The organism is Saccharothrix algeriensis (assembly GCF_016907655.1).
Classification (GTDB): Bacteria; Actinomycetota; Actinomycetes; order Mycobacteriales; family Pseudonocardiaceae; genus Actinosynnema; species Actinosynnema algeriense.
Window position 1 is genome coordinate 4,088,548 of record NZ_JAFBCL010000001.1, and the last position, 112,813, is coordinate 4,201,360.

Below are 112,813 nucleotides of genomic sequence, written 5' to 3' on the forward strand. Positions count from 1 at the left end.
TACTGCCACACCCCGAGCTGGATGCCGAACAGGTTCGCGATGAACACCGTGGCGATCGCCGGGTACACGGCCGCGCAGCCGTCCATCTTCGTGGTGGTGCCCAGCGGCACGGCGAAGGACGCGTAGTCGTTGTCGACGCCCAGGTCGGCGACGGCCTGCCGGCTCAGCGGCAGCGTCGCGCCGGACGAGCGGGACACGAACGCGAACTGGATGGCCGTCCACGCCTTGCCGAAGAACTTCACCGGGCTGATCCGGCCGACGAACCGCAGCAGCACCGGGTAGACCACGAACAGCACCAGCAGCGTGCCGCCGTAGACGGCGGCGATCAGGCTGAACAGCGGGCGGACGAACGAGTTGCCGTAGGTGGCGAACGCGGTGCCGATCAGGCCGAACACGCCCAGCGGCGCGAGCAGGACGATCCAGCCGACGACCTTCTGGACCAGGTCGAACGCCGAGCGGGTGAAGTCGACGAACGGCGCGGCCCGCTCGCCGAGCGCGTAGGCGGCGAACCCGACCAGGATCGCGATGAACACGACCTGGAGCAGGTTGCCCTCGGTGAAGGCGGAGAAGGGGTTGGTCGGCACCAGGGTGTCCAGCAGGGTGCTCCACGAGCCGCCGTCCCGGGAGGCCAGCCGCTTGAGCGCGGCCTCCGTCGGCGCCACCTCGACGCCCGCGCCGGGCTTGAAGACCACCGCGATGGCCAGGCCGATGAGCACGGCGATCAGCGACGTGACGGCGAACCACAGCAGCGTCTTGCCGCCCAGCCGCGCGGCCCGGTTGCCGCCCAGCCGGCGCAGGCTGGTGATGCCGACGACGATCGCCGTGAACACCAGCGGGATGACGGTGAACTGCAGGAGGCCGGTGAAGACGTCGCCGGTCTTCTCCAGGGTGGTGGTCAGCCAGGAGACCTCGGCGGCCTTGGCCAGGTAGCCGGCGAGCGCGCCCAGCACGAGGGCGGCGAGCACGGTGACGCCGAAGACCTTCGGCTTGGTGTAGGTGCGGATGAACGACATGTCGGCTCCGGGGTGTGCGCGGACGTGACGGGGACGGCGGTCAGCCGTGACAGCCCGTGTTCGTCCTGCGCCCGAAGTCGATGTGACGGCGGCGCGTCAGCAATTCGCTCATCGGCTCCCCCAACGCGGTGGTCCCGGGGGAGCTTCCCCGAACAGGGGAAATGTGACAACGGCTACCAGATGTCGGACACCGCGACGCCGATCCCGCGCAGCAGGCGGCGGGTCAGCGGCAGGCTGATGCCGATCACGCTGGACGGGTCGCCGTCGATCCCCTCGACGAACCAGCCGCCCAGGCCGTCCAGGGTGAAGGCGCCGGCGACGTTCAGCGGCTCGCCGGTGGCCAGGTACGCCTCCAGCTCCGCCCCGGTGGGCGTGCCGAACCGCACGGTCGTGGCCTCGTGGTCCACCGCCCGGTCGACCACCCGGCCGGCCGCGACCCGCAGCACGGCGTGCCCGGTCAGCAGCGTGCCGGTGGTGCCGGCGATCCGGCCCCACCGCTCGCGGGCGACCTCGACGGTCCCCGGCTTGCCCTCCACCCGCCCGTCGGCGGTGAGCAGCATCGAGTCGCACCCGACCACGACGGCGTCCCGCTCGTCCGCCGCGACGGCCTCCGCCTTGGCCACGGCCAGCGCGGTGACCAGCTCGGCGGGGCCCGGGTCGGCCAGCGCGGCGGCCACGGCGTCCTCGTCCACGCCGGACACCCGGACGTGGGGCTCGACACCGGCGTTGCGCAGGACGGTCAGCCGGGCGGGGGACGCGGAGGCAAGCACGAATCGCACGGCGGCACCCTAGCCCGCGACCGGCGCGCGGCTACCGCGCGGAGTGCCGCAGCGGCCCGGAACGCCTGGTCAGGGGTGTCGGGCGGGGTGCGTAGAACTACCGATGCGCGTGCCGACGCCCTTGGGCACCCTCGGTGGTGTGCAGCGCTGGGCTCTGGTGGTCCGCCGGACCGACCGGGCTCGTGGTCGGCGCCGGTGGTGGTTGGTCGTGCCCGTCGCCCTGCTGTTGGCGGTGGTGGCGCGGGTGGTGTCCAGCGACCCGGTCGGCTACGGAGTCCCCTTCTGGCCGTTCGCGAACCGCTCCGTGGAGGCCGAGCACCGGGTGATGGACGTCGTGGCGGCGGCCGTGCGCGCGCAGGGCGACCCGGCCCGCGTGCCGGCGGCGGTGGCGGCGGACGGCGTCGAGGTCCTGGCGGCGAGCCTCCAGGTGCCCGGCGGCGGCGTCTGGATGCGCCTGCGCTTCCCCGTGCCCGACGGCGTCCGGTGCCGCGAGGTCCGGGTGCTGGGCGACGGCGTGCAGGTCAACAGCCGCCGCGTCGACTGCTGAGCCGCCGGTCTCGACCACCGCGGCGCCGTCCGGGAGACTTGCGCCTCGTGCCGAACCCAGTGGGCGTGACCGGTGTGGAGGACCTCGTGCGCGGGTGGCGGGGGCTCGGGCTCGACGCGGGCCGGTCGGTCGTCGTGCACTCGTCGCTGTCCGGCCTGGGCCGGGTCGAGGGCGGGGCCGGCGCGGTGGTCGACAGCCTCGTGCGGGCCGTCGGGCCGGAGGGGACCGTCGTCGTGCCGACCTTCACCCCCTACGTGGCGGACCCGGCGCCCGAGGTGGTCGGCGTCCCCGACGCGGAGGTGCGCGCCCGGCGGGACGCCGTCCCCGCCTTCCACGCGGACCTGCCGTCCACGACGGGCGCCGTCCCGGAGGCGTTGCGGTCCCGGGCCGACGCGGTGCGCAGCGACCACCCGCAGGCGTCGTTCGCCGCCGTGGGCCGGCACGCCGCCGACATCACCGCCGAGCAGCCCCTCTCCTTCGCGCTGGGACCGGGCTCGCCGTTCGACCGCCTCCACGACCTCGACGGCGCGATCCTGCTCGTCGGCGTCGGGCACGACCGCAACAGCTACCTGCACCACGCCGAGGGCCTGACCCCGGCCCCGCGCCTGAAGCTGCGGCGGTTCCCGCTCGTCACGCCCGGCGGGCGGGTCTGGTGCGAGGCGCTCGACGTCGGGGACGACAACGGCGTGCACTTCCCGGCGGTGGGGCGGGAGTTCGAGCGCGCGGCCGGTGTCCGGCCCGCGACCGTCGGCCGGGCGCGGTGCGTGCTGCTGCCGATCCGCCCGTTCGTGGACTTCGCCGCCCGCCGCCTCGCGCAACTGCTGCCCGCCCGACCGCCGGGCCGGGCCTGAACGGGCGCCTGCGCGGCCGGGCACCAGGGGCGTCCCGGCAGGCGGCTTGCCCGGCCGGGTCGCGGCGCGCCGGCGCGGCCGGCGGTGCGCCCGGGCACCGGCCGAGCAGGTGGGCGGACCGCGCCCGACCGTGCGACGAGGGTTCGACGCCGAAGGCCGGCTCAGCGCCGCGGGCTCAGCGCGGCAGGGCCGACCACCGCCAGGCGTCCGGTCCGTGCGGCAGGCCGGCGGGGGCCGGGCGGGCGCGGTCGGCCCACGCCGAGCGGCGCGGGCGCTGCCCGGCAGGCGCGCCGGCCGCCGCCAGGGCCGCCACCACCGCCGTGAGGGCGGCCAGTTCCACGTCGTCCGGAGCGCCCCGGACGACCTCCAGGAAGGGTTCCGCGGTCACAGCGGGATGTTCCCGTGCTTCTTGGGCGGCAGCACCTCGCGCTTGTCGCGCAGCAGCGACAGCGCCCGCGCGACGTGCGCCCGCGTGTGGGAGGGCGGGATGACCGCGTCGACGTAGCCGCGCTCCGCCGCCACGTAGGGGTTGCAGAGGGTGTCCTCGTACTCCTGCTGCAACCGCGCCCGCAGCGCTTCGACGTCCTCGCCCTCGGCGGCGGCGTTCGCCAGCGCCTTGCGGTGCACGATGTTCGCCGCGCCCTGCGCGCCCATGACCGCGATCTGCGCCGTCGGCCACGCCAGGTTGACGTCCGCGCCCAGGTGCTTCGAGCCCATCACGTCGTACGCGCCGCCGTACGCCTTGCGGGTGATCACCGTGACCAGCGGGACGGTGGCCTCGGCGTAGGCGTAGATCAGCTTCGCGCCGCGCCGGATGATGCCGTTCCACTCCTGGTCGGTGCCGGGCAGGAAGCCGGGGACGTCCACGAACGTCAGGACCGGGATGTTGAACGCGTCGCACGTCCGCACGAAGCGGGCCGCCTTCTCCGACGCGTCGATGTCCAGGCACCCCGCGTACTGGGTGGGCTGGTTGGCCACGACGCCGACCGAGTGGCCGTCCACCCGGCCGAAGCCGACCAGGACGTTCGGCGCGAACAGCGGCTGGACCTCCAGGAACTCGCCCTCGTCCAGCACGCGGGTGACGACCTCGTGCATGTCGTAGGGCTGGTTCGCCGAGTCCGGGACCAGGGTGTCCAGCTCGCGGTCCGCGGCGGTGACCGAGTCCTCGATCGAACCGTGCACCACGTCGTCGGGGGCGTCGAGCACCGGCGGGTCGGACATGTTGTTCGCGGGCAGGTAGGACAGCAGCTCCTTGACGTAGGAGACGGCGTCCTCCTCGTCGCCCGCGAGGTAGTGCGCGTTGCCGGACCTGGTGTTGTGCGCCCGGCCGCCGCCCAGCTCCTCGAAGCCGACGTCCTCGCCGGTCACCGTCTTGATCACGTCCGGGCCGGTGATGAACATGTGCGAGGTCCCGTCGACCATGACCACGAAGTCGGTCAGCGCGGGGGAGTACACGTGGCCGCCCGCGGTCGCGCCCATGATCAGCGAGATCTGCGGGACGACGCCGGACGCGGCCACGTTGCGGCGGAAGATCTCGCCGTAGAGGCCGAGCGAGACGACGCCCTCCTGGATGCGCGCGCCGCCGCCCTCGTTGATGCCGATGATCGGGCGGCCGGTCCTGATCGCCAGGTCCATCACCTTGACGATCTTCTCGCCGTAGACCTCGCCGAGCGAGCCGCCGAAGACCGTGACGTCCTGGCTGAACACGCACACCGGGCGGCCGTCGACCGTGCCGTGGCCGGTGACCACGCCGTCGCCGTAGGGCCGGTTGCGGTCCTGCCCGAAGTTGGTCGAGCGGTGCCGGGCCAGCGCGTCCAGCTCCACGAACGAGCCCGGGTCCAGCAGCAGGTCGATCCGCTCGCGAGCGGTCTTCTTGCCCTTGGCGTGCTGCTTCTCCACCATCCGCGCGGAACCGGCGTGCACGGCCTCGTCGTCGCGGCGGTGCAGGTCGGCCAGCTTCCCGGCCGTGGTGTGGACGTCCGGCTCCTCGCCGATGGGGTCGGTCGCACTGCTCATGGCCAGGCAGCTTAACGACGCCCCGGGAACGAAGTGACCCGGTTGTAGCCCACACCATGGCACGGCGGACCACCGCTGACCCGCAGCCCGGCCGTCCGGGGGGAGCGCGCGGGCGCAGGGGGTTGACCTCCAGCGCGGTGGAGGTCGCAGACTGGCGGCGAACGGCCTGCCCCACCTCCACACCGCTCCGACGAAGCGCGTGGGGCGGGCCGCTCCTACCCTTCTCCCCGTGAGCACCCGCCTGGACGCAGCCTCCCTCCGCGAACGGCTCGCGGGCCGTTACACCGCGCTCGACGTGGTCGCCTCGACCGGGTCGACCAACGCCGACCTGCGCGAGCGGCCCGGGGACCGCGTGGTCCTGGTCGCCGAGGAGCAGACGGCGGGCCGGGGCAGGCGCGGGCGCGGCTGGGCCTCGCCCGGCGGGGGGCTGTACTTCAGCGCCCTGTTCCGCCCGCCCGGCGTGCCCGCCGCGCGCCTGCCGTGGCTGACGCTGCTGGCCGGGCTCGCGCTGGTGCGCGCGGCGGCGGGCGTCGGGGTCCGGGCGGAGCTGAAGTGGCCCAACGACCTGCTGGTCGACGACCGGAAGGCGGCCGGCGTGCTGGCCGAGATCGGCCCGGACCACGCGGTGGTCGTCGGGGTCGGGCTCAACGTCGCCGCGCTGCCGCCCGACGTCGAGCCCGGCGCGGGCGGGCTGCCGCCCACCAGCCTCGAGGAGCACGCCGGCGGGCCGGTGGACCGCGCGGAGGTGGCCGTGGCCGTGCTGGCCGAGCTGGCGGAGCTGGAGCGGACCTGGCGCGAGGCCGGCGGCGACCCGGAGGGCAGCGGGCTGCTGGACGAGTACCGCCGCCACTGCGGCACGCTCGGCCGGCGGGTGCGCGTGGAGCTGCCCGGCGCCGTGCTGTCCGGCGTCGCGCGGTCGGTCGGCCCGGACGGCACGCTGGTCGTGCGCGACGACGCGGGCGCGGACCACACCCTTTCCGCCGGGGACGTGGTGCACCTCCGGGTACGGTGAGGGCCGGCACCAGCGCTCGGCGAAAGGACCGTCGTGGCCTACCCGGACGACCTGCTCGGCTCCGGCGAGCGCGTCGTGATCCACCGGCACCCGCACTGGAAGGTGCTGGTGCCGCCGGTGTTCGTGCTCCTGCTCGCGGTCGGCGGCGGCGGCTACCTGGCCGTCGTGGTGTCCGACCTGTCCTGGGCGTCGACGGCCCGGCTCGTGATCGCCGCCGTGGCGCTGGTCGCCGTGGCCTGGCTGGTGCTGGTCCCGGCGCTGCGCTGGCGCACCACGCACTTCGTCGTGACGACCGACCGCGTGATGTACCGGGAGGGCGTGCTCCGGCGCACCGGCCTGGACATCCCGCTGACCCGGATCGACAGCGTGCGCTTCCGGCTCACGCTGCTGGACCGGGTCCTGGGCTGTGGCACGCTGGTCGTGGAGTCCGCGTCGGACGAGCCGCTGGAGTTCGACGACATCCCCGACGTGGAGCGGGTGCACACCGCGCTGCACCGCGGGATCAACGACAACCCGGACGACGGTTTCCGCTCGGAGGACAGGGTCGCAGATGGGCACGCGTGAGGTTGGGCTGCCGGACCGGGTCGTGGGCGACGGGCTCCCGGAGAGCGTCACCGTCTGGGAGGTCGGTCCCCGCGACGGCCTCCAGAACGAGGCGTCGACCGTCCCGGTCGGCGTGAAGCTGGAGTTCCTCGACCGGCTCGCCGACGCGGGCGCGACGGTGCTGGAGGCCACCAGCTTCGTGCACCCCAAGTGGGTTCCCCAGCTCGCCGACGCCGAGGAGCTGCTGGCGGGCCTGGCCAGGCGCCCCGGCGTCGCGTACCCGGTGCTGGTGCCCAACGAGCGCGGCCTGGACCGGGCGCTGCGGGCGGGCGTCGAGCACGTCGCGATCTTCGCCAGCGCCACGGAGACCTTCGCGCGCAGGAACCTGAACTCGTCGCTGGACGAGCAGTTCGCCATGTTCGACCCGGTGGTCGCGCGGGCGCGCGCCGAGGGGCTGCGGGTGCGCGGGTACGTGTCCATGTGCTTCGGCGACCCGTGGCAGGGGCGGGTGGCGCGCGAGCAGGTCGTCGGGGTGGGCAGGAGGCTGCTCGACCTGGGCTGCGACCAGCTCTCGCTGGGCGACACGATCGGCGTGGCGACGCCCGGCCAGGTGACCGCGCTGATCGGGGGCTTCGACCGGGTCGACCAGCTGGCCGTGCACTTCCACGACACCTACGGGCAGGCGCTGGCGAACACGTACGCGGCGCTGCTGGCGGGCGTGCGGACGGTCGACTCGTCGGCCGGCGGCCTGGGCGGCTGCCCCTACGCGGAGTCCGCCACCGGGAACCTCGCGACCGAGGACCTGGTGTGGATGCTCGACGGCCTGGGCATCGCGCACGGGATCGACCTGGACCGGTTGTGCGACACCAGCGCGTGGATGGCCGAGCGGCTGGGCCGCCCCAGCCCGTCGCGGGTGGTGCGCGCCCTGCGCGGCTGACGCGCGGGACGCGGTCGGCGGCCTCGGGGCGGTCCGCGCGGTTCCGCGAAGTTCCCGCGAACGCGGGGGAACCGGGCCGCGCGCGGCCACGTCCAACGCGCGACCGACGACCATGCCCGGCGGCGGCGCAGACCGGAGGTGGCCGTGACGACCGATCACCGCGCCCAGGTTGACGAACTGCTGGCCGACTACCGGCGCAGCCGCGACCAGCTCGCCGACGTGCAGCGCGACCTGGCGGGCATCAGCGCGTCGGCGACGAGCCCCGACGGCGCGGTGACCGCGACGGTGGGCGCGCAGGGCGTGCTGACCGGCCTGGAGCTGACCGACGCCGCCTACCGGTTGCGGCCGGCGCAGCTGGCCGAGCTGGTCCTGCGGACCGCGCGGCTCGCCGCGGCGGAGGCCGCGGAGCGGACCTACCGGGTGCTGGGCCCGGTCCTGCCCGCCGGCGCCGACCCGGAGGCCCTCGTGCGCGGCACGGCCGACCTGCGGCCCGAGGAGATCGCGCCGCCGCCGCGGCGGTCCCGGCCGAGGGTCGTCGACGACGACGAGGACTTCGAGCAGCGCGACTGGCTGAACGTCGAGACGCACGGGGGGACGAGATGACCGGTTTCGAGGCGGACCTCGCCGCGCTCACCGCCGGCGCGACCGACTTCGACGCGTTCGCCGAGCGCGCCGGGAAGGTCTTCGGCGACCTGGACGGCGCGCTGGGCTCGCTCGGCGCGTGCTGGGGCGACGACGCGATCGGGCGGAGCTTCGCGTCGTCCCACGTGCGGCCGGCGGCCGACGCGCTGACCGGGCTCGGCGACCTCGGGCCCGCGTTCGGCGGCGTCGGGCGGCGGTTCGCCGACACCGCGCGCACCTACCGCCGGGTCGACGAGGGCAACAGCACCGCGCTCGACGCGGTCTGACACGGGGGACCACCGACATGGGGATCGAGCTGCCGGCCGAACTCGCCGAGGTCGCCGCCAAGGCGGGCGTCACCTGGCCGCAGGCCGACGAGGACAAGCTGCGCGCGTCGGCCGCCGCGTGGCGGGACGCGGGCGCCCGGCTCGCCGCGCTGGCCGGCGAGGCCGACGGCTCGGCGCACCGGGCGCTGGGCGCGATGTCCGGCGAGGCGGCCGACGCGGCCCGCCGCCACTGGGACGGCTTCACCGCGCCCGACGGCCGGTTCGACCTGGCGGTCCGGGGCTGCAACGCCGCCGCCGACCGGCTCGACCACGCCGCCCGGCAGGTGGGCGCGGCGAAGGTCGAGCTGGTGCGGGAACTGGTCGACCTGGCCAGGAACAGCGCCGCGGCCGACCGGGCGGCGGCGGCCGGCAACCCGACCGCGCTGCTCGGCCTGGACGCCCTGGTGCGGGGGGCCGCCGCCAACGCCGGCCACCTCACCGCCACGCTGGCGGACGCGATCCGCCTGGACTCGGGCGTGCTGATCGGCGTCGGCGGGCGCCCGGTCGACGCGAACCCCGGCTTGCACGACGGTGCGCCCGGTGGCGTTCCCGGCGACGGTCCGGGGCAGGGGAGCGGCCGGGGTCCCGATCGGGGCGGTCTGCTGGGCGACCTGCTGGGCGGTGGGCCGGGCGGCCTGGTCGGGGACCTGCTCGGCGGCCGGCCGGGCGACGGTCAGCTCGGTGAAGGTCAACTCGGTGAAGGCCGGCTCGGTGAGGGCCAGGCCGGCGACGGGCAGCCGGGCGACGGTCGGTCCGACAGCGGCGAGGTCGGTGAAGGCCAGGCCGGCGGTGGTCGACCCGGTGGCGGCCAGGGCGGCGGTCTGCTGGGCGACCTGCTCGGCGGTCAGCCGGGTGGTCCCGGCGGTGACCAGTCGGGCGGTGGCGACCAGGGTGGTCGGCCGGGCGGTCACGGCGGCGGCCTGCTGGGCGCCGTGGTCGGCGGCGTGACCGACACGGTCGGCGGGGTGGCCGCGCCCGTGCTCGACACGGTCGGCGGCGTAGTGGACGGCGCGGTCGGCGCGGTCGGCCGGACCGCGGAAGGCGTGGCGGACACCTTCGTCCCCGGACGTGACGGCAACGGCGGTGGCAACGGCGGCGGCGGCAACGGTGGCGGTGGCAACGGCGGCGGTGGCTTCGGGCACGGCAACGGCGGCGGTGGCAACAACGGCGGCGGTGGCAGCGGTTTCGGGCACGGGAGCGGCGGCGGCCATGGTCACGGCGGTGGGTCGGGGCAGGGCAACGCGCCGGGCCACGGCGTCGTGCCGGGCCTGGTCGACCGGGTGGTCGCGCCGGTCGTCGGTGACGCGCCGATCGGCGTCGGACCGGTCGTCGACCCGGTGGGCCGGAGCGCGGACACCGTGACGGCCTCGGCGGCGGCGCTCCTGGACCGGCCGGTGCTGCCGGTGGACGCGCACGCGCCCGCCGCCCAGCAGCCGGCCCCGCCCGCGCCGGGTGCGAACGCCCCGCAGGCCCCCGGCTTCGGCGGCCCCGGCGGCGGTGCGCCGTCCGGACCGGTCGGCGGTGGCGTCGGCGGTGGCGTCGGCGGTGGTGCCGCCGGTGGCCCGGCCGGCGGTGGCGCGGCTGCGGGTGGCGCGGTGGCCGGCGGGTCCGCTGCGGTCCAGTCGCAGGTGGGCGCGGCGCAGGGGCAGGCCGGGCAGCAGGCCCAGGCGGGCCAGCAGGCCGGGCAGCAGGCGTCCCAGCAGGCCGGCGGCCAGCGTGCGGAGCAGCGCGGCGCACCGGTCGGCCAGGCGCCGGTCAAGGAACCCGGTCAGGTGCCCGGCGGTCAGAGCGGCCAGGGCAACCAGGCAAACCAGGGCAACCAGGGCGGTCAGGGCAAGGACGCCGGCCAGGGCGCGCCCGCCAAGGACGCGGCGCAGTCCGCGAAGGACACCCGCCCCGAGGCGAAGCCCGAGCCGCGCGAGGACGTCGGCCTGGGCTTCGCGGTCCTCCCGCTCACGGCCGGGCGCGACGCGGTGGTGCGCGGCGGGGCGAACCAGGGCTTCCCCGCCGGGACCGCGCCGGGCCACGGCTTCGCGCCCGGAGCGCCTGCCGGCCACGGCTTCGCGCCCGGGGCGCCGGCGGGGCAGGGCTTCCCGCCGGTCGGCGGCGCGGGGTTCGGCTCCCTGTCCGGGGTCCTCGGGACCGGGTCGGGGTCGTCGGTCGTCCCCACCGAACTCGTCGGACCGCCGCAGCGCGCCGCGCGCGACGCCCGGCCGGCCGACGAGGCGACCGCGCTGTTCCTCCTGCACGTGTTCCCCGGCGGGGTGCTGCCGCCGGCGCAGGCCGCGCCCGCCCGGCAGCTGCCCCCGCCGCCCGAGGAGCAGGACTTCGCGCCGGGCCTGAGGTTCGAGCCGCAGGGCCACCCGGACGGGCACCTGGTCGACGACTCCGCGCGGGAGCGCCCGGGGTCCCGGCCGGGCCCCGCGACCGAGCCCGACCCGGCGCTGACCGACGGCTACGACCCGCAGGCCGGGATGCACGAGCGGGACTGGGACCGGCGGTTCCTGGTCCGGCCGGACCCGCCGGAGTACGCGTGGCCGCCGGCCGAGCTGTTCCCCGAGGGCGGGTACGAGGCGGGGCAGCCCGGCGTGCTCGCGGTCGGGGTCGAGCTGGACCGGTTCGGCAGCCCCGAGGGCCGGGTCCTGTCCGAGGCCGGCACGCCGTTCGCCCACCGGTCGCTGCCGCCGGCGGCGTTGGCGGCCGGGTACCACCGCTACCGCGTCGTGCGGGAGCTGCCGGTCTGGTTCACGTTGTCCGCCGAGTGGTTCGGCCAGGCCGGCGGCGGCGTCCGGTACCGCGCCACCCACCCGGTCGCCGAGCTGGTCGCGCTGGGGTACTTGGAGGAGAGCCGATGAATGCCGAGTCGGTCCAGGGCTGGCTGCTGGCCGTCGGGGTGCCCGCCGAGGTGGTGTCGGTCGGGGCGGAGGCGGACAACGCCTGGTGCCTGGTGGCCGACGGCGAGGGCTTCGAGGTGTTCTGGCGCGAGCAGGGCAACCGGTACGACTGGGCCCGGTTCACCAGCGAGGACGTCGCCTGCCACTACCTGTTCGGCAGGCTGGTGTGGTCGCAGGTGGTGCGCGGCGCGGTCGGCCTGCTGCCCCAACCGGCCCCGGCGCCCGAGAACCCGATGCCCGAGGCCCCGGCGCCGCAGGGCCGGGCACCGCAGGCCCCGGCGCCCGAGGCCCCGGCGCCCGAGACCCCGGCGCCCGAGACCCCGGCGCTGCAGGACCTCGCGACCCGGCTCCCGGCGTCGCAGGCCCCGACGGCCCGGGTACCCGCCGGAACCCCGCAGCAGCCCTCCCCGGCGCCCGCGCGACCCGAGGGCGGCGAGCCCGCGGCGGGCGCGCCTACCGGGGCGTGAGGTCCGTCCGCCAGGTCACGTTCACCACGTCGTCGGCCTTGGGCACCGGCAGGTAGACGGCGAACGTCGCGGGCCGCGCGGTGGACAGCTCCAGCCGCCCGCCGTCGGCGTCCACCAGCGCGCGCGCCAGCGCCAAGCCCACACCGGTCGACCCGCCGCCGGACACGCCGCGCTCGAACACGTGCCCGGCCAGCTCGTCCGGCACGCCGGCGCCCCCGTCGGCGACCTCCACGACGACCGTCCCCTCGTCACTGCGCGCCGACACCACGACCTGGCCCTCGCCGTGCCGCAGCGCGTTGTCCAGCAGCACGCCGATCGCCTCGCGCAGCCGCGCGGGCGTCGCGCGGGCCAGCAGCCCCTCCGGCACCCGCACCCGCAGCGCCCGCCCGACGCTGCGCAGCGGCTCCCGCCACTCCTCGGCGATCGCGGTCAGCTCCGCGGCCAGGTCCAGCGGCTCCGCGCCCACCGCCCGCGCCGCCCGCGCCGCCGCGAGCAGCTCGTTGAGCACCCCGGCGAGCCGTTCCGCCTGCTCCAGCGCCGCGCGCGCCTCGGCCGCCGCCTCCGGCTCCGGGTGCTCGGCCAGCGCCTCCAGCCGCAGCTGCAGCGCGGTCAGCCGGCTGCGCAGCTGGTGCGACACGTCGCCGACCAGCTCCCGCTCGCGCTGCACGAGCAGCGCCAGCGCGCCGGCCGACCGGTCCAGCGCGTCGGCCACGAGGTCCAGCTCGGGCACCCCGTGCCGCCGTCCGTCGCGCCGGAAGTCGCCCGCGCCCAGCCGCGCCGCCCGCACCGCCACGTGCCGCAGCGGCTCGGCCAGCTTGCGCGCCGTCACGGTCGCCACCACGGTCCCGGTGCCGACCGACAGCACCACCAGCAGCACCACCAGCGCCGCGACCTGGTACTGGGACGTCCGCATCGGCCCGGACGACACCTCCAGCCGCACGGTGCCCTGCTGCGCGATCGGCACCTCGACGCTCAGCGCGCCCCCGCCGGGCGTCCGGCCCAGCTCCTGCCGCCCCCCGGCCGAGGTGACGACCAGGTGGCCGCCCTCCGGCACGCCGACCTCCACCGGCTCCAGGCTGATCGGCTGACCGGACGCGATCTGGTCGTCGATGGACGCCGCGATCCGCTGCGCCCGGACCGTGAGGTCGCCGCGCGCGCCGTCGTCCACCAGCCGCAGCGCGGTGTACCCGAGGGGGATGCCGAGGGCGAACCCGGTGACGGCGACGGCCAGCAGGATGGCGCGCAGGATGCGGCTGCGCATCAGTCGGCGGTGTTGAAGCGGAAGCCGACCCCGCGCACGGTGGCGATGCGGCGCTCCACCGAGCGGACGTCACCGAGCTTGCGGCGCAGCCAGGACATGTGCATGTCCAGCGTCTTGCTGCTCTTCAGCTCCGGGTCGTTCCACACCTCGGACAGGATCTCGTCCCGGTGCACCACCTGGCCGGCCCGCTGGATGAGCACCCGCAGCAGCTCGAACTCCTTGTTCGCCAGCTGCACCTCCTGGCCGTCCACGGTGACGCGCCGCGCGGCGAGGTCCACCCGCACGCCGTTGACCTCCAGCGTGCCGGGCGCGCGGCGGCGCAGCAGCGCCCGGATGCGGGCCATCAGCTCGGCCAGCCGGAAGGGCTTGGCCACGTAGTCGTCCGCGCCCGCGTCGAGCCCCACGACGAAGTCCACCTCGTCGGACCGCGCGGTGAGCATCAGCACCGGGATGCCCCGCCCACCCGCCCGCAGCCGGCGGCACACCTCCAGGCCGTCCATCCCGGGCAGGCCCAGGTCGAGCACCAGCAGGTCGATGCCGCCGTGCGCGGTGGCCTCCAGCGCTTCGGGGCCGTCGCCGACCACCTGCACCTGGTAGCCCTCCCGCTGCAACGCGCGGGAGAGGGGGTCCGCGATCGCAGGGTCGTCCTCTGCCAACAAGACCACGCTCACGGCACTCAGCGTAGGCGTGGCACGATCCCAGCGTGTCCACCGATCTGACGCTGGCCCTGCGCCTCGCCGACGCCGCCGACGCGATCACCACCACCCGGTTCCGCGCACGCGACCTCGTGGTGGAGCGCAAACCCGACCGCACCCCCGTGACCGACGCCGACGTGGCCGTCGAGGACGCGATCCGCGAACTGCTCGCGCCGACCGGCGACGGGGTGGCGGGCGAGGAGCGCGGTGGCGTCGTGGCGGAGGGCCGCACGTGGGTCGTGGACCCGATCGACGGCACCAAGAACTTCCTGCGCGGCGTGCCGGTGTGGGCGACGCTGATCGCGCTCGTCGTGGACGGCACGCCCCGGGTCGGCGTGGTGAGCGCACCGGCCCTGGGCCGCCGCTGGTGGGCCGCCGAGGGCGAGGGCGCCTTCACGCTCGACGCGATGGGCGAGCGGCGCATCTCCGTGTCCGGTGTCCGCGACCTGTCCGACGCCTACCTGTCGACCACGCACCTCGGGTCGTGGGTGGAGCACCACTCGCGCGAGTCCTACCTCCGGCTGGTGGACGCGTGCTGGGAGAACCGGGCCTTCGGTGACTTCTGGCAGCACTGCCTGGTCGCCGAGGGCGCGATCGACGTGGCCGCCGAGGCGATCGTGAACCCGTGGGACGTCGCGCCGTTCCAGGTGCTCGTGCGGGAGGCCGGCGGGCGGTTCAGCGACCTGACCGGGGCGGAGCGGTTCGACGGGGGGGACGCCCTGTCCACCAACGGCCACCTGCACGACCCGGCCCTGGAACTGATCCGCCGCCCTTGACCGCCGCCCGCTGCGCTCCGCGCAGCAGCGCTTCAGCTCCAGCATGCCGCGCTCGGCGCGGCGGCGCTTCAGCGCAGCCGTGTGCCTCGTGTTCTCCCCGTACGGCCTGGGCGCAGCCCAATCATCTTTGTCGGGGGGTGTCAAGCACGCTCTTCGCTTGACACCCCCCGACAAAGATGATTGCCTCCGGCAGGCCGTGCGGGGAGAACACGACGCACTTTCCTTCTCCTTGGGGGCCTCCCGGCCGCTTTTCTTACCAAGATCGCGCACCGATCCAGGTGAGATTGGGTGCTGTACCGCCCAAGGCTGAAAAGATTAAAAGAGTCCTCGCCGGACAGGCAGGCCGCCAAGGAGAATGAAAAGAAACAGCGGTCGTGTTCTCCCCGCATGACCTGTCAAAGACAACCATGCTTTCTTGGGGGGTGCAAGCGAAAAGCGTGCTTGCACCCCCCAAGAAAGCATGGTAGCCCTCCGGGCAGGCCATACGGGGAGAACACGAGGCCACCGGTCTGCACGGGGCGTGCCGAGAGCCCTTGAGCTGAGAGTTCAGGGCTGGTCGTAGGAGCGCTTCGGGCGGGGGCGGGCGTCGGCTTCCGGGAAGACCCACTTCTTGTACCCGTACCACCGGAACGCCATGGCCACCAGTGTGCCGACGATCTGGGCGCTGGTGAAGTCCGCGATTTCCTCCGCAAGTCGGCTCACGTGGGGTTCCTGGAGGTGGAGCAGGTAGCGCGAGACGCCGAGCGGCAGTGAGTTCAGGCCGATGCCCACGCCGTTGACCAGGAAGAACAGCGCGGCCTCGTGGTGGCGTTCCCGTCCACCGCGGGTGCGGAAGGACCACTCGCGGTTGAGCACGTAGGACACGATGGTGGCGACCAGGGTCGCCACGACCTTCGCCGTCACCGGCTTGTCCGCGAGGATGGTCGTCTTCAGGACCAGGAAGATGGCCGTGTCGATCACGAAGCAGGTGCCGCCGACGACCGCGAACTTGACCAGCTCTCTGTTCCGCAGGGCCAGCGAGCGCAGCGGTTCGGGCAGGCGGCGGACGACACTCTCGACTACGGACACTCGGTCGAGTGTACGGAGAACGGGTGAAAGCGCAGTTCAGAAGACTTCGGGACCGTGGCTCAGGCCACGTCGCGCTGCTCGGACACGGTCCGCAGCGGGCGGACGGACGGCCGCGCGTCGGCCTCCGGGAACACGAACTTGCGCATCGCCCAGTACTTGAACGCGGTGGCGAGCAGCATCCCGATGATCGAGCCGCTGATGAAGTCGGCGACCTCGCTGTGCATGTCCAGCACGTGCCGCGACGCGTACAGCGGCAGCAGGTTCACGCCGATGCCGACACCGCTGACGAGGAAGAACAGCGCCGCCTCGTGGTGCCGCTCACGCCCGCCCCTGGTGTGGAAGGACCACTCGCGGCTGAGCACGTAGGACGCGATCACGGCCACCAGCACGGCGATGGCCTTGGCCGTGACGACCTTGTCCTGGAGGACGGTCAGCTTCAGGGCGTACCAGATGCCGTTGTCGATGACGAACGTCGTTCCGCCGACCACCGCGAACCTGATCAGCTCCCGATACTTGTTGATCAGGAAGCGCACCGGCTCCGGGAGGTGGCCGAAGATCCTGCGCACGACTGGCAGCACCGGTCCACCTTACCGGCGCGCGGCCGGCGTCGATCACCAAGGGGTCGGGCAGGTGCCCGGCGGGAGCAGATCGCGCAGGCCCGGCGGCAGCCAGGGCGGCACGGGCAGGCAGGGGGGCTCGGTGCGCGTGGGCGGCGGGGTGGTGGCCGGTGGCTCGGTGACCGGCGGTTCGGTGACCGGGGGCTCCGGAGCGGGTGGCCGCGTGGTCGGCGGCTCGGTGGTCGGCGGCGCGGTCGTCACCGGCGGCTCGTCGGAGGGCGGCGGGGGTAACGGCGTCGTCGTCCCGGTGGGCGCGGGCGCGGTCGTCGGCGCGGTCGTCGGCGTGGTCGCCGTCGGTGGCGCGGTGGGCGTCCGGCCGGGCTCCTCGCCCTCACCGGGCCACTCCGGGGGCTGCCCGTCGCCCGGGTGGGCGTGCACGGGCACCTCGACGGTCCTGGACGCCGTGCCGAGGGTCGCGGTGACGGTGATGCTGCCGTCCCGGAACGGCAGGCCGAACGCCCACACCGACAGCCGGAACGACTCGCCGCGCTCCAGCGGTCGCTCGCACACGATCCGGTGCGGCGACCGCTTGCAGTCCGGCCGCAGGGCGACGAGCCCGGTGTGGTGGTCGGACTGCACGACGAGCTTGAGCGTCCCGGGCCGGCCCCCGGTGTTGGTGGCCTTCACGTCGAAGCGCGGCTCCCAGAACCCGTGCTGCCACGTGCGGACCCGGAGGTCCAGGTCGTCGTCCGCGGGTCGGATGGTGACGGCGACCTCGACGTCCACCGAGATCGACGCGCCCGCGGTGACGGTGCCGCTGATCAGCCCGCCGACCGCGTCGTGCCCGGCGCTCAGCCGGAACACGAACGTGGCGGTCCCGCCGGGTGCGATGGGCTCGGCGGTGGCGCAGGTGATCGCGCCCGAGCCGGCCGGGCACTGCACGGTCTGGTCGGCCGCTCCGTCCAGCCGCACGAGCGGGGCGCCGGTCAGCGACGCGCCCGGACCCACCGACCGCACGTCCGGCGGCAGCGCCAGGGTCGTGCTGGCGGGCGGCGCGGCCGTGCCGCCGGTGTTGCGCACGGTGATCGGCAGCGCCACGGCGGGGGAGCCCGGCGTCAGCGTGAAGTCGCTGGGCACCGTCGGCACGAGCACGGGGGGCGCGGGCGGCGGTGGCTCCGGTTCCGGTTCGGGTTCCGGTTCCGGGGCGGGCTCGGGTGGTGGCGCGGGCGTCGGTCCCGGCGCCGGCTCTCCGGCCGGCGGCGCGGTGGTCGGGTCCTGGACGGGCGGGTCCTGCGCAGGCGGGTCCTGGACCGGGGGGTCCTGCGCGGGCGGGTCCTGGGTGGGCGGTGGCGGCAGGGGGGCCGTCGGGGGCTGCGGCGCCGGCGTCGCGGTCGGCACGGGCTCCGGGGCGGTGTGCGCGGCGGGCACCCCCGGCTCGTCGCCGCCGGACGCCAGCCCGATGCCCACGGCGATCGCCAGCGCCACCGCCGAGGCCACCGCGCCCAGGACCTGCCGGGGCGCGGAGCCCGCCGCGTCGGCGACGCCGCCCGCGCCCGCGCCGGCGGCCACCGCCGTGGCGGCCTTCGCGGTGCTCGCCGTCGCGGCCAGGTAGCCGCTCGCGCCCAGGCCCAGCACCAGCGGAGCGATGAACGCGCGCAGCGCGCCGTTCACGTCGGCCAGCTCGGCGGCCAGCCCCCGGCAGTCGGCGCACTCGTCCAGGTGCGCCTCCACCTGGGTGGTCTCCCGCTTGGACAGCCCGCCCCTGGTCCACGCGCCGAGCCGGTCGACGGTGGCGCGGCAGCGCTCGGGCGTCGTCTCGGCCAGGTGCACCTGGAGGTAAGCCTGGCGCAGGCCCTCGCGGGCCCGGTAGGCCAGCGCGGACACGCCGTTCGCGGTCAGGCCCAGCAGCGGTGCGACCTCGGCGGGCGACTGGCCCTCGATCTCGGTGTGCCACAGCACGGTCTGCCAGCGCTCGGGCAGCCGGGCGAACGCCTTCGCGGCCAGCGAGCGCTCCAGCCCGGCCAGCGCGGTGTCCCGGAACGGCACGGAGGTCGCCTCGGCGCCGGCGACGGCGGTGACGTCGTCGGCGAGGTCGACCTTCCGGTCCCGCCTGGTCTTGTCGTAGGCGGTGTGGCGCAGCGCGGTGAGCAGGTAGGCGCGGAAGGCCGAGTCCGGGCCGCGGCCCGCCCGCAGCGCGTCGAGCACCTTGGCGAACGCGTCGGACACCAGGTCGTCGGCCTCGGCGGGCGAGCGGGCGAGCTGGCGGGCCAGGTTGTAGGCCGCTCCCACGTGGCGCTCGTAGAGCTGCCCGTAAGCCTCGATCGCCCCGCCGCGCACGGACTCGATCAGCTCCGCGTCGCTCGGTCCCCGGACTCCAGCAGGAACGGTCGCCACGTGTTTTCCCCTCCTCGCGGGCCCAGTGTGGCCTACCCGGTGGCGGACCGTCACCCGGAACCCCCCGACCGGTGCCGCGAACCGCCGTCATGGATCAACCGCGGCGACGTCCCGTACCCGGGACCACACGTCGAGGGAGGCATCCGGGTGGGTGTTCGGGAGGCAGCTGCGGGCGGCGCGGGCAACCCGGCGGCGGCGCGGCGCGCCGCCGCGGGGGCGGCGCGGGCGCTGAGGTCGCGGTGGCGGACGGCGAGCCTGGCGGCGGGGTGGCCGTTCCCGGCGGAGTGGCCGCTGGCCGAGGTGGACGCGGTGTGCGCGGCGGTGCTCGCCGCCGCCGACCACGACGAGGCGCTCTACCGGCTGGGCGGCGCGCGGGCCGAGGCGGGCACGGGGTTGGCGGAGACGCTGCTGGACCTCGCCGCGCTGCAGGCGGTGCTGGCCGAGCCGCCGGGCTCGACCGGGATCGTCTCGCCCGACGTCGACGCGGTCCCGGCGCGGGCGCTGCGGGTGACCGCGCTGGGCTGGGGCGACGTGGTGGGCAGGCAGGCGGTGGACTGCGCCGCGGACAACCCGCTCACCGGCCTGGCGACCGCGGCCTACCTGCGGACCCGGCTGGGCGAGGTGTACGCCGAGGCGCGGGCCGCCGGGCGGCAGGAGCACGTGCTGGTCCTGGCGGCGCTGGACCTGGAGCGGACCTCCGGCTGGTCGCGGGTGGTCGCGATGACGCTGCTGGCGGACGCGCTGCGCGAGGTCTTCGACTCGGGGCAGACGCTGGCGTCGGTGGGCCCGTCGGTGGCCGCGGTGCTGCTCAAGCGGGACGACCGGCTGCCGCGGTTGCTGCGCGACCTGCGCGCGCTGACCGCCGACCGGCTCGCCGTCGACCCGCACGTGGCGCCGACCGGCCCGGTGCGCGTCCGGGTGCGGGAACTGCCGGCCACCTGCTCGGAAGCCGTCGGGCTGATCGCCGATCCCGGGCGCTGACCCCCTGTCCGGCGCCCTGCCGGTCGATCGCCCCTTCCCCACGAGACCCGCGACGCGCCCCTGGCGTCGCGGGTCTCGTGCTGCCCGCGGGTGCGCCACGGGGACGCGCGGCCTGTCGGCGGCGGTCGCGTCGTGGTCGTACCGGTGGGCGTGGGTCGGGCGTGGCGCGTCGGCCGGGACGTGCCGGCCGACGCGCTTCCGGCTACGCCTTGCTGATGATCCAGCGCTGGTCGCGCCGCACGTCTTCGCACCCCGTGAGGATCAGTTCCTTGAACTCGCCGTTGTGGGTGACACAACGGTTGCTGCCCTCCAACCTGAACTGCCAGTTGTGGTAGCCGTCGTGGGGTTCGCCCTTCCACTTCTGGTTGTCGAACTCACCGCAGGGACGGCCGGCGAGCTTGCCGTCGATCGCGGTCACGCACCACCCGTACTCCACGCTCTTGATGGTGCCGTCGTCGGAGATGTACCACTTCTGGTTCGCACCTTCGTGGGACTCGTGGGCGACGACCGGGAAATTGGGGTCCCAGGCCCAGTTGGACTGGTCCCACACGTCGCTTGACCGGGTGAGGCTTTCGATCTTCCACTGCTGCTGGGCGACGAGCGGGTCGGCGTTGACGGCCGGTGCGGCGAGCAACGCCGAGCCGGCCACGGCGACGGCGGCGAGAATCCGTCCGAACTTCATCCGTTTTCCTTCCGGTGCGGGTGTTCACGTGCACCGTCGAGTAGAAGCACCGGGCGGGAAAGGTGCGCGCCGGGGACAACCAAGGTGGCCATTGATGACCCGGCCAGGTCGAAGTTGGCGCCGCGCCCGTCACGGAACCGGGAAGTGGCGGCGCCCCGTCCACCGGGCGTGGCGCGGTCCGGGCGACGAGGTCGCCCGCGACGGGCAGGTGGGGTGCACGGCGCGTGCGGGCGGGGCCGCGGCTTGACAACCCCCGGACGCGCCGGCAGTTTGTTCCAGTGTCTTAGTTGAGTAGAACACTTGGAGGCGGCGGTGGAGTTCCGCATCGACCGGTCCAGCGGCCTCCCCGCGTACCTCCAACTCGTGCGGCAGGTCCGGGAGGCGCTGCGGCTGGGGTGGCTGGCGCCGGGGGACCGGCTGCCGACCGTGCGCGACGTGGTCGCGGGCAGCGGCGTCAACGCCAACACCGTGCTCAAGGCTTACCGGGAGCTGGAGCTGTCCGGCCTGGTCGAGGCGCGCCAGGGCTCGGGCACGTTCGTGAAGGCCGGGCTCGGCTCGGTCGACCCGGAGGTGATGGCCGCGCTGCGGGCCCGGCTCGCCGTGTGGGTGCGGGAGGCGCGGGAGGCGGGGCTGGACGAGGAGGACGTCGAGGCGCTGGTGCGGTCCGTGCTGTCGGCGGACGGGAGCGGGGAGCCCGGCGGGGGCACGGCCGCGGGGGCGGCCGGCGGGGGCGCGGCCGGTGGGACCGGCGGGGGCACGGCCACCGGTGGGACCGGCAGGGGCAGGGCCGGCAGTGGGACCGGCGAGGACAGGGCCGCGGGCGCGGCCGGTGGGAGCACAGCCGTCGGCGGGGCCGGCGGGGAGACGACCGAGGGAGAAGGGGTGGCGGTCTGATGGCCACTACCGTCGTGGAGCCCGTGGGCACGGCTGCCGCCGCGGTGCGCGCGCAGGGCCTGGGCAAGCGGTACCGCGCGAAGTGGGCGCTGCGGGAGTGCACGTTCGACCTGCCCGCCGGGCGGGTCGCCGCGCTGGTCGGCGCGAACGGCGCGGGCAAGACCACGCTGATGAGCGTGCTCGCGGGCCTGCTCGACGCCGACGAGGGCTCGGCCGCCGCCGTCGGCCGGGTCGCGTTCGTGTCCCAGGACAAGCCGGTCTACCGGAACTTCACCGCCGAGGACGTGCTGCGCCTGGGCGCCCACCTCAACGTGGTGTGGGACCGGGCGCGGGCGGTGCGCTGGCTGGAGCGGTTCGAGGTCCCGCTCGACCGGGCGTGCGGCAAGCTGTCCGGCGGCCAGCAGGCGCAGGTGGCCTTCGCGCTGGCGATCGGGTCCCGGCCGGCCGTGCTGATGCTGGACGAGCCGCTGGCCAACCTGGACCCGCTGGCCCGCCGCGAGGTCACCGCCGAGCTGCTCGGCGAGGTCGCGGAGACCGGCATGACCGTGCTGCTGTCCACGCACGTCGTGGCGGAGCTGGGCGGCGTGGCGGACTACCTGCTGCTGCTCGCGCACGGCCGGCTGCTGGCGGGCGGCGACCTGGACGACCTGCTGGCCCGGCACGTGACCTACGTCGGCCCGGCCGCGGAGGCGCCGCCGGTGGTCGGCGAGGTCGTGGAGGCGCGGCACCGGGGCGGCCAGTCGACGTTCCTGGTCGAGCTGCCCGAGGGGCGGGACCGGCCGGTGGTCGCGGGCCCGTGGACCGAGCGGCCCGTGACGTTGGAGGACTACGTGCTCGCCCAGCTGGCGGCAACCCGGAAGGGACTCGGCGCATGACCGTCACCTCGACCCCGGCGCGGCAGCGGACCAGGGTCGGCTGGGGCGACCTGGCCTGGCTGACCTGGCGCCAGCACCGCTGGCAGCTCGTGGCACTGGCCGGGGCGGTCGCCCTGGTGGCGCTGCTCTGCCTGGTGGTGACGTGGGTCGTCAACGCGACCGGCAACCCCCACCACGACATCCCGGTCCTCGGCGACTTCACCGGGGCGATCAGGATGGCCACGATCGCCGCCACCGGGTTCGGCGGCCTCGTAGCGGTGTTCTGGGCCGCCCCGCTGCTGTCGCGGGAGTACGAGCAGAAGACCACCGTCGTGGTGTGGACGCAGGACATCACCCCGGTCCGCTGGCTGGCGGGCAAGGTCGTGCTGCTCGGCGTGCCGGCGGTCGGCCTGGCGGCGGCGCTCGGGTCGGCGCTGGTGACCGCGCAGCACGCGCTCAACTCGGTCTCCGGGGACTACCCGGTGTTCCCCCCGTTCCGCGACGAGCCGTTCGAGTCGGTGCCGCTGGTGCAGGTCGGGTACGCGGCGTTCGGCTTCGCGCTCGGCTTGGTGACCAGCGCGATCACCCGGCGGACCGTGCTCTCGATGGGCCTCGCGCTCGGGGCGTTCATCGCGGCGCGGGTCGCGGTGGCGAAGCTCTGGCGGCCGTACTACCAAACGCCGCTGCGCGAGGTCCAGCCGTACAGCGCGTCCTACACGCTCGGGCCCCAGGACCTGCACATGTACGTCATGTCGGGCTACCTGGACGCCGCGGGCAACGAGATCGAGTTCCCCCGCGCTTGCCTGGAGGCTCCGACCGCCGGTGTCCAGTCCATCGACTCCCGGGGCGATTTCGAGCAGTGCCTGCGGGACAACGGTGTGGTCGACAAGTTCATCGACTACCAGCCCGTCGAGCGCGTGGCGGCGTTCCAGCTGATCGAGTTCGGGGTGTTCGCGCTGCTGGCGGCCGGGCTGCTCGCACTGGCCTTCACGTGGCTGCGCCGGACGCGCCGGACGTGACCGGACCGGGGGTCGCCGCCGCGGCGGCCGGCCCTGGCCGAGGGGGGTCCCGCGCGCTTCGGGGGCGTGCGGGGCCTCCCTGTTTTACCAGGTAGGATCCGCTCCCCGTGGACTCCCGAACTCGTCTCCCGGTCGTCGGCATGATCGGCGGCGGCCAACTCGCCCGCATGACGCACCAGGCGGCCATCCCGCTCGGCCAGTCGCTGCGCGTGCTCGCCGAGTCGGGCTCCGACCCCGCCGCCCTCGTCGCGCGGGACGTCGAGCTGGGCAAGCACACCGACCTGGACGCGCTGCGGGCCTTCGCCAAGGGTTGCGACGTGCTGACGTTCGACCACGAGCACGTGCCGCAGGAGCACCTGAAGGCCCTGGTCGCCGACGGCGCGAAGGTCCACCCCGGGCCCGCGGCGCTGGAGCACGCGCAGGACAAGCTGGTCATGCGGGTGAAGCTGGCCGCCCTGGGCCTGCCGGTGCCGCCGTTCGCCGAGGTGCTCGGGGTGGCGGACGCGCTGCGGTTCGGCGGGGAGCACGGGTGGCCGTGCGTGCTCAAGGCCGTGCGCGGCGGGTACGACGGCCGGGGCGTGTGGATGCTGAACACGCCGGAGAGCGCGCAGCGCGTGGTGCCCGAGCTGCTGGCCGCCGGCACGCCGCTGATGGTCGAGCAGTGCGTGCCGATGCGGCGGGAGCTGGCCGCGCTGGTGGCCCGGTCGCCGTTCGGCCAGGGCGCCGCGTGGCCGGTGGTGCAGACCGTGCAGCGGGAGGGCATCTGCGTCGAGGTCCTCGCGCCCGCGCCGGGCACCGACGGCCGGGAGGCGCAGGAGCTGGCGCTGCGGGTCGCCGCCGAGCTGGGCGTCGTGGGGCTGCTGGCCGTCGAGCTGTTCGAGACCGACGCCGGGCTCGTGGTCAACGAGCTGGCGATGCGCCCGCACAACTCCGGCCACTGGACCATCGAGGGCGCGCGGACGTCGCAGTTCGAGCAGCACCTGCGGGCCGTGCTGGACTACCCGCTCGGCGCGACCGACCTGGCCGCGCCCGCCGTCGTGATGGCCAACGTCCTCGGCGCCGCGGACCCGCCCGCGATGGGGCCGGACGAGCGGCTGCACCACCTGTTCGCCCGGTTCCCCGACGCGCACGTGCACCTGTACGGCAAGGCGGAGCGGCCGGGGCGCAAGATCGGCCACGTGACGGTGCTCGGGGAGCGGCTGGAGCAGGTGCGGGAGCGGGCGCGGCTCGCGGCGCACTGGCTGTCCGACGGCGTGTGGCTCGACGGCTACGACATCCACGGAGGGCAGCAGTGACGTCAGTCGGCGTGATCATGGGCAGCGACTCGGACTGGCCGGTGATGCGGGCCGCCACCGAGGCGCTGGCCGAGTTCGACGTGCCGTTCGAGGTCAGCGTGGTGTCCGCGCACCGGACGCCGCAGCGGATGCTCGACTACGCGGCGTCGGCGGCCGGGCGCGGGCTGCGGGTGGTCATCGCCGGCGCGGGCGGCGCGGCGCACCTGCCGGGGATGGTGGCGTCGGCGACCGTGCTGCCGGTGATCGGCGTGCCGGTGCCGCTGAAGCACCTGGACGGGCTGGACTCGCTGCTGTCGATCGTGCAGATGCCGGCGGGCGTGCCGGTGGCGACGGTCTCGGTGGGCGGCGCGCGCAACGCGGGCCTGCTGGCGGTCCGCGTCCTGGCCGCGGCGGACCCGGAGCTGCAGGAGCGGATGGCGGCGTTCCAGGCGTCGTTGGAGCAGCTGGTGCTGGCGAAGGACGAGGCGCTGCGGGCGTCGCTCTAGTCGGTTCGGGCTGTTGTCCACGGCACAGCGGTGAAAGCGGTGAACGCGCGCTAACATCTCGGTAGCAGGCCCTACCGGGAGGTAACTTAACGTGGACCCGAGTTTCGGCACCTACCAGCTCGCGGAGGAGCACGAGGCGCTGCGCGAGGCCGTCCGGTCGCTCGCCGACAAGGAGATCGCGCCGCACGCGGCCGAGGTCGACGAGCAGGAGCGCTTCCCGGTCGAAGCGCTCGCCGCGCTGGCCAAGTCCGGTTTCGCGGCGGTGCACGTGCCCGAGGCGTACGACGGCCAGGGCGCCGACTCGGTGGCCACGTGCATCGTGATCGAGGAGGTGGCGCGGGCCTGCGCGTCCTCCTCGCTGATCCCGGCGGTCAACAAGCTGGGCACCATGCCGATCCTGCTGGCCGGGTCCGAGGAGCTCAAGCGGCTGGTGCTGCCGTCGGTCGCGGCGGGCGAGGCGATGGCGTCCTACGGGCTGTCCGAGCGCGAGGCGGGCTCGGACACCGCGTCGATGCGCACGCGGGCGCGCCTGGACGGCGACCACTGGGTGCTCAACGGCACGAAGACCTGGATCACCAACGCCGGCGAGTCCACCTGGTACACCGTGATGGCGGTCTCCGACCCGGACGCGCCGAAGAGGTCCCAGGGCATCTCGGCGTTCGTGGTGCACAAGGACGACCCGGGCTTCACGGTGGGCACCAAGGAGCGCAAGCTCGGCATCAAGGGCTCGCCGACGCGGGAGATCCACTTCGAGAACTGCACGATCCCGGCGGACCGCGTCATCGGCGAACCGGGCACCGGCCTGAAGACGGCCCTGCGCACCCTGGACCACACCCGCCCGACCATCGGGGCGCAGGCGGTGGGCATCGCGCAGGGCGCCCTGGAAGCCGCCGTCGCCTACGTCAAGGACCGCAAGCAGTTCGGCAAGGCCGTCGCCGAGTTCCAGGGCGTCCAGTTCATGCTGGCGGACATGGCGATGAAGATCGAGGCGGCCCGGCACATGGTGTACGTGGCGGCGGCGAAGGCGGAGCGGGGTGAGCCGAACATCGGGTTCATCACGGCGGCGGCGAAGTGCTTCGCCTCGGACGTGGCGATGGAGGTGACCACGGACGCCGTGCAGCTGTTCGGCGGCGCCGGCTACACCCGCGACTTCCCGGTGGAGCGCATGATGCGGGACGCCAAGATCACCCAGATCTACGAGGGCACCAACCAGATCCAGCGCGTGGTCATGTCCCGCGCCCTGCTCAACGGCTGAACGACCCCGGTCCCGGCCCGGCGGCGCCCGCTCACCCCGATCGGGCGCTTCCGGGCCGGGCTCGTGCGCGCGGCTCGTGGGTGCGCGCCCGTGGTCGGGCGAAGCCTTCGCCCGGTCGCGGTGGACGGGCCGGCAGTCGTGGCGCAGGTCGGGTACGCCGCCGTCGGAAGCCTCGGGGTGCGGTCGGGTCCGGTTACTGCGCCGACACCGCGGCCAGGTACTCCGCCAACCGGTCGTAGCTGGTGTCCGCACCGTCGGTCATCCCGGTCCGCATGGCGCGGTCGCGGGCGGCGGTCGACGGGTACTTCATCGTCTGGACGACGGTGGTCCGGGGGCCGTCCTCGGTGAAGGTGGTCGTGTTCACGGTTTCCGCCCAGTCCTCGCCCCACGACTCGGTCTGCACGGTGCGCGAGTGGGGCGTCACCTCCAGGTAGGCGCCCGTCATGCTCATCCCGGCGCCGTCCGCCCGCCGCCAGACCATGTGCCACCGGCCGCCGGGGCGCAGGTCCACCTCGCAGACCGGCATCGTCCAGCCCTCGGGGCCGAGCATCCAGTGCACGATGTGCTCCGGCTTGGTGAACGCGTCGAAGACCAGCCGCCGCGGCGCGTCGAACGTCCGCGTGACCGCGACCTCCGCGTCCGACGGGGTGCTCCACCGGGAAGCGGTGTCAGCGCTCATCTTCCTGCTCCTTCATCCGTTCCAGGTAGGCGTCGAGGCGGCGGTGGCTGTCGTCCCAGAACCGGCGGAAGCCGTCGGTCCACTCGGCGACCTCGCGCAGCGGCGCCGCGTCGAGGGCGCACGGGCGCCACTGGGCGTCCCGGCCGCGCACGACGAGACCGGCCCGCTCCAGCACGCGCAGGTGCTTGGACACGGCCGGGCCGCTCATCGCGAACGGTGCGGAGAGCTCCTTCACCGTGGCCGACCCCTCGGCCAGGCGGGCGAGGATGGCGCGCCGGGTCGGGTCGGCCAGGGCGGCGAAGGTGGTGCTCAGCGGGTCGTCTGCCATTGGTGCCTAACCACTTGGTTATCTAACTGATCGGTTTTCTACGCCCCTGTCGAGATGCTGTCAACCCCGTGCGCGCCCCCGAAAGTTGTTGAATGCTCATATAACGTCGGCCGCGTCCCGGTCATCGGATGAAAGGATCTTCGACATGGTTCGCGACGTCGCGGCACTCATCGGACGGATCGGCGTCGGCGTGGTGTTCCTCGCGCACGGCTGGCAGAAGGTGACCGAGTGGGGACTCGACGGCACCGCTCGCGCCTTCGAGGGCATGGGCGTGCCGCTGCCCACCGCCTCGGCGTGGTTCGCCGCCATCGTCGAGCTCGTCGGCGGCGCGCTGCTGATCGCGGGCGCGGCGCTGCCGGTCGTCGGCGTCCTGCTCGCCCTGGACATGCTCGGCGCGCTGATCATCGTGCACCTGCCCAACGGTTTGCTCGGGCAGGGCGGTTACGAGCTCGTGCTCGTCCTCGGCGTCGCGGCGATCGCGCTGGGCTTCAACGGCGGCTCGCTCACCGTCGACCGGCTGATCCGGCGCAGGCGGCCCGCCGCGGTCTGAGGCGGGCTCAGCCGACCAGGTCGAGCGTGGTGTGCTCACCGGCGCGGCGAGCGGGGAGCAGGTCCGGATCGGCGTTGCTGCACTGCACCAACGACCCGCCGCCCGCCAGCACGGCCAGGAAGCCGTTGAGCAGGCCGTCCGGCTGCGCCCACTCCAGCGTCGACAGCACGCGGGCGCCGGCGCCGATGCCCAGCACCGCGGCCCGGTGCCGCGCCTCGGCGACCACTTCGTCCACAGTGGACCTGCCGAGGGCGGGCGTCGAGCCCGGCACCGGCGACCACGGCATGAACTCGTCGCCGTGCACCCGCACCTCGTCCACGTAGTCGACGGGGGCGCCGCAGCCCAGCCCCATGGGGTGCAGGGAGACCGTCGCGACCGTCCCGGCGCCCGCGGCGGCACCGCCGGGCGGCACGAACGCCACCTTGGCGCCCGCCGGGTCGTCGGTCACCGCCGCGCCGCACCACCACGCGCCGAGCAGCACCCCGGCGGTCTGCCAGTGCGCGGGCAGCAGCACGGCCACCGGGTCGCCCGGCTCGACGTCCAGCTCGTCGCGCAGCCAGTTGGCCGTCTTCGCCGCCCAGTTGCCGATCGTCGCCCGGGACAGCTCCACCCTGGTGCCGGCCGCGTCGTCGTAGTGGGTGATCAGCGGGTTGCCGGGACCGGCGGCGAACAGGGGCGTCAACAGGACTTCCGTGACGGTCATGCCGGTTACCCTGCCATCCCCCGGCGGCCCGGCCCCGCCGGGGTCGGCCCCGGTCGGTCGGTCCCGGTCGGCCGGTGGCGCTAGTTCACGCAGGGCGGGCCCTGCGCCGCGAGCTGCCGCCGCGGCCCGTCCAGCGACACGACCCGGTCGCCGCCGAACCCGTGCGCGGAGCTGGTCGGGGCGGGCGCGGGCGTCTTCTCGCCCAGCACCTGCGCCACGAACGCCTTGACCTGCGCCGGGTCCACGGTCACCACGCTCTGCCCGCGCTCGTTGAGCGCCCCCACCCCGGTCACCGGGATGGTCGTGAACTCCACGCTGCCGCCCGCCAGGTTCCGCGCCTGCGCGGCCAGCGTCGACAGGTCGAACTTCTCGTCCACCACCACGGACTTCGACATCGCGTCGAGCAGCCCGGTCAGCTTCGCCTGGTCGGTGAACGTCCCGGCGGACAGCAGCTGCGCGACGGCGGCCTTCAGGAACACCTGCTGCCGCGTGATCCGGCCCAGGTCGCCGCCGGGGATGTTCTTGCGCTGCCGCACGAACGCCAGCGCGTCGCCGCCGGACACGGTCTGCACGCCCGCCCGGAAGTCCGCGCCCGAGTCCGGGTCGCTGGTGGCCTGGTTCAGGCACACCTCGACGCCGCCGATCACCTGCGTCAGCAGGTAGAACCCGTACAGGTTGACCTCGGCGTAGTGGTCGACCCGGACCCCGGTCAGGTCCTGCACGACCTGCACCAGCGCCCGCCGCCCGGCCTGGTCGCCGAGCCTGGACCGCTCCTCCAGGCCCTGCACGCCCTCGGCGGCCAGCCGCTCCATCGTGTAGTACCGGGTGAGCCCGTACGCCGAGTTGATCTTCTCCTCGCCGTGGTCCGGGATGGTCACGGACACGTCGCGCGGGATGGACACCGCGTGCGCCGCGCCGCCGTTGCGGGGCACGCGCAGGACGATGATCGTGTCGGTGTTCACCGTGTCGGTCGCCTCGGTGCGCAGCTCGCGCAGCACGCGGTCGGGCAGCTGCCTGCCCTGCGCGTCGGTGCGGCTGTCGCTGCCCACCAGCAGGATGTCCAGCGCCCCGTCCTCGGCGGGCGGCGCGTTGGGGATGTCGGACAGCTCGGCCAGCACGTCCGTGGTGTTGACGCTCTGCTCCACCCGCTTGAGCGTGCTCCAGCCGTACCAGGACGCCACGAGCACGGCCGCGGACAACAGCGCGACGAGCGCGCGCCCGGTGATCACCGCGGCCTTCACGGCGGTCCTCCTCGTCTGGCAGCGGGCTGCCCGGTCGGGCCGACCGCCCCCGCCGTTCGAGCACCGGCGGGCGGCTGTCGCTTCAGTTGACGCAGACCACGCCGTCGGCCGTGATCGGCGGCGGCGCGGCGCTGGTCGGCACGACCGCGTTCGGGACGCCGTCCGCCGAAGCCGGGTCGGACTCGTCGGTGGGGGAGTAGTCCGCACCCACGAAGACCCGCACCTCGCCCCCGGGCACGGAGTCGTCCTCGACGGCCGCGGCGTTACCGCCGAGTGCGGAGATCACCCGGTCGGCGGCGGCCCGCTCGCCGGGCGCGTGCCGGACGACCGTGCTGTCCAAGGGGTTTCCGGGGATGGCCTCGCCGCGGCGGAAACCCTTGTCCACCAAGGTTTCCAGCACCGTGCCGGCCTGCCCCACCCGGCCCGAGGAGTTGATCACCCGCACGGTGATGTCCGCCGGCGGCGGCCCGGTCGGTGTGGTGGAGGGCACGGTCGAGCCGGTCGACGGGGCCGGGTCGGCGGCGAGGCCCTTGATGAACCGGCGCACCTCGGCCGGGTCGACCGGCAGCACGTTGCCGTCGCTCCACGTGTCGGTCGGGTCGCCCACCGGGATGGTGCGGAACTGGATGTTGCCCGACACCAGGCCCTGCATCTGCTCGGCGAACTCGGTGATGTTCCAGCGCTCGCTGAGCACCACGGACTTCTTCACCGCCGTCACGAGCTGGTCCAGCTTGGCGAAGTCGGTCAGCGTGCCGGTGGAGAGCACCTTGCGGGCCAGCGCGCCGATGAACACCTGCTGGCGCACGATCCGGTCCAGGTCGCCGCCGGGCAGGTTGTTGCGCTGCCGCACGAACGACAGCGCCGCCGCGCCCTCGACGGTCTGCCGGCCGGCCTGGAAGTCCGCGCCCGAGTCGGAGTCGCGCGTGGCGGTGTTCAGGCACACCTCGACGCCGCCGATGGCCTTGGTCACCTCGTAGAACGAGGCGAGGTTGACCTCGGCGTACCGGTCGACGGTGACCGCGCCGCCGGTCAGGCCCTCGATCGTCTTGATCAGCGTGCGGCGGCCGGCCTGGGTCGCCTCGCGCTCGATGCGCGCCTCGTCGGTGACGCCCTCCTCGCGCAGCCGCTGGGCGGTGTCGTTCTTCTGCCGGGCCATCGCCGAGTTCAGCTTGTGCTTGCCGAACCCGTCGGCGATGTCGACGTGCGCGTCGCGCGGGAACGAGATGGCGACCGCCCGCGTGCCGTCCTGGGGGACGTGCACCAGGATCATCGTGTCGGTGTTCAGCGTGCCGTCCGCCACACCGCCGTTGAGCAGCGCCAGCACCTCCGGGGAGAGCGGCTTGCCCTGCGCGTCGGTGCGGCTGTCGACGCCCACCAGCAGGATGTCGATGGCGCCGTCGAGCGGTTTGCGGGCCGCGCCCTGCTCGGCGACCGAGGACGGGATGACGTCGGTGGTGACGATCCCCTCGTCCAGCGTGCGCAGGTAGCTCCAGCCGTACCAGGAGACCAGGAGCACGGCGGCCGACGCGAGGGCCAGCAGTGAGCGCCCGGTGACGACTGCGGTGCGGAGAGCAGCCGAACGCGCGGCCGATCTGGGCGGACGGGTGTCCACTGGTGCTGCCTCCCCCGGGTACTGCGGCTGCCACGTCAAGGTTAGTGCGTGCCGGCGTTCCGGCCTGCCTTTTTCCCTTGATACGGGAGACGCTGTAACGACACGGTGGGTTGCACGGGTTAACACCGTGACAGACTCGGGGCGGACGACCGCTGTGGAAGGGCATTGACCATGCGCGTGCTGGTGACGGGTGGGGCCGGGTTCATCGGCTCGCACTACGTGCGGGAATTGGTGGGCGGCGCCTACCCGGCCTACGCCGACGCGGAGGTCGTGGTGCTGGACAAGCTGACCTACGCGGGCAACGAGGCGAACCTCGCGCCGGTGGCCGACGACCCGCGGCTGACGTTCGTGCGCGGCGACATCTGCGACCGCGCGCTGGTCGCGGAGCTGATGGGCCGAACGGACGCGGTCGTGCACTTCGCGGCGGAGTCCCACGTGGACCGGTCGATCTCCGGGGCCGCCGATTTCGTCCTCACCAACGTGCTGGGCACCCAGACGCTGCTCCAAGCGGCCCTGGAGGCGAACGTGGCGAAGTTCGTCCACGTGTCCACCGACGAGGTCTACGGGAGCATCGCGGAGGGTTCCTGGACCGAGGAGCACGCGCTGGAGCCCAATTCCCCCTACTCCGCCTCGAAGGCTTCCTCCGACCTGCTGACGCGGGCGTTCCACCGCACGCACGGGCTGCCGGTGTGCATCACGCGGTGTTCGAACAACTACGGGCCGTACCAATTCCCGGAAAAGGTCATCCCGCTGTTCGTGACCAACCTCATGGCCGGCGGGAGCGTCCCGCTCTACGGCGACGGGCTCAACGTCCGCGACTGGCTGCACGTGGACGACCACTGCCGCGGCATCCAGCTGGTGCTGGAGGGCGGGCGCGCCGGCGAGGTCTACAACATCGGCGGCGGCACCGAGCTGACCAACCGCGAGCTGACCGAGCGACTCCTGGCGGCCACCGGGCGCGACTGGTCGGCGGTGGAGCCGGTGCCCGACCGCAAGGGCCACGACCGCCGCTACTCGGTGGACATCACCAAGATCACCGCGGAGCTGGGCTACGCGCCGCGGGTGGACTTCGCCGCCGGCCTGGCCGCCACCGTCGAGTGGTACCGGGACAACCGGGCGTGGTGGGAGCCGCTGAAGCAGCGCACGGCGTCGGCGGTCTGACGTGATCGCACTGCTGGTGCCGGGCGGTCGCGGGCAGCTCGGGCACGACCTGGTGGCGGCGGCCCCGGCCGGCGCCCTGGTGCACGCGCCGTCGTCCGCCGAGCTGGACCTGACCGACGCGTCGGCGGTGTCCGACGCGGTGGCCTCGTTCGCGTCCGCGGCGCGGGACGGCGGGGCGCGGCCGGTCGTGGTGAACGCCGCCGCGTACACGGCGGTCGACGCGGCGGAGACCGACGAGGACCGCGCGTTCGCCGTCAACGCCGCGGGTCCGGGCCTGCTGGCGGCCTCGTGCCGCGAGCACGGCGTGCCGCTGGTCCACGTGTCGACCGACTACGTCTTCCCCGGCGACGCGACCCGGCCCTACGAGCCGGACGACGAGACGGGGCCGCGCTCGGCCTACGGGCGCACGAAGCTGGCGGGGGAGCGGCGGGTGCTCCGGGAGTGGGAGCGGTCCTGGGTCGTCCGCACCGCCTGGGTCTACGGCGCGGGCGGGCCGAACTTCGTGAAGACGATCGCCCGGTTGGCGGGCGAGCGGGACGTGCTGTCCGTCGTGGACGACCAGCGCGGGTCGCCGACGTGGGCGCTGGACCTGGCGACGGGCCTGGTGGAGCTGGCCGGCCTGGTGGCGCGCGGCGGCCCGGCGGCCCGCGTGCTGCACGCGACCGGCGGCGGCGAGACCACGTGGTGCGGGTTCGCGCGGGCGGTGTTCGCCGAGCTGGGCGCGGACCCGGAGCGGGTGCGGCCGTGCGGCACCGCGGACTTCCCGCGCCCGGCGCCGCGCCCGGCGTACTCGGTGCTGTCCGGCGCGGCGTGGGCGGCGGCGGGGCTGACCCCGCTGCGGCCGTGGCGGGAGGCGCTCGGCGCCGCGTTCGCGGCCCGCGCGGTGCCCTGAACCCGTTGCGGCGCAGGGGAACGGGCGGCCCGGGTTCAGGCGGGCCGCCACCCCACGCCGGTCGGCCGCCTGCCGGTGGCCAGGAAGTCCTTGAGCGCCGAGGCCAGCGCCTCGACCGGCACGCCCGAGCCGGCCGGGAAGTCGACGTACTCCGAGCGGTACCCGGGGGAACCCGGCTCGCCGCGCAGGGTCGAGTAGTCGTGGTCCGGGTCGGCGTAGGTCAGGTAGCCGTAGCCGCCGTGCACGGCCGCCGCCACGTCGTGGTCGGGGATCCTCGTCCGCCCCGGTTCGCCGAGCAGGCCCTCCACGTCGTCCATCAGCGGGCGGTCCCGGTGCTCGACGACCGCCGGGCCCGCGCCGGGCTCGGCGAGGCGGCGCAGCAGGGCGTCCACGTCCTGCGGGCTGTCGACGGTCATCTCGTCGGCGGCCTCGGTGTCGTCCGGATCGCTGATCGGCCACACGGCGGTGAAGCTCATGGCCGGCATCATCGCAGCGAACGCGGGGAGTGACCACCCGGGACGGGCGTTGGGCCGTTGGGGTGGAGCCGGGCCGCCGCACTGGTCCCGCGCGCGGCCGGTGCGGGAACCTTTCCCCCATGTCCGAGCCCGGGCGACTTCCCGACGCCGCCGCGCAGCGCGCCGACGGCGAGCGCCAGCGGTTCCTGCGCCGCGTCTGCGCGGTGACGGGGTCCAAGCAGGTCTCGTGGACCACCCTCAGCGGCGGCGCGGCCGAGCGCCCGGTGCGGACCTCGTAGCACCCGGTGCGGACCTCGTAGCGCCCCGCCGGGCCGACCGTCAGCGCTCCCGCCGCCCGGCGGGCGGTGCGGCGCCTCGGGGCCGGGAGGTCCGGGGCCCGCGGGCCGCTCGGGCTCAGCGCCGGGTGCGGGCGTCGGCGGCCAGTCGGTAGGCTTCCAGGGTCTTCTCCGCCGTGCGCCGCCAGGTGAACTCCGCCGCGTGCGCCCGCCGGGCCGCCTGCTCCGCCGGGTCCGGCGGCGTGTCCACCGCGTCGGCCAGCGCTTGCCCCAGCGCCTCGGCGTCGCCGACCGGCACGTGCGCGGCGTGGCCGCCGGCCACCTCCCGCAGCGCCGGCACGTCCGTGCACACCACTGGGACGTTGCAGGCCAGCGCTTCCAGCACCGGCAGGCCGAAGCCCTCGTCGCGGGACGGCAGCACCAGCGCCGCCGCGCCGGCCACGACGCTGCGCAGGTCCACGTCGCTCAGGTACCCGGTGCGCAGCACGCGGCCGTCCGCGCCGGCCCGCCCCGGGCCGGCCAGCACCAGCGGCGGCAGCGCCGGGTCGGCCGCGTGCGCCGCCAGCAGGGTCGGCAGCCCCTTGCGCGGGCCGTCGGCCCCCACGAACAGCAGGTACTCGCCGGGCAGGCCCAGGCGGGCGCGCAGGCCGGGCGACGGCGGGCGGGCGGCGAACCACGCCGGGTCGACGCCCAGCGGCGTCACGATGACCCGGTCCGGGTCGACCTCGAAGCGCTCCACGACGACGCCCGCCACCGCGTGGGTCGGGGTGCAGACGACGTCGGCGCGCCGCGCGGACCGGCGGACCAGCTCGGGCAGCCGCCGGTCGGAGGGCGGCAGGTCCTGCGGCGAGTCCAGGAACGCGAGGTCGTGGACGGTGGCCACGCCGCCGGCCCGCACGGCGGGCGGCAGGACGAAGTTGGTGCCGTGCATGACGTCCGTGGGGCCGGCCAGCAGCTCCACCGGCGGGAACGGGCCGCGCAGCCAGAACCGGCGCAGCAGCCGCGCCGGCACCGGCAGGCCGCGCGCCACCACCTCGTGCGGCAGCACGGTGCGCAGCGCGCGCCACCCGCGCAGCGTGAACGCCACCGCGCGCACCTCGACCTCCGCCGGCATCGACGCCAGCTCCTCGGCCAGCGCCGAGGTGTAGCGGCCGATCCCGGTGCGGTGGCCCAGCAGGGGCGTGCCGTCGATCAGCACCCGCAGCGGCTCAGCCATCGCCGCGCAGCTTCTTCAGGACGCGGCCGGTGGCGCGCTTGGCGACCTCGGCGGCCCCGCCCTGGTCGAGGTACTCGCGGACCAGCCGGAGGTCCCGCTGGAGCTTCTCGCGGCGGCCCAGCGGGCGGTTGCGCACCATCGGCGCGACGCCGGGCAGGCGGTCGGTCGCGGGCCGGGGGTTGCGGCAGAAGTCGACCAGCGGCGCGAGCGCCGCCTCCCACGTGAAGCGCTCCCGCACGGCCGCGATCCGCTCGGTGCAGGCCGCCGCGAAGTCCGCGTCGTACAACACCTTCGCCAGCGCGGCGGCCAGGGCGCCCGGGTCCTCGGAGGGCACCACCACGCCCAGGCCCTCGCGGGAGACCAGGTCGGCGAACGAGTCGCCGTCGGTCGTCACGATCGGCAGGCCCGCCCACAGGTAGTCCAGGACCCGGGTCCGGAACGCGAACGTCGTCTCCACGTGCTCGTAGTGCGTGGTGACGCCGCAGTCCGCGTCCAGCAGCCAGTTCTGCCGGTCGTGGTAGGGCACCCACGTCTCGTTGAAGAACACGTGCGACCCGACCAGCCCGAGGCGCCGGGCCAGCGCCCGCGTCCGGCCGGCGATGTCCATGTCCGGCACCTCGGGGTTGGGGTGCTTCATGCCCAGGAACACCAGGCGCGCGTCGGGGTGCTCGCCGCGCAGGCGGTCGACGGCGTGGATCAGGGTCAGCGGGTCGAACCAGCTGTAGACGCCGCCCGCCCAGAGCACGACCTTGTCCTCGGCGGCCAGGCCCAGCGCGTCGCGCAGGCCGGGCCCGGTGCGCTGCGGCGGTTTGCCGGACAGCCCGAACGGCGCCACCGCGAGCAGCGACTTGACCGTGGGGTCGGTGTCGTACAGCGCGGGCGTGAGGCGGCCCATGGCCGCCAGGTGGCCCAGCCAGAAGTGCCGCTGGCGCTCCGACGCGCACAGGAAGAAGTCGCCGCGCCGCAACTGGTTGTCCAGCACCCGGGTGACGCCGACGAGGTCCTTGGCGCGCTGCTCGTCGGTGTTGTCGCGGCCCTGCTCCAGCAGTTCCAGGTGCATCGGGTCGTAGACGTCGCAGACCACGATCTTGGTCGACCCCCGCGCCTTCAGCTGCGGCAGGAACTCCAGGGCGTGCCCCTGAAGCACGACCACCTCCGCCCACGCCAGGTGCGGGTCGGCGTCGCGCGGCCGGATGCCCCGCACGTCGAACGGCGCGTCGGGCGGCTGGCACAGCGGGTTGAAGGTCACCAGGCGGACGTCGTGCTCGCCGGAGAGGGTGTCGGCCATGTTCCACGCGCGGATCGCGGGGCCGGCCATCTTCTCGGAGATGGCGTCGCCGGTCACGACCAGCACGCGGCGGGGCCGCCCGTACAGCCGGTCGAGGCCGAAGGCGTCCACCAGCACGTCGTGCGCGGCCAGGTAGCGCTCCAGCGGGTACGCGGGCTCCAGCGCCTTGCGCATCAGCGGGACCAGGTCCGCGTCGGTCACCCGGCGGGCGGCCTGCTCGACCGCGCGCGACTCGGCGAGCGCCGGCAGCAGCTCCACGAACTGGTCGATCGCCAGGAACCCGGCCAGGGCCGACCGCGGCACGGGCACGGGCGCGGCGTCGTCGGCGGGGTCGGCCGGCCGGCGGGTGATCTCCAGCTGGGTCGGGTCGATCCCGCCGCGGGCGGTCGCGCGGCGCACGGCCAGGGCCAGCGCGGCGGGCAGCGCCCTGGCCAGGGTCTCGTCGGAGGCGTTCTTGTACAGCGCGGCGAGGGCGTTGCGCTCCAACAGGAACAGCTCGCGACTGCTGTCCACTGCGGACATCGAGGCGTGGTGCTTGTGGTAGGTCAGCGAGGTGGGCTCGTAGCGGACCCGCCAGCCGCGCAGGTTGAGCCGCCAGCCGAGGTCCACGTCCTCGTAGAACATGAAGAAGCGCTCGTCGAACCCGCCCAGCTCGCGGAACAGCTCCGCCCGCACCAGCAGCGCCGAGCCGGTGCCGAACAGGACGTCGCGGGGCGCGTCGTGCGAGCCGTCGTCGGGCTGCCCGGCGTGCCGCTTGTAGCCCATGCCGAACCACGTCAGGCCGCCGTCGACGAAGTCGACGACGCGGCCCTCCCAGTCCAGCACCTTGCTCGCCACCGCGCCGACCGCCGGCTCGGCGCGCAGCACGCCGACCGCCGCGCGCACCCAGTCCGGGTGGGGCCGGGCGTCGTTGTTCAGGAACGCCAGCACCGAGCCGGTGGCGTGCTCGACCCCCAGGTTGCAGCCGCCGGCGAAGCCGAGGTTGTCCGGCGCGTCGACCACCAGGGCCCGCGGGACGGCGGCCCGGATGCGGTCCGCGCTGCCGTCGCCCGAGGCGTTGTCCACGCAGACGACCTGCAGCTTGTCCGCCGGGTAGGACAGGTCGGCGAACAGGGCGCGCAGGCAGGTGATGGTGTCGTCGGCCCCGCGGTAGTTCACCACGACCACCGACACGTCGGGCAGGCTCGCTCGCTCCACGCGCTAAGCCTGCCTCATGCCCGTCCGGCGGGTCCCACTCAGGTGCCCGACGGCTCCCCGCCGCCCGGACCGGTGGGCGCGCCGTGATCGCCCGGGTGCGGTCCGCCACGGGCGCCCGGCTCGCTCGGCTCGTCCGGCTTGCTCGGCTCGTCCGGCTCGTCCGGCTCGTCCGGCTCGTCCGGCTCGATCGGCGGGAGCGGAGCGGCGGGTCCGGGGGAGGGCGTCGCCGGGCGGCCCGCCCACTCGCGCCACACCGCCGCGCGGGCGACGGTGGCGCGCCGGCCGATCGCGACCCGCTGCGCGAGCGTCGCCGGCAGCCGCAGCAGGACCTCCGCCAGCACCCGGGCGCGCAGCGGGAACCGGAAGTTGGCCGGTTTCGGACCGGGGCGGGTCGGCAGGACGGCGGTGAGGGCGGCGAACCGGAGCAGCTGGGCGAGCGCGACCCGCGCGGGGGCGCAGCGCAGCAGCATGAGCAGGCGGTTGCGCTCGTTCCAGCGGTGGAACCGGCGGGAGCCGGGGTCGGTGCTCGCGCCGTGCCGGTGGCGGGCGCGGGCGGCGGGCGCGGACACGACCCGGTGGCCGGCCAACCGCAGCCGCCACGCGGTGTCGGTGTCCTCGTAGTAGCAGAAGAAGTCGCCGGGGACGCCGCCCACCGCCCTGAGCGCCGCGGTGCGCAGCAAGGCCGCCCCGCCGCAGAAGCCGAACACCTCGCGGCCGGCCTCGGTCAGGTCCGCGCCGTGGCCGTCGGCGGTCAGCGCCACGCCCACGGACTGGGTGGAGCCGTCGCCCAGCAGCAGCGCCGCCGTGGCCGCCGCGGCGCCCGGGTCGGCGGCCAGGGCGTCCTCCAGGCGCGCGAGCCAGCCCTCGTCCGGCGCCGCGTCGTCGTTGAGCCAGGCGACGTACTCGGTGCCGACCAGCGGCAGCACGGCGGCCAGCGCGCCCGCGTAGCCCCGGTTGCGGGGCAGCCGGACGGTCCGGGGCGCGCTGGGGTGGCGCGCGACCAGCTCGGCGGTGCCGTCGTCGGACGCGTTGTCCAGCACGAGCGTCCGATGTGGACGCTGCCGGGCGAGCGCGTCCAGGCAGGCGGTGATGTGCGCGCGCCCGCGCCAGGTCACCACGACCACCGTCGTGTTGGGGATCGACACGGCGTGAGACGGTACGCGAGTGCCGAACCTCGTTGTGCTGACCGAGCAGCTGCTCGCCCCGGTCCCCGGCGGGACCGGCCGGTACACGCGCGAGCTGGCCGCCGCGCTGGCCGCCACCGCCCCCGCCGGGTGGGAGGTCACCGGGGTGGTGGGCAGGCGGGCGGACGTGGCCGCGGCCGCGGTGCCGGGCGTGGCGGGGCCCCGCGTGCTGCCGCTGCCCCGGCGGGCGCTGATCGCGGCCTGGGAGCACGGCGTGCCGTACTGGCCCGGCGGCGACGCCGTGCACGCGCCGACGCCGCTGGCCCCGCCGCGCGGCCCGGTGGTGGTGACCGTGCACGACGTGGTGCCCTGGACGCACCCCGAGACGCTGACCGCCCGCGGCGCGGCCTGGCACCGCAAGGTCATCGGCCGGGCGGTGGCGCGGGCGTCGGCGATCGTGGTGCCGACCGCCGCGGTGGCCGCCGAGCTGCGCCGGTGCGCGCCGGGGGCCGCGCCGATCCGGGTCGTGCCCAACGGGGTGACGCGGTGGCCCGCCGAGCGGCCGGTGCCGGACCTGCCCGAGCGGTACGTGCTGGCGGTCGGGACGATCGAGCCGCGCAAGGGGTTCACCGCCCTGGTGGCCGCCACCGCCGAGCTGGGCGTGCCGCTGGTGGTCGTCGGGCCGCAGGGGTGGGGCGGCGTCGACCTGCGCGCGCCGCACGTGCGGCTGCTCGGCCGGCTGGGCGACCCGGAGCTGGCCCACGTGCTGCGGCGCGCGGCGGTGCTGGCCGCGCCGAGCCTCGCCGAGGGCTTCGGGCTGCCCGTCGTGGAGGCGATGGCCGCCGGCGTGCCGGTGGTCCACTCGGACGCGCCGGCGCTGGTCGAGGTGGGCGGCGGCGCGGGGCTGGTCGTCCCGCGCGGCGACCGCGCCGCCCTGGTCTCGGCGCTGCGGTCGGTGCTGGGCGACCGGGGCGTTGCCGAGCGCGCCCGCGCCGCGGGTCGGGTCCGGGCCGAGGCGTTCACCTGGGAGAACGCCGCCCGCGAGGTGTGGGCGGCGCACCTGGCGCACGGTCGGCGGCGGGCTGATTGAGCCATTCCCCGGCAACCCCGCGGCCGCCACACGTACTCTTCTGCGCGTGCGACCCGTCGAACCCAGCGTGCTGATCGACGCCACCGCCGTGCCGACGGACCGGGGCGGGGTCGGTCGGTACGTGGACTCGCTCGTCGCCGCGCTGGACGCGGACGGGGCGCGGCTGAGCGTCGTGTGCCAGCCCCGCGACGCCGAGCTGTACGGCAGGCTGGCCGCCCGGTCCCGGATCGTCACCGCCGCCGACGCGGTCGCCACCCGCACCGCCCGGCTGACCTGGGAGCAGACCTCGCTGCCCCGCCTGGCGTCCCGGCTCGGGGTGCAGGTCGTGCACTCGCCGCACTACACCGTGCCGCTGGCCAGCCGGGCGGCGTCGGTGGTGACGCTGCACGACGCGACGTTCTTCACCGACGCCGTGCTGCACTCGTCGGTGAAGGCGCGGTTCTTCCGGGCGTGGACGCGGGCCTCGCTGCGGCGGGCGGCGCTGTGCATCGTGCCGAGCCGGGCGACGGCGGACGAGCTGACGCGGGTCGCCGGCGCGGACCGGCGGGCCCTGCACATCGCGCAGCACGGCGTGGACACCGAGCGGTTCCACCCGCCGACGCCGGCCGAGGTGGCGGAGGTGCGGCGGGCGCTGTCGCTGGGCGACTCGCCCTACGTCGCCTTCCTGGGCGCGCTGGAGCCGCGCAAGAACGTGCCGGCGCTCATCCGGGGGTTCGCGCAAGCCTGCCGGGGCCGCAGCGACCCGCCGACGCTGGTGCTGGCCGGGCAGCCGGGGTGGGACGGGCAGGTGGAGCGGGCGCTGGACGCCGTCCCGCACCGGATCCGGGTGATCCGCGCGGGCTACCTGCCGTTCGCGCAGCTGGCCGGGTTCCTGGGCGGCGCGGAGGTGGTCGCGTACCCGTCGCTGGGCGAGGGGTTCGGGCTGCCCGTGCTGGAGGCGATGGCGTGCGGCGCGGCGGTGCTGACCACGCGCCGGCTCAGCCTGCCTGAGGTGGGCGGCGACGCGGTCGCGTACTGCGGCGTCGGCGCGGGCGACATCGCGGCGGCCCTCGGCGACCTGCTGGACGACCCGGCGCGGCGGGCCGCGCTGGCGTCGGCGGCCCTGGTGCGGGCGAAGGACTTCTCGTGGTCGACCTCGGCCGCCCGGCACCGGGCGGCCTACGAGCGGGCGGTGCGGACGCACCGGCGCTGAGATTCCCCCGATCGGGTGACGGCTGCCGCAGGTGCCTTTTATACCCCCTGGGGGTATATTTGCGGCATGGAGTCCTCGTGGAAGACCGCCGTCTCGGCCACCCTGCACTGCCTCACCGGCTGCGCGATCGGCGAGGTCCTCGGCATGGTCGTCGGCACCGCCCTCGGCCTGTCGAACTGGGGGACCGTCGCGCTGGCCGTGGCCCTGGCCTTCTTCTTCGGCTACGCGCTGACCCTGCGCGGCGTGCTGCGCGCGGGCGTCGGGTTCCGCGCGGCGGTGAAGACCGCGCTCGCCGCCGACACCGTGTCGATCCTCGTCATGGAGGTCGTGGACAACGGGGTGATGCTCGTCGTGCCGGGCGCCATGGCGGCCGGGCTGGCGAGTTGGCTGTTCTGGGGCGCGCTGGTGCTGTCGCTGGCGGTGGCCTTCGTGCTGACCGTCCCGGTCAACCGGTGGCTGATCGCCCGCGGCAGGGGGCACGCCGTCGTGCACCACGCGCACCACCACTAGGGTGACCGGCGTGACGCGCTACGGAGACGGACTGGCGGTCGTGACCGTCACCTACTCGCCCGGTGAGACGCTGGACGGCTTCCTGACCACGCTGGCCGGGGCCACCACCCGGCCCGTCCGGGTGGTGCTGGCGGACAACGGCTCCACCGACGGGGCGCCGGAGCGCGCGGCCGAGGCGCACGAGCACGTGACGTTCCTGCCGACCGGGGGCAACCTCGGCTACGGCGCGGCGGCGAACCGGGGCGTGGCCTCGCTGCCCGACGACGTGGGTTGGGTGGTCGTGGCGAACCCGGACCTGTCCTGGGCGCCGGGCAGCCTCGACGTGCTGCTGGAGGCGGCCAAGCGGTGGCCGCGCGGTGGCGCGTTCGGGCCGCTGATCCGGGAGCCGGGCGGGGCGGTGTACCCGTCGGCGCGGCAGCTGCCGGCGCTGGGGCGCGGGCTGGGGCACGCGGTGTTCGCGAAGGTGTGGCCCGCGAACCCGTGGACCCGGGAGTACCGGCAGGAGACCGAGGAGATCCGGGAGCGCCCGGCCGGCTGGCTGTCCGGGTCGTGCCTGCTGCTGCGGCGCGAGGCGTTCGACTCGGTGGACGGCTTCGACTCGCGCTACTTCATGTACTTCGAGGACGTGGACCTCGGTGACCGCATCGGGCGGGCCGGGTGGCTCAACGTGTACGTGCCGGAGGCCGAGGTGACGCACATCGGCGGTCACTCGACGGCCCGCGCGTCGGCCCGCATGCTGGCGGCCCACCACAGCAGCGCCTACCGCTACCTGTCCGACCGCCACCAGGGCTTGTTGTGGGCGCCGCTGCGGCTGGCCGTGCGGACGGGCCTGGGCCTGCGGCTGAAGCTGGTCACCCGACACTGACCCGCACCCGGACACGTCCGCCCCAGTTGATCCGCGAGACGTGGACCGGCCGTAAGACTAAAATCGGAGACGACCGGTCAACTACCAAACTTCACTGAGTGCCCAAACTGCCGGTATCTCAGGCCGCTCGATCCGGGCAGCCATCAGGCAGCCAGGAGTCGGACCATCAAACCCAAGTTGACCGGTCATCTATAACCCGGCAGCGGACCAGCTGCATCTTCCATCTAAAGACGACCGGTCAACTACTAAACTTTGTCGCGAGCCCAGGCCGCCGACACCTCAGGCCGCTCGGTTCGAGCAAGCAGGAGCTGAGCAAGCAGAAACCGAGCAAGCAGGAGCCGAGCAATCGGGAGCCGGGCAAGCAGGAGCCGAGCAAGCAGGAGCCGGGCAAGCAGGAGCCGGGCTGTCGTGGGTCGGGCTGTCGTGGGTCGGGCCATCACTCGAGTTGACCGGTCATCTCGGGCGCGGGCGGGTCGGTCCTGTGGATCGGGTTGGAGATGACCGGTCAACTACTTAGGTTCATTGCGGGTCCTAGCTGACGATGCCTTGGGCTGCCCGGCTCGGGTGGTCGGTGGAGTTGACCGGTCGGCTTGCTCGGTTTTGTCTTCTGGTTGCGGTGTTCGGGTTAGTTGACCGGTCGACTTGGTGGGGTGAGTCGGTCGGTCACATCGCCCGGTAGTTGCGTGGGGCGAAGCGGGGGCCGAAGCGGGGCTTGCGCACGCCTGCCGCTGTCACGTACCGCACGGCTCGGTGGCGTTGCGGGCGGTACGGGGTCAGGAGTTCGGCCAGGCCGTCGTCGTCCAGTGGCCGGCCCAGCAGCGCCCAGCCGATCAACCCGGCCAGGTGGTAGTCGCCGAAGCTGACCGCGTCCGGGTCACCCCACGCCCGCTGCGCTACCTCGGCGGCAGTCCACCCGCCGATCCCCGGCACCTTGCACAACAGCGCCCGCCCCTCCTCACCGCGCAACTCGCACGCACCCTCCAAGCGGTGCGCCACCTGCGCGGCGGCGACCAGGGCGCGGCGACGCGCGCCGTCCACCCCCGCGCGGTGCCACTCCCAGTCCGTGATGCCCAGCACCGCGCGCGGCGTGGGCGGGACCCTCATGCCGGCAGGTGCGGGCCCCGGCGCGGGCGCGCCGAACCCCCGGCACAGCTCGCGGTACGAGCGGTGGGCCTCGGCCAGGGTCACCTTCTGCTCCAGCACGGCCGGCAGCAGCGCGTCCCACACCCGGCCCGTCGCGCCCAGGCGGAAGCCGGGCAGCCGGCGGCGGCTCTCCGCGACCAGGGGGTGGTGCGCCTCGAACGCCGAGTCGTCGTCATCGGCCCCCAGCAGCGCGGGCAGCCCCGCCAGCAGCCAGTCGGCGCCCTCGCCCCAGGCCCGCGCCTCCACGCCGGCCGGCCAGGTCACGTGCAGCGTGCCGGGGCCGACCGGGGTGTTCGCGGTCAGCCAGACGCCACCCTCGACCCGGAACGCGACATCACCCGAACCCCGCCGCAGCGGCCCGAGGACCCGGGCCACGTCCAGCGGGAACGGGGGATGCCACGTCCTAGGCATCGGTGGAGAACCGCACCCCGGCCTCGGGCAGCGCGACACCGGGCCACACCCGGGCGCCACCGATCAGCTCGCACCGCGCGCCGATGACCGCCTGGTCGCCGATCACCGAGTCCGACACCACCGCGCCGGCCTGGACCAGGGCGTCCGCGCCGACGACGCTGCGCTCGACCCGCGCGCCCTCGCCCACCACGGCCCCGTCGAACAGCACCGAGCCGTCGACCACGGCGCCCGCCGCGACCGTGCACCCCGCGCCGACCGTCGCGCCGCCGGTCACCACCGCGGCGGGGTCGACCTGCGCGCCGGGCAGCACGATCGCGTCACCGGTCGGCGCGGGCAGCGCCGCCGACGGCGCGACGCCGAGCACCAGGTCCGCCGAACCGCGCACGAACGCGGCGGGCGTGCCCAGGTCGAGCCAGTAGGACGTGTCGACGTGCCCCTGCAGGCGCGCGCCGGCGGCCAGCAGGCCCGGGAACGTCTCGCGCTCCACCGACACCGGGCGGCCCGCCGGGATGGCGTCGACCACCTCGCGGCGGAACACGTAGCAGCCGGCGTTGATCTGGTCGGTCGGCGGGTTCTCCGTCTTCTCCAGGAACGCCGTGACGCGGCCCTCGTCGTCGGTCGGCACGCAGCCGAACCGGCGCGGGTCCTCCACCTTCACCAGGTGCAGCGTCACGTCGGCCGCCGACGAGCGGTGGGTGTCGAGCACGCCGCGCAGGTCCACCCCGGACAGGATGTCCCCGTTGAACACCATCACGTCCCGCTCGCGCAGCTTGTGGGCCACGTTCCGGATCGCGCCCGCCGTGTCCAGCGGGACGTCCTCCACCACGTACTCCAGGTCGAGGCCCAGCGCCGAGCCGTCGCCGAAGTGCTCCTGGAACACCTCCGCCTTGTACGACGTGCCGAGCACCACGTGCGTGATGCCCACCTCGCGGATGCGGGACAGCAGGTGGGTGAGGAACGGCACCCCGGCCGTGGGCAGCATGGGCTTGGGGGCAGAGAGGGTCAGTGGCCGCAGCCGGGTCCCCTTGCCCCCGACCAGAACCACCGCCTCGGCGCCTTGCAGCTCCGACATGCCGTTTTTCCTCCTCCGCTTACTTCCACCCGTAGTTGCGAATACTCTGGCACGAGCACCTTGGCGGCACGGGCCCAGGCCCCGTGTCGACGAGCGTCACCGATCGGCACCGCCGGCGCCCCCGCCGGCCCAAGGGAAACGCAGGAGAGATCCGGATGGACCCCCGCGCTCGGGCCGACGCGGCGCTGGCCCGTGCTCGTGCACGTGGCATCCACGTCGTGACGCCGGACAACATGACGTCGCCGATGGACTCGTCGGCCACCCAGCAGATCCCGCGCAGCATGGTCGACGCGGCCGACCCGCGCACGGCCGACCCGGACTCGACCATGGTCCTGTCGGCCCAGGTCGCCGCCGGCCGCCCCCCGGAACCGGCCCCCGCGCCGCAGCCCGAGCTGCGCGTCGCCCCCGGTCCCGTGCCGACGGTCCACCACGTCGAGACCTCCCGCCCGTCGCTGTCCCAGCGCCTGTCGGGCGGCCAGGACCAGCGCCCGCCGGGTGTGGCGCAGCGGCTCAACGGCGAGGGCTGACCGCGAGGCGGCTGCGCTCCCTTCCCCCGCGCGGGTGGTTCGCGGCGGCGAGGGACCGCGGGCTTGCGCCGCGGACCGGGGCGGCGGCCTGCGCTGTCCGTGCCGTGCTCCCGGCCCGGTCTCCCGCGGCTCCCGGCTTGATCCTCCACGGCCGCCTGCCCCCCCGTTCGGGTGGTTCCGGGGCGCCGGTCCACGCGGCTGCCGGCAGCGGCGGGTCGCGGGGCCACGCGGCCGCGGACAGCGGGCCGGGCTCCACGCCCACGGGTCCGCTTGATCTCCGGGCGGCTTCCGGCGTGGTCCCCGGGGTGATCTCCGGGCGGCTTCCGGGGTGATCTGCGGGCGGCTTCCGGCGTGGCTTCCCGGATGGTCTCCGGGCGGCTTCCGAGGTGATCTCCGGCGGCTTTCGGCGTGATCTGCGGGCGGCTTCCGGTATGGCTTCCGCGTGGCTTCCCGGACGGTCCCCGGGTGGCCGCCGGCGTGGCTTCCGCGTGGCTTCCGCGTGGCTTCCGCGTGGCTTCCGCGTGGCTTCCGCGTGGCCTCCGGCCCCCGGTTCCATTGTCCCACGACCCACCGACGAAACCGGCTCCGTCGCAGGTCGGAGCGGTCAGCGCAGGCGGGCGAGGGCGGCCTCCACGAGGGGGTGGAGGTCGTCCACGTTGGACGGCATGGCGTCCAACGGCCACCACTGGAGGTCCACCGACTCCGCGCTGCGGGTCGGGCGGGCGCCGACCGGGGCGCGGACCAGGAAGCGGACGTCGAAGTGGCGGGTCGGCAGGCCCAGGGAGCACGTGATCGGGTGCACGTCCAGGTGGATCGGGGTCGGCTCGACGCGCAGGCCCCGGATGCCCGACTCCTCCTCGGCCTCGCGCAGCGCCGCGCCCGCCAGGGTCCCGTCCGACTCCTCGCAGTGGCCGCCCAGCTGGAGCCAGCGGCCCACCCTCGGGTGCAGGGTGAGCAGGGTCCGCTCGCCGGTCGCGTCCAGCACCAGCGCCGAGGCCGTGAGGTGGCCCGGCTCGCAGGAGCGCAGGCAGGCGTCCTCGCGGGCCGCCAGGAAGCCCAGGTACGCCTGGCGCAGGGCTTCCTGCTCCGGGGACGGCGGCCGCCAGGCGGTCAGGACCGACGTCGCGTCGGCGTGCGGGCTCACAGCTCCACGAACCCTTCGTCCAAGGCCCGGGGCGGGCGGGGCAGCAGCGGGTCGGACGGGTGGCCCAGCGCCACCGCGCCCAGGGGTTCCCAGGTCGCCGGCAGGTCCAGCACCTCGCGGACCACGTCGGGGCAGAAGATCGTGGACGACACCCAGCACGAGCCCAGGCCCTCGGCCGCCAGCGCGACCAGCAGGCCCTGCACGGCCGCGCCGCCCGCGATCGTGAACATCGTGCGCTCGGCCGCCGCCCGCGCCGCGTCCGGGTAGTCGTGCGCGCCCTCGGCGACCAGGAACGGCAGGACGACCTCCGGCGCGTCGCGCAGGAAGTCGCCCCGCGCCAGCCGCCGGGCGACCTGCTCGGGCGTGAAGCCGTCGCCGCGCAGGTCGGCCGCCCAGCGCTCGCGCATCGCCGACAGCAGGGCCGCGCGCCGCGCCCGCAGGTGCACGAAGCGCACCGGGCGGGTGTGGTGCGGCGCGGGCGCGGTCAGCGCGGCGCCCACGGCCCGGCGCAGGGCCCCCGGGTCGACCGGGTCGGCGGTGAACGACCGCACCGACCGGCGCACCAGCACCGCTTCGGCCCGGCCCTGCGCCACCGCCTCCGCCACGCCGAGGCGGAACAGGTCCTCCTCGACCGGGCGGACCAGGTCGCGGGCGGTCGAGCCGTCGTCGGCCACCGCCAGCCCGCGCACCACGGCCACCGGCACCGCGCCGAGCTTGCCCTTGACCAGGTCGGCCGCGGCGGCGACCTCGTCGGCGACGGCCACCTCGGTCACCACCAGCTCGTTGCCCTGCGCGTCGACCGAGCCCGCGTAGCGGTGCAGCACGGCCAGGCCGGACGCGCCGATGGCCGCGTCGGTCTGCCCCACCCGCCACGCCCGGCCCATGGTGTCGGTGACCACGACCGCCACCTCGACGCCCAGCCGCGACCGCAGGGCCGCCCGCAGCGCCGCCGCCGACGCGTCCGGGTCGACCGGCAGCAGGGCGATCTCGTCGCCGGCCACGTTCGAGGCGTCCACACCGGACGCCGCCTGCACGACGCCCAGCTTGTTCTCCGTGATCAGCGTCCGGCCGCGGCGGGCGATCACGCGGACCGCCTCGGACTCCACGTAGGAGCGCCGCACCGCGTCCCGCCGCTCCGGGTCGGCGGGCACGGCGACCAGCCGTCCCTCCACTTTGGACAGCACCTTGCTGGTCACCACGACCACGTCGCCGTCGGCGAGCCACGGCGCGGCGGCGGCCAGCGCCGCCGCCAGGTCGTCGCCGGGGCGGAACTCGGGCAGGCCCGGCACGGGCCGGACGGTGAGCGCGCCGGGCGCGGCGTGGTCAGCCAACCGGGGCTCCGGCGAGCTCCAGCGCCGCGCGCGCCATCGCGGCGGTCGCGTCCACATCGGACATCAGCAGCGGCACCGCGCGCACCGCCACGCCGGGCACGTCGCTGCGGTCGCCGGTGTGCACCAGCCAGCCGTCCAGCACGCCGCCCTCGGTGGTCTTGCGCGAGCCGTAGTACCGGCCGACGGCCTCGGCGGAGGTCTCCACGCCGAGGGCGGTCAGGCAGGCGTCGGCCATCCCGCGCAGCGGCTTGCCGCCGACGATCGGCGACAGGCCCACCACGCCCGCCTCCGTCTTGCGCAGCGCGTCCCGCACGCCCGGCACGCCGAGGATGGTGTTGACGCTCACGACCGGGTTGGACGGCGCGATCAGCACCGCGTCCGCCGCCAGCAGCGCGTCCACCACGCCGGGCGCGGGCGTCGCGGTCTCCGCGCCCACCGACGCGAACGACCGCGCGGGCAGCGCCGCCCGGTGCTTGACCCACCACTCCTGGAAGTGGACGGCCCTGGTCGCGTCGCCGTCGTCGACGACCACGTGCGTCTCGACCCGGTCGTCCGACATCGGCAGCAGCCGCACGCCGGGCCGCCAGCGGTGGCACAGCGCCTCCACCACGGCCGACAGCGGGTAGCCCGCGCGCAGCATCCGCGTGCGCACCAGGTGCGTCGCGATGTCCCGGTCGCCCAGGCTGAACCACGTCGGCTCGGCCTCGTAGGCCGCCAGCTCCTCCTTCACCGCCCACGACTCGCCCGACCGGCCCCAGCCGCGCTCGGCGTCGATGCCACCCCCCAGGGTGTACATGCAGGTGTCCAGGTCGGGGCAGATCCGCAACCCGTGCATCCACACGTCGTCACCGGTGTTCACCACCGCCGTGATCTCATGCTCGGGCGCACCCAACAACGACTTCAGGCCGACGAGGAACCGCGCCCCGCCGACGCCACCCACCAGTACGACGACCTTCACGGGACGCCATCCTCCCACTGCCTGCGCGGTCCCACCCCGGCGCCACCGGTCAGCGCCAGAACATGAACGTGGCCTGACCGTACTGCGCCCACAGCGGCTCGCCACCGACCAGTTGGAACACCGCGTCCGCCAGGTCGAAGAACACCCGGGCGATGCCCGGCAGGCCGATCAGCACGGCGAACAGCACCAGCGGCGCCCACGGCCGGGCCTTCGCGCCGAACTGCTGCGCCTGGTAGGACATGTACGGCTCGATCACGCCCCAGCCGTCCAGGCCGGGGATCGGCAGGATGTTCAGCACGAACGCGAAGACCTGCAGCAGCGCCAGGTAGGACAGCGCGGCGGCCAGCCCGATCGGCGGCTGGAACAGCAGCACGGCCAGGCTCAGCACCGCGCCCAGGACGAGGTTGCTCAGCGGGCCGGCCAGCGACACCATCGACTCGACCCGCTTGTCGCGCAGCGCGTGGTGGTTGATCCACACCGCGCCGCCGGGCAGCGGGATGCCGCCGAACGCCAGCAGCACCAGCGGCAGCACGACCGACATGACCGGGTCGGTGTAGCGGCGGATGTCCAGGGTCAGGTAGCCCTTGGCCCGCACCGCGTGGTCGCCGCCCCGGTAGGCGACGACGGCGTGCCCGAACTCGTGCAGGCACAGCGAAACCGCCCACCCGCCGAGCACGAACAGGACGGTCCCGCCGATCAACGCCGGGTCGGAGTCGTCGAACAGGGTCAGCACGGCGCCCGCCACCGTCACCGCCAGCAGGCCCAGGAACAGTGGACTCGGTCTCACCGCTGATCGCTTCACCCCTCCAGTGTGGCGCGCCCGGCCCGCCGGCCGGCAGGGGGCGGCCGGCCGTGATCGCTGGGCGTGCCGCTCGAATCACCGTCTGTGCTGCTGGTCAAGGGTTTAGCCGGCAATCGCGGGAATATCCCCCGTCCTGTGGACTCGGCTTGACCGGGTGTTGTGACCCAGGTGTAATCACATCGGTGTCATTCGTCGTTGTGGGGACGTCGAGTGGTGTCCGCCAACCGGGGAGAGCGGAAGGCGAGGAGGCGGACGGTATGCAGGAATCCGACGGGGGTCGTGACGTGGACGGTGACGCGCCGGCGCAGGAGCCGGTCGTGTTGACCGAACTTTTCGACGCGACCGACGAGCAGGACTGGCAGGAGCGCGCCCTGTGCGCCCAGACCGACCCGGAGGCGTTCTTCCCCGAGAAGGGCGGTTCCACCAGGGAGGCCAAGCGGATCTGCCTGGGCTGCGAGGTGCGCTCCGAATGCCTGGAGTACGCGTTGCAGCACGACGAGCGGTTCGGCATTTGGGGCGGACTGTCCGAACGCGAGCGGAGGAAGCTCAAAAAGCGCGCCGTGTGATCCGTTCCGCGATCGCGCCGGCTTACCGTGGTGGTCCCACCGCGCGGTCGGACGAACGAGGAGCGGCAGTTGACGAGCGGCGCCACGGCACGGCTGCGCACGGCGCCCGTGCTGGCCGTGCTGGTGTGCCACGACGGCGAGCGGTGGCTGGGCACGGCGCTGTCCGCGCTGCGCCGCCAGCGGCCCGGGCCGCGGCACGTGATCGCGGTCGACGCGGGGTCGCTGGACCGCACGGCGGAACTCCTCGCGGGAGCGGCCGAAGGTCCCGATCGGGTGATCGACGAGGTGCTGGCGCTGGCGCGCGGCACGGGGTTCGGCGAGGCGGTGCACGAGGCCGTCGCGCACGCCGCGCGGCGGTGGGGTGATCCGGGCGCCTGGCTGTGGCTGCTGCACGACGACTGCGCGCCCGAGCCGGACTGCCTGTCGCTGCTGCTGACGGCCGCGGAGGTGTCGCCGTCGGCGGCGGTGCTCGGCCCGCTCGGCCTGGACTGGGCCGACCCGCGGCTGGTGGTGGAGGCCGGGCTGTCCACCGACGCGTCGGGCCACCGGCAGACCGGCATCGGCGGGTGCGCGCCGGTCGGGTCGTTCCGGCGGACCACCGAGGCGCTGGCCGTGCCGTCGGCCGGGTCGCTGGTCCGGCGCTCGGTGTGGGAGGAGCTCGGCGGGTACGACCGGCGGCTGCCGCTGCTGCGCGACGACGTCGACTTCGGCTGGCGGGTGAACCTCGCCGGCCACCTGGTGCTGTCGGTGCCGACGGCCCGATTACGGCACGCGCGCGCGGTCGGGCGGGGCGCGCGGCGGCTGGACGCCGCGGCGGCGCGGCCCGGACCGGCGCTGCGCGGCGTGGACCGGGCGCACGGGCTGCGGACGTTCCTGGTCAACTGCGGGACGCTGTCGTTCGTCCTCGGGCTGCCCCGGCTGGCGGTGCTCGGCGTGCTGCGGGCGGCGGGGTTCGCGCTGCTGCGGCGGTTCTCCGACGCGCACGCCGAACTCGGCGCCCTGGGGTACCTGCTCGGCGGGCGGGCGCGGCTGCGGGCCGCGCGCGCGGCCCGGCCGGTGAAGGGCGTGGTGCGCGGGCTGTTCACCAGCCGGCTCACCCGGCTGCGCAACGCGGCCCGCGCCGCCGCGGCCCACCTGGTCCGGCGGCGGGTGGAGGCGGACGCCGCGCTGGGCAGGCTGCCCGAGGACGACGCGCGGCCGGCCTGGTCGCCGCCGCCCGGGGCGCGCCGCCGCGCGGTCGGGCCGGTGGCGCTGCCCGCCGGCGCGCTGCCGCGGCGGCGCCCGGTGCGGGCCACCGGCGGGCTGCGGCTGCCCGCCACGACCGTGCCGGTAACCGCGGCGCCGCCGGGGCCGCCGGGGTCCTCTCCGGGGTCCTCGCCGCGGTCGAGGCCCTCGCCCGTGCCGCGTGCCTCGCCCGTGCCGCGCGGCGGTCCGTCGTCGGTGGTGTTCGTGGAGGTCGACCGCGCGCGGGTGCTGCGGTCGGTGGTGCTGGGCCCGCCGCTGGTGCTGGTGGCGTTCGGCCTGCTGGCCAACGCCGGGCGGCTCGGGCTCGACCTGTCGGGCGGGCGGCTGCTGCCGGTGCCCGACCTGGCGTCGACCTGGTCGGCCTACCTCGCGGCGTGGCACCCGGTGTCCGGCGGGACGACCGCGCCCGCCCCGGCCGCGCTGGCGGTGCTGGGGGTGCTGGGCGTGCTGCCCGGCGGCCCGCCCGCCGTGGTGGCGGTGCTGTTCGTCGGGGACGCGGCGCTGGCCGGGCTGCTCGCCTACGCCGCCACGCGGCGGGTGCCCGTGCGGCGGCCCGCGCGCGCGGTCGTCGCGGCGGCCTACGGGCTGCTGCCCGCCGCCACGTCGGCGGTCGCCCAGGGCCGGCTGGACGTGGTCGTGGTGCACATCCTGGCGCCGGTGGTGTTCGCCGGCGTGCGCTCGGTGCTGCGCGGCGGGACGGGGACGGCCTGGCTGCCGGTGGCGTCCGGGACGGCGCTGGCCGTCGCGGTGGTGGGCGCGTTCTCGCCGCTGGTGCACGCGCTGGTGGTGGTGGCCGCGCTGGTCGGTTTCGTGGTCGTCCCCGGCCGGGTCGGCGACGGGCGGCGGCGGGTGGTCGGGCTGTTCACGGTCGTGCTGCTGCCGATGGCGCTGTTGCTGCCGTGGCCGGCCGTGGTCCTGCAACACCCGTCGGTGGTGCTGCACGGCGTCGGCGCGCACCTGGAGACCCCGCCGGTCGGGTGGGCGGACCTGGTGGCCCTGCACCCCGGCGGTCCCGGCGCGGTGCCGTTCGCCGGCGCGCTGGTCGTGCTGTTCGCGCTCGGGGCGCCGGCGCTGCGGCCGTCCCGGGCGATGCTGCCCGGCCTGGCCGTGGTGGTGCTCGCCGGGCTCGCGGTGGTCGTGCTGCGGACCGCGGCCGTGACGCCGCTGACCGGGGGCGGCGCGTCCCGCGGGTGGACCGGCGGGCCGCTGGTCGTCGCGTCGTGGGGGCTGCTGTGGGTGGTGCTGGCGGCGTGCCGCCGCGACGCCGTCCCCGTGCCGTGGCCGCGGGTGGCGGGGGTCGTCGGGGTGCTTGGCGTGCTGGGGATGGCCTGCCTCGGCGTCGTCGGCCTGCGCCACGGCCCGCTGACCGCCTCGACCGCGCGGCTGCCGACGGCGGTCGAGCAGGAGCTGTCCCGGACGGGGCGCTCGGTGCTGGTCCTGGGCACGCCGACGCGCCAGGTGGCCGGCCGCCTGCCCGCCTTCGGCGACGACGACCACGTGCCCGTGCCCGCCGGTGCCGCCCGCCTGCGGCGGTGGGAGCGCGACCTGGCGTCCGGCTCGGCCGAGGCCGTCAGGGCGGTGCTGGCCCAGGCCGCCGCGAGCGGCGTGGCGTTCGTCGTGCCCCCGGACCCGGCCGCCGGCCGGCGGATCGGGGAGTCGGCGGGCGACCTGGTCGCGGTGGTCCCGCCGATGTCGGACGGCCGACCGGTGCTGCGCCTGCAGCAGGCCGCCGGCAACGCGGTCCTGCTGTCCCCGGAGCTGGCCGGGCGCGCGCGAACCGGCGGCTCCCCGCCGGACGCGCTGGGCACACCCGGCATCGCCCCGGTCGACTCCGCGCCGCCCGAGGTGGGGGTGCGGGTGTCGGAGGGCCCCGAGGGCCGCCTGCTGGTGGTCGCTGCGGAGGAGGAACCGGGCTGGGTCGCCACGGTGGACGGCCGGCAGGTGGCCGTGGCGCGGGCGTGGGGCCACCTGGTCGGCGTGCCGGTGCCCGCGGGCGGGGCGGAGGTGCGCGTGGTGGTCCCCGGCACCCTGCGCGAACTGCTGCTCCTGGTCCAGGCGGCGGCAGCGCTGTTCACCGCCTTCACCGCAATCCCGTCCCGCCGCCGATGAACCACTTCGACCGGCCTGCTCCGGGTCGCCCGGGTGAGCGGGGCGCAGCCGCGCCGACGACCCTGCCTCCTCGGCCAAGGCGCCGCCGACCGGCCGTCGCAATCGGCGGATGACGAGTGCACCGGCAGATCGGTGCGATCAACCGGGTCGGAAGTTCTCGGCCCAGCTCCTGACCTCGAGGTTCCAGTCGGCGAACTCGTCCGGCGCGGCGGGTCGGGCCCGGTCGGCGTCGCCGGGTTCGTCGGACGGCCACAGCTGGACGAGGAAGTGCTCGACGCGCTGCTCGTGGCCGGCGCCCCAGCGGAACGCCCGCGCGTGGTACCAGCCGGGCGGGCCCAGTTCCACGGCCGCGATATCGGGTGTGGTGGCGGGCACCGCGCGGGCGTGCAGGGCGGCGTCGGTGAGCCGCACCCGCCGTTCGCTGCGCTCCGCGCCGTCCGGTGCGCCGGCGGGTGGAGCGCTCCACGCCTCGATGCGGACCTCGGCGCGCGCGACCAGGTCGGAACTGGTGACCAGGGCCAGGACGTCGTCCATGACCACCAGGAAGTCGTCGTCACGGGTGAAGGTGAATCGCGGGGGCTCGCGCAGCCCCCGCGATTCGAGGAAGAAGAGGCCGTACACGACACCGACCACGCCCTGGGCGGATCGGATCGGCTCGAGCGTCACGGCAAGGACGCTACCAGTTGCTCGGCCTGCGTTGACCCGGAATTCGTCGGGAACGCCGTCGGTCGGCCCGTTCCGATCAACACCGGGCACCGCACGAAGATCGGCTTTGCCGGAAGCCGCTCGCACCGCCCCGAAATCGGCTTGAAGTCGCGCGCAGCGCGCACCCCGCCCCGGGCTGCGTGTCATCCCCGTATGGCCTGCGCGCAGCGAACCGCATGTGTCAAGGGGAGATCGGGACACCCGACCACCGCACACCCGGTTCGATCTCCCCTTGACGCATGTGGTTGTCTCCGACCAGGCCATGCGGGGATGGCACGACGCCCTGAGCTTGGGTTTTGTGTCATCCTTGGCGGCCTCTCGGCCGCTCTTCATACTTTCGTCGCGCACCGATCCGGGTGAGATTCGGGGCTGTACCGCCCGAGGCTGAAAAGATGAAAAGAGTCCTCGCCGGACGGGCAGGCCGCCAAGGAGGAGGAAGAGCAAGAGCGGTCGTGTTCTCCCCGCATGGCCTGTCAAAGACGACCATGCTTTCTTGGGGGGTGCAAGCGAAAAGCGTGCTTGCACCCCCCAAGAAAGCATGGTAGCCCTCCGGGCAGGCCATACGGGGAGAACACGAAGCGACCGGTCTGCACGGGGCGTGCGAATTACCACAAGCGCTTTGGGGGCGGTTCGAGGGGTGGGGCTTGAAGGGCGGTTCGGGCGATCTGGCCGGGGTCAGTCGCCGTCGATGACGTCCGGGTCGAGGCCCAGGTAGTTGGCCACCTGCTCGACCAGCACGTCGTGGACCAGGTCGGACAGGTCGGCCCCGTCCTTCGCGCGCGCCTCCAGCGGCCGGCGGTAGAGGACGATGCGGGCCCGGCGGTCGGCGCCCGCCGGGAGCAGGCGGGCCAGGGGGACGTTGCCGTCCTCCACCACGTCGCCGTCGTCGGTCGCCGCCTGGACGTCGGGCACGTCGTCCACGGCCACGTCGAGCTGCGTCAGCTCGGTCCGCCACCGCGCCTCGATGGGCTCCAGGGCCTCCAGGACCAGCGCGTCGAAGCGCTCCGCCCGGCTGCGGGCGGCGGGCAGGGTCGCCGGGTACAGCGGTCCGCGCAGACCTCGACCGTGGCGGTCGCGGCTGCGCCGCCTCGGAGCACCCTGACGTCGCGAACCCCTGGCCATCACCACGGGGTAGAGGGTAGCCGGCGGGGTGCGGCAGGGCGTCGGCGACCTGCGGAGTTGCCGAACCGCGACCGCCGCGCCGGAGGTAATCCAACACACCTCAGCCGGGACGCGATATCGTCGCCGCCGTGCGGAGCGTGAGACGGTGCTCGCGAACCGGGTGCGCTAACCCGGCAGTCGCCACGCTCACGTACGCCTACGCGGACTCCACGGCCGTCGTCGGGCCCCTCGCCACCTACTCCGAGCCGCACAGCTACGACCTCTGCGAGGAGCACGCCCTGCGGCTCACGGCCCCGCGCGGGTGGGAGGTCGTCCGGCACCAGGGCGAGTTCGTGGCCCCGGAGCCGACGGTGGACGACCTGACGGCGCTCGCCGAGGCGGTGCGGGAGGCGGGGCGGGCCGACCGGCCGGTGGCGCCGCCCGAGGTGCCCGCGGGCACGGTCAGGCGTGGTCACCTGCGGGTTCTGCCCGACCCGAACGACGACTGAACGTACCGGGCACGGCCCGCACCCGTGCGCCGGTAGGCTTTCGACGCCCACGTCAAGAGCCAAACCAGGAGTGTGGCTGTGCGCGATCTGTCCGGCATCGTCAAGGCTTACGACATCCGCGGTGTCGTCGGCGAACAGCTTGACGCGGAGGTCGTCCGCGAGTTCGGCGCGGCGTTCGCGCGGCTGGTCGGCGGCTCCGCCGTCGTCATCGGCCACGACATGCGCGAGTCCTCGCCCGGCCTGGCCGCGGCGTTCGCCGAGGGGGTCACCCGGCAGGGCGTCGACGTGGTCAACATCGGCCTGGCCAGCACCGACATGCTCTACTTCGCCTCCGGCCGGCTCGACCTGCCCGGCGCGATGTTCACCGCCTCGCACAACCCGGCCCGGTACAACGGCATCAAGCTCTGCCGCGCGGGCGCCGCGCCGGTCGGGCAGGACAGCGGGCTGGCGCAGGTCCGCGCCGACGTGGAGCAGGGCGTGCCCGACGCCGAGGGCGTGGCCCCCGGCACGGTGACCGAGCGGGACATGCTCGCCGACTACGCCGCCTACCTGCGGGAACTGGTCGACCTGAGCGGCTCGCGCCCGCTGCGGGTCGTGGTCGACGCGGGCAACGGCATGGGCGGGCACACGGTGCCGTCGGTGTTCGACGGGCTGCCGATCGACATCGTCCCGATGTACTTCGAGCTGGACGGCAGCTTCCCCAACCACGAGGCGAACCCGCTGGACCCGAAGAACATCGTCGACCTGCAGGCCCGGGTCCGGGAGGAGGGCGCCGACGCGGGTGTCGCGTTCGACGGCGACGCCGACCGGTGCTTCGTGGTGGACGAGCGCGGCGAGCCGGTCTCGCCGAGCGCGATCACGGCCCTGGTCGCCGTGCGCGAGCTGGCCAAGGACCCCGGCGGGACGATCATCCACAACCTGATCACCTCGCACGCGGTCCCCGAGATCGTCCGCGAGCACGGCGGCAAGCCGGTCCGCACGCGGGTGGGCCACTCGTTCATCAAGCAGGAGATGGCCAGGACCGGCGCCATCTTCGGCGGCGAGCACTCCGCGCACTACTACTTCCGCGACTTCTGGCGCGCCGACACCGGGATGCTGGCCGCGCTGCACGTGCTGGCCGCGCTGGGCGAGCAGGACGGCCCGCTGTCCGCGCTGACCGCCGACTACGCCCGCTACGCCGCGTCCGGCGAGGTCAACTCGACCGTCGCCGACCAGGCGGGCCGGCTGGCCGCCATCAAGGCCGAGTACGGCGCGCGCGAGGGCGTCGAGCTCGACGAGCTGGACGGCCTGACCGTCACCCTGCCCGACGGCTCGTGGTTCAACCTGCGGGCCTCCAACACCGAGCCGCTGCTGCGGCTCAACGTCGAAGCCGCCGACGCGGCCTCGGTCGCGGCGCTGCGCGACGAGGTCCTGGCGATCGTGAGGGGATGAGCGCCGTGGTCGTCCAACTCGACGCGCAGCTGCTGGAGGTCCTGGCCTGCCCGTGCCCCGAGCACGCGCCGCTGCGGCCCGGCACGGCGCAGGACCCGCGGGCCGACTTCCTGACCTGCACGGCGTGCGGCCGGTCGTTCCCGGTCCGGGAGGGCATCCCGGTGCTCCTGCTGGACGAGGCCGTCCCGCCGACGGCGGGGTGAGCCGCGGTGCTCGACGACAGCCTCCTGGACGACCAGTACCGCCTCGCCGACGCCGACGCGGGCGGCCTGCTGCGCGCCGCCGCGCGGGCGGGCGCGCAGGTCAGGGCCACCGCCGAGGCGGCGGACGAGCTGGGCGTCCGGCGGGTGCTCGGGGAGCGCCCGCGCGCGCTGGTCCTCGTCACCCGGCCCGGGGTCGGCGAGGCGGTGGCGAAGCTGGTCACCGCCCTGCTCGGCCCGCGGTGCCCGGTGCCGGTGGTGGTGTCCGACGACGTGCCGGCCTGGGTCGGCGCGCTGGACGTGGTGCTCGCGCACACCGAGGACCCCGGTGACGTGCTGCTGGCCGAGGCGGTGGACCGCGCCGCCCGGCGCGGCGCGCGGGTGCTGCTGACCGCCGAGGCCGACGGGCCGGTGGCCGCGTCCGCCGCGCAGCACGCGCTGCTCATCCCGCCGCGCGTGCCGGTGCCGCAGGGCTTCGGCTTCGCCCGCGCCCTCGCGGCGTGGCTGGTCGGGCTGAACGCGCTGCGCCTGCTGGACGTGGACGTCCAGGCCGTGGCCGACGAGCTGGACCGCGAGGCCGAGCGCGACCACCCGATGCACGAGTCGTTCGTGAACCCGGCCAAGTCGCTGGCCCTGCGGGTCGCCGACCGCACGCCGCTGCTGTGGGGCCTGGACGAGCCGGCCACGGCCGTCGCGGCGCACGGCGCGGGCGTGCTGGCCTGCTACGCGGGTCTGGTCAGCGACGTCGCGGGCTACCCGCAGGCGCTGACCCGGTCGGTGCTGCACCGGCGGGCCGTGCGCGGCACGTCCGGCGCGGACATCTTCGCCGACCCCGACGACGGGCAGGACGGCCTGGTGCGCGTGCTGCTGCTGGCCGTGCGCCAGGGCAGGCAGGCCGAGTTCGCGCGGCGGTCGGCGATGGAGACCTTGCCGGGAGCCGACGTGCTCGAACCGGCCGAGGAAGTGACCGGCGGCGAGGCGGTGTGCGCGGCGCTGCTCGCGCTGCGGTTCGAGCTGGCCGCGCTCTACCTGGGCCTGGCGGCCGGGACGCTGGGCGGACCGGGCCTGTACGCGCCGGCCGTGTGAGGGGAAGTTCGCTGTGGAACTGCTGCACAACGCGGTGCGGTCGTACGCGTGGGGATCGCGCACGGCCATCGCCGAGCTGCTCGGGAGGGAGGTGCCGGCGCCGCACCCCGAGGCGGAGCTGTGGATGGGCGCCCACCCGGGCGACCCGTCCCGCGTGCTCCGCCCGGACGGCCACCGCTCGCTGCTGGAGCTGCTGGCCGAGGACCCGGCGGGCCAGCTCGGCGAGCGGTGCGCGCAGCGGTGGGGCAGCAGGCTCCCGTTCCTGCTCAAGGTGCTGGCGGCGGACGAGCCGCTGAGCCTCCAGGCGCACCCGTCGGCGCAGCAGGCGGCGCTGGGGTTCGCCGCCGAGGAGGCGGCGGGCCTGGCGATGGACTCGTCGGTGCGCAACTACAAGGACCCGTCGGCCAAGCCCGAGCTGGTCTGCGCGCTGACCGAGTTCCACGCGCTGGCCGGGTTCCGCGCGCCGGAGCGGACGGTCGCCATGCTGCGCGCGCTGGAGGCGCCCGACTTCGCCCCCTACACCGAGCTGCTGGCCGCCCAGCCCGACGAGGACGGCCTGCGCGCGCTGTTCACGACGCTGATCACGCTGCCGCAGACCGCGCTGGACGCGCTGATGCCGCAGGTGCTCGACGCGTGCGTGCTGCACGTGAAGGAGCGCGGCGAGTTCGACCTGGAGTGCCGCACCGTCCTGGAGCTGGGCGAGGCTTACCCCGGCGACGCGGGCGTGCTGGCCGCGATGCTGCTCAACCGGCTGGTGCTCAAGCCCGGCGAGGCGATCCACCTGCCCGCCGGCAACCTGCACGCCTACCTGCACGGCACGGGCGTGGAGATCCTGGCCAACTCGGACAACGTGCTGCGCTGCGGCCTGACGCCCAAGCACGTCGACGTGCCCGAGCTGATGCGCGTGCTGGACTTCACCTGCGGCGACATGCCGGTGCAGACCGGCGTGCCGACGGCGCCCGGCCTGTGGACCTACCCGACGCCCAGCCCCGAGTTCGAGCTGTCCCGGCTGGAGCTGACCGGCGGCGACGAGGTGCGGGTCGACCACGAGGGCCCGCAGATCCTGCTGGTGACCTCCGGCCGGGCCCACCTGTCCAACGGCCGCGACGAACCCCTCGTCGTGGGGCGCGGCCAGTCGGTGTGGCTGCCCGCCTCCGACCCGGCGGTGGCGGTGACCGCGGACGCGCCCACGCGCCTTTTCCGCGCAACCGCAGGCACCGTTTAGGGTCGGCGCACTAGGGTCACCCCCGGACCGGGTCACCGGGCGAACCGGACTTTCGCACGAGGGAGCAGACGTGTCAGCAGGAGGCGGTACCAAGGCGATCATCGCCGCGCTGGTCGCCAACGCGGGGATCGCGGTGGCGAAGTTCGTCGGCTTCCTGATCACCGGCTCGTCGTCGATGCTGGCCGAGTCGGTGCACTCGGTGGCCGACACGTCCAACCAGGGGCTGCTGCTGCTGGGGCAGAAGACGTCGCGGCGCAAGGCCACCCTGAACCACCCGTTCGGCTTCGGCCGCGACCGGTACTTCTACTCGTTCGTGGTGGCGCTGCTGCTGTTCAGCCTCGGCTCGGTGTTCGCCCTCTACGAGGGCATCCACAAGCTGGAGTCGCACGAGGAGCTGTCGTCGCCGCTGGTCGCGGTGCTCATCCTGGTGGTGGCGATCGGCCTGGAGACCTACAGCTTCAAGACGGCCATCAACGAGTCCAAGCTGATCAAGGGCGACGCGACCTGGTGGCAGTTCATCCGCCAGTCGAAGGTGCCCGAGCTGCCGGTCGTGCTGCTGGAGGACGCGGGCGCGCTGTTCGGCCTGGTGCTGGCGCTGCTCGGCGTCGGCCTGTCGACGCTGACCGGCGACCCGGTGTGGGACGCCGTCGGCACCATCTGCATCGGCGTGCTGCTCGGCGTGATCGCGATCGTCCTGATCGTGGAGATGAAGTCGCTGCTCATCGGCGAGGGCGCGGCCCCGGCGGAGCTGGACACCATCGTGGACGAGCTGGCGGCGGGCAAGGTCCAGCGGGTCATCCACATCCGCACCCAGTACATCGGGCCGGACGAGCTGCTGGTCGCGGCGAAGATCGCCCTGAGCCCCGGCCTGCCCGCGTCGGAGGTGGCGCAGGCCATCGACGACGCGGAGCAGCGCGTGCGCAACAAGGTGCCGTCGGCGCGGCTGATCTACCTGGAGCCCGACCTGGACCGGACGCTGACCAAGTCGTAACCCCCCGAACGCCGAACGGCCCGGGTCCGCGATCGCGGACCCGGGCCGTTCGGCGTTCCGGCGGGGTTTCAGGGCACCTCGTCCGGCTTCACCACGGGCACGGCGGACGCGCCGTGCTCCCGGCCCAGCACGGAGTGCCGTCGGCTGTAGGCGAAGTAGACCACCACGCCCAGCGCCATCCACGCCAGGAAGCGGACCCAGGTCAGCGCGGTCAGGTTCAGCATCAGCCAGAAGCAGGACAGGATCGCCAGGACCGGCACCAGCGGCACCAGCGGCACGCGGAAGCCGCGCGGCAGGTCGGGGCGGGTCCTGCGCAGCACCAGCACGCCCGCCGACACCAGCACGAACGCGAACAGCGTGCCGACGTTGACCATCTCCTCCAGCTTGCCCGCCGGGAAGAAGCCCGCCGCGACGGCGACCAGGAGGCCGACGCCGAGCGTGATCCGGACCGGCGTGCCGCGCTTGCCGGTGCGGGCCAGGCCGCGCGGCAGCAGGCCGTCGCGGGACATCGCGAACAGCACCCGCGACTGGCCGAGCATCAGCACCATGACGACGGTGGTCAGGCCGGCCAGCGCGCCCACCGAGATCACCGTGGCCGCCCAGTCGACGCCGTTCTCCTGGAACGCCGTCGCGAGCGTCGCCCGGCTGCCGTCGGCCTGGGTCTTGAGCCGCTCGTAGGGCAGCATCCCGGTGATCACCAGCGACACCGCGACGTAGAGCACGGTGACGATCGCCAGCGAGCCCAGGATGCCGCGCGGCACGGCCTTCTGCGGGTTGCGGGTCTCCTCGGCGGTGGTCGCCACCACGTCGAAGCCGATGAACGCGAAGAACACCAGCGACGCCGCCGCCAGCAGCCCGAGCACGCCGTAGGTGCTGCCGGAGAAGCCGGTCAGCAGCGAGAACAGCGACTGCTCCAGCCCCGTCCCGGTCGAACCGCCGGTCTGCGCGGGCGGGATGTAGGGGCTGTAGTTCGCCGAGTTGACGTAGCCGATGCCGAGCACGACCACCAGCAGCACCACGGCCACCTTCACCGCCGTGATGACGGTGCTGACCCGCGACGACAGCTTGGTGCCGACCGCCAGCAGCGCGCTGAGCACGACCACCAGCAGCAGCGAGCCCCAGTCGACGTCCAGGCCGCCGACGGTCGCGGTGGTCTTCACCGGCAGGCCGACCTGCTCCAGGACGGTCTGGAGGTACAGCGACCAGCCCTTGGCCACGGCCGCCGCGCCGACGGCGAACTCCAGGACCAGGTCCCAGCCGATGATCCAGGCCATGAACTCGCCGAACGTGGCGTAGGAGAACGTGTACGCGCTGCCGGCCACCGGGACGGTGGAGGCGAACTCGGCGTAGCAGAGGGCGGCGAGCGCGCAGGCGATGGCGGCGAGCACGAACGCGAGCGAGACCGACGGCCCGGCGAGGTTGCCGGCGGTGGACGCGGTGAGCGTGAAGATGCCCGCCCCGATCACCACGGCGACGCCGAAGACCGTCAGGTCCCACGCGGTCAGGTCCCTGCGCAGCTTGGTGTCTGGTTCGTCGGTGTCGGCTATCGACTGCTCGACCGACTTCGTGCGCCACAGCCCGTTCCCCGGCACGGTGCTTCTCCTCCTCGTCGAGCGGGTGGTCCCGGCTGCTCACCCTAGACGCCGGGTGGGGTGCGGGCCGACCGGTGAAAAGGACCGGAATTTCACCACCGCTCGCACCTCTCGCCGGTGCGGCGCGGCCGGGTAGGTTGCCCGGTGTGACCGTGCTGTGCCTGGACGTGGGCTCGACGTGGACGAAGGGCGCGCTGGTCTCGGCCACCGGCGGGCTGCTCGGCACCGCCCAGCGGCCGACGTCGGCGCCGGAGGTGCTCGACGGCGTCGCCGCGGTGTCCGGCGCGCTGGGCGGGGCGGACGAGGTGCTGGCGTGCTCGTCGGCGGGCGGCGGGCTGCGGCTCGCGGTGGTGGGGCAGGAGCGGCTGGTCAGCGCCGAGGCCGGGTACCGGGTGGCGCTGTCGGCGGGCGCGCGGGTCGTGCACGTGTCGGCGGGCCCGCTGGACGGGGCGGGCGTCCGGGCGCTGCGGGCGGCGCGGCCGGACCTGGTGCTGCTGGTCGGCGGCACGGACGGCGGCGACGGCTCGGTGCTGCTGCACAACGCGGGCCGGCTGGGCCGCGCCCGCATCGCCTGCCCGGTCGTGCTGGCGGGCAACGCGCGGGTGCGCCCCGAGGCGGAGGCGCTGCTGGCCGGGCGCACCGTCGTGCCCACCGACAACGTGCTGCCCGACGTCGGCGAACTCGCGCCCGGCCCGGCCCGCGCGGCGATCCGGGAGGTGTTCCTGCGCCACGTGATCGGCGGCAAGGGGCTGTCCCGCGGGCCCGCGTTCCGCCGGCTGGTGCGGGCGGTGACGCCGGACGCGGTCCTCGGCGGGGTGTCGCGGCTGGCCGCCCGGGACCGCGAGGGCGCGGTGCTGGTGGTGGACGTCGGCGGCGCCACGACGGACGTCTGCTCGGCGGTGTCCACCGCCGACCCGGACGTCGAGCGCACCGTCGCGCTGCCCTCGGACCGCCGCACGGTCGAGGGCGACCTGGGCCTGCGGTGGTCCGCACCCGGCGTCGTGGCGGAGGCCGTCGCGGAGAAGCTGGTGGACAAGGCGGAGGCCGAGGCCCTGCGCGGGGAGGCCGAGCGGCGGGCGGCGGACGTGGCGTGGCTCGCGGACGACCCGGCGGTGGACCTGCGGCTCGCGGCGCTGGCGGCGGTCCTGGCCGTGCGCAGGCACCTGCGGCTGGTGGACGGCCGGCTGGGGCCGCGGGGCGCGGGGCTGCTCGTGCTGTCCGGCGGCGCGTTCCGCCACGCCCCCGACACCGCGGGCGTGGAACGCGCGCTGCGGGCCGACCCCGTGCTCCGGCCGCTGCTCCGGACGGCCTCCGTCGCGGTGGACCGCGACTACGTCCTGGCCCCGGCGGGCCTGCTCGCCGCCACCGGCCGGACCGAGGCCGCCGACCGGCTGCTCGCGGACCTGGGCTGAGGCCCCGCGGGGCGCCCGAGCCGGGTCCGGGTCGGCCGCCCCGCGTCACGTGCCGGGGCCGGCCTCGGGCGCGAGGTCCGGCCGCGGCGCCGGGCCGGTGGCCCGCCTGCCCCCGGGCGCCGGGTCGGGCAGCACCGGCGCGCGCCGGGCCACCGGCAGCACGGCGCCGATCGTCGGGGCCGTCGGCGTCGACACGTCCTCCAGCCCCGCCGCGATGGCCACCGCCCGGTCCCACTCGGGGTCCGAGGTGTAGTCCGCGTGCCGGTTCACGCCCGCCGCCCACCGCCGGCCCGGGAACGGGCCGCGCTGCGGGTCGGGCAGCCAGTGGTCGCCGCCGAGCACCAGCGCGCCGGTGGGCCCGCGCAGCGCGGGCGGCAGCGCGCCGCAGGTGCCGTCGGGCAGGAAGCCGACGCCCAGCAGCATCCCGTCGAACACCTGCCGGTCCCACGTCGTCACCGCGCCGCCCAGCGGGTCGGTGCCCCGGCACAGCGCCCGCCACCGGCCGGCCAGCCCGCCCGCGAGCCGTGCCAGCGAGTCGTGCGGCACCACCGCCGGGAACGCGCGCGGGTAGGCCCACTGCAGCTGCGAGCCCGCCGTCACCAGCCCGAGCCGCTGCGCCTGCTCCGCCGGCAGCTGCTCCAGCAGCCGCGCCGCCGCCACGGCCGCCAGCAGGCTGCCCTGCGAGTGCCCGGCCAGCACCACCCGCGTGCCCGGGTCGGCCAGGTGCTCGCGCACCCGCGACACCAGCTCCGGCACCACCTTCAGCGCGTAGCAGGCGGGCACCACCGGGTGCGCCTCGCGCGGCCAGAACGCCGCCAGGTCCGCCAGGACGCCGAGCTGCCGGGCCGCGTCCGGGCGGCGCGCCGCCAGGTAGACCGCCCGCAGCAACGACACCGCCAGCACCGCCAGCACGATCACGCCGACCGCCGCGAACGGCCGCGCCCACCCCGGCGGGTCGACCTCCCGCAGCCGCAGCCCCGCCGCCGGCACGGCCCCGCCCACCAGCACGAACGCCGCGACCAGCACCACGTGGTGGCTGTGCCGCCGGCACCGGCGCGCCCACCACCACGCCCGCGCCGCGCGCTGCACGTCCTGCTCCCGCCCGGCGTGCAGCAGGGTGGCCTCCCGCGCCCACTGCCTGCCGCGCCGCAGCGAGCTCCACCGCACCGCGCCCGTGGTCGCCGCCACCGCGAGGCCCGCGACCAGCGCCAGCACCCCGGCCACGCCCCACAGCAGCGCGATGTAGTCGTACCCGCGCGGCAGGACGCCGTGGCCGAGCGCGAACCGCAGCGTCAGCGCCACCCCGGCCCCGAACCCGCCGCCCAGCAGGGCCGCGATCGCCACGACCGGCGCGGCCATCCACCCGCCGGCCCAGGGCCGCAGGCCGCGCGGCAGCTCGCGCCACGCCCCGCGGGCCAGCAGCGCCGCCGGCGCCAGCAGCAGCCCGAGCAGCAGGCACACCAGTGCGACCAGCGCCGCCACCAGCTGCACCGCCAGGTCCGTGCCGGGCAGCCGGTCCGGCAGCCGGGTCAGCAGCCCGGCCGAGGCGAGGAACAGCGCCCACGCGCCGACCAGCAGCACCCGCCGCGGCCGGCGCGCCAGCGCCGCCCGCAGCCACCGCCCGCCCCGGTCCGGCGCGCCGCCGGTCGGGTCGTCGAGCAGCACCACCGCCAGCGCCGGGAACGCCACCAGCGCGAGGCCGAGCGCCCAGGCCGCGTGCAGCGCCGCGCCGTGGGCGCCCGGCGCGGGCAGCGGGCCCACCGGCCCGCCCAGCCCGACCACCACCGCCGTGCCCAGCCCCGCCACCAGGTGCAGCGCGCGCAGCGCCGGCGTGTCCGGGTCGGTCGCCACGTGCGCGCCGGGCAGGCCCGACGCGCCGCTCGCGGACGCCGGCACGTGCTTGCGCTCGATCCGCCAGTCGACGCCGGACACCCGGTGCAGCACCGCCAGCAGCAGGGCGATCGGCGCCATCCCCACCGCCGACCGCGCCCACGGCGCGCCCGACAGCCACGACGGGCCGCCCAGGCAGGCCGACCCCGGCGCGAGGCACTGCGCCGCCACCAGGTCCAGGCTGATCACCGCCAGCTGCGCGACCAGCAGCACGGTCAGCAGCAGCGCGGCCAGCCGCAGCAGCGCGCGCAGGCAGGCGCCCAGCAGCCGCGCGGGCAGCGAGCCGGCCCGCACCGGCGGCAGCATCCAGTGCGCCACGTTGGCCAGCGAGAACGGGAACAGCAGCGCCCACGTCGCCTTCGCCCAGCCGCCCGAGGTCATGCGGCCCCACACGTAGCCCTCGACCACCCGCGAGACCGGCCGCCCGCCCGCCTGGAGCACCGGGCCGGGCGCGGGTCTGCGCAGCCGGTCGGCCGGCCGCACGACGCGGCCCAGGCCGTCCCCCGCGACGTCCACCGCGGCCACCGCGTCCACCAGGGACTGCGGCGTGGTGCCCTGGACGCCGTGCACCCGCAGCTCGACCACCCGTGTGTCAGGGCCCGGAATCAGCACGAATCCTCCAGCGGGCTCGAGGTCAGCGACGCCATAGTGCTGCATGGGGGCCCGCGCGCGACCTATCCGGCCCCCCGGCGTGGCGGGGGGTAGGGTCGGGCCGGCCCCGATCCCGGAGGAGTTCGCCATGACCGCCGAGAGGCTCCGCACCCGCAACGGCGTCGACTTCGCCGTCGCAGACCTCTCCCTGGCTGAGTTCGGCCGCAAGGAGATCCGCCTGGCCGAGCACGAGATGCCGGGCCTGATGGCGCTGCGGCGGGAGTACTCCGAGGTGTACCCGCTCAAGGGGGCCCGGATCTCCGGCTCGCTGCACATGACCGTGCAGACCGCGGTGCTCATCGAGACGCTGGTGTCGCTGGGGGCCGAGGTCCGCTGGGCGTCGTGCAACATCTTCTCCACCCAGGACCACGCCGCCGCCGCGGTGGTCGTGGGCCCGCACGGCACCGCGGAGGAGCCGCGGGGCGTCCCGGTGTTCGCCTGGAAGGGCGAGACGCTGGAGGAGTACTGGTGGACCGCGGAGACGATGCTGACCTGGCCGGACGGCCGCGGCCCCAACATGATCCTGGACGACGGCGGCGACGCCACGCTGCTGGTGCACAAGGGCGCGCAGTACGAGAGGGCCGGCGTCGTGCCGCCGGCGCAGGACGACGACCCGGAGGAGTGGCGGATCGTCCTGGAGTCGCTGCGCGCGTCGCTGGCGAAGGACCCGGGCAAGTGGACCGCGATCGCCGAGGGCGTCCGCGGCGTGACCGAGGAGACCACCACCGGCGTCATGCGGCTCTACCAGCTGGCCGCGGCGGGCGAGCTGCTGTTCCCGGCGATCAACGTCAACGACGCGGTCACCAAGTCGAAGTTCGACAACCGCTACGGCATCCGCCACTCGCTGATCGACGGCATCAACCGCGGCACCGACGTGCTGATGGGCGGCAAGGTCGCGGTCGTCTGCGGCTACGGCGACGTGGGCAAGGGCGCGGCGGAGTCGCTGCGCGGCCAGGGCGCGCGGATCATCGTGACGGAGATCGACCCGATCTGCGGGCTCCAGGCGGCCATGGACGGCTACGACGTCCAGGTGCTGGAGGACGTGGTGGGCAAGGCCGACATCATCATCACCACGACCGGCAACAAGGACGTCGTGCGCGTCGAGCACATGGCGGCCATGAAGCACCAGGCGATCCTGGGCAACATCGGCCACTTCGACAACGAGATCGACATGGCCGGGCTGCAGCGCCACCCCGGCATCCGGCGGGTCAACATCAAGCCGCAGGTCGACGAGTGGGTCTTCCCCGACGGGAAGTCCATCCTGGTGCTGTCCGAGGGCCGCCTGCTCAACCTGGGCAACGCCACCGGCCACCCGAGCTTCGTGATGTCGAACTCGTTCTCCAACCAGGTGATCGCGCAGGTCGAGCTGTTCACCAAGCACCGGGAGTACGACCGGGAGGTCTACCGCCTGCCGAAGAAGCTGGACGAGAAGGTCGCGCGCATCCACCTGGAGGCGCTGGGCGGCAACCTCACCAAGCTGTCGAAGGACCAGGCCGAGTACATCGACGTGGACGTGGAAGGCCCCTACAAGCCGGACCACTACCGGTACTGACGACCGCCCGGCTCAGGTCCACTCCACGCCGATCCCGGCCATGCCGGGGCCCACGTCGGTGAAGTGGGCGCTGACCACGCCGCCCAGCCCGCACACCAGCTCCTCCACGTCCACCGGCGTCGCCGCCGGGTCGGTGCGGAACTGCTTGGTGCACCGCGCGGGCATGGCGCGGCGGTGGAAGGACAGTTGCAGCAGGTAGCCCCGGCACGGTTCGCGGAAGGTCCGGTGGTGGCCGGGGGTGGGGCCGCCGGTGTCGTCGAGCACGGTGAAGCCGAAGACGTGCTCCTCGCCCTCGGCCAGCCGCCGGTCGAACAGCAGCTCGAAGGCCAGGCCCCGCGAGGCGCCCTGCCGCCGCAGCCGCCCCTGGCGGCAGCCCTCCGCGGGCCGCACCAGCGCGTTGTCGATCACGCACCCCTCGTCGCCCTGGTGCACGGCCAGGTAGCGGTCGGGGCCGGCGCGCAGCGCCCGGACCACGAGCCGCGTGCTGATGGAGCGCTGCTCCCGCTGCGCCCCGAGCAGCACGGTGTCGTGCACGAACAGCACTTCGAGGTCCGCGTTGGCCCGCGCGCTCTCCGGCACGGCCTCGAACTCGGCCAGCAGCGGCGCGGTGCGCACCCACGCGTCGGCCAGCTCGGCGAACGCCGGGCGGGGCAGCCGGGGCTGCGGGCGGTGGCCGACCAGCGCCACCAGGGAGCCCGCCGGCAGGCGCAGCACGGTCTCCAGCGCCCGCACGGTCGCGATGGCGCGCGGCACCTCGGGGTGGCGCAGGCCCCGCTGCCAGTAGCTCAGGGTCGACTGGCCGACCTGCACGCCCAGCTGGCCCAGGTGCGCGCGCAGCCTCGCCAGGGACAGGCCCCGGTGCGCGATGGCGTCGCGCAGCGCGCGGTGGAACGGCCCGTAACGCAGGGTCTCGACCAGGGCGGCGGGCAACCCCGGGGGGTGGCCCGCGGGATGGTCGACCGGTCCGGAATCCGCGGTCACCGCGGCACCACCCTTTCGCACGGACCCAAATTGGGTTCACCGTAGTCACTCGATCTGGTGAGAGAAAGATCTCCCCTCGTCCGACTGGGCGACGTCATGCCTCCGATCGGGATTCGGCACCGCCCCTTAGGGTGGTGGCGTGGGAAAACTCGTGGTGATCGAGGGGCTGGACGGCGCGGGCAAGCGCACCCTCGCCGGGGCGCTCACCGAAGCCCTGACCGCCCGCGGTCGCGCGGTCGCCTCCGGCGCCTTCCCCCGGTACGACGAGGACGTGCACGCCGAACTCGTCCGCGACGCGCTGCACGGGCGGCTGGGCGACCTGACCGACTCGGTGCACGGGATGGCGGTCCTCTACGCGCTCGACCGCCGGGGCGCGGCCGACCGGATCCGGCGGCAGCTGGCCGAGCACGACGTCGTCCTGCTCGACCGGTACATCGCCTCCAACGCCGCCTACGGCGCGGCGCGCCTGCGCCAGCGCGCCGACGGCGACTTCGTCGGGTGGGTGCGCGCCCTGGAGGTCGACCGCTTCGGCTTGCCGACGCCCGACCTGCAGCTGCTGCTGCGGGTGCCCACCGCCGTCGCCGCCGAGCGCGCCGCGCGCCGGGAGAGCTCCGAGCGGCGCGAACGCGACCTGTACGAGTCGGACGACGACCTCCAAAGCCGCTGCGCGACCGTGTACGACGAGCTGGCCGCCGCGCACTGGCTGTCCCCCTGGGAGGTCCTGGACGGCGCCGCCGACGTGGGGGTGACTGCACTTCTGGACCGCCATTTCACCCGATAGTCTTCACGAAGTAACAAAAAGTGACCACCGCGCCGATGAGTCGCTGACGAGCCCCGTGCGGCGAGGCGAGGTGGGTTACGTGGAACGGCGACCGAGGACGATGACCGAGCGGACCCGCGCGGCGACCAGCGGCGATGACCACTGGGCGGTGCGTGGCGGTCCGACCGCTAGTGGGACGATGTCGGGTATGAAGGCACGCGTGCTCGTGGTGGACGACGACCCCGCTCTGGCGGAGATGCTGACCATCGTGCTGCGGGGCGAGGGGTTCGATACCGCGGTGGTGGCCGACGGCGCCCGCGCGCTGCCCGCGCTCCGCGAGTTGAAACCGGACCTGGTCCTGCTCGACCTCATGCTGCCCGGCATGAACGGCATCGACGTGTGCAAGGCGATCCGCTCGGAGTCGGGCGTCCCGATCGTCATGCTCACCGCGAAGAGCGACACGGTCGACGTGGTGCTGGGCCTGGAGTCCGGCGCGGACGACTACGTGGTCAAGCCGTTCAAGCCGAAGGAGCTGGTCGCGCGCATCCGCGCCCGCCTGCGGCGCACCGAGGCCGAGCCCGCCGAGGTGCTCCAGATCGGCGACCTGACCATCGACGTCCCCGGCCACGAGGTGCTGCGCGAGGGCCGGCCGATCCAGCTCACCCCGCTGGAGTTCGACCTGCTGGTGGCGCTGGCCCGCAAGCCGCGCCAGGTGTTCACCCGCGAGGTGCTGCTGGAGCAGGTCTGGGGCTACCGGCACGCGGCGGACACCCGCCTGGTGAACGTCCACGTGCAGCGGCTGCGGTCCAAGGTGGAGCGCGACCCGGAACACCCCGAGGTGGTGCTGACCGTCCGCGGCGTCGGGTACAAGGCAGGCCCCCCGTGACGGGTGCGCGATGAGCTTGCTCGACTCCGCGGTGCGCGAGCTGCGTCGCGGGATCGAGCGCGCCCGGCGCAACGGCGTCGCGTTCGGCGAGCTGTGGCGCCGCTCGCTCCAGCTGCGGGTCGTGGTCAGCACGCTGGCGCTGTCCTCGGCCGTGGTGTTCGTCCTGGGCATGGTGCTCCAGGTGCAGATCACCGGTCAGCTGCTGGAGACCAAGACCGACGCGGCGATCCGGCAGGCCGAGGCGAGCGCGGCGGCCGTGCAGCCGGACCTGTCCGGCCTGAACCCCGGCCCGGACAGCGTGAAGTCGCGGTTCACCGCCGCGCTGAACAAGATCAACTCGGCGTCGTCGGGCCTGGACGCCGCGTCGTCCGGCGCGGGCGCGTTCGAGCCGGTGCTCTACGACCCGGTCGGCTTCGGCTCGGACGGGCTGCCCACCGCCGTCGGGCCGTGGCAGGACGTGCCCGACGGCCTGATCAAGATGCTCGAGCGCGGCAGCGCGGGCTACCAGATCAACACCGTCGAGCGCAGCACCGGCCGGACCACCCTGCTGGTGGTCGGCAAGCCGGTGAACAGCTCGGCCCGCGCCATGCACCTCTACCTGCTGTTCCCGCTGACCGGCGAGCAGGCCACCGCCGAGGTCGTGCAGTCGACGCTGGTCGTCGGCGGCCTGGTGCTGCTCGTGCTGCTGGCCGTGATCGCGAACCTGGTCACCCGGCAGGTCGTGCGGCCGGTGCGGCAGGCCGCGGAGATCGCGGAGCGGTTCGCCGACGGCAGCCTGGACGAGCGGATGCCCGTGGTCGGCGAGGACGACGTCGCGCGGCTCGCCGAGTCCTACAACGAGATGGCGGCGAGCATCCAGCGGCAGATCCACCAGCTGGAGGAGTTCGGCCAGCTCCAGCGGCGGTTCACCTCCGACGTGTCGCACGAGCTGCGCACGCCCTTGACGACCGTGCGGATGGCCGCGGACGTGCTGCACGCCTCCCGCGAGCAGTTCCCCAGCGGCCTGGCCCGGTCCACCGAGCTGCTGGTCGACGAGCTGGACCGGTTCGAGTCGCTGCTGGGCGACCTGCTGGAGATCAGCCGGCTGGACGCGGGCGTGGAGGAGCTGGCGGCCGAGCTGGTGGACATCCGGGTGCTGGCCCGGCGGGCGCACGACTCGGTGCGCGCCATCGCCAACAGCAGCGGCACCGCGATCGTGATGGACCTGCCCGACCACGAGGTGACCGCCGAGCTGGACTCGCGGCGGGTGGAGCGCATCCTGCGCAACCTGCTGGCCAACGCCATCGACCACGGCGAGGGCCTGCCGGTGGAGCTGACCCTGCGCGGCGACGACGACGCGGTGGCCGTGACCGTGCGCGACCGCGGCGTCGGCCTGCGCGCGGGCGAGGCCGACCTGGTGTTCAACCGGTTCTGGCGGGCCGACCCGTCCCGCAACCGGCGCACCGGCGGCACCGGCCTGGGCCTGTCGATCAGCCTGGAGGACGCCCGGCTGCACGGCGGCTGGCTGGAGGCGTGGGGCGAGCGCGGGTACGGCGCGGTGTTCCGGCTGACCCTGCCCTGCCGGCACGGGCACGAGCTGACCTCCAGCCCGCTGCCGCTGGAGCCGCCCGACCTGCCCGCCGTGGCGGCGGGGGCGGGCGGGGCGGAGGAACCGGCCGCCGAGGAGGTGGAGCTGACCGAGGAGGAGATCACCTGGCAGCCCGCCGAGCCGGTGGCGGGCGAGCGCGAGGAGGCCCGGTGACGAGGGGTGATGGCGGCCTGCGGCGAGGAGATCCGGTGAGGCGGGGTGACGGCCTGCGGCGAGGAGGTCCGGTGAAGCGGCTGGCGGCGGTGCTGACGAGCGTGCTGGCGCTGGCCGGCTGCGCCGCGATCCCCACCCACACCTCGCCCGTCGCGGTGAACCCGTCGGTAGGCAGCGCCACCGAAGCCGCCGCGCCGAAACCGGCCAAGGGCATCGACCCGCTCAGCCTGGTGCGCGAGTTCGTCAACGCCTCGGCCAACCCGGAGGGCGACTACGCCGCCGCCAAGGCGTACCTCACCCAGGAGGCTAGGGAGAGCTGGGACACCGAGGCCCCGCCGACCATCATCGACACCACCTTCAACACCGTCCCGACCGGCGGCGACCCGTCCTCCGACGGCAAGCACCGCACCGTGCTGCTGCAGGGCAAGAACGTCGGCTCGCTGGACGTGGACAACGCGTTCGTGCAGCGCGTCGGCGACCTCACGGCGCCGGTGGGCCTGGAGACCGACAAGGACGGCGAGTGGCGCATCTCGGACCCGCCGGACGGCATCTACGTGCCGCTGGTCGGGTTCCAGGCCAACTACCGCCGGGTGACCCTGTACTTCTACGACCCCGACTACGCCGTCCTGGTCCCGGACCCGCGCTACGTGGTGGTGCCGCCGTCCACGTCGATCCCGCGGCGCGTCACGGAGCTGCTGCTCAAGGGGCCCGCGTCCGGCCTGCGCGGCGCGCTGGCGACCGCCATCCCGAACGGCGCGGCGCAGCGCAAGGACGCCCGCGAGGCCGACGACGGGGCGCTGGAGGTCGACCTGACGAAGGTCGGCGACCTGACCGCCCAGGCGCGCAAGCTGATCGTCGCGCAGGTGGTGAAGTCGCTGGCCGGGGTGACCAGCACCCGCATCCGCATCCTGGTGGAGGGCGCGCCGATCTCGTCCGACCAGCCCGAGCTGCGGCCCGCCGACGTGCAGACCGGTGAAGCCCTCATCACGCCGGACGCCGACCAGAGCGGCCTGGTGGTCAGCGACGGCCAGGTGCGGCAGCTGGTCAGCGGGGAGCCGGTGCGCGGCCCGGCCGGCACCGGCGAGTACCAGGTGGTCAGCGCCGCGCAGTCGCTCGACGGCGCGCAGCTGGCCGTGGTGAGCCGCGTGGACGGCCGGTCGGTGCGGCTGCGGGTGGGCGGGCTGGAGGAGGCGCTGTCCGTCGTCGACCTGCCCGCCACGACCCTGACCAGGCCGTCCTGGCTGTTCAGCGGCCGGCCGGGCGAACCGGGGACCGAGGTGTGGACCGTGGTGGACGGCGCCAACGTGGTCCGGGTGATCAGGACCGACGCCGGGTGGACGGCGAACGCGGTGAACGCCTCGGAGCTGACGGCGCTGTTCGGCGACATCACCGAGCTGCGGCTGTCGCGGGACGGCACGCGGGTCGCGGCCGTGGTCGGCGGCCGGCTGGTGGTGGCGGCGGTGGTGCGCGGGACCGACTCGGTGACGCTGCGCCTGCCCCGCAACCTGCACCCGACCGTGCTGGGCACGACGACCCTCGCGGTGGACTGGCTGGCGCAGGACGTGCTGGTGGCGAGCACCTCGCTGGCGGCTTGGCCGATCGCCAAGGTGAACGTCGACGGCCTGCGGATCGAGCGCTACAACACGTCGAACCTGACCGTGCCGGTGAACTCGGTGGCCGCCGCGCCGGGGCGCAACGTGGTGGCGGTGGACCAGAGCGGGCTGTGGAGCGCGGCCGACGTCGGCGACGTGTGGCGGGCGAGCCCGGTGAAGGTGGGAATGGGCGCGCAGGCGTTCTACCCGGGCTGAGGCCGCCTACCCGGGCTGAGGCCGCGGGGCCGGTCCGGGCTCCCGGTCGGTGTTCCGGGCCGGTATCCCGGGTGGGAATCCCAGGCCGATATCCCGGGCCGGGAACTTCGAATCGGGCAGGTACCTGAGAACCCGCTTCCGGGCGTTCTCAGCTCCGCTCTCCCGAGCCCGGGAATTGTCGGACCCCGCCGGCACCCTCGACCTCATGCTGATCAACCTGCTGTTCCCACCGAGTTGCGCGGGCTGCCGAGCCGGGGGCGCGCGGTGCTGCGCGCGGTGCTGCGCGCGGTGCCTCGCGGTGTTCGGCCCGCCGCGCCGCGTCCCGCTGCCGGGCAAAGGCCCCCCGGTGTTCGCGCTGGCGGATTACGCGGGCGCGGCCCGGGAGCTCGTGCTCGCGTTCAAGGAACGCGGCCGGCGCGATCTCGCGGCGGTGTTCGGCGCCCTCGTGGCGGCGGCGTTGCCCGCGCTCCCGGTCCGGTGGCCGGGCGGGCCCGGGAATTGGTGGCTGGTGCCCGCGCCGTCACGCCGCGCAGCCGTTCGCCGCCGGGGCGGCTCCCACCTGCTGGGAGCAGCGCGGGCCGCCGGGCTGCCGGCGGCCCCCGCGCTGCGGTTCGCGCCGGGCGTGGTGGAGTCCGTGGGGCTCGACGCAGCGGCCCGCAGGGCGAACCTGGCGGGTCGCGTGCGGCTCGTCCGGGGCGGTCTGCCGCCGCCCGGTGCGGCCGTCGTGGTGCTGGACGACGTGGTCACGACGGGTGCGACGGCCTCGGAGTGCGCTTCGGTGTTGGAGGCCGCCGGTTTCCGGGTACCCGTGATCATGGCATTGACGACGGCTCGCCGATCCCACCCAGCCGGATGACCCGCCGGCGGGAACCTCGCGGGGCGTTCGGCCGTTGGCCGGATATGACCCGCGTGCGGAGTCCGTTCGCCGCAGTCACGGTGCCGACGGGAGTCGGCGCGTGGCTGGGCCGTTCGGGTGAGCCGATGTCGGGGTGCAGCCCCGGTGCGCCCGCCTGGGGCCGGCCCGGAGTGGGTTCTTCGTCGCTGTGCGTCATGACCGGAAAAACCTGGAGTTCCCCCGCCCCGGGGGCTGTCGCCGCGGCGAATACCGGGCTAACGTCCACCGCTATCAGCGTTCCCGGCACGCGGGGAGGAGGCGAACCGCCCATGACCCTGGCGCCGGTCGAGAGCTGAGGGAGACAACCCCCCGGCGACCCCTCGCGAAGGCGATCGCGGGGCCGGTGCCGCAACGATCCATTGCCATAGCTCGCAGCAACGCGAGGGAGGTCGTGTATGGACATCGTCGTTAAGGGCCGCAACGTCGAGGTGCCCGATCACTACCGGGTGCACGTCGCCGAGAAGCTGGCCAGGCTTGAGCGATACGACCGCAAGGTCATCCGCTTCGACGTGGAACTGTTCCACGAGCCGAACCGGAGGCAGTCGAAGAACTGCCAGCGGGTGGAGATCACGGGCAAGGGCCGGGGACCGGTGGTCCGGTCCGAGGCGAGCGCCGGTGACTTCTACGCCGCCCTGGACGCCGCGGTCGCCAAGCTGGAGAGCCGACTGCGCCGCTCGCATGACCGCAGGCGCGTGCACCACGGCCGACGGGGCCCGACTTCGGTCGCCGAGGCGACCAGCGGGCTGGGAGCGGCGCTCCCCCCGACCCCCGTCGACGCCGACGGACAGGCGCAGGGCATGTGGCTGGGCCACACCGCTGTGCTGGAAGCCGCGAACGAGCCCGGAGCCGACTACGAGGGCATGGCGGAAGTGCCCGCGCAGCAGCGGTGGGAAGAAGACCTCGAAGACAACCTGCCCGGCCAGATCGTGCGCGAGAAGGAGCACACGGCCAAGCCGATGACCGTGGACCAGGCCCTCTACGAGATGGAGCTGGTCGGCCACGACTTCTACCTGTTCTCGGACGCCGACAGCGGCCGTCCCAGCGTCGTCTACCGCCGGAAGGGATTCGACTACGGCGTGATCAGGCTGGCCTGAGGGAGAGCCGGCCCCCAACTACCTCCGTTCGCAGTCCCCGGCGTCTTCGCACGCCGGGGGCTGCGCCGCAAACCCACGGCCGCGCCCTTTATCCGCGGCTGGCGGTTCCTGCTCCTTTTGCTTTTGGGTTTCCGGCACGCCCCGTGCAGACCGGTGCTCTCGTGTTCTCCCCGTATGGCCTGCCCGGAGGGCTACCATGCTTTCTTGGGGGGTGCAAGCACGCTTTTCGCTTGCACCCCCCAAGAAAGCATGGTCGTCTTTGACAGGCCATGCGGGGGGAACACGACCGCTGTTTCTTTTCATTCTCCTTGGCGGCCTGCCTGTCCGGCGAGGACTCTTTTAATCTTTTCAGCCTTGGGCGGTACAGCACCAATTAGATCCGTACCGCACCGAATCTCACCTGGATCCGTGCGCGACCTTAGTAAGAAGAGCGGCCGAGAGGCCCCCAAGGAGGAGGAAAAGAAAGAGCGGTCGTGTTCTCCTCCCCGCACGGCCTGCCGGAGGCAATCATGCCGAGCAGGGGGTGTCAAGCGGTGAAGCGTGCTTGACACCCCCTGCTCGGCATGATTGGGCTGCGCCCAGGCCGTACGGGGAGGAGAACACGAGGCAACCGGTATGCGCACTAGGTGCGCCATTCCTTCGGGCATTGTGTGGAAGGGGTGCTTTGCTGCGTGCGCTGCCCTGGGTGCGTTGTGCTGGGGTGCGCTGCCTTGGGTGCGTTGCCCTGAGTGCGGTGGGCAGCAGCGTCCGATCCGTGTCCAGCCCGGCCGGTCAGGGCGTCGAGGCGTCCCGCTCCGATGCTCCGCGTGCATCCGCCCTCGCCTTCACGCGCCCGACCCGGACGTCACACCTTCGAGCGGAAGCGCGGGCAGTCGGCGTCCGCCGGACGGGCCGGCCGAGTACCACGACGACGACTCCGACCGGGCGCAGGGGGCCGGCGCCGAAGGGGCCGGCGGGGTCGCCTCCCACCGTCGTACCCGGCCCGACCAGGAACGCAGTGGCGCCCGCCCGGCTCGGTGCCCGCCACCGCGCCGCCATACCGCTCCCGCGGCCCTCCGCACCCCTTCCTACCTGTGTCTGTGCACACACCTTCACGACTTGCCTACGATGGCGGGTGGTGTGGGCTCGTCATGGCCGTGGCGAGCCGGTGGAAGGCGCCCACCCCCGGGCGCGTCGCGATGAGGTAATGAGGTCGACCCGAGATGGTGCTGTCCCGACTGCTCCGCGCCGGCGAAGGCAAGATGCTCAAGCGCCTGCGCAACATCGCAGCGCACATCAACAACCTCGAAGACGACGTCGTCGACCTCTCCGACGCCGAGCTGCGGGCGAAGACAGAGGAGTTCAAGAAGCGCTACGCCGACGGCGAGAGCCTGGACGACCTGCTGCCCGAGGCGTTCGCCCTGGTCCGCGAGGGCGCCAAGCGCACCCTCGGCCAGCGGCACTTCGACGTGCAGCTGATGGGCGGCGCGGCGCTGCACCTCGGGCAGATCGCCGAGATGCGCACCGGTGAGGGCAAGACCCTGACCTCGGTGCTGCCCGCCTACCTCAACGCCATCGCGGGCGAGGGCGTCCACGTCATCACCACCAACGACTACCTGGCCAAGCGCGACGCGGAGTGGATGGGCCGCATCCACCGCTTCCTCGGCCTGACGGTCGGCGTGATCCTCTCCGAGATGACGCCCGAGCAGCGGCGGGTCGCCTACCACGCCGACATCACCTACGGCACGAACAACGAGTTCGGCTTCGACTACCTGCGCGACAACATGGCGTGGAGCCTGGAGGAGACGGTCCAGCGGGGCCACTTCTTCGCGATCGTCGACGAGGTCGACTCGATCCTCATCGACGAGGCCCGCACCCCGCTGATCATCTCCGGCCCGGCCGACCAGTCGTCCCGCTGGTACGTGGAGTTCGCCCGGCTGGCGACCCGGATGAAGCGCGACACCCACTACGAGGTGGACGAGCGCAAGCGCACGATCGGCGTGTCCGAGGCGGGCGTGCAGTACATCGAGGACCAGCTCGGCATCGAGAACCTGTACGACTCGACCAACACGCCGCTGGTCGGCTACCTCCAGAACTCGATCAAGGCCAAGGAGCTGTTCACCAAGGACAAGGACTACATCGTCCGCAACGGCGAGGTCCTGATCGTGGACGAGTTCACCGGCCGCGTGCTGGCCGGCCGCCGCTACAACGAGGGCATGCACCAGGCCATCGAGGCCAAGGAGGGGGTGGAGATCAAGGCGGAGAACCAGACGCTCGCCACGATCACCCTCCAGAACTACTTCCGGCTGTACTCGAAGCTCGGCGGCATGACCGGCACCGCCGAGACCGAGGCCGCCGAGTTCCACCAGACCTACAAGCTCGGCGTGGTGCCGATCCCGACCAACCGCCCGATGCGGCGGCGCGACGAGGCCGACCTGGTCTACAAGACCGAGGAGGCGAAGTTCCTCGCGGTCGCCGAGGACATCGTCGAGCGGCACGAGAAGGGCCAGCCGGTGCTGGTCGGCACGACCAGCGTGGAGCGCTCGGAGTACCTGTCGAAGCTGCTGGTCCAGAAGGGCATCCCGCACGAGGTGCTCAACGCCAAGCACCACGACCGCGAGGCGCTGATCATCGCGAAGGCGGGCCGCAAGGGCGCCGTCACGGTCGCGACGAACATGGCCGGCCGCGGCACGGACATCGTGCTGGGCGGCAACCCGGACATCATCGCCGACCACGAGCTGCGCGAGCGGGGCCTCGACCCGGTGGCGACGCCGGAGGAGTACGAGGCCGCCTGGGCGAAGCTGATCGAGGACATCACCACCGAGGTCAAGGCCGAGGCGGAGGAGGTCCGCGAGGCGGGCGGCCTGTACGTGCTGGGCACCGAGCGCCACGAGTCGCGGCGCATCGACAACCAGCTGCGCGGCCGGTCCGGCCGCCAGGGCGACCCGGGCGAGTCGCGGTTCTACCTGTCGCTGAAGGACGAGCTGATGCGCCGCTTCAACGCGGCCATGGTCGAGAACGTGATGACCCGCCTCAAGGTGCCCGACGACGTGCCGATCGAGCACAAGATGGTCACCCGCGCCATCCGGTCCGCGCAGACCCAGGTCGAGCAGCAGAACTTCGAGATCCGCAAGAACGTCCTCAAGTACGACGAGGTCATGAACGAGCAGCGCAAGGTGATCTACGCCGAGCGCCACCGCGTCCTGGCCGGCGAGGACCTGCGCGACCAGGTCGAGCACATGATCACCGGGGTGGTCGGCGCGTACGTGGACGGCGCGACCGCCGACGGCTACGCCGAGGACTGGGACCTCGACCAGCTGTGGACGGCGCTCAAGACGCTGTACCCGATCACGCTGGACCACCGGGAGCTGGTGGAGGCCGACGACGAGGACCTCACCAAGGAGTCCTTGAAGGAGAAGCTCCAGGCGGACGCGCTGGCCGCGTACGAGGCGCGGGAGGCCGACATCGACGGCCGCGTCGGGCCGGGCGCGATGCGGGAGCTGGAGCGGCGCGTGCTGCTGTCGGTGCTCGACCGCAAGTGGCGCGAGCACCTGTACGAGATGGACTACCTGAAGGAGGGCATCGGCCTGCGCGCGATGGCCCAGCGCGACCCGCTGATCGAGTACCAGCGGGAGGGCTTCGACATGTTCAACGCGATGCTCGAAGCGCTGCGCGAGGAGACCGTCGGCTTCCTGTTCAACCTCCAGGTCGAGGCCGCCGAGCCGGAACTCGCGCCGGAGCCCCCGGTGCAGGTGTCGATCTCGGCGGGCGCCGGCCCGCTGACCGGCAGCCGGGCGCGCGCCCGCGCCGCGGCCGCCGCGGCGGCGGAGCAGCGGCAGGCGGCGCCCGAGGCGCCCGCCGGCCCCGCGCTGGCCCAGCTCTCCAGCGGCAACGCGATCCCGCCCGCGCTGCGCGGCAAGGGCCTCGACCAGCGGGGCGGGCAGCAGGGCCTGACCTACAGCGGCCCGTCGGAGAGCGGCGAGACCGAGACCAGCGGCAAGGCGCCCCAGGGCGGCGCCGGTGGTCAGGGCGGGACGCGCAAGGAGCGCCGCGCGGCGGCCCGCGCGCAGGAGAAGGCCAACCGCAAGGGCCCGCGCCAGTAAGCACGTCGACCGGAGCGGACGCCGCCCCCTGCGGGGCGGCGTCCGCTCCGGCGGTTTCGCCGGTCGGTGCGTTCGTCGTTCGTCCACGGCTGCCGGTCGGCGCGGCTGCGGGTTGGTACGGCGGCGGGTCGTTCACGGCAGCAGGTGGAACTCCGTGCAGCACCAGTGGTCGCCGGCCCACTCCATCCGGGCGGCCAGCGCGCGGACCCGCCCCCGGCGGGTGACCACGACACCGGCCAGTTCGGTGACCTCGTGGGTGATCCGGCAGAGCCGGACGCCGCCGAGGCGCACGCCCTGCCCGGCCGCCATCGCCCGGCCGACCCCGGCCGCCGCCGGCGCGGTGAGGACGCCGGCCAGCTGCGCCAGCGGGCGGCGGCCGTCCACGGCCTCCACGACGGCCGCCAGCAGCCGGTGCGCCGTGGCGGCCCGGCGGTCCGGTGCGGGCTTGCGGGCGCGCAGGACCCGGCGCGGGGATGACATGCTGAACCGAGGGGGCGCGCGTCGGCGGCGTACCACGATCACCTGCGGGAGGTAGGTGTGCGCGGGTTGGTGCTGGACTTCGGCGGGGTGCTCACCGACTACGGCGACGACCTCGCCGCGAGCCTGCCGCCGCTGGCCGCCGTGGCGGGCGAGGTGCGGCGGCGCGGCGTGCGCACGGCGATCCTGTCCAACGCGGACGGCCTGTGGTCGCCGCCCGCCGGGTGGCAGGACCTGTTCGACCTCGTCGTGACCTCCGGTGAGGTCGGGCTGGTCAAGCCCGACCGGCGGATCTACCTGCTGGCCGCGCGGCGGCTGGGCGTCGAGCCGGGGGAGTGCGTGTTCGTCGACGACCTCGCGGTCAACGTCCGGGGCGCGGCGGCGGCCGGGATGGTCGGCGTGCACCACCGGTCCGTGCGGTCCACCGTCGAGGAGCTCGAAGTGCTGCTGGACGTCCCCCTGGGGGAGTGAGCGGTGACCTTCCGCTGCGGTATTCCACTCGGGCGGTGAATTGTCCGCCGACCGCGCCGGAACGTACATTCGAGTGGCCCGCCAGGTGGTCGCACCCGCTGTTCGGGGGCGGGCTGGAGCGTTCGGCGTTCCGCGAATCCGGGCCGACGGCCGGATGTCGCGTGACGCGCGCGGCAGGGCCGGCACCGGAGGAGTGACGCCACAGGAAGGGTCGCGCGCGTCGGGCCGGTTCGTCGGCGGCGGGACGCCGAGGAGGGGTTGATCGGGCGGCGCGCGCCGGCGGTCATCGCGCCGGCGGGACGCGACCCCGGGTCGACCCGTGTTGAGCGGCGCGGGCGTCGGAGTGGCCCTCCGGCGCCCGCGCCGCCGCCCGCGCGCCGCTCTAGCGGGCGGTGCGCCGCCGGACGACCTCGAAGCACAGCACGGCCGCCGCGCTGGCCACGTTGAGCGACTCGACCCCCGCCGCCATCGGGATGGACAGCCACCCGGTGACGTGCGGGCGGACGTCGTCGGAGACGCCGGCGGTCTCGCTGCCCAGCACGTACGCGGCCCGCTCGGGCAGGTCGGCGGAGTACAGCGACTCCGGCGCGCCCGCGTCCAGGGCGTAGAGCGGGTACCCGGCGGCGCTCAGCTCGGCCGCCGCCTCCCCGGCCGTCGCGCACTTGAGCACCGGGGCCCGGAACGCCACCCCCGCCGACGCCTTCACCACCAGCGGGTCGATCGAGGCGACCCCGCGGCGCGGCACGACGATCCCGTCCAGGCCGGCGGCGGTCGCGGTGCGCAGGATCATGCCGACGTTCGCCGGCGTCGTGATGCCGTCGAGCAGCAGCACCCCGCGGGGCCGCTGCTCCAGGCCGCTCGCCAGCGGCAGCATCCGCGGGGCCACGACGTCGGCCAGCACGCCCTGGTCGTGCCGCCCGTTGCCGGCCAGCACCTTCACCCGCTGCGCCGTCGCCCGCCGCACCGGCACGCCGCGGCGGTCCGCGGCCTCCAGGATCTCCCGCGCCGCCGGGCCCCGCGCCCCCTCGGCGAGCAGCACCTTGTCGACTTCCAGGCGGGGGTCGTCGAGGGCTTCGAGCACGGGCTTGCGGCCGTAGACGGTGACGAAGCGGTCCTTGGGGGAGATCACTGTGTCATTTTGCCGCGCCTTCGGCGCGGCGGCGTGGCCGCCTGGTAGTCGGCCCATCGCGCCTGATTTCTTGCCGATCGAAAAGCGTGATCGGCAAGAAATGAGGCGCGACAGGCCGACGCGGCCACGCGTGGGGTGGTGCTGAGGGAGGGGAGAGGAGAGGGAGGGGGTGTGGGGAGTGGGGAAGGGAGAGGGGAGAGGGGAGAGGGGAGAAGGGGGGTGTGGGGCGGATGGGGGTGGAGGGTGTACCCGTTTGGGGCTTGTGTTGCGGCTCTCAGTCATGATGATCGTCACATGACTTCGCGCGACGAGGCGCACCGGTTGCTGGCCAGTGGCCGGGAGGCGGACGTCTACCTGCGTCCGGACGGCCTGCTGGTCAAGCGCAGCCGCGCGGGCCGGGACCTGGAGCCCGAGGCGCGGCTGATGCGCCACCTCGGCGCGTGCGGCGTCCCGGTGCCGAGGGTGCACGAGGTCTCCGGCGCGGACCTGGTCATGGAGTACGTGCCCGGTCCGCGGATGTCGCAGGAGCTGGACGCCAAGCCGTGGCGCGCGGGCGCGCTGGGGCGGGAGCTGGCCGAACTGCACCGCGGGCTGGACGACGTGCGCGTGCCGGACTTCCTGCCCGGCGAGGGCCGCCTGCTGCACCTGGACCTGCACCCCGGCAACGTGGTCCTCGGCCCGGCCGGCCCGGTGGTGGTGGACTGGGCCAGCGCGCAGCGCGGCGACCGGCGGGTGGACGTGGCGCTGAGCTGGCTGGCCATCGCCGTGGCCCCGCTGCGGCCGTTCATGCGGCTGGCCCGCTCGCGGCTGGTGCGCGGGTTCCTCTCCGGCGTCGACCGGGAGGTGCGCGCGGCGATGCCGGCCGCCGCCGAGATCAGGCTCGCCCGGCACAGCCGGGACCCGGTCGAGGTCAGCGCCGTGCGCAGGGTCGTGGCGAGGTGCAGCGACTAGCCTGGTCGCCATGCCCGACCGCCTGTCCGCGCTGGACGCCTCGTTCCTGTACCTGGAGGACTCCACGACGCCGATGCACGTGGGCGGGGTGGCGGTGTTCCGGCGGCCGAAGGCGGGCTTCGACTACGACGGGCTGGTCGACCTGATCGAGCAGCGGCTGTCGCTGGTGCCGCGCTACCGGCAGAAGGTCGTGCCGGTGCCCGGCCGGCTGGCCCGCCCGGTGTGGGCGGACGACCCGGACTTCGACGTGACCTACCACGTGCGGCGCTCCGCGCTGCCCAAGCCGGGCACCGACCGGCAGCTGCACGAGCTGGTGGCGCGGCTGATGTCGCGCCCGCTGGACCAGACCCGGCCGCTGTGGGAGGTCTACCTGGTGGAGGGCCTGGCCCGGAACCGGTCGGCGGTGATCACCAAGTCGCACCAGGCGGTGGTCGACGGCATCGGCGCGCCCGAGATCGGCCAGGTGGTCCTGGACGCGTCGCCCCGGCCCCGGCAGCCCGCGCAGTCGCTGTGGATGCCGCGGCCCGCGCCCAGCGGCCTGAACCTGGTCGTGGACGCGGTCGCGGAGGCCGTGCAGCGGCCCGGCGAGCTGGTGGAGAACGTCCGCAGCGCCGCCATGGACACCGTCGCGACCGTCCGCAAGGTCACCGGCGCGCTGGGCGGCCTCGCGTCGGCGGTCCGCACCGCCGCGACGCCCGCGCCGGGCAGCCCGCTCAACGTCCGGATCTCCCCGCAGCGCCGGTTCGCGGTGGCCCGCGCCCGCTTGGACGAGCTGCGCGCCATCCGCCGCGCGCACGGCGGCACGGTCAACGACGGCGTGCTGGCCGTGCTGTCCGGCGCGCTGCGCAACTGGCTGCTGTCGCGCGGCGAGGTCGTCACGGCGCGGACGACCATGCGCGCGATGACCCCGGTGTCGGTCCGGGACGACGACGCGAAGGGCGGCCAGGTGGCGGCCTACCTGGTGGACCTGCCGGTGGGCGAGCCGAACCCGGTGGTGCGGCTGCACCACGTCAGCCACGCGATGCGCGCCCACCAGGAGTCCGGCCAGCAGGTCGGCGCGCAGACGCTGGTGAAGCTCTCCGGCTTCGCGCCGCCCACCCTGCACGCGATGGGCGCGCGGGCGGCCAGCTCGTTCTCCCGGCGGCTGTTCAACGTGGTGGTGACGAACGTGCCCGGCCCCCAGGTGCCGCTGTACGCGGCGGGGGCCAGGATGATCGAGATGTTCCCGGTCGTGCCGCTGGCGAAGAACCAGGCGCTGTCGATCGGCGTGACGTCGTACGACGGCGGTGTGTACTTCGGCCTGAACGCCGACCGGGACGCGATGCCCGACGTCGACGTCCTGGCGGGGATGGTCGAGGAGTCGGTGGAGGAGCTGATGGGAACGGTGTCTCAATGAGGGTCTACCTGCCGGCGACCGTCGCGATGCTGCGCGACCTGGTGGAGCGGGGCGAGTTCACGCCGGTGGGCGGCACGGGCTTCGCGCTGACGCCCGCGCTGCGCGAGTCCTACGCCTCGGGCGACACCGAGGAGCTGGAGTACTCGGCGATGCTCGACGCGGCCCGCGCGTCCCTGCGGCTGCTGGCGGCCGAGGACAAGGCGGTGCCCCGCCGGGCGGTGGTCTCGGTGGACGTGGCGGAGGTCAGGCTCCGGCCGGACCTGGACTTCTCGGTGGTCAAGGTCGCCGGCCCGGTGCCGGCGGAGGACGTCGCCGCCGTCCACCTGGACACCTCCGACGCGGAGGACGCGGTCCGGGAGGCGGTGGAGGTCGTCGACGCGGCCGACCTGGGCGACCCGGACGCGGAGTTCGCCCTGGGCGAGGCCGAGGACCACGAGCTGGCCTGGTACGCGCCCCAGGAGCTGCCGTTCGTGCTGGAGCTGATGTAGCGGGCGCTCACATGCCGGGCGCCGGCTCCCACAGCTCCACGCGGTTGCCCTCCGGGTCGACCACCCAGCCGAACCGGCCGAACTCCGAGTCCTCGGTCTGCGGCAGCACCTCGACGCCCCGGTCGCGCAGCTCCCGCAGCAGCGCGGGCAGGTCGTCCACGCGCAGGTTCAGCATGGCCCGCTGGCCGGGTTCGCCGAAGTAGTCGGTGTCGTTGGCGAACAGCGCGAACGTGGTCGTCTCCGCCGCCGCCCAGTGGAACGTCACCGCGCCGTGCTCGCTCATCGGCACGCCGAGGTGCTCCCGGTACCAGCCCGCCAGCCGCACGGGGTTGCGGGCGCGCAGGAACACCCCGCCTATCCCGGTCACTTTCGCCACGACCGCGCACCGTACTACCGAAGGCGCGAAGCGGTGATCACCCGCCGGGTGGCGCGCCGGTGGGCGCGGGGAGCCCGCGGCCTCGCAGGCGTCGGGGAGGGGGTGCCGTCGGCGCTGCCGGGGGCCGGCTCGCGCGAACCCGGCCGCGCCCCGCCGGCTCAGTCGTACTCGTCGTACTTGCCGCGCGACTCCAGCAGCCGCCGCAGCGAGGCCAGCCGCCCCGGTGACGCCTCGCCGGAGACCACCAGCCGGTCCAGCACGCAGTCCGGGTCCTCCGGCGGGCCCAGGTGCCCGCACCCGGACGGGCACTCCTCGGCCATCGCCCTCATGTCCGGGAACGCGCCGACGATGTCGTCCGGCGTGATGTGGGCCAGCCCGAACGACCGGATGCCCGGCGTGTCCACCGCCCACCCGCCCTCGGGCAGCGGCAGCGCCACCGCCTGCGTCGACGTGTGCCGCCCCTTGCCGACACCGCTCACCACGCCCACGGCCCGGTTCGCGTCCGGCACCAGCCGGTTGACCAGGGTCGACTTGCCCACGCCCGAGTGCCCGATCAGCGCCGAGAGCCGGTGGACCAGGCGTTCCCGCAGCTCCGCCGGGTCCTGGTCGGACCGGGTCACCACCACCGGCAGGTCCAGCTCCGCGTACGCGGCCACCAGCTCGTCGGGCGGGGCCAGGTCGGACTTCGTCAGGCACAGCAGCGGTTCCAGCCCGCCCGCGTAGGCCGCGACCAGGCACCGGTCGATGAAACCCCGGCGCGGCTGGGGGTCCGCCAGCGCCGAGACGATCACCAGCTGACCGGCGTTGGCGACGACCACCCGCTCGAACGGGTCGGTGTCGTCGGCGGTCCGGCGCAGCACCGACCGCCGCTCGGCCACCTTCACGATGCGCGCCAGCGTGTCCGGCTGCCCCGAGGTGTCGCCGACCAGCCCGACCCGGTCGCCCACGACGACCGGCGTGCGCCCCAGCTCCCGCGCCCGCATGGCGGTGACCAGCCGCTCCGGGTCGTCCTCCACGGCGCACGTCCACCGGCCCCGGTCGACCGCGACGACCATCGCGGTCACCGCGTCGGCGTGCTCGGGCCGCTTCTTGCTGCGCGGCCGGGTCCCCTTGCCCGGCCGCACGCGCACGTCGGACTCGTCCATCCGCCGCCAGTCGCGCCCCACGGTCAGCGCGCCCCGAGCATCGTCGACCACATCCCCGGGAAGTCGGGGATCGTCTTGGTCGTCGACCCGATGTCGTCCACCGCGACACCGGGCACCACCAGCCCGACGATGGCGCCGGCGGTCGCCATGCGGTGGTCCGCGTAGGCGCGCCACACCCCGCCGCGCAGCGGCCGGGGCGTGATCACCAGGCCGTCGTCGGTCTCCTCGACGGCCCCGCCGAGCCGGGTGACCTCCGCCGCGAGCGCCGCGATGCGGTCGGTCTCGTGCCCGCGGATGTGCGCGACGCCCCGGATCCGGCTCGGCCCGTCGGCCAGCGCGGCCAGCGCGACGACGGTCGGGGTCAGCTCGCTCTCGTCGCGCAGGTCGACGTCCAGCCCGGACAGCCGCTCGGGGCCGCGCACGGTCAGCCCGCGCTCGTCCAGCGCCACCGCGCACCCGAACCGCTCGAACAGCTCCCGCACCGCGCCGCCCGGCTGGGTGGTGGTCGCGGGCCAGCCCGGGATCGTCACCTCGCCGCCGGTCACCGCCGCCGCGGCCAGGAACGGCGTCGCGTTCGACAGGTCCGGCTCGACCCGCCACTCCCGCGCCGCGATCGGCCCGGGCTCCACGCGCCACCGGTCCGCCACCGAGTCGTCCACCACGACGCCGGCCTCGCGCAGCATCGACACGGTCATCCGGATGTGCGGCGACGACGGCACGGGCTCCCCGCGGTGCACCACGGTCACGCCGCCCTCGTACCGCGCGCCCGACAGCAGCAGCCCCGAGACGAACTGCGAGGACGCCGACGCGTCGACCACCACCTCGCCACCGGGCAGCCCGCCCTTGCCGTGCAGCGTGAACGGCAGCGCGTCGCCGTCGACGTCCGCGCCCAGGGCGCGCAGCGCGCCGAGGATCGTGCCCATCGGCCGCACCCGCGCGTGCTCGTCCCCGTCGAACACCACGTCGCCGACGGCCAGCGCCGCGGCGGGCGGCAGGAAGCGCATCACCGTGCCCGCCAGCCCGCAGTCCACGTCCGCCGGCCCGCGCAGCGCGCCCGGCGAGACCAGCCAGGACCCGTCCGGCCCGTCGGCGACGCCGACGCCCAGCGCCGCCAGCGCCGCCGCCATCAGCGTGGTGTCCCGGCTGCGCAGCGGGGCGCGCAGCGCGGACCCCCCGGAGGCCAGCGCGGACAGCACGAGGGCGCGGTTGGTGATCGACTTGGAGCCGGGCACGGGTACCGTCGCGTGCACGGGACCCTGGGCGGTGGGAGCGGACCACTGCGAAGTCATGGGCCGATGATCCCGCATCGGGTGGTCGGCAGCTCGCACCGGTGGTCCCGACGTGCGACGATGGCCAATCGGAGGTGATCGGTTGTGTGCGGCAGGTATGCCTCCACCAAGGACCCGGCGCTGCTCGCGGCGGAGTTCGACGCGGTGGACGGCACCGACGGCGACGCGCCCGGCCCGGACTACAACGTGGCGCCGACCAAGGCGGTGCCGGCGGTCGTGGAGCGCCACCCGCGCGACGCGGAGGGCAACCCCGACCCGGACACCACCGAGCGCAGCGTCCGGGTGATGCGCTGGGGCCTCGTGCCGCACTGGGCGAAGGACCCCTCCGGCGCGGCGAAGATGATCAACGCCCGTTCGGAGAGCGTCCTGGAGAAGCCCGCGTACCGGGACTCGGCGGCCAAGCGCCGCTGCCTGGTCCCCGCCGACGGCTGGTACGAGTGGCAGCCGGGGGAGGGCCGCAAGCAGCCGTACTTCATCAACCCCGGCGACGGCTCCAGCCTCGCGATGGCGGGCATCTGGTCGGTGTGGTGGCAGCAGGAGGGCGACGAGCGCAAGCCGGTCATCACCTGCGCCGTGCTCACCACCGACGCCGTCGGCGAGCTGGCGAAGGTCCACCACCGGATGCCGCTGGTGCTGCCGCGCGACCGCTGGGCGGCGTGGCTCGACCCGGACCGCGCCGACCCGGGGGACCTGCTGGCCCCCGACCTCGACCTGGTGAACGCGCTGGAGCTGCGCCCGGTGTCGATGCGGGTCAACAGCATCAAGAACAACGACCCGTCCCTCATGGACGCGGTGAAGCTGGAGCCCGACCAGGTCCCCGAACCCACCCTGTTCGAGCTGTCATGACCAGCACCACCGTCGACACCCCGCACGGCCCCGCGCGGGCCGAGCTGCACTGCGCCCCGGAAGGCCGCGCGGCGCTGCTGCTGGGCCATGGCGCGGGCGGCGGCATCTGCGCGCCGGACCTCGTCGCGGCGGCGCGGGCGGCGGTGGACGCGGGCGTGCACGTGGCGCTGGTCGAGCAGCCCTACCGGGTGGCCGGCCGCCGCGCGCCGGCCCCCGCGAAGCAGCTCGACGCGGCGTGGCTCGCGGTGGTGGAGGACCTGTCGACGCGCTGGTTCGACGAGGTGCCGCTGATCTTCGGCGGCCGGTCCTCGGGCGCGCGGGTGGCGTGCCGGACCTCGGCCGAGGGCCAGGCGGTGGCCGTCCTGTGCCTGGCCTTCCCGGTCCACCCGCCCGGCAAGCCGGACAAGAGCCGCCTGCCGGAGCTGGACGCGGTCGACCCGCCGGTCCTCGTCGTGCAGGGCGACCGCGACCCGTTCGGCCGGCCCGAACCCGCGCACCACCGGGAGGTGGTGCTGCTGCCGGGCGACCACAACCTGAAGGCCGACCTGGAAGGCGTCCGGCGCACCGTGGGCGAATGGCTGGACCGAATCCTGCGCCCGTTGGACTAGCGCGCTTCAGCTCTCGCCTCAGGCCGCGCTCCGCGCGGCGACACTTCAGCTCTCGCCGTTAACCGCGCTCCGCGCGGCGGCGCTGTTCAGCGCAGCCGTGTGCCTCGTGTTCTCCCCGTACGGCCTGGGCGCAGCCCAATCACGTTTGATCAGGGGTGTCAAGCACGCTTTTCGCTTGACACCCCTGATCAAACGTGATTGCCTTCGGCAGGCCGTACGGGGAGAACACGACGCACTTCCCTTCTCCTTGGGGGCCTCCCGGCCGCTCTTCATACCTCTGACCTGCACCGATCCGGGTGAGATTTGGTGCGGTACCGCCCGAGGCTGAAAAGATTGAAAGAGTCCTCGCCGGACGGGCAGGCCGCCAAGGAGAAGGAAAAGAAACAGCGGTCGTGTTCTCCCCGCATGACCTGTCTAAAGACGACCATGCTTTTCCTGGGGGTGCAAGCGAAAAGCGTGCTTGCACCCCCAGGAAAAGCATGGTAGCCCTCCGGGCAGGCCATACGGGGAGAACACGAAGACACCGGACTGCACGGGGCGTGCCGAAGGTCCGAAAGCAAAAGCCGCAAGCGGGTCGTGGGGCTGAAGCCGTGGGGTGGAGGGGGCGAGGGTCAGGCGGAGATGGTCGCGACCACCGCGCCGGTCAGCCGGGCGAGTTCGGCCGGCGCGATCTCGACCTCCAGCCCGCGACGGCCGGCCGAGCAGTAGACGGTGTCGAACCGCTCGGCGGAGCTGTCGAGGACAAGGGGGAGGCGCTTCTTCTGGCCCAGCGGGGAGATGCCGCCCGCCACGTACCCGGTCGCCCGCTCGGCGGCGGAGACGTCGGCCATCCTCGCCTTCTTGCCGCCCAGCGCAGCCGCCAGCGCCTTGAGGTCCAACTGGCCGGTGACCGGGACCACGCCCACGGCCAGCCTGCCGTCCACGTCCGCCACCAGGGTCTTGAACACCCGTTCGGGCGCGATGCCCAGCGCCTCGGCGGCCTCCAGCCCGTACGACTCGTGGCGGGGGTCGTGTTCGTACGAGTGGAGCAGGTGCGCCACCTTCTGCTTGTCGAGCAACGCCGTGGCAGGCGTCCCGCGTCCGGCCATGGACGCGCACCTTAGTGGGAATGCCCGACGGCCCGCTCGCGTTGTTGGTCGACGTGGCAACCGAGGTGATCGAACAGCAGGTCAGGTCCGGCACGACCCGTCCACCGCGCGGGTCGGCCCGCTGCCGACCGGGTGACCGCCGCGTATCCTCGAACACGACCCACACAGCTTCATCCACCGCGCCGACCGGCAGGTGGGGAGGGAGCGCGGTGCCAGCCACGCGAACGCAGGACACGCCGACGGACGAGACAACGGCCGAGCGCGCCGCCCGCTTCGAGCGCGACGCGATGCCCCTGCTCGACCAGCTGTACTCGGCCGCCCTGCGGATGACCCGCAACCCGGCCGACGCCGAGGACCTGGTCCAGGAGACCTACCTCAAGGCGTACGCGGCTTTCGCGTCCTTCTCGCAGGGCACGAACCTGAAGGCTTGGCTGTACCGCATCCTGACGAACACCTACATCAACGGGTACCGCAAGAAGCAGCGCCAGCCGCTGCAGCAGCCGACCGACGAGATCACCGACTGGCAGCTGGCGCAGGCGGAGAGCCACACCTCCACCGGTCTCCGCTCGGCGGAGATGGACGCGATGGACCGGCTGCCGGACTCGGACGTGAAGGAAGCCCTCCAGCGACTCCCCGAGGAGTTCCGGATCGCGGTGTACCTGGCCGACGTCGAGGGCTTCGCGTACAAGGAGATCGCAGACATCATGGGCACCCCCATCGGCACCGTGATGTCCCGGTTGCACCGGGGCCGCAGGCAGCTACGCGAGCAGTTGGCCGACGTGGCGCGGGAGCGGGGCTTCCTCCGCGCCGGGCAATCGGAGGTGGCGGGCCGATGAGCTGCGGAAAACCCCACGAGACGGACTGCGCGGAAGTGCTCTCCGAGGTCTGGCTCTACCTGGACCACGAGTGCGACCAGGGCCGGATGGAACTGCTCAGGACCCACCTGCAGGAGTGCCACCCGTGCCTGGAGGAGTACGGCATCGAGGAGCACCTGAAACTCCTGCTGGCCAAGAAGTGCGGTGGCGAGCACGCGCCGGAGGAGCTGCGGCGCCGGCTGCGCGCCCGCATCCACGAGGCGACGGTGACGTCCGACTCGGCCGTGGAGACCGTCGAGACCATCGAGGTCGAGGTGGACGTCGAGGTCGAGGCCCGCGCCGCGGACAACGCCTGACCCCCAGGGGGGACCCACCCGGAACGAACGGGCCGCCCCGGAGCGCTGCTCCCGGGGCGGCCCGGTCCACACCGGATCGGGCGATCAGGTGTTGGGGCGCTTCCCGTGGTTCGCGCCGCCCTTCTTGCGGTCGCGGCGCTTGCGGGCCCGCTTCGACATGGGGTTCTCCTCGTGCTCAGAGTGCTTCACCCCAGTGTGTCACGCCCCCGCCGCCTCCCGGCGCGGGGTCCGCGCCGTGGTTGGATGGCGGCGGAGCGAAGGAGCGGGATGATCGGGAAGACCCGGGCGGGGACCGCCGTGGGCGAGCGGATCGCGGTGGTGGGGCAGCCCTGTCCACGCTGACCGACCTCCTCGCCGAGCACACCGGCCTGTCCGGCGCGGCCGTCGACCACCTCCAGCTCGTGGTGGCCGAGTGGCAGCTGCTGTCCGACCTCAGCTTCGCCGACTTCCTGCTGTGGGTGCCGCTGGAGGACGGGCCCGACGGCGCCGGGACCTTCCTGTGCGTCGCGCAGGCGCGCCCCACCACGGCCCCGACCGCCCACCCGGAGGACGTCGTGGGCAGCACGGTCGACGTGGACGAGCACCCGCAGCTGCGCCGCGCCATGGCCGAGTCCCGCATCTGCCGCGAGGAGGACCCCCGGTGGCACCTGGGCGTCCCGGTGCGGCGCGAGGCCATCCCGGTGCGGCACCGGGACGGGGTGGTCGCGGTGCTGAGCCGCAACACCAACCTGGCCGTGCCGCGCGTCCCGAGCCCGCTGGAGATCTCCTACCTGGGCAGCGCCGCGGACCTGTGCCAGATGATCTCCGACGGCACGTTCCCGACCACCGAGCCGTCCCCGGACGTCCACACCAGCCCCCGCGTGGGCGACGGCCTCATCCGCCTGGACGCCTCGGGCGCGGTGGTCTTCGCCAGCCCCAACGCCCTGAGCGCCTACCACCGCATGGGCCACGCGTCCGACCTGGTGGGCGTGCACCTCGCGCCGCTCACGAGGTCCCTGATCGGCGACCCGTTCGACGCCACCGAGGTGGCGCAGCGCATCCGGGCGGCGCTGGACGGCCACCCGTCCATGCGCATCGAGGCCGAGTCGCGCCGCGGCGCCGCGGTGCTCTTCCGCGCCCTGCCGCTGCGGCCCCGGGGCAGCGCCGCGGGCGCCCTGGTGCTCTGCCGGGACGTCACGGAGGTCCGCCGGCGCGACCGCGCCCTGATGTCGAAGGACGCGACGATCCGGGAGATCCACCACCGGGTGAAGAACAACCTCCAGACCGTCGCGGCCCTGCTCCGCCTCCAGAGCAGGCGGACCAGCTCCGAGGAGGCCCGGGAGGCCCTGGCCGAGTCGGTCCGCCGGGTGACGTCGATCGCGCTGGTGCACGAGACGCTGTCCATGTCGGTGGACGAGCGGGTCGACCTCGACGACGTGGTGGACAAGGTCATCCCGATGATGTCCGACGTGGCCGCCACCGAGTCGCAGGTGGTCGTGCGCCGCGAGGGCCCCTTCGGCATCGTGCCGGCGGAACTGGCCACGCCGCTGGTCATGGTCCTCACCGAGCTGGTGCAGAACGCCTTCGAGCACGCCTACACCGCCGGCCAGCGCGGCGAGGTGGTCGTGCACGCCGAGCGCTCCGCCAAGTGGCTGGACGTGGTGATCTCCGACGACGGCCGCGGCCTGCCGCCGGGCTTCTCGCTGGAGCGCACCGACCGGCTCGGCCTGCAGATCGTCCGGACGCTGGTGGAGTCCGAACTCAGGGGCAGCCTGAGCTTGCGGCGCAGGCCCGAAGGCGGTACTGAGGCGGTCCTGCGCGTGCCACTCAGGGCACGGCGTTAAACTGACCCCCGTGCACACGTGACGACCTACCTCAGCGGAGTCACGTGGTCATGCGGGAGGGTGTGCAACACAAGCGAAAGGCCCGACACCTGGCACGGTGTCGGGCCTTTCGTCATGTCGCGCGGTGCGCGGCGACCCTCAGGCGTTGCTGCGAGCCCTGGTCCGGGCGTTGCGACGCTTGAGCGCGCGGCGCTCGTCTTCGCTCATCCCGCCCCACACGCCGGCGTCCTGGCCGCTCTCCAGTGCCCACGCGAGGCAGTCGGAGACGACGGGGCAGCGGCGGCAGACGGTCTTCGCCTCGGCGATCTGGAGGAGCGCAGGACCGCTGTTCCCCACGGGGAAGAACAGCTCGGGGTCCTCGTCGCGGCAGATCGCGCGGTGGCGCCAGTCCATTGGAACTACTCCTCAGCTAGGCGTGCTCAAGGCACGCCACTCGTCAGCGGTCGGTTTTTGGGGTGCTTGTGAATGCTTTCACGAACGGCCGGGATGTCAAGGGGTTAGCACTAACCCGGTGAGTGAACTCACCCGAAAGATCGACTCGCTTCTTCCGGCATTCACCCTGGGGTGCCACCTCGTCGCGGTTGGGTAGCGCCCCGGTCACACCACGGTCACACCGTACGGGTCACGCCGCAACCTGAGCGTGTCCGCACTCCCCGCCGATCGCACCGCTCCGCTCAGACCGCCACGGTCAGGGCGCGGGGCACCGACGTGAACTCGACCTCCGTGCACGACCCGAGCAGATCGCCGTCCACCTGGAGGTTCACCGGCTCCGGGCTGGTCACGCGGACGAAGTCCACGTCGTCCCGCCGGAGCAGGTTGCCGCCCTTGGGGTTCCCGTCCGTGGCCAGAAGATGCGCGACGTACCGGGTGACCGTCGGCAGGCCCAGCGCGCGCAGCGCGAACACGCCGAGCCCGCCGTCGAACGAGGTGCTCGGGTTGAGCCGGATGGCCTTGTCCTTCAGGTACGTCCACGGGTCGGTGTTGGACACGAACGCCAAGCGGACGTCCTCGAAGGGCTCCTCGTCCGGGATGCGCACGGTCAGCCGCGACGGGTGCCGCCGCTGCGACACGTAGCTGGACAGCGCGGTCCGCACGTACAGCGCCGGTGAAGCCTCCCGGCCCCTGGCGCGCTGCGCCTCGACCCCGGCGACCACGTCCGCGTCCCAGCCGACGCCCGCGTTGAAGGTGAACCACCGGTCGTGCCCCGCCCCGGACCCGGCCGAGGCCGAGGAGACCCGGCCCAGCCCGACCCGCCGGCTGGTGCCGTGCTCGATCGCCTGGAGCAGCCGGTAGGTGGCCTCCACCGGGTCGCGCGGCAGCCCCAGCGCGCCCGCGAACACGTTCGCCGACCCGCCGGGCACCACGCCCAGCATCGGCACCCCGGGGCCCGTGCCGCCGCGCAGCACGCCGTTGACGACCTCGTTGACCGTGCCGTCGCCGCCGTGCGCGACCACCAGGTCGTAGGCGTCCAGCACGGCCTGGGCCGCGGCGTCGGCCGCGTGCCCGCGGTAGCTCGTCTCGACGATGTCGAGCTTCACGTCGCTGGCCAGCGCGTGCGCCAGCACGTCCCGGCCGGCCGGCGTGGTCGCCGTTGCCTGCGGGTTGACCACCAGAAGTGCGCGCACTACTGAAGGGTAGGACAGCGCGTGACCTGCGACAGGCTGCGCGTCACCCGGTAGGAGGGTTCAGAGCGCACGAAAGTGGTCCATCTCTCCTTTCCGCGTACTGCCGATCCCTGCTGCGTCCCGTTCCTGCTGCTGCACCTCTTGCGCGTGCCGCCTACGGCAAGTGCACCCCGGCCCGACCGCCGGCTCGCCGAAGAACACCACGATCCTCGCTCTTCGCACCGCACAACGGGACTCGCCAACCGGGTGGCCTACGATGCGTGACGAGTACGCACCGTGAGGAAAGGCCCAGCGTGACGCAGGAGCAGCAGGTACCCCGCGCGGTCCGCGCGGCCGGCGTGCTGACCGCCCTCCAGGGCCTCGCCGGGCTCGGGTTCGCGGTGGCGCTGGTCATCCGGGCCTTCTCCGTCGACCACACGGCCGCCGTGCTCGGCGAGGCGGCCTACTTCGTCGTGCTCGGCGGCGGCGTGCTGGCGGCCGGCGTCGGGCTCGTGCTCGGCGGGCGCTGGGCGCGCACGCCGTCGATCGTCGTGCAGCTGCTCCTGCTGGGCGTCGCCTGGTACACGTACGGCCCATCGGGGCAGCAGCTCTACGGCGCGCTGCTGGGCCTCTACGTCGTCGCGGTGGTCGCCCTGCTGTTCACCAACCCCGTGCGCCGGTGGGCGCTGGGCGTGGACGACGCGGACGGGTGACGGCCGGTCCGGACCCGACCATCGGGGGGCGGGCCGCCGACTAACGGCGGGTGTCGTTATTCCCTCCGACAGGTGACGCTGTGGTGGTGACCTCGCCCCTGTCGGTCCGGCGAGGTGACCCGGCCCGCGCCGCCGTCGCGGTGCGCCCGGCGCTCGCCGGGAGGGGCCACCGGGTCGGCGCGGCGCCGACCGGCGACCGGTCCGGCCGGTCGGACCACACCGCCGTCATCCGCCACCGCGACGGGACGCACCCCCGCGCGGGCGCCTGACGACACGCCTCCCGGCCGAGGGGGTTGACCCCCTGCATCGCCTCCTCGGCCGGGACACCACGCGGTTTGGCTTTCGGCGGGTTCACCAGTCACAATCACCCTGCGTGTTCACATGTGGTGGATGGACACGAACGGAGTAGCCGGATACGGTTCGGCAGGCGTTCGCGCCGCTCCGGGAGCAGGCAGGGTGAGGTGCGCGGTGCAGATCCCCCCGAGACGGGTGCCGGCGAGCGGTGACGCCGAGCGCCCCAACGTGGCCCGGCTCTACGACTACTACCTCGGCGGCGCGCACAACTTCGCGGTCGACCGCGAGTTCGCCGAGCGGGCGCTGCGGGTCATCCCCACCGACGAGATCATCCAGCACACCCGCTCGTTCCTGCGCCGCGCGGTGCGGGTGTGCGTCGCGAACGGCATCCGCCAGTTCCTCGACCTCGGCTCCGGCATCCCGACCGCCGGCAACGTCCACGAGGTCGCCCAGCAGGCCGCCCCGGGGTGCCGCGTGGTGTACGTGGACAACGAGCCCGCGACCGCCGCCCACGGCCGCACCATGCTGCGCGACAACCCCGCCGCGGCCATGGTGGAGGCCGACCTGCGCGACCCGGCCGCCGTGCTGGGCTCGCCGGAGGTCCGCGACCTGCTCGACCTGTCCCGGCCGCTGGCCGTGCTGCTGGTGGCGAGCCTGCCGTACGTGCCCGACGCGGACCGGCCCGCCGAGGTGGTCGCCCGCTACCGCGACGCCGCGGCGGCCGGGAGCCACCTGGTGCTCAGCCACCTGACCGACGACGTGGAGCCGGACATGGTGGCGAAGCTGGTGGACGTGGCCGCCCAGACCATGACCCCGATCGTGGCCCGGTCGCGGTCGGCGGTCGAGGCCATGGTGGCGGGGTTCGAGCTGCTGGAGCCGGGGCTGGTGCTGACGGCCCGGTGGCGCGGCGAGGGCGACGAGCCGATCGGCGCGGAGACGGTCAGCTACGGCGCGGTCGGCGTCAAGCGCTGAACCGCGCCGGTCCCCCCGGGCTCCTCGGTCCCTCCGGTCTCCTCGGTCAGCCGACCGCGTCGGACCGGTCGGCCGCCTCGGCTCGCCCGGCTTCCCCGGCGAGCGCGGACAGCGCCCGGTCGGTGAGCCGGAAGACGGTCCACTCGTCCTGCGGCACCGCGCCCAGCGACCGGTAGAACCCGATGGCCGGGGCGTTCCAGTCCAGCACCGACCACTCCAGCCGCGCGTAGCCGCGGTCGGCGCACTCGCGGGCCAGGGCCGTCAGCAGCGCCCTGCCCAGGCCGCTGCCGCGCTGCCCCGGCTGGACGTAGAGGTCTTCGAGGTAGATGCCGTGCGTGCCGCGCCAGGTGGAGAAGTTGAGGAACCACAGGGCCGTCCCGACCACCCGGCCGTCCACCTCGGCCACGTGCCCGAACAGCGCGGGCTCGGGCCGGAACAGCGCGTCGTGCAGCTGCTCGGCGGTGAGGTGGCACTCGTGGCGGGCGCGCTCGTACTCGGCCAGCTCCTGCACCAGCCCGACGATCGCCGGCACGTCCTGCGCGCGGACCCGGCGGATGCGCGGATCAGTCAACGTCGACCTCCCAGGCCGGGACGTTCAGCCGGCGCACCTGCGGGTCGCCGCGCTCCTCGCCGAGCACGGCCAGCCCGGCCGGGTCCAACCCGAAGTGGACGCCCTCCCCGGGCGGCAGGTTCAGCCAGGTGGCGATCAGCACGCGGCTGAAGTGGCCGTGCCCGACCAGCACCACGTCCCCGCCCGCCAGCGCCCGGCGCGCGCGGTCGACCACGGCGCGGGCCCGGGCGCCCACCGCGTCGTGCGCCTCACCACCGGGCACCGGGTGCGTCCACACCGTCCACCCCGGCACGGTCTCGCGGATGTGCGGCGTGGTGAGCCCCTCGTAGTCGCCGTAGTCCCACTCGGCCAGCTCCTCGGTCCGCTGGGCCTCCAGCCCGGCCAGCTCGGCGGTCCGCCAGGCGCGCTCGCGGGGGCTGCTCAGCACCAGCGCGGCCGGCCGGTCGGTGCCCCGCAAGCGGGCCAGCACGGCCCCGGCGCGCCGCGCCTGCTGGACCCCCTCGTCGGTCAGCGGAATGTCGGAACGCCCCGTGTGCCGCCCGCTCTCCGACCACTCGGTCTGACCGTGGCGGAGCAGGTAAACGTGAGAGGTCACGCGACGATCCTAGTGTCGGGACCGCGGACCTGCCGTTGTGGAAGATCACATCCATTAGGTTCGGCTGGTGCGCGACATGCTGGAGAGCGTTTTAAAGCTGCAGTTGCAGTTCGACTCGACCCACACCCCGGCGATGCTCCGGCGCGGCGAGCTGGTGCGGGGTGGCATCGCGGGGTGGGTCCGGGAGCGGGCCGCGGCGATCAACTCGCGGCTGCCGGCGCCCATCGACGACCTCAAGGTGACCGCGCGCGACCACACCGGGCGCAAGAGCGAGATCCCGTGGGTGCGCGTCCACTCCGCCGGCCGGTCCCCGTCGGCCACGGTCGGCTGGTACCTCGTCTACCTCTTCGACGCGCCCGGCGCGAACGTCTACCTGACGCTCATGCAGGGCGCGACCCAGTGGGTGAACAGCGAGTACCGCCCGCGCCCCAGGCAGGACCTGCGGCTGCGGGTCGACTGGGCGCGGCGCGCCCTCGGCGAGGAGCTGGAGGTCCGCTTCGACCGGCTCGACCGGATCGCGCTCGGCTCGCGCAAGGCGAAGCTCGGCCCCGCCTACGAGGCGGGCACGGTCGCCGCGCTGCAGTACCCGGTGGACGCAATCCCCGAGGAGTCGGTCCTGGAAGAGGACCTCGCGTACATGCTGTCCGTGCTGAGCACCCTCTACCAGCGCGTCGACACCGCGCTCGACCTGCCCGGGGAGCTGCCGCCCGAGGTCTCCGACGCGATCGTGGCGGCGGAGCGCGCGGCGGGCAGCCGGCGTCATGGGCAGGGGCTCCGCCTGGACGCGGGGGAACGCCTGGCGATCGAGCGGCGGGCCGTGCTGCTGGCCACCGAGCACCTGAGGGTGAACGGCTACCGGGTGAAGGACGTCGGCGCGCAGGAGTCGTACGACCTCGACGCCAGGCGCGCCGACGAACATCTCTTCGTGGAGGTGAAGGGCACCACGACGACGTGGACACCGACCAGCGAGATCATCCTGACCAGGAAGGAGGTCGAGCTGCACGAACGCGAGTACCCCAACACCATGCTGGTCGTGGTCAGCGGGATCGCCCTGGACCGGAGCACGGACCCACCCGGCGCGTCGGGTGGCGTCCTGCACGTCGTGCACCCCTGGCGGATAGCCCGTGAACGGCTCACCGCGGTGTCCTACCGGTACGTGGCGGCACCCGACACGGATGCTTGACGTCCGCCGCTCGGATGGGCCGATCGAGTGAACTTCGGCGACGCCCTGCGCGGGCCGGTGGCGGGGGCTCCGGGGGAGCGGGCCCGTCGGAACTGATGGGATCCGGGGCGGGGGAGGGGCGGTCGCCTTCAGATCCGGGGCTGTCGGGGCCGGGGCGCGGCGTTGCGCGGCCGGGCGGCTGCCGGGGTTCGATCCGAAGCCGGTCGGTGGCGGGGGCTGCCGCCGGTCGGCGGGCCGGCCGGCCGCCGGGGCGCGGGTGCGGGGGCCGGAGGGCTCCGGGCGTTCGGACTGGCGTCCGCCGGGAGTGCGCGAGGCCGGCGGGATTCAGTTTGAACGAGCGGTGGACGAAATGTGATGGAGCATTTCCGTCGTATCCGGGAGAAGGGGCCCCGGGTGTGCCCGGAACGGCTCGGCCGCGGTGTTTGCGCCTCCTTTTCCGGGCCTGCACAGTGGTGGCGAGGAGTTAAGGAGAAGCTCATGGAACTGAAAGTGGAGTTCACCGCCTGCTGCCCGTGGCCCGATTTCGCCCGGGCCGTGCGCACCGTGCTGGCGCTGGTGCTGGTCATCCTGGTGGTGCTGGTCGCGGGCGGTCAGTGGCCGGTCGCGGGGTGGCCGGTCTGACCGGTCGGCGGCGGGCGTCCCGGCGCCGGCGCGGGCGCCGGGACGCCTCCGGCCCGTCACACCGAGAGCACCTTGACGAAAGCGGTCGCGGACCACTCCGGTGAGCGGCCCACCATGATTCCGTCGAATTCGACCCAGGCGTGGAAGCGGCACGGGTCCTCGGCCGCCCCGAGGACCCACCGCACCCGCCGGCGCGCGAAGGCCGCCGCGAGCACCGCCGCGAGCGAGCGCTCCAGGCAGGCGGCCCGGCCGGGGTGCCGGTCGGCCGCCGCGTCGACCGCCGCGACGGTCGACACCACCTCCGGCCCGGTCGCCATCCGGGTGCACCAGCGGCGGGCCAGGCCGTCCACCACCCGCACCGCCACCCGGAACGGCAGGCGCACCAGCACCAGGGCCGCCAGCAGGCCCGCGTACGCCCGCGGGCCGGGCGCGGCCCGCACCCCGTCGGTCGCGAGCAGGCCCGACGGGTGCTCGCGCGGCAGCGCACCGGGCCCGGCGGGGCGCCCGCCGCGCCCCGGCGCGACCAGGCCCCGGTCCACCATGTCCGCCACGGCCCGCCGGGCGTCCCGCCGGAAGACCTCCGCCGCGGGGTGCGCGTACCGGTCCGCCGCCGCGGCCACGACGTGCTCGACGTCCCCGACGCGGCCGAGCTCCCGCCACAGCGCCGTCGCCACCGGGTTGAGCACGTGCCACCGCCCGGAGCGGGCGTTGAGCAGGAACGCCGCACCGCCGGCCGTGCCCGCCGCGTGCAGGTGGCGGGGGACGTGCACCGCCCTCATGCCAGCGACCCCAGCCACAGGTCGTAGGCCAGCAGCCGGTTCAGCGCCGCGAACGGCGTGCCCGCGCCGGCCACCGCCCGGTCCACCGAGTCGACCACGGCGTCCGGCTCCACCAGCCGCAGGTCGGCCAGCCGGGAGTCGCGCAGCATCGCGCGCAGGCCGGGCGCCGCCAGCCGGACGCCCCGGTACTCCTCGCCGAGGTAGTTCCCCTTGGTCTGCCGGGCCACCGCCTCCGACGGCACCTTCCCGCGGACCGCGGCCCGCAGCAGCGGCTTGTAGTCCGTCCCGTCGGCGCGGCGGTGCGCGGGCAGGGCCGTGCACGCCCGGATCACGTCGTTGTCCAGGAACGGCGCCTGGGGCCACACGCCGAACGGGCGGGCCACCTCGCCCAGCCGCCGCTGCACCGCGCCCGACCGCTGGAGGTCGTGCCGGGCGGTGAAGTCGGCCACGCCGCCCCGGACCGCCTCGTCGGCCGCGGCGGCGTGGTCGTCGACGAAGTCGGCCAGCGACTGCCGCGCGGTGGCGGTGAGCCAGCGCGCCTCCGGGCCCGGCGCGGGCCACCAGGAGATCGCGTCGACCCAGCCGGGCTGCCGGGCGTCGCCGCGCCGCAGCTGCCGGGCGAACTCGCGCAGCGCCCGCCGCATCGACGTCCGGGACAGCCGCAGCGCCCGGTTCAGCACGCGGGTCGGCGAGTCGTGGCGCAGCCGCGCCCACGCGCGGGAGTCGGTGAGCAGCCGGCCCATGCCGCCCGCGCCGGCGAGGTCGCCCAGGTACGCGGGCGGCGCGACCAGCAGGGCGTCGGCGCCCTCGCCGCCCAGGTGCACCCCGCCCCCGACCGCCGCGACGTGCCGCAGCCGCAGGCGGTTGCGCTCGTGCACGGTCACCGCGAAGTCGGGCAGCTCGGCCGGTTCGGCGGTGCGCAGGTGCTGGTAGGCCAGCGTGTCCGCGGTGCCGCGCACCACCTGCAGCCGCAGGTTGCGGCCGGGGCCCGCGTTGCGCAGCGCGTGGTCCAGGTCGTCGGCCGGCGCGCCCGGGTGGTGGTAGGCGAAGACCGGCAGGGGCTCCGCCCGGTGGTCCGCGGCGAGGAAGGCGATCGAGGTCGAGTCCAGGCCGCCGCTGAAGTCCGCGCTGACCGCGCCGCCCGCGGCCATCCGCGCGGTGACGGCGGCGTCGAGCGCGTCGCGCAGGCGCAGGGCGCAGTCGTCCAGCGACATGCCCTCGTCCCGGCCGGCGGCCTCGTAGGGGCGGACCGAGCACGCGCCGGTCGCCGACACGTGCAGCGCCTCGCCCGCCTCGACCCGGCGCAGCCCGGCCAGCGGCGACCGGTTGCGGGTCAGCGCGGGCACGGCCGAGCAGAAGATGTCGGCCAGGGCGACCTGCGGGTCGGGCCGCGCGCCGAGCCCGGCGGCGGCGGCCGTGCGCCGGGCGCTGGTGCCGTAGACGACCGCGCCGCCGCCGGCGTGGAAGTACAGCGGGTACTGCCCGGCCAGGTCCACGAACGCGGTCAGCCCGCGCTCGGTGACGACCACCGCCAGGTAGCTGCCGGGCCAGCCGGTCACCAGCTCGGGCCGGCCCGCGCGCAGCGCGGTGGACAGGTCGGACCGTAGCCGGTCGTCGTCCACCAGGCAGTTGCCCACGACCAGCAGCCGGCCCTCCGGGCAGCGGGCGGTCCGGAACTCGCCGGGGCGCCACGGGCCCCACGCGACCGGCGACGCCCGGTCCGGCCACACGCCGGCCGCGTCGGCGGGCAGCGGCGGGGCCGCGCGGACGGGCCGCACCCCGGGCTCACCGCCGGAACCGGCGCCGGGGCGGGCGCCGAGGTGGACGCCGAGCACACCGGGGCTCGCCCCGGCGACCGGCCGCGTGGGCGGAGCCATCGGTCCCCTACCAGTAGTACTGGGAATTCGCGTCCGCGTTGCCGCTGGACGAACTGCCCAGCGTCACCCGCCGGACGTCGCCGAGGTCGAGCACGACCGGCGGCTCGTAGTGCGCCGGGGACCGGTCGGCGGCCCGGTCCCCGGTCGACGGGGCATTCCGGCCGGCTGACCGCGCGCGAACGCGTCGCAGGAAGTCCATGGTGGTGCCTTCGATCTGGTGAGCGGGCGCCCGCGTGGCGTCCCGACCGGTGGGCGGAATCGGTGTGGGAACGGCAGCCTATCCCATCGAAATACCCGCCAGCCAGCCGCTGAATGCACTCGCGGTGAATACGTGCAAAGCATCATCCGGTCGAGTCGGAGGTCCCCTCGATCGAGTGATGGAGCGATGTGGAGGAGCCGGCGGATATTCGATGCCGGCGGTTCATCGAATTGAACGGAAAGCGGTCGGCCGGGCCGTTCGGCAGTTCACCTTGACGACCGGGACCGCAACCCCAGGATGAGCGCGCCCTGCGCCTCGGCGTAGGGGCTCAGCGTGCTGGTGCGCAGCTCGAAGCCGTCGGTCGGCTCGACCGCGCCGGCCAGCGCGTACCGCGCCAGCTCCTGCCGGCAGGTGTCCAGCACCATGGACCTGGCCTCGGCCAGCTCGCCGCCGATGACGATGCGCTGCGGGTTGATCAGGTTGCACAGCTGGGCCAGCGCGAAGCCCAGCACGCGGCCGGCGTCGTTGAGCACGCGCCGGCACACCGCGTCGCCGTTGTGGGCCTTGAGGACCAGGGCGGCCAGCGTGGTCGGGACGTCCCGCGCGGCGCCCCGCTGCGACTGCTTCACCTTGGCCAGCAGCGACTCCGCGCCGACCAGGGTGTCCAGGCAGCCCCGCCCGCCGCACAGGCACATCTCGCCGTCCGGGTCGATGGTCAGGTGGCCGATCTCGCCCGCCGTGCCGCGCTGCCCGCGCACCAGGTTCGACCCCACCACGATGCCGATGCCCACGCCCGTGGACGCCTTGACGTACACGACGTGCTCGACGGCCTCCTCGGAGGTGTAGGTCTGCTCCGCCAGCGCGCCGAGGTTGGCGTCGTTGTCCATCGCCACCGGCACGCCCAGCTCGGCGGCCAGGTCGGCGGCGGGCTCGTCGCCCGGCTCCCACGGCGGCAGCACCGGGGTGGTGAACCGGCCGGTGCGGGGGTCCACCATGCGCGGCACGGCCAGGCCCGCGGCGACCACGTCCGCCATGCCCTGCCCGGTCTCCTCGACCGCCTCCCTGGTCAGCCGCAGCACGTCGGGTAACAGGCGGCGCAGGCCCACGTTGGCGCCCGGGCTCTCCCGGCGCAGGGCGATGCGGTCGTGCGGCTGGTCGACCGGCCGGGCCACCACCGAGATGTGGTTGAAGCCGAGGTCGACGCCGACGGCGACCCCGCGCATCCGGCTCAGCCGCACCCGTCCGCGGGACCGCCCGCCGCCCGGCGCGTCGATCTCGACGAGGCCCTCCCTGGCCAGCTCCTGGACCGTCGTGGAGACCAGCGCCTGGGACACGCCGGTGCGCCGGGACAGTTGCGACTGCCGGTCGGATTTCACCATGATCTCGATGACCAGGCGCTTGCGGGTCGATTCGCGCCCTTGCGCGGGGGCGTCCAGGAGTTCACGTGCCTCGCGCATGGCAGCCCCTCCGCAAAAATGCTGTGGTCGAAGACCCGGCAGGTCAGAATAGCAGTTCTTTGTTCAGATTGAAGAATCACCGACTTCACTCCGCGGGGCGTGTTCCCCGGTTCCGCCCGGCGGCGTTCCGCGCGGCCGTTCGGCGGAATAACGGCTTCGCCGGGGAGCCCGCCGGTGGCACCCTGCGCCCATGTGGACGACAGCAGGGCTCACCGCCCGCCTCACCCCCCGCTTCGGCCCCGACGTGGCCGCGTGGTGCTCCCGGGCGCCCGACCTCGCCGCCCGGCTGGCCCGGGAGTGGGGCGTCGCGCTCGGCGAGGCGCACGAGGGCGGCGGCTCGTCCCTCGCGATCCGCTGCACGACCGCCGACGGCAGGCCCGCCGTCCTCAAGCTCTCGCCGGACGGGCCGTTCCTGCTCCGCCAGGCCGGGATGCTGCGCAGCCTCGCGCCGTCCGGTCGGGTGCCGGAGGTGCTGGAGGTCGGGGAGGGGGCCGTCCTGCTGGAGGCGGTGGAGCCGGGCGCCGAGGCGGACGCGGCGCCCGAGGAGTGGGCCGGGCTGATGGCCGACCTGCACGCCGTCGAACCGCCCGCCACCCTCGCGCGCACGCTGCGCGGCCGGTGGGAGGAGTCCTTCGCGCGGATCGGCCGGCGCCTCGCCGAACCGGCCGTCGCGGCCCGCCTGGACCGCGCCGCGTGGGACCGCGCGATCGAGCGGTGCGCGAAGCTCCTGGACTCCCAGCGCACGACCGTCCTGCTGCACGGCGACCTGCACCCCGGCAACGTGCTCGACGGCGGCGCGCGGGGGCTGGTCGCGATCGACCCCAAGACGTGCGTCGGCGACCCGTGCTACGACGCGGTCGACTACGTGCTGGGCGCGGCGGGCGGGGAGGGGGTCGAGGTGCGGTGCGAGCGCGTGGCGCGGGCGTACGGCCTGGACCCCGAGCGGCTGTTCGAGTGGTGCCGGGTGGACGCGCCCATGGTCGCCATCGGGCTCCTCACGTGGGGCGGGTCGGAGGAGGCGCTGGAGCAGCTGCTCGCGCTGGTGTGACCGGTGCGGGGGTCCGGTCCGAAGTGGACACGGGCGCGGGAGGGGGAACGCGGGGAGCGGCGGGCCGGCCGACGCGACCGGCGGAGGGCACCGCCGGCCGACGTCGGCCGCCTGTCGGCGATCAGGCCGCGGCCTTGGTCTCCCAGAAGATCTTGTCGATCCGGGCGATCAGGTCGAGCAGCTCCTGCCCCTTGGCCGGGTCCATGGAACCCTTGGTGCCGGACGCGCCGGCGGCCTTCGTGGCGCGGTTGAACAGGTCGTGCAACTCCGGGTACTTCTCGAAGTGCGGCGGCTTGAAGTAGTCGGTCCACAGCACCCACAGGTGGTGCTTGACCAGCTCGCTGCGCTGCTCCTTGATCAGGACGGCGCGCTGGCGGAACTCGGGGTCCTCGTTGGCCTGGTACTTCTCCTGGACCGCCTTGATCGACTCCGCCTCGATCCGGGCCTGCGCCGGGTCGTAGACGCCGCACGGGAGGTCGCAGTGCGCGGTGGCCTCCGGTAGCGGGCGGCGGAGAATGCGCGACAGAAGTCGCATTGTTCCTCCTTGACAGTGGGTGCTCCGACGCGCCGAACCCTACTCCGGGGGCCCGGCGCAGGCAGGTGGAGGTGATCGTTGGCACCCGTGGACGACAGGCCGTCGCCGCTGGTGCGGGTGGTCGGGCCGTCGATGTACCCGACCCTCCGGACGGGGGACGTCGTCACCGTCGGACGAGCGCGGCGGGTCCGGGAGAACGACCTCGTGCTGGTCCGCTGGGACTCCCGGCCGGGGCAGCTCTCGGTCAAGCGGGCCGTGCGGGAGGTGGACGGGGGCTGGCACGTCGAGGGCGACAACCCCTTCGCCTCCACCGACTCGCGCGCGCTGGGCGCGGCACGGGTGGTCGGGGTGATCCGCTTCCGCCTCTGGCCACGCCCGCGCCGGCTCCGCTAGCGCCCGGCTCCGCCCTTGAGCCGCGCTCTGCAGCTCTCACCTCAGGCCGCCCCCGCGCGGCTCTCGCCTCAGCCGCGCTCCGCGCGACGGCGCTTCAGCTCCCGTAGGCCGCGCTCGGCGCGGCGGCGCTTCAGCGCAGCCGTGTGCCTCGTGTTCTCCCCGTACGGCCTGGGCGCAGCCCAATCATGCCGAGCTGGGGGTGTCAAGCACGCTTCACCGCTTGACACCCCCAGCTCGGCATGATTGCCTCCGGCAGGCCGTGCGGGGAGAACACGACGCACTTCCCTTCTCCTTGGGGGCCTCTCGGCCGCTTTTCTTACCGAGATCGCGCACCGATCCAGGAAATATTTGGTGCGGTACGGATCCAAGCTGAAGAGCTTTAAAGAGTCCTCGCCGGACAGGCAGGCCGCCAAGGAGAATGAAAAGAAAGAGCGGTCGTGTTCTCCCCGCATGACCTGTCAAAGACGACCATGCTTTCTTGGGGGGTGCAAGCGAAAAGCGTGCTTGCACCCCCCAAGAAAGCATGGTAGCCCTCCGGGCAGGCCATACGGGGAGAACACGAGAGCACCGGTCTGCACGGGGTGTGCCACGAGCCCACAAGCTCAAAGTTGCTGGTTGTGCGGGGTGTGGCAGTGGTGGGTGTTGGTGCTGCCGGTGCGGGTAGTGGTGTGGCTTAAGCGCGGAGCTTGGCGTACCAAGCGGTGCACTCTTCGTAGGACGGCAGCAGGCCGGCGGCGCGTGCTTCCTCCAATGTCGGGGCGGCGGCATCGCGCGGTGACAGCAAAGGGGTGATGTCGGTGGGCCACGGCAGGTCCAACGACAGCGGGTTGATCGTGCGTTCGGCTTTGGGGTTGTAGCCCTCCGAGCACAGGTACGACGTGGCGCTGCCGTCCTCCAGCGCCATCAGCGCGTGCCCGACGCCCTCCGGCACGTACACCGCGTTGAACTTCTCCGGCGACAGCTCGACCGCGTCCCACGCGCCGAACGTCGGCGAGCCCACCCGGATGTCCACCAGCACGTCGAGCAGCCGCCCGCGCGGGCAGTGCACGTACTTGGCCTGCCCCGGCGGCACGTCCGCGTAGTGCACGCCCCGGACCACGCCGCGCCTGGACTCGCTGTGGTTGGTCTGGGCGACCCGCAGCCCGTGCCCGACGGCGTCGGCGAAGGCGCGCTCCTGGAACGGGGCGACGAACATCCCCCGGTCGTCGGGGAACACCGATGGGCTGAATTCGAAAGAGCCGGGGATTTTCAGTTCGCGTGCCTGCATGGCGCACACCCTAGAACGCCGAGGTGTCTTGACCGATCCTGCCTGCGGAAACCGACCAGTCGGTGCAGAAAACCGGACGTACGTTCTGGGAAACCCGCCCTGACCTGCGGAAAGTTGTGTGATCCCCGCCGCAGACAGCGCCCCCGAACGCTGTCATGCTTGCCCGCACACCGCCCCTCAGGGCCACCGCGCCGACCGCGCGGAACGGCCCGCCGCCAGGCCCCGACGATCCGCGTGACAACGCCGGTCCCGGTGCGCCGCAGCATTCGCGCACCGCAGGAGGTAATCCCAAGTGACCGCAGTGAACGACCGCCCCCAACACGACCAGGCCGCCGGCCTGACCGATGACGAGATCTTCCGCGCCCACGAGGGCGGCAAGCTCGGCGTGGGCGCCACCGCCTCGCTGGCCGACCCGCGGGCGCTGTCCATCGCCTACACACCGGGCGTGGCCCGGGTCAGCCGCGCGATCGCCGAGGACCCCGCGCTGGCCGCGAAGTACACCTGGGCGCACCGGCTGGTGGCCGTGGTCAGCGACGGGACGGCCGTGCTCGGCCTGGGCGACATCGGCGCGAGCGCGTCGCTGCCGGTCATGGAGGGCAAGGCAGCGCTGTTCAAGACCTTCGGCGGCCTGGACTCGATCCCGCTGGTGCTGGACACCACGGACGTCGACGAGATCGTGGAGACCCTGGTCCGGCTGCGCCCGTCGTTCGGCGCGGTCAACCTGGAGGACGTCGCCGCGCCGCGCTGCTTCGAGCTGGAGCGGCGGCTGGTCGAGGCGCTGGACTGCCCCGTCATGCACGACGACCAGCACGGCACCGCCGTGGTGCTGCTGGCCGCGCTGCGCGGCGCGAACACCGTCCTGGGCAAGGATCTCGCGAGCCAGCGCGTGGTGATCTCCGGCGCGGGCGCGGCCGGCGTGGCGTGCGCGAGGATCCTGGTCGCCGCCGGCGCGGGCGAGGTCACCGTGGTCGACTCGCGGGGCATCGTGCACGCCGGCCGGGACGGGCTGAACCCGGTGAAGGCGGAGCTCGCCGAGGTCACCAACGCGAGCGGGCTGCGCGGCGGCATCGCGGAGGCGCTGCGCGGCGCGGACGTGTTCGTCGGCGTGTCCTCCTCGAAGGTGGGGGAGGAGCTGGTCGCGAGCATGGCCGGTGACGCGATCGTGTTCGCGCTGTCCAACCCGGACCCGGAAGTTCACCCGGACGTGGCGCGCCGGCACGCGGCGGTCGTCGCGACCGGGCGCAGCGACTTCCCCAACCAGATCAACAACGTCCTCGCGTTCCCCGGCATCTTCCGCGGCGCGCTGGACGCGGGCGCCAAGCGGATCACCGAGAACATGAAGCTCGCCGCCGCCGGGGCCATCGCCGCGGTCGCCGCGGACGACCTCGCGGTGGACCGGATCGTGCCCAGCGCCCTGGACCCCCGGGTCGGTCCCGAAGTGGCCGCCGCCGTGGCCTTGGCAGCTCGGCAGGACGGAGTAGCCTGACCCCCAGTCGGAGTTGGGAGAGCTCCGGCCGCATCCGTCCATTCGGCTCATCGGGAGAACGGAACCACCTCGGCGTTGGTTCGTTAGCCCGACAAGGGGGTGGGCGATGACGCTCCGAAGCGCTACGGTCCCTCTCCTCGGGTGAATATTGCCCGCGGAGAGGGACGCCGTATTCGGGTGCGGTCGGGCCGGTTCATCCCTGCCGTAGACACGGGAAGGTGGGACCGTGCCCAAGCGGGTTGGACGCGCTCCGGTGGTGCTCGACCCCGGGCGGCCCACGGGGCGGCCACCCGTGCTCGACGGCGTCGAACTGCCCGAGGCCCCTTCCCTGCTGTGCGACCCCAAGGGCGAGGTGGTGCGCGCCAACGACGCCGCCGTGGCGCTCGCGGGCGCGCGGTCCGCCGCGGAGCTCGTCGGCCGGGCGCTGGGCGACCTCCTCGTCGGCGAGCCGCCGGACCTGCGGCTGCGCCGGGCCGACGGTGCGCTGCTGCCGGTCCGCGCGGTGCGCAACCAGGTGCCCGGCACCAAGCTGCGCGCGGTGCTCCTGGTGGACGTGTCCGACCTGGCCAAGGCCGCCGACGAGCTGCGCGACGAGCAGCGCCGGCTGCGCACCGTGCAGCGGGTCGCGCAGATCGGCTCGTGGGAGTACGACCCGACGACCGGCGTCACGGTCTGGTCGGAGTCGCACTACGAGATGATCGGCGCGCGGCCGGGCGAGGTCGTGCCGGGCGCCCAGGCCGTGCTGGACGTGGTCCACCCCGACGACCACGACATGGTGGCCCGCTACTGGGCCAACCGGGAGCTGGACGGCAACCCGATCGACATCGTCTACCGCATCGTCCTGCCCTGCGGGGAGCTGCGCTGGATCAGGGGCGTCGCCGAGTCCAAGCTGCGGGCCGACGGCCGGACCCAGTTCATCACCGGCTACATCCGCGACATCACCGCCCAGCGGCGCGCCGACCGCGCCCTGGAGGTCGAGCGCGCCCGGCTGCTGGAGGCGCAGCGCATCGCGCGCATCGGCAGCTGGAGCTACGAGGTGGCCACGAAGGCGGTGCACCGCAGCGACGTGCTGCTGGAGATGTACGCCGACGTGGGCATCTCGCCGGGCTGCGACCTGCTGTGCGGCGTGCACCGCGAGGACCGGGCGGCGCTGGGCGCGCTGCGCCGGCGGCTGGCGCACGCCGAGGAGGGGCGGACCTTCGAGGCGGAGGTGCGCAGCGAGACCGGCGAGCGCGTCTACATCTGCCGCGTCCGCCCCGAGTTCGAGGGCGGGCGGCTGCACCGCTTCCACGGCACCGTCCAGGACGTCACCGAGGCGCGGGCGCTGGAGCGGCAGCTGCGCGACGACCGGCGGCGGCTGGCCGACGCGCAGCGGGCGGCGCAGCTGGGCGTGTGGGAGTGGAACCCCCGGACCGGCGACGTGGTGTGGTCGGACATGCTGTCCGACCTGTTCGGCGTGCCCGTCGCCGAGCACACCCACTACGAGACCTACCTCGACCTGGTGCACCCCGACGACCGGGGCTGGGTGGACGAGCTGTGGCGGCAGCTGGCCGTCGACCAGGTTCCGGTCCAGTGCGAGCACCGGATACTGCGCCGCGACGGCAAGGTCCGCGTGTTCCGCTGCTACGGCGTGGTGGTCCGCGACCCCGACGGCCGGCCGCTCGCGGTGGGCACCGCGCAGGACATCACCGAGCAGCGGGCCGCCGAGGCCCGGATGGAGCGCTCCAGCCAGCGCTTCGCCGACCTGGTGTCGCTGACGCCGGTCGGCATCGGCCTGTTCGACGAGGCCGAGCGGCTGGTGGACGCCAACGACGCGCTGTGCGACCTGCTGGGCATGGACCTGGAGCAGCTGCGCGGCATGACCGCCGAGCAGCTGACCCACCCGGACGACAAGGAGGACCGGCTCGACTCGGTGAGCCGGATGGCCCAGGCCGGCGTGGACCGCGTGCACAAGATCCCGCAGCGCATCCTGGTCCGCCCGGACGGCGAGCAGGTGTACTGCGAGCTGCACATCGCGCTGTCGGTGCAGGACGACGGCCGCCGGTTCTGGCTCACGGTGTTCCAGGACATCACCGAGCGCCGCCGCGCGTCCGAGGCGCTGCGCCACCAGGCCACGCACGACGAGCTGACCGGCCTGCCGAACCGGGCGCTGGTCAAGGAGCTGCTGACCACCCTGCTGGGCTCCGAGGACCGCTCGCGGGTGGCGGTGCTGTTCTGCGACATCGACAACTTCAAGCGGGTCAACGACTCCCTGGGCCACGACGCGGGCGACGAGCTGCTCGTCGCGCTGGCCCGGCGGCTGGAGGGCGGCCTGCCGGAGGGCTGCACGGCCGCGCGCCTGTCCGGTGACGAGTACGTGATCATCTGCGAGAACATCGACGAGGTCGGCGGCGTCGACGCGCTGGCCAACAGGGTGGCGGGCCTGCTGCGCACGGCCGTCCCGGTGCACGGGCAGCTGGTGCGGGTGTCGGCGTCGATCGGCGCGGCGGTGCCCAACGGCTCGCGGGCGACCGGCAACGACCTGCTGCGGTTCGCCGACGCGGCGATGTTCGAGGCGAAGCGGTCGGGCGCGGGGCGGGTGTCGCTGGCCAGCGCGGCGCTGATCGCGTCGGCGGACCGGCAGGTGCACCTGGAGGGGCAGCTGCGCGAGGCGCTGGCCAACGACGGCCTGGCGCTGCACTTCCAGCCCGTGGTCGGGGTCGACGGCGTCGTGCAGACCGCCGAGGCGCTGGTGCGCTGGCCGCACCCGGACCGGGGCCTGCTGCCGCCGGACATCTTCCTGCCCGTCGCGGAGCAGGGCGACCTGCTGCGCGAGCTGGACCGCTGGGTGCTGCGCACGGCGTTGAAGGAGGCTTCGACCTGGCCGGAGCCCAACGGCCGGCCGGTGTCGGTGGCGGTGAACCTGGCCGGCCTGGTGCCGGGCGACCCGGAGTTCGTCGACATCGTGGCGAACGCCATCGCCGAGGCCGGCACCCCGTGGGACCGCGTGGTGCTGGAGCTGGTGGAGACGGCGCTGGTGGACCTGCCGTCGCGGGTGCGGCAGTCGATGGACGAGCTGGTGGCGCGCGGCATCAGGTTCGCCGTGGACGACTTCGGCACCGGCTACTCGTCGCTGGCGCGGCTGAAGGAGCTGCCCGCGCAGATCATCAAGGTGGACCGGCGGTTCGTGTCCGGGGTGGGCAACGACTCGTCGGACTTCGCGGTGGCGCGGGCCGTGGTGGACATGGCGCGGGCGATGGGGCGCGAGTGCGTGGCGGAGGGCGTCGAGACGGCGACGCAGTTCCACGTGCTGCGCGGCGTCGGGGTCGACGCCTACCAGGGCTGGCTGTTCTCGCGCCCGGTGCCGCCCAAGGAGTTCCGCGCCGTGCTGGCGCTCGGCGCGCTGCACGTCCCCCGGGCCGGCTGACGCGGCCGGCCCCGCCCGCCGGCCGGGCCGACCG

At 74.5% G+C, this 112,813-nt stretch carries 105 protein-coding genes and 3 pseudogenes (1 of these 108 cut by a window edge); 61 read left to right on the forward strand and 47 right to left on the reverse strand.

What is annotated here, in order from left to right; all coding sequences use genetic code 11:
- Both JOE68_RS18790 and JOE68_RS18795 read right to left on the reverse strand, forming a co-directional pair.
- Window positions 1-1,013, reverse strand: the 5' portion of a protein-coding gene (locus tag JOE68_RS18790) for a dicarboxylate/amino acid:cation symporter (protein WP_204843614.1). Its footprint begins 307 nt before the window's first position; only the first 1,013 of its 1,320 coding nucleotides appear in the window; its start codon is at window positions 1,011-1,013; its stop codon lies beyond the left edge, outside the window.
- A gap of 173 nt (window positions 1,014-1,186) precedes the next feature.
- Entirely contained in the window at window positions 1,187-1,792 is a 606-nt protein-coding gene (locus JOE68_RS18795; RefSeq protein WP_204843615.1) for a Maf family protein, read from the reverse strand.
- Between the two features lie 139 nt (window positions 1,793-1,931).
- Between JOE68_RS18795 and JOE68_RS18800 the strand changes: the two genes are divergently transcribed.
- Window positions 1,932-2,339: a hypothetical protein gene (locus JOE68_RS18800; protein WP_204843616.1), complete on the forward strand. Its 408-nt coding sequence runs from the start codon at window positions 1,932-1,934 to the stop codon at window positions 2,337-2,339.
- Window positions 2,340-2,386: 47 nt separating this feature from the next.
- The gene (locus tag JOE68_RS18805; RefSeq protein WP_307819740.1) at window positions 2,387-3,190 is read left to right on the forward strand and encodes an AAC(3) family N-acetyltransferase; all 804 of its coding nucleotides are present in this window, start codon (window positions 2,387-2,389) and stop codon (window positions 3,188-3,190) included.
- 175 nt (window positions 3,191-3,365) lie between these two features.
- On the opposite strand, the gene JOE68_RS18810 is transcribed toward JOE68_RS18805, so the two are convergent.
- Window positions 3,366-3,578, reverse strand: a complete 213-nt coding sequence (locus JOE68_RS18810; RefSeq protein WP_204843617.1) for an acyl-CoA carboxylase epsilon subunit — start codon at window positions 3,576-3,578, stop codon at window positions 3,366-3,368.
- Window positions 3,575-5,206 carry an acyl-CoA carboxylase subunit beta gene (locus JOE68_RS18815; RefSeq protein WP_204843618.1) on the reverse strand — a complete coding sequence of 544 codons (1,632 nt, stop codon included), beginning with the start codon at window positions 5,204-5,206 and terminating at the stop codon, window positions 3,575-3,577. Before JOE68_RS18815 ends, JOE68_RS18810 begins: the two co-directional genes overlap by 4 nt.
- Window positions 5,207-5,435: 229 nt before the next feature.
- On the opposite strand from JOE68_RS18815, the gene JOE68_RS18820 reads away from it, so the two are divergent.
- The 7 genes and pseudogenes from JOE68_RS18820 to JOE68_RS18850 all read left to right on the forward strand — a co-directional run.
- Window positions 5,436-6,218 carry a biotin--[acetyl-CoA-carboxylase] ligase gene (locus JOE68_RS18820; protein ID WP_307819741.1) on the forward strand — a complete coding sequence of 261 codons (783 nt, stop codon included), beginning with the start codon at window positions 5,436-5,438 and terminating at the stop codon, window positions 6,216-6,218.
- A gap of 33 nt (window positions 6,219-6,251) precedes the next feature.
- Window positions 6,252-6,782, forward strand: a complete 531-nt coding sequence (locus JOE68_RS18825) for a PH domain-containing protein (RefSeq protein WP_204843619.1) — start codon at window positions 6,252-6,254, stop codon at window positions 6,780-6,782.
- The gene (locus JOE68_RS18830) at window positions 6,769-7,698 is read left to right on the forward strand and encodes a hydroxymethylglutaryl-CoA lyase (RefSeq protein ID WP_204843620.1); all 930 of its coding nucleotides are present in this window, start codon (window positions 6,769-6,771) and stop codon (window positions 7,696-7,698) included. Before JOE68_RS18825 ends, JOE68_RS18830 begins: the two co-directional genes overlap by 14 nt.
- Window positions 7,699-7,842: 144 nt before the next feature.
- Entirely contained in the window at window positions 7,843-8,301 is a 459-nt protein-coding gene (locus JOE68_RS18835; RefSeq protein WP_204843621.1) for a YbaB/EbfC family nucleoid-associated protein, read from the forward strand.
- Complete coding sequence (locus tag JOE68_RS18840) at window positions 8,298-8,606, forward strand: WXG100 family type VII secretion target (protein ID WP_204843622.1); 309 nt, start codon at window positions 8,298-8,300, stop codon at window positions 8,604-8,606. The genes JOE68_RS18835 and JOE68_RS18840 overlap by 4 nt, the downstream gene beginning before the upstream one ends.
- 17 nt (window positions 8,607-8,623) lie before the next feature.
- Window positions 8,624-11,500, forward strand: a complete 2,877-nt coding sequence (locus JOE68_RS18845; protein WP_204843623.1) for a glycohydrolase toxin TNT-related protein — start codon at window positions 8,624-8,626, stop codon at window positions 11,498-11,500.
- Window positions 11,497-11,745: pseudogene (locus tag JOE68_RS18850) on the forward strand (hypothetical protein); the annotation flags it as partial. The gene JOE68_RS18845 and the pseudogene JOE68_RS18850, both read left to right, overlap by 4 nt.
- Window positions 11,746-11,992: 247 nt before the next feature.
- Here the strand turns inward: JOE68_RS18850 and JOE68_RS18855 are convergent.
- Together JOE68_RS18855 and JOE68_RS18860 are read right to left on the reverse strand one after the other, a co-directional pair.
- On the reverse strand, window positions 11,993-13,267 hold the full coding sequence (locus JOE68_RS18855; RefSeq protein ID WP_204843624.1) for a sensor histidine kinase: 1,275 nt from the start codon (window positions 13,265-13,267) through the stop codon (window positions 11,993-11,995).
- Complete coding sequence (locus tag JOE68_RS18860) at window positions 13,267-13,938, reverse strand: response regulator transcription factor (protein ID WP_204843625.1); 672 nt, start codon at window positions 13,936-13,938, stop codon at window positions 13,267-13,269. The genes JOE68_RS18855 and JOE68_RS18860 overlap by 1 nt, the downstream gene beginning before the upstream one ends.
- Window positions 13,939-13,970: 32 nt before the next feature.
- On the opposite strand from JOE68_RS18860, the gene hisN reads away from it, so the two are divergent.
- Window positions 13,971-14,738: a histidinol-phosphatase gene (hisN, locus tag JOE68_RS18865; RefSeq protein WP_204843626.1), complete on the forward strand. Its 768-nt coding sequence runs from the start codon at window positions 13,971-13,973 to the stop codon at window positions 14,736-14,738.
- 546 nt (window positions 14,739-15,284) lie between these two features.
- On the opposite strand, the gene JOE68_RS18870 is transcribed toward hisN, so the two are convergent.
- Genes JOE68_RS18870 through JOE68_RS18880 form a run of 3 tightly spaced genes read right to left on the reverse strand, consistent with a single transcriptional unit; the run spans window position 15,285 to window position 18,757 of the window.
- Window positions 15,285-15,806, reverse strand: coding sequence for a GtrA family protein (locus JOE68_RS18870; RefSeq protein ID WP_204843627.1), 522 nt, complete (start codon window positions 15,804-15,806; stop codon window positions 15,285-15,287).
- Window positions 15,807-15,865: 59 nt separating this feature from the next.
- Entirely contained in the window at window positions 15,866-16,381 is a 516-nt protein-coding gene (locus tag JOE68_RS18875; RefSeq protein ID WP_239564342.1) for a GtrA family protein, read from the reverse strand.
- A gap of 36 nt (window positions 16,382-16,417) precedes the next feature.
- Entirely contained in the window at window positions 16,418-18,757 is a 2,340-nt protein-coding gene (locus JOE68_RS18880; RefSeq protein WP_204843628.1) for a sigma-70 family RNA polymerase sigma factor, read from the reverse strand.
- A gap of 147 nt (window positions 18,758-18,904) precedes the next feature.
- Here JOE68_RS18880 and JOE68_RS18885 point away from each other — a divergent pair, with 147 nt between their 5' ends.
- The gene (locus JOE68_RS18885) at window positions 18,905-19,738 is read left to right on the forward strand and encodes a GGDEF domain-containing protein (RefSeq protein WP_307819742.1); all 834 of its coding nucleotides are present in this window, start codon (window positions 18,905-18,907) and stop codon (window positions 19,736-19,738) included.
- A gap of 202 nt (window positions 19,739-19,940) precedes the next feature.
- On the opposite strand, the gene JOE68_RS18890 is transcribed toward JOE68_RS18885, so the two are convergent.
- Complete coding sequence (locus JOE68_RS18890) at window positions 19,941-20,420, reverse strand: ricin-type beta-trefoil lectin domain protein (RefSeq protein ID WP_204843629.1); 480 nt, start codon at window positions 20,418-20,420, stop codon at window positions 19,941-19,943.
- 312 nt (window positions 20,421-20,732) lie between these two features.
- Here JOE68_RS18890 and JOE68_RS18895 point away from each other — a divergent pair.
- The 6 genes and pseudogenes from JOE68_RS18895 to JOE68_RS18920 all read left to right on the forward strand — a co-directional run.
- Window positions 20,733-21,104 (forward strand): annotated as a pseudogene (locus JOE68_RS18895) (GntR family transcriptional regulator); the annotation flags it as partial.
- A 209-nt stretch (window positions 21,105-21,313) separates the two neighbouring features.
- Window positions 21,314-22,189, forward strand: coding sequence for an ATP-binding cassette domain-containing protein (locus JOE68_RS18900; protein ID WP_204843630.1), 876 nt, complete (start codon window positions 21,314-21,316; stop codon window positions 22,187-22,189).
- On the forward strand, window positions 22,186-23,187 hold the full coding sequence (locus JOE68_RS18905) for an ABC-2 membrane transporter-related protein (protein WP_204843631.1): 1,002 nt from the start codon (window positions 22,186-22,188) through the stop codon (window positions 23,185-23,187). The genes JOE68_RS18900 and JOE68_RS18905 overlap by 4 nt, the downstream gene beginning before the upstream one ends.
- 107 nt (window positions 23,188-23,294) lie before the next feature.
- Window positions 23,295-24,482: a 5-(carboxyamino)imidazole ribonucleotide synthase gene (locus JOE68_RS18910; RefSeq protein WP_204843632.1), complete on the forward strand. Its 1,188-nt coding sequence runs from the start codon at window positions 23,295-23,297 to the stop codon at window positions 24,480-24,482.
- Entirely contained in the window at window positions 24,479-24,967 is a 489-nt protein-coding gene (gene purE / locus JOE68_RS18915) for a 5-(carboxyamino)imidazole ribonucleotide mutase (RefSeq protein WP_307819743.1), read from the forward strand. The genes JOE68_RS18910 and purE overlap by 4 nt, the downstream gene beginning before the upstream one ends.
- A 91-nt stretch (window positions 24,968-25,058) precedes the next feature.
- Window positions 25,059-26,222 (forward strand): acyl-CoA dehydrogenase, encoded by a 1,164-nt coding sequence (locus tag JOE68_RS18920; protein WP_204843633.1) that lies wholly within the window; start codon window positions 25,059-25,061, stop codon window positions 26,220-26,222.
- Window positions 26,223-26,415: 193 nt separating this feature from the next.
- On the opposite strand, the gene JOE68_RS18925 is transcribed toward JOE68_RS18920, so the two are convergent.
- A complete protein-coding gene (locus tag JOE68_RS18925) occupies window positions 26,416-26,901 on the reverse strand; it encodes an SRPBCC family protein (protein ID WP_204843634.1) in 486 nt (161 codons plus the stop codon).
- The gene (locus JOE68_RS18930; protein ID WP_204843635.1) at window positions 26,891-27,229 is read right to left on the reverse strand and encodes an ArsR/SmtB family transcription factor; all 339 of its coding nucleotides are present in this window, start codon (window positions 27,227-27,229) and stop codon (window positions 26,891-26,893) included. The genes JOE68_RS18925 and JOE68_RS18930 overlap by 11 nt, the downstream gene beginning before the upstream one ends.
- A 136-nt stretch (window positions 27,230-27,365) precedes the next feature.
- Between JOE68_RS18930 and JOE68_RS18935 the strand changes: the two genes are divergently transcribed.
- Window positions 27,366-27,779 carry a DoxX family protein gene (locus tag JOE68_RS18935; protein WP_204846176.1) on the forward strand — a complete coding sequence of 138 codons (414 nt, stop codon included), beginning with the start codon at window positions 27,366-27,368 and terminating at the stop codon, window positions 27,777-27,779.
- Window positions 27,780-27,786: 7 nt separating this feature from the next.
- Here the strand turns inward: JOE68_RS18935 and JOE68_RS18940 are convergent, their stop codons facing one another.
- From JOE68_RS18940 to JOE68_RS18950, 3 genes are all read right to left on the reverse strand, one after another.
- Window positions 27,787-28,482, reverse strand: coding sequence for a TIGR03089 family protein (locus JOE68_RS18940; RefSeq protein WP_204843636.1), 696 nt, complete (start codon window positions 28,480-28,482; stop codon window positions 27,787-27,789).
- 80 nt (window positions 28,483-28,562) lie between these two features.
- Window positions 28,563-29,723, reverse strand: coding sequence for an LCP family protein (locus tag JOE68_RS18945; RefSeq protein WP_204843637.1), 1,161 nt, complete (start codon window positions 29,721-29,723; stop codon window positions 28,563-28,565).
- Window positions 29,724-29,805: 82 nt separating this feature from the next.
- Window positions 29,806-31,335: an LCP family protein gene (locus tag JOE68_RS18950; protein ID WP_204843638.1), complete on the reverse strand. Its 1,530-nt coding sequence runs from the start codon at window positions 31,333-31,335 to the stop codon at window positions 29,806-29,808.
- A 171-nt stretch (window positions 31,336-31,506) separates the two neighbouring features.
- On the opposite strand from JOE68_RS18950, the gene rfbB reads away from it, so the two are divergent.
- Both rfbB and rfbD read left to right on the forward strand, forming a co-directional pair.
- Complete coding sequence (rfbB, locus tag JOE68_RS18955; RefSeq protein WP_204843639.1) at window positions 31,507-32,496, forward strand: dTDP-glucose 4,6-dehydratase; 990 nt, start codon at window positions 31,507-31,509, stop codon at window positions 32,494-32,496.
- Window position 32,497: 1 nt separating this feature from the next.
- A complete protein-coding gene (gene rfbD / locus JOE68_RS18960; protein WP_204843640.1) occupies window positions 32,498-33,388 on the forward strand; it encodes a dTDP-4-dehydrorhamnose reductase in 891 nt (296 codons plus the stop codon).
- Window positions 33,389-33,423: 35 nt separating this feature from the next.
- Here rfbD and JOE68_RS18965 read toward each other — a convergent pair whose 3' ends face one another.
- Window positions 33,424-33,864 carry an Imm1 family immunity protein gene (locus JOE68_RS18965; RefSeq protein ID WP_204843641.1) on the reverse strand — a complete coding sequence of 147 codons (441 nt, stop codon included), beginning with the start codon at window positions 33,862-33,864 and terminating at the stop codon, window positions 33,424-33,426.
- Window positions 33,865-33,983: 119 nt separating this feature from the next.
- Here JOE68_RS18965 and JOE68_RS18970 point away from each other — a divergent pair, with 119 nt between their 5' ends.
- On the forward strand, window positions 33,984-34,142 hold the full coding sequence (locus JOE68_RS18970) for a hypothetical protein (RefSeq protein WP_204843642.1): 159 nt from the start codon (window positions 33,984-33,986) through the stop codon (window positions 34,140-34,142).
- A 115-nt stretch (window positions 34,143-34,257) separates the two neighbouring features.
- On the opposite strand, the gene JOE68_RS18975 is transcribed toward JOE68_RS18970, so the two are convergent.
- The 3 genes and pseudogenes from JOE68_RS18975 to JOE68_RS18985 form a co-directional block, all read right to left on the reverse strand.
- Entirely contained in the window at window positions 34,258-35,355 is a 1,098-nt protein-coding gene (locus JOE68_RS18975) for a glycosyltransferase family 4 protein (RefSeq protein ID WP_204843643.1), read from the reverse strand.
- Window positions 35,348-37,840 (reverse strand): glycosyltransferase, encoded by a 2,493-nt coding sequence (locus JOE68_RS18980; protein ID WP_204843644.1) that lies wholly within the window; start codon window positions 37,838-37,840, stop codon window positions 35,348-35,350. Before JOE68_RS18980 ends, JOE68_RS18975 begins: the two co-directional genes overlap by 8 nt.
- 233 nt (window positions 37,841-38,073) lie before the next feature.
- Window positions 38,074-38,964: pseudogene (locus JOE68_RS18985) on the reverse strand (glycosyltransferase family 2 protein); the annotation flags it as partial.
- 40 nt (window positions 38,965-39,004) lie between these two features.
- On the opposite strand from JOE68_RS18985, the gene JOE68_RS18990 reads away from it, so the two are divergent.
- The 4 genes from JOE68_RS18990 to JOE68_RS19005 all read left to right on the forward strand — a co-directional run bounded on the left by JOE68_RS18990 (window position 39,005) and on the right by JOE68_RS19005 (window position 42,621).
- Entirely contained in the window at window positions 39,005-40,054 is a 1,050-nt protein-coding gene (locus JOE68_RS18990) for a glycosyltransferase family 4 protein (protein ID WP_204843645.1), read from the forward strand.
- Between the two features lie 67 nt (window positions 40,055-40,121).
- Window positions 40,122-41,246 (forward strand): glycosyltransferase family 4 protein, encoded by a 1,125-nt coding sequence (locus JOE68_RS18995; RefSeq protein WP_204846177.1) that lies wholly within the window; start codon window positions 40,122-40,124, stop codon window positions 41,244-41,246.
- A 66-nt stretch (window positions 41,247-41,312) separates the two neighbouring features.
- Window positions 41,313-41,756 carry a DUF4396 domain-containing protein gene (locus JOE68_RS19000; RefSeq protein ID WP_204843646.1) on the forward strand — a complete coding sequence of 148 codons (444 nt, stop codon included), beginning with the start codon at window positions 41,313-41,315 and terminating at the stop codon, window positions 41,754-41,756.
- A gap of 10 nt (window positions 41,757-41,766) precedes the next feature.
- Window positions 41,767-42,621: a glycosyltransferase family 2 protein gene (locus JOE68_RS19005; RefSeq protein ID WP_204843647.1), complete on the forward strand. Its 855-nt coding sequence runs from the start codon at window positions 41,767-41,769 to the stop codon at window positions 42,619-42,621.
- Window positions 42,622-43,284: 663 nt separating this feature from the next.
- On the opposite strand, the gene JOE68_RS19010 is transcribed toward JOE68_RS19005, so the two are convergent.
- Window positions 43,285-44,175, reverse strand: coding sequence for a DNA-3-methyladenine glycosylase family protein (locus JOE68_RS19010; protein ID WP_204843648.1), 891 nt, complete (start codon window positions 44,173-44,175; stop codon window positions 43,285-43,287).
- Window positions 44,168-45,247, reverse strand: coding sequence for a mannose-1-phosphate guanylyltransferase (gene manB / locus JOE68_RS19015; RefSeq protein ID WP_204843649.1), 1,080 nt, complete (start codon window positions 45,245-45,247; stop codon window positions 44,168-44,170). The genes JOE68_RS19010 and manB overlap by 8 nt, the downstream gene beginning before the upstream one ends.
- A gap of 155 nt (window positions 45,248-45,402) precedes the next feature.
- Here manB and JOE68_RS19020 point away from each other — a divergent pair, with 155 nt between their 5' ends.
- On the forward strand, window positions 45,403-45,774 hold the full coding sequence (locus JOE68_RS19020; protein WP_204846399.1) for a hypothetical protein: 372 nt from the start codon (window positions 45,403-45,405) through the stop codon (window positions 45,772-45,774).
- Window positions 45,775-46,378: 604 nt separating this feature from the next.
- Here the strand turns inward: JOE68_RS19020 and JOE68_RS19025 are convergent.
- From JOE68_RS19025 to JOE68_RS19040, 4 genes are read right to left on the reverse strand one after another with little or no spacing between them, the layout of a single operon-like run.
- Window positions 46,379-46,918 (reverse strand): NUDIX hydrolase, encoded by a 540-nt coding sequence (locus JOE68_RS19025; protein ID WP_204843650.1) that lies wholly within the window; start codon window positions 46,916-46,918, stop codon window positions 46,379-46,381.
- Complete coding sequence (locus JOE68_RS19030) at window positions 46,915-48,249, reverse strand: coenzyme F420-0:L-glutamate ligase (RefSeq protein WP_239562287.1); 1,335 nt, start codon at window positions 48,247-48,249, stop codon at window positions 46,915-46,917. Before JOE68_RS19030 ends, JOE68_RS19025 begins: the two co-directional genes overlap by 4 nt.
- Window positions 48,242-49,207 carry a 2-phospho-L-lactate transferase gene (cofD, locus tag JOE68_RS19035; protein WP_204843652.1) on the reverse strand — a complete coding sequence of 322 codons (966 nt, stop codon included), beginning with the start codon at window positions 49,205-49,207 and terminating at the stop codon, window positions 48,242-48,244. The genes JOE68_RS19030 and cofD overlap by 8 nt, the downstream gene beginning before the upstream one ends.
- 49 nt (window positions 49,208-49,256) lie before the next feature.
- Entirely contained in the window at window positions 49,257-49,994 is a 738-nt protein-coding gene (locus tag JOE68_RS19040; protein WP_346038897.1) for a site-2 protease family protein, read from the reverse strand.
- 272 nt (window positions 49,995-50,266) lie between these two features.
- Between JOE68_RS19040 and JOE68_RS19045 the strand changes: the two genes are divergently transcribed.
- On the forward strand, window positions 50,267-50,575 hold the full coding sequence (locus tag JOE68_RS19045) for a WhiB family transcriptional regulator (RefSeq protein ID WP_239562288.1): 309 nt from the start codon (window positions 50,267-50,269) through the stop codon (window positions 50,573-50,575).
- Window positions 50,576-50,644: 69 nt separating this feature from the next.
- Complete coding sequence (locus JOE68_RS19050; protein ID WP_204843655.1) at window positions 50,645-53,929, forward strand: glycosyltransferase; 3,285 nt, start codon at window positions 50,645-50,647, stop codon at window positions 53,927-53,929.
- A 138-nt stretch (window positions 53,930-54,067) separates the two neighbouring features.
- Here JOE68_RS19050 and JOE68_RS19055 read toward each other — a convergent pair whose 3' ends face one another.
- Entirely contained in the window at window positions 54,068-54,595 is a 528-nt protein-coding gene (locus tag JOE68_RS19055) for a hypothetical protein (protein ID WP_204843656.1), read from the reverse strand.
- A gap of 714 nt (window positions 54,596-55,309) precedes the next feature.
- Window positions 55,310-55,756: a metallopeptidase family protein gene (locus JOE68_RS19060; RefSeq protein ID WP_204846178.1), complete on the reverse strand. Its 447-nt coding sequence runs from the start codon at window positions 55,754-55,756 to the stop codon at window positions 55,310-55,312.
- Between the two features lie 128 nt (window positions 55,757-55,884).
- Here JOE68_RS19060 and JOE68_RS19065 point away from each other — a divergent pair, with 128 nt between their 5' ends.
- The 6 genes from JOE68_RS19065 (at window position 55,885) to JOE68_RS19090 (ending at window position 61,177) form a co-directional block, all read left to right on the forward strand.
- Window positions 55,885-56,244: a DUF3499 domain-containing protein gene (locus tag JOE68_RS19065; protein WP_204843657.1), complete on the forward strand. Its 360-nt coding sequence runs from the start codon at window positions 55,885-55,887 to the stop codon at window positions 56,242-56,244.
- 78 nt (window positions 56,245-56,322) lie between these two features.
- Complete coding sequence (locus JOE68_RS19070; protein WP_204843658.1) at window positions 56,323-57,675, forward strand: phosphomannomutase/phosphoglucomutase; 1,353 nt, start codon at window positions 56,323-56,325, stop codon at window positions 57,673-57,675.
- 5 nt (window positions 57,676-57,680) lie between these two features.
- Window positions 57,681-57,878 carry a Trm112 family protein gene (locus JOE68_RS19075; protein WP_204846179.1) on the forward strand — a complete coding sequence of 66 codons (198 nt, stop codon included), beginning with the start codon at window positions 57,681-57,683 and terminating at the stop codon, window positions 57,876-57,878.
- A gap of 6 nt (window positions 57,879-57,884) precedes the next feature.
- Window positions 57,885-58,961, forward strand: a complete 1,077-nt coding sequence (locus JOE68_RS19080) for an SIS domain-containing protein (protein WP_204843659.1) — start codon at window positions 57,885-57,887, stop codon at window positions 58,959-58,961.
- A 13-nt stretch (window positions 58,962-58,974) separates the two neighbouring features.
- Window positions 58,975-60,186: a mannose-6-phosphate isomerase, class I gene (gene manA / locus JOE68_RS19085; RefSeq protein WP_204843660.1), complete on the forward strand. Its 1,212-nt coding sequence runs from the start codon at window positions 58,975-58,977 to the stop codon at window positions 60,184-60,186.
- A 70-nt stretch (window positions 60,187-60,256) separates the two neighbouring features.
- Window positions 60,257-61,177 carry a cation diffusion facilitator family transporter gene (locus JOE68_RS19090; RefSeq protein WP_204843661.1) on the forward strand — a complete coding sequence of 307 codons (921 nt, stop codon included), beginning with the start codon at window positions 60,257-60,259 and terminating at the stop codon, window positions 61,175-61,177.
- Between the two features lie 68 nt (window positions 61,178-61,245).
- Here JOE68_RS19090 and JOE68_RS19095 read toward each other — a convergent pair whose 3' ends face one another.
- Window positions 61,246-62,769 (reverse strand): amino acid permease, encoded by a 1,524-nt coding sequence (locus tag JOE68_RS19095; protein WP_204843662.1) that lies wholly within the window; start codon window positions 62,767-62,769, stop codon window positions 61,246-61,248.
- 146 nt (window positions 62,770-62,915) lie between these two features.
- Between JOE68_RS19095 and JOE68_RS19100 the strand changes: the two genes are divergently transcribed.
- Entirely contained in the window at window positions 62,916-64,181 is a 1,266-nt protein-coding gene (locus tag JOE68_RS19100; RefSeq protein ID WP_204843663.1) for a glutamate mutase L, read from the forward strand.
- A gap of 45 nt (window positions 64,182-64,226) precedes the next feature.
- Here JOE68_RS19100 and JOE68_RS19105 read toward each other — a convergent pair whose 3' ends face one another.
- Window positions 64,227-66,728 (reverse strand): hypothetical protein, encoded by a 2,502-nt coding sequence (locus tag JOE68_RS19105; RefSeq protein ID WP_204843664.1) that lies wholly within the window; start codon window positions 66,726-66,728, stop codon window positions 64,227-64,229.
- A gap of 82 nt (window positions 66,729-66,810) precedes the next feature.
- Here JOE68_RS19105 and ahcY point away from each other — a divergent pair, with 82 nt between their 5' ends.
- Window positions 66,811-68,274: an adenosylhomocysteinase gene (gene ahcY / locus JOE68_RS19110; protein WP_204843665.1), complete on the forward strand. Its 1,464-nt coding sequence runs from the start codon at window positions 66,811-66,813 to the stop codon at window positions 68,272-68,274.
- Between the two features lie 12 nt (window positions 68,275-68,286).
- On the opposite strand, the gene JOE68_RS19115 is transcribed toward ahcY, so the two are convergent.
- Complete coding sequence (locus JOE68_RS19115) at window positions 68,287-69,255, reverse strand: helix-turn-helix domain-containing protein (protein ID WP_204843666.1); 969 nt, start codon at window positions 69,253-69,255, stop codon at window positions 68,287-68,289.
- A 139-nt stretch (window positions 69,256-69,394) separates the two neighbouring features.
- Here JOE68_RS19115 and JOE68_RS19120 point away from each other — a divergent pair, with 139 nt between their 5' ends.
- The 7 genes from JOE68_RS19120 to secA all read left to right on the forward strand — a co-directional run bounded on the left by JOE68_RS19120 (window position 69,395) and on the right by secA (window position 80,521).
- Entirely contained in the window at window positions 69,395-70,036 is a 642-nt protein-coding gene (locus tag JOE68_RS19120) for a dTMP kinase (protein ID WP_204843667.1), read from the forward strand.
- 187 nt (window positions 70,037-70,223) lie between these two features.
- The gene (mtrA, locus tag JOE68_RS19125; protein WP_121009184.1) at window positions 70,224-70,901 is read left to right on the forward strand and encodes an MtrAB system response regulator MtrA; all 678 of its coding nucleotides are present in this window, start codon (window positions 70,224-70,226) and stop codon (window positions 70,899-70,901) included.
- Between the two features lie 10 nt (window positions 70,902-70,911).
- Entirely contained in the window at window positions 70,912-72,642 is a 1,731-nt protein-coding gene (mtrB, locus tag JOE68_RS19130; RefSeq protein ID WP_204843668.1) for an MtrAB system histidine kinase MtrB, read from the forward strand.
- A gap of 71 nt (window positions 72,643-72,713) precedes the next feature.
- Window positions 72,714-74,450 (forward strand): LpqB family beta-propeller domain-containing protein, encoded by a 1,737-nt coding sequence (locus JOE68_RS19135; RefSeq protein ID WP_204843669.1) that lies wholly within the window; start codon window positions 72,714-72,716, stop codon window positions 74,448-74,450.
- A 205-nt stretch (window positions 74,451-74,655) separates the two neighbouring features.
- On the forward strand, window positions 74,656-75,306 hold the full coding sequence (locus JOE68_RS19140) for a phosphoribosyltransferase (RefSeq protein ID WP_204843670.1): 651 nt from the start codon (window positions 74,656-74,658) through the stop codon (window positions 75,304-75,306).
- Window positions 75,307-75,740: 434 nt separating this feature from the next.
- Entirely contained in the window at window positions 75,741-76,439 is a 699-nt protein-coding gene (hpf, locus tag JOE68_RS19145; protein WP_204843671.1) for a ribosome hibernation-promoting factor, HPF/YfiA family, read from the forward strand.
- Between the two features lie 1,202 nt (window positions 76,440-77,641).
- Entirely contained in the window at window positions 77,642-80,521 is a 2,880-nt protein-coding gene (gene secA / locus JOE68_RS19150; protein ID WP_204843672.1) for a preprotein translocase subunit SecA, read from the forward strand.
- A gap of 132 nt (window positions 80,522-80,653) precedes the next feature.
- On the opposite strand, the gene JOE68_RS19155 is transcribed toward secA, so the two are convergent.
- The gene (locus JOE68_RS19155; RefSeq protein WP_204843673.1) at window positions 80,654-81,001 is read right to left on the reverse strand and encodes an Rv3235 family protein; all 348 of its coding nucleotides are present in this window, start codon (window positions 80,999-81,001) and stop codon (window positions 80,654-80,656) included.
- Between the two features lie 57 nt (window positions 81,002-81,058).
- Here JOE68_RS19155 and JOE68_RS19160 point away from each other — a divergent pair, with 57 nt between their 5' ends.
- Complete coding sequence (locus JOE68_RS19160; RefSeq protein ID WP_307819745.1) at window positions 81,059-81,469, forward strand: HAD-IA family hydrolase; 411 nt, start codon at window positions 81,059-81,061, stop codon at window positions 81,467-81,469.
- Window positions 81,470-81,851: 382 nt separating this feature from the next.
- Here JOE68_RS19160 and JOE68_RS19165 read toward each other — a convergent pair whose 3' ends face one another.
- Window positions 81,852-82,655 (reverse strand): TrmH family RNA methyltransferase, encoded by an 804-nt coding sequence (locus JOE68_RS19165; RefSeq protein ID WP_204843674.1) that lies wholly within the window; start codon window positions 82,653-82,655, stop codon window positions 81,852-81,854.
- A gap of 237 nt (window positions 82,656-82,892) precedes the next feature.
- Between JOE68_RS19165 and JOE68_RS19170 the strand changes: the two genes are divergently transcribed.
- From JOE68_RS19170 to JOE68_RS19180, 3 genes are read left to right on the forward strand one after another with little or no spacing between them, the layout of a single operon-like run.
- A complete protein-coding gene (locus JOE68_RS19170) occupies window positions 82,893-83,549 on the forward strand; it encodes a phosphotransferase (protein WP_204843675.1) in 657 nt (218 codons plus the stop codon).
- A 10-nt stretch (window positions 83,550-83,559) separates the two neighbouring features.
- A complete protein-coding gene (locus JOE68_RS19175; RefSeq protein ID WP_204843676.1) occupies window positions 83,560-84,945 on the forward strand; it encodes a WS/DGAT/MGAT family O-acyltransferase in 1,386 nt (461 codons plus the stop codon).
- Complete coding sequence (locus JOE68_RS19180; RefSeq protein WP_204843677.1) at window positions 84,942-85,433, forward strand: DUF6912 family protein; 492 nt, start codon at window positions 84,942-84,944, stop codon at window positions 85,431-85,433. Before JOE68_RS19175 ends, JOE68_RS19180 begins: the two co-directional genes overlap by 4 nt.
- Before the next feature lie 7 nt (window positions 85,434-85,440).
- Here the strand turns inward: JOE68_RS19180 and JOE68_RS31885 are convergent, their stop codons facing one another.
- From JOE68_RS31885 to aroA, 3 genes are all read right to left on the reverse strand, one after another.
- Window positions 85,441-85,809 carry a VOC family protein gene (locus JOE68_RS31885; protein WP_204843678.1) on the reverse strand — a complete coding sequence of 123 codons (369 nt, stop codon included), beginning with the start codon at window positions 85,807-85,809 and terminating at the stop codon, window positions 85,441-85,443.
- A gap of 158 nt (window positions 85,810-85,967) precedes the next feature.
- Window positions 85,968-86,954 carry a ribosome small subunit-dependent GTPase A gene (gene rsgA / locus JOE68_RS19190; RefSeq protein ID WP_204846181.1) on the reverse strand — a complete coding sequence of 329 codons (987 nt, stop codon included), beginning with the start codon at window positions 86,952-86,954 and terminating at the stop codon, window positions 85,968-85,970.
- Window positions 86,955-86,977: 23 nt separating this feature from the next.
- On the reverse strand, window positions 86,978-88,243 hold the full coding sequence (gene aroA / locus JOE68_RS19195) for a 3-phosphoshikimate 1-carboxyvinyltransferase (RefSeq protein WP_204843679.1): 1,266 nt from the start codon (window positions 88,241-88,243) through the stop codon (window positions 86,978-86,980).
- Window positions 88,244-88,327: 84 nt separating this feature from the next.
- Between aroA and JOE68_RS19200 the strand changes: the two genes are divergently transcribed.
- Both JOE68_RS19200 and JOE68_RS19205 read left to right on the forward strand, forming a co-directional pair.
- Window positions 88,328-89,089 (forward strand): SOS response-associated peptidase, encoded by a 762-nt coding sequence (locus tag JOE68_RS19200; protein ID WP_204843680.1) that lies wholly within the window; start codon window positions 88,328-88,330, stop codon window positions 89,087-89,089.
- A complete protein-coding gene (locus JOE68_RS19205) occupies window positions 89,086-89,697 on the forward strand; it encodes an alpha/beta hydrolase family protein (RefSeq protein WP_204843681.1) in 612 nt (203 codons plus the stop codon). Before JOE68_RS19200 ends, JOE68_RS19205 begins: the two co-directional genes overlap by 4 nt.
- 611 nt (window positions 89,698-90,308) lie before the next feature.
- Here JOE68_RS19205 and ybaK read toward each other — a convergent pair.
- Entirely contained in the window at window positions 90,309-90,785 is a 477-nt protein-coding gene (gene ybaK / locus JOE68_RS19210; protein WP_204843682.1) for a Cys-tRNA(Pro) deacylase, read from the reverse strand.
- A 209-nt stretch (window positions 90,786-90,994) separates the two neighbouring features.
- Between ybaK and JOE68_RS19215 the strand changes: the two genes are divergently transcribed.
- The gene (locus tag JOE68_RS19215) at window positions 90,995-91,621 is read left to right on the forward strand and encodes a sigma-70 family RNA polymerase sigma factor (RefSeq protein WP_204843683.1); all 627 of its coding nucleotides are present in this window, start codon (window positions 90,995-90,997) and stop codon (window positions 91,619-91,621) included.
- Window positions 91,618-91,956 carry a mycothiol system anti-sigma-R factor gene (rsrA, locus tag JOE68_RS19220; protein WP_204843684.1) on the forward strand — a complete coding sequence of 113 codons (339 nt, stop codon included), beginning with the start codon at window positions 91,618-91,620 and terminating at the stop codon, window positions 91,954-91,956. The genes JOE68_RS19215 and rsrA overlap by 4 nt, the downstream gene beginning before the upstream one ends.
- A gap of 84 nt (window positions 91,957-92,040) precedes the next feature.
- Here rsrA and JOE68_RS32465 read toward each other — a convergent pair whose 3' ends face one another.
- Entirely contained in the window at window positions 92,041-92,115 is a 75-nt protein-coding gene (locus JOE68_RS32465; RefSeq protein ID WP_370467464.1) for a 50S ribosomal protein bL37, read from the reverse strand.
- Between the two features lie 170 nt (window positions 92,116-92,285).
- Here JOE68_RS32465 and JOE68_RS19225 point away from each other — a divergent pair, with 170 nt between their 5' ends.
- Complete coding sequence (locus tag JOE68_RS19225) at window positions 92,286-93,779, forward strand: PAS domain-containing sensor histidine kinase (RefSeq protein WP_204846182.1); 1,494 nt, start codon at window positions 92,286-92,288, stop codon at window positions 93,777-93,779.
- A gap of 138 nt (window positions 93,780-93,917) precedes the next feature.
- On the opposite strand, the gene JOE68_RS19230 is transcribed toward JOE68_RS19225, so the two are convergent.
- Both JOE68_RS19230 and JOE68_RS19235 read right to left on the reverse strand, forming a co-directional pair.
- The gene (locus JOE68_RS19230; protein WP_015104912.1) at window positions 93,918-94,172 is read right to left on the reverse strand and encodes a WhiB family transcriptional regulator; all 255 of its coding nucleotides are present in this window, start codon (window positions 94,170-94,172) and stop codon (window positions 93,918-93,920) included.
- Window positions 94,173-94,453: 281 nt separating this feature from the next.
- A complete protein-coding gene (locus JOE68_RS19235; protein WP_204843685.1) occupies window positions 94,454-95,404 on the reverse strand; it encodes a diacylglycerol/lipid kinase family protein in 951 nt (316 codons plus the stop codon).
- Between the two features lie 293 nt (window positions 95,405-95,697).
- Here JOE68_RS19235 and JOE68_RS19240 point away from each other — a divergent pair, with 293 nt between their 5' ends.
- The 3 genes from JOE68_RS19240 to JOE68_RS19250 all read left to right on the forward strand — a co-directional run bounded on the left by JOE68_RS19240 (window position 95,698) and on the right by JOE68_RS19250 (window position 97,362).
- Window positions 95,698-96,096, forward strand: a complete 399-nt coding sequence (locus tag JOE68_RS19240) for a hypothetical protein (protein ID WP_307819746.1) — start codon at window positions 95,698-95,700, stop codon at window positions 96,094-96,096.
- 86 nt (window positions 96,097-96,182) lie between these two features.
- Window positions 96,183-96,365: a hypothetical protein gene (locus tag JOE68_RS19245; protein ID WP_204843687.1), complete on the forward strand. Its 183-nt coding sequence runs from the start codon at window positions 96,183-96,185 to the stop codon at window positions 96,363-96,365.
- Window positions 96,366-96,564: 199 nt separating this feature from the next.
- Window positions 96,565-97,362: an SAM-dependent methyltransferase gene (locus tag JOE68_RS19250; RefSeq protein ID WP_307819747.1), complete on the forward strand. Its 798-nt coding sequence runs from the start codon at window positions 96,565-96,567 to the stop codon at window positions 97,360-97,362.
- Window positions 97,363-97,408: 46 nt separating this feature from the next.
- Here the strand turns inward: JOE68_RS19250 and JOE68_RS19255 are convergent, their stop codons facing one another.
- On the reverse strand, window positions 97,409-97,933 hold the full coding sequence (locus tag JOE68_RS19255) for a GNAT family N-acetyltransferase (RefSeq protein WP_204843689.1): 525 nt from the start codon (window positions 97,931-97,933) through the stop codon (window positions 97,409-97,411).
- A complete protein-coding gene (locus JOE68_RS19260) occupies window positions 97,926-98,528 on the reverse strand; it encodes a histidine phosphatase family protein (RefSeq protein WP_204843690.1) in 603 nt (200 codons plus the stop codon). Before JOE68_RS19260 ends, JOE68_RS19255 begins: the two co-directional genes overlap by 8 nt.
- A gap of 76 nt (window positions 98,529-98,604) precedes the next feature.
- Between JOE68_RS19260 and JOE68_RS19265 the strand changes: the two genes are divergently transcribed.
- The gene (locus JOE68_RS19265) at window positions 98,605-99,711 is read left to right on the forward strand and encodes an MrcB family domain-containing protein (protein WP_239564373.1); all 1,107 of its coding nucleotides are present in this window, start codon (window positions 98,605-98,607) and stop codon (window positions 99,709-99,711) included.
- Between the two features lie 477 nt (window positions 99,712-100,188).
- Window positions 100,189-100,332 (forward strand): hypothetical protein, encoded by a 144-nt coding sequence (locus JOE68_RS19270; protein WP_204843692.1) that lies wholly within the window; start codon window positions 100,189-100,191, stop codon window positions 100,330-100,332.
- A gap of 56 nt (window positions 100,333-100,388) precedes the next feature.
- Here the strand turns inward: JOE68_RS19270 and JOE68_RS19275 are convergent, their stop codons facing one another.
- From JOE68_RS19275 to JOE68_RS19290, 4 genes are all read right to left on the reverse strand, one after another.
- Complete coding sequence (locus JOE68_RS19275) at window positions 100,389-101,111, reverse strand: lasso peptide biosynthesis B2 protein (RefSeq protein WP_204843693.1); 723 nt, start codon at window positions 101,109-101,111, stop codon at window positions 100,389-100,391.
- Window positions 101,108-102,988 (reverse strand): asparagine synthase-related protein, encoded by a 1,881-nt coding sequence (locus JOE68_RS19280; protein ID WP_204843694.1) that lies wholly within the window; start codon window positions 102,986-102,988, stop codon window positions 101,108-101,110. Before JOE68_RS19280 ends, JOE68_RS19275 begins: the two co-directional genes overlap by 4 nt.
- A gap of 7 nt (window positions 102,989-102,995) precedes the next feature.
- Complete coding sequence (locus tag JOE68_RS19285) at window positions 102,996-103,187, reverse strand: lasso RiPP family leader peptide-containing protein (RefSeq protein WP_204843695.1); 192 nt, start codon at window positions 103,185-103,187, stop codon at window positions 102,996-102,998.
- Window positions 103,188-103,453: 266 nt separating this feature from the next.
- Window positions 103,454-104,644, reverse strand: a complete 1,191-nt coding sequence (locus JOE68_RS19290) for an ROK family transcriptional regulator (RefSeq protein WP_204843696.1) — start codon at window positions 104,642-104,644, stop codon at window positions 103,454-103,456.
- A gap of 190 nt (window positions 104,645-104,834) precedes the next feature.
- Between JOE68_RS19290 and JOE68_RS19295 the strand changes: the two genes are divergently transcribed.
- Window positions 104,835-105,692 carry an aminoglycoside phosphotransferase family protein gene (locus JOE68_RS19295; RefSeq protein ID WP_204843697.1) on the forward strand — a complete coding sequence of 286 codons (858 nt, stop codon included), beginning with the start codon at window positions 104,835-104,837 and terminating at the stop codon, window positions 105,690-105,692.
- Window positions 105,693-105,813: 121 nt separating this feature from the next.
- Here JOE68_RS19295 and sodN read toward each other — a convergent pair whose 3' ends face one another.
- The gene (gene sodN / locus JOE68_RS19300; RefSeq protein WP_204843698.1) at window positions 105,814-106,227 is read right to left on the reverse strand and encodes a superoxide dismutase, Ni; all 414 of its coding nucleotides are present in this window, start codon (window positions 106,225-106,227) and stop codon (window positions 105,814-105,816) included.
- A gap of 87 nt (window positions 106,228-106,314) precedes the next feature.
- Here sodN and JOE68_RS19305 point away from each other — a divergent pair, with 87 nt between their 5' ends.
- Window positions 106,315-106,620, forward strand: a complete 306-nt coding sequence (locus tag JOE68_RS19305; protein WP_307819748.1) for a S24 family peptidase — start codon at window positions 106,315-106,317, stop codon at window positions 106,618-106,620.
- 673 nt (window positions 106,621-107,293) lie between these two features.
- Here JOE68_RS19305 and JOE68_RS19310 read toward each other — a convergent pair.
- Window positions 107,294-107,887: a dTDP-4-dehydrorhamnose 3,5-epimerase family protein gene (locus tag JOE68_RS19310; protein ID WP_204843699.1), complete on the reverse strand. Its 594-nt coding sequence runs from the start codon at window positions 107,885-107,887 to the stop codon at window positions 107,294-107,296.
- 292 nt (window positions 107,888-108,179) lie between these two features.
- Here JOE68_RS19310 and JOE68_RS19315 point away from each other — a divergent pair, with 292 nt between their 5' ends.
- Window positions 108,180-109,373 (forward strand): NAD(P)-dependent malic enzyme, encoded by a 1,194-nt coding sequence (locus JOE68_RS19315; RefSeq protein ID WP_307819749.1) that lies wholly within the window; start codon window positions 108,180-108,182, stop codon window positions 109,371-109,373.
- A 226-nt stretch (window positions 109,374-109,599) separates the two neighbouring features.
- Window positions 109,600-112,779 carry a bifunctional diguanylate cyclase/phosphodiesterase gene (locus JOE68_RS19320; RefSeq protein ID WP_204843700.1) on the forward strand — a complete coding sequence of 1,060 codons (3,180 nt, stop codon included), beginning with the start codon at window positions 109,600-109,602 and terminating at the stop codon, window positions 112,777-112,779.
- The last annotated feature ends 34 nt before the right edge of the window (window positions 112,780-112,813 follow it).

Excerpts from the sequence above, each read along its gene's own strand:
- JOE68_RS19105 (WP_204843664.1), bottom strand. The coding sequence starts at position 66,728 with ATGCAGCACTATGGCGTCGCTGACCTCGAGCCCGCTGGAGGATTCGTG.
- JOE68_RS18925 (WP_204843634.1), bottom strand. The coding sequence starts at position 26,901 with ATGAGCGCTGACACCGCTTCCCGGTGGAGCACCCCGTCGGACGCGGAG.
- rsrA (WP_204843684.1), top strand. The coding sequence starts at position 91,618 with ATGAGCTGCGGAAAACCCCACGAGACGGACTGCGCGGAAGTGCTCTCC.
- JOE68_RS18975 (WP_204843643.1), bottom strand. The coding sequence starts at position 35,355 with ATGGCTGAGCCGCTGCGGGTGCTGATCGACGGCACGCCCCTGCTGGGC.
- JOE68_RS18905 (WP_204843631.1), top strand. The coding sequence starts at position 22,186 with ATGACCGTCACCTCGACCCCGGCGCGGCAGCGGACCAGGGTCGGCTGG.
- JOE68_RS18815 (WP_204843618.1), bottom strand. The coding sequence starts at position 5,206 with ATGAGCAGTGCGACCGACCCCATCGGCGAGGAGCCGGACGTCCACACC.
- JOE68_RS18930 (WP_204843635.1), bottom strand. The coding sequence starts at position 27,229 with ATGGCAGACGACCCGCTGAGCACCACCTTCGCCGCCCTGGCCGACCCG.
- JOE68_RS19290 (WP_204843696.1), bottom strand. The coding sequence starts at position 104,644 with ATGCGCGAGGCACGTGAACTCCTGGACGCCCCCGCGCAAGGGCGCGAA.
- JOE68_RS19165 (WP_204843674.1), bottom strand. The coding sequence starts at position 82,655 with ATGGGCCGACTACCAGGCGGCCACGCCGCCGCGCCGAAGGCGCGGCAA.
- JOE68_RS19275 (WP_204843693.1), bottom strand. The coding sequence starts at position 101,111 with ATGAGGGCGGTGCACGTCCCCCGCCACCTGCACGCGGCGGGCACGGCC.
- JOE68_RS19310 (WP_204843699.1), bottom strand. The coding sequence starts at position 107,887 with ATGCAGGCACGCGAACTGAAAATCCCCGGCTCTTTCGAATTCAGCCCA.
- rfbB (WP_204843639.1), top strand. The coding sequence starts at position 31,507 with ATGCGCGTGCTGGTGACGGGTGGGGCCGGGTTCATCGGCTCGCACTAC.
- manB (WP_204843649.1), bottom strand. The coding sequence starts at position 45,247 with ATGTCGGAGCTGCAAGGCGCCGAGGCGGTGGTTCTGGTCGGGGGCAAG.
- JOE68_RS18840 (WP_204843622.1), top strand. The coding sequence starts at position 8,298 with ATGACCGGTTTCGAGGCGGACCTCGCCGCGCTCACCGCCGGCGCGACC.
- JOE68_RS19060 (WP_204846178.1), bottom strand. The coding sequence starts at position 55,756 with ATGGCCAGGGGTTCGCGACGTCAGGGTGCTCCGAGGCGGCGCAGCCGC.
- secA (WP_204843672.1), top strand. The coding sequence starts at position 77,642 with ATGGTGCTGTCCCGACTGCTCCGCGCCGGCGAAGGCAAGATGCTCAAG.
- JOE68_RS19295 (WP_204843697.1), top strand. The coding sequence starts at position 104,835 with ATGTGGACGACAGCAGGGCTCACCGCCCGCCTCACCCCCCGCTTCGGC.
- JOE68_RS19270 (WP_204843692.1), top strand. The coding sequence starts at position 100,189 with ATGGAACTGAAAGTGGAGTTCACCGCCTGCTGCCCGTGGCCCGATTTC.
- JOE68_RS18830 (WP_204843620.1), top strand. The coding sequence starts at position 6,769 with ATGGGCACGCGTGAGGTTGGGCTGCCGGACCGGGTCGTGGGCGACGGG.
- JOE68_RS19285 (WP_204843695.1), bottom strand. The coding sequence starts at position 103,187 with ATGGACTTCCTGCGACGCGTTCGCGCGCGGTCAGCCGGCCGGAATGCC.
- JOE68_RS19010 (WP_204843648.1), bottom strand. The coding sequence starts at position 44,175 with ATGCCTAGGACGTGGCATCCCCCGTTCCCGCTGGACGTGGCCCGGGTC.
- JOE68_RS19155 (WP_204843673.1), bottom strand. The coding sequence starts at position 81,001 with ATGTCATCCCCGCGCCGGGTCCTGCGCGCCCGCAAGCCCGCACCGGAC.
- JOE68_RS18890 (WP_204843629.1), bottom strand. The coding sequence starts at position 20,420 with ATGAAGTTCGGACGGATTCTCGCCGCCGTCGCCGTGGCCGGCTCGGCG.
- JOE68_RS19265 (WP_239564373.1), top strand. The coding sequence starts at position 98,605 with ATGCTGGAGAGCGTTTTAAAGCTGCAGTTGCAGTTCGACTCGACCCAC.
- JOE68_RS19020 (WP_204846399.1), top strand. The coding sequence starts at position 45,403 with ATGGACCCCCGCGCTCGGGCCGACGCGGCGCTGGCCCGTGCTCGTGCA.
- JOE68_RS19205 (WP_204843681.1), top strand. The coding sequence starts at position 89,086 with ATGACCAGCACCACCGTCGACACCCCGCACGGCCCCGCGCGGGCCGAG.
- ahcY (WP_204843665.1), top strand. The coding sequence starts at position 66,811 with ATGACCGCCGAGAGGCTCCGCACCCGCAACGGCGTCGACTTCGCCGTC.
- JOE68_RS19000 (WP_204843646.1), top strand. The coding sequence starts at position 41,313 with ATGGAGTCCTCGTGGAAGACCGCCGTCTCGGCCACCCTGCACTGCCTC.
- mtrA (WP_121009184.1), top strand. The coding sequence starts at position 70,224 with ATGAAGGCACGCGTGCTCGTGGTGGACGACGACCCCGCTCTGGCGGAG.
- JOE68_RS18970 (WP_204843642.1), top strand. The coding sequence starts at position 33,984 with ATGTCCGAGCCCGGGCGACTTCCCGACGCCGCCGCGCAGCGCGCCGAC.
- JOE68_RS19140 (WP_204843670.1), top strand. The coding sequence starts at position 74,656 with ATGCTGATCAACCTGCTGTTCCCACCGAGTTGCGCGGGCTGCCGAGCC.
- JOE68_RS18855 (WP_204843624.1), bottom strand. The coding sequence starts at position 13,267 with ATGCGCAGCCGCATCCTGCGCGCCATCCTGCTGGCCGTCGCCGTCACC.
- JOE68_RS19045 (WP_239562288.1), top strand. The coding sequence starts at position 50,267 with ATGCAGGAATCCGACGGGGGTCGTGACGTGGACGGTGACGCGCCGGCG.
- JOE68_RS19280 (WP_204843694.1), bottom strand. The coding sequence starts at position 102,988 with ATGGCTCCGCCCACGCGGCCGGTCGCCGGGGCGAGCCCCGGTGTGCTC.
- JOE68_RS19175 (WP_204843676.1), top strand. The coding sequence starts at position 83,560 with ATGCCCGACCGCCTGTCCGCGCTGGACGCCTCGTTCCTGTACCTGGAG.
- JOE68_RS18845 (WP_204843623.1), top strand. The coding sequence starts at position 8,624 with ATGGGGATCGAGCTGCCGGCCGAACTCGCCGAGGTCGCCGCCAAGGCG.
- JOE68_RS19180 (WP_204843677.1), top strand. The coding sequence starts at position 84,942 with ATGAGGGTCTACCTGCCGGCGACCGTCGCGATGCTGCGCGACCTGGTG.
- JOE68_RS18940 (WP_204843636.1), bottom strand. The coding sequence starts at position 28,482 with ATGACCGTCACGGAAGTCCTGTTGACGCCCCTGTTCGCCGCCGGTCCC.
- JOE68_RS18965 (WP_204843641.1), bottom strand. The coding sequence starts at position 33,864 with ATGAGCTTCACCGCCGTGTGGCCGATCAGCGATCCGGACGACACCGAG.
- rsgA (WP_204846181.1), bottom strand. The coding sequence starts at position 86,954 with ATGGACGAGTCCGACGTGCGCGTGCGGCCGGGCAAGGGGACCCGGCCG.
- hpf (WP_204843671.1), top strand. The coding sequence starts at position 75,741 with ATGGACATCGTCGTTAAGGGCCGCAACGTCGAGGTGCCCGATCACTAC.
- JOE68_RS19170 (WP_204843675.1), top strand. The coding sequence starts at position 82,893 with ATGACTTCGCGCGACGAGGCGCACCGGTTGCTGGCCAGTGGCCGGGAG.
- JOE68_RS18900 (WP_204843630.1), top strand. The coding sequence starts at position 21,314 with ATGGCCACTACCGTCGTGGAGCCCGTGGGCACGGCTGCCGCCGCGGTG.
- aroA (WP_204843679.1), bottom strand. The coding sequence starts at position 88,243 with ATGACTTCGCAGTGGTCCGCTCCCACCGCCCAGGGTCCCGTGCACGCG.
- ybaK (WP_204843682.1), bottom strand. The coding sequence starts at position 90,785 with ATGGCCGGACGCGGGACGCCTGCCACGGCGTTGCTCGACAAGCAGAAG.
- JOE68_RS19230 (WP_015104912.1), bottom strand. The coding sequence starts at position 94,172 with ATGGACTGGCGCCACCGCGCGATCTGCCGCGACGAGGACCCCGAGCTG.
- sodN (WP_204843698.1), bottom strand. The coding sequence starts at position 106,227 with ATGCGACTTCTGTCGCGCATTCTCCGCCGCCCGCTACCGGAGGCCACC.
- mtrB (WP_204843668.1), top strand. The coding sequence starts at position 70,912 with ATGAGCTTGCTCGACTCCGCGGTGCGCGAGCTGCGTCGCGGGATCGAG.